Source organism: Arthrobacter ginkgonis (assembly GCF_039540195.1).
GTDB lineage: Bacteria > Actinomycetota > Actinomycetes > Actinomycetales > Micrococcaceae > Zafaria > Zafaria ginkgonis.
Map to the genome: position 1 here is coordinate 55473 of NZ_BAABEO010000009.1, position 114366 is coordinate 169838.

Here is a 114366-nt window from a genome sequence, read left to right on the forward strand (position 1 = left end):
TGGAGCTGGGGGCCTGCGCTCCCTCGCCGGCACTGTATTTCACGGTGCCTCGCATGGCGGAACTCGAACTGGTCCTGGACGACTGGGCCGCGCGCAGCCTTCCCCATCTCGCCGCGGCCACCGCGGTGCGCCGTGCTGGGGTCCTTGGCCGCGACTAGCGCCGTGGGAGCCGTTTCCGCAAAAACATTGCAAACACTATCTTTGCCCGCGACTCTCGCCTAGTATCGGGGTGTCGGTGTGAGACGCCGCACATGTTTCGCGACACAACAACGCGGAATGACCAGTCCATTGTCCCGGAGGGGACTGACCGTGTCGTGCCGCCGTCTCACCGTGGTGTCCTTCGCGATCGGCTCCTTCCGGACCATCCTGGCAAGGAGCCGACCATGTCGACCACACCCCACCCAACCGGCGGCACCTCATGACCGCCGTCGTTGTCGGAAACCCCAAACCTGCCTCGCGGACCCTGGCGGCGGCGACCCGCCTGCACGAGGCGCTCATCGGAACCGCCCCCGACGTCGTCGTCGACGTCGTGGACCTCGGGACGGGACTGCTCGGCTGGGGTGACGACGCCGTTGCCTCCGCCGTCTCCGCCGTGGCGCAGTCCGAGCTGGTCGTCGTGGCCAGCCCGACGTTCAAGGCGAGCTACAGCGGACTCCTCAAGCTGTTCCTGGACCAGTTCTCCGCCGGAGAGGGACTGCGCAACGTCGTGGCGGTACCGCTGATGCTCGGCGCGGGCCCGGAACACGCGCTGTGCCCTGAGCTGCTGCTCAAGCCTGTGCTCGTGGAGCTCGGCGCCACGGCCCCCGCGCCGGGGCTGTACCTCCGCGACAAGACATTCACCGAAGACGGAGCGATCGAGGCCTACGCCGCCCGCTGGGGCACCGCGATCCGCTCCTCCCGCGCAAGGAGCCTGACATGACCCACACGATGATCGAACCGCTCGCCGCCGTTGCCACCCCCGAGACCCTGCGCACCGCCTACGGGCGGTTCCCCACCGGCGTCGTCGCTGTCTGCGCCGACGTCGACGGGACCCGCGAGGTGCTGGTGGCCAGCAGCTTCGTGACGGTGTCACTGGACCCGCCCCTGGTGGCGTTCTTCCCGCAGAAGACCTCCACCACCTGGCCCCGCCTCGCCCATGCCGGACGGCTCGGCGTGAGCATCCTCGCCGAGCACCAGCACACTTTGGCGCGATCCATGGCCTCCAAGAACGGCGACCGCTTCGCTGGCGCGGAGGTCGTGGCCGGGAACGAAGGCGCGCTCTTCGTCGGCGGTGCCAGCGCCTGGCTGGAGACCACGGTCGACGGGGTGGTCCCCACCGGCGACCACGACTGCGTGCTGCTGCGGGTCGAGGGGGCGGCGCTGCACGAGCCCGGCCCGACGGTCTTCCACACGAGCCGCTTCCAGCGGCTCGTGGACCTCGACGCCTGACCAACCACCACAACCGTGGGGCCCGCCGAGCCGGGCCTCACGGTTGTTCCCGTTCCAGCTTCTTTTCCCCTTCCGGGATCCCGGCCGCCGTGGCGGCGGAAAGGCAACCATGACCCTGAACATCGGCATCATCCTTGGCAGCACGCGACCCGGACGCAAGGGGGCGGACGTCGCGGCGTGGGTCCACGCGCGGGCCGCCGAGCGGACCGACGCCCGCTACGAACTGATCGACCTCGCCGACTTCGGGCTCCCGCACCTGGACGAACCCGGGGGAGGGGCGCCCTACCGGCATCAGCACACCCGCGACTGGTCGGCGAAGATCTCCGAATTCGACGGGTACGTCTTCGTGACGCCCGAATACAATCACTCGGTGCCCAGCGCGCTGAAGGGGGCGATCGATTTCCTCAACGTCGAATGGCACAACAAGGCGGCCGGGCTGGTCAGCTATGGCGGCAGCGCCGGGGGCAGCCGCGCGGCCGAGCACCTGCGCCAGATCCTCGCGACCCTGCAGGTGGCCACCGTCGCCACCCAAGTGTCGCTGCCGTTCGCGACCGAGTTTGAGCGCGGCACCGACTTCCGGCCCGGCGCCTACCAGCTGCCCTACCTTGCGGAGATGTTCTCCCAAGTGGTGGCTTGGTCGGGTGCGCTGCGGGCGCTGCGCGTCCCAGATGAAGAACTTGCGGCCTCGCTGACGGCGGGCTGACGACCTTGCGGACGGCCGGCTGACGCCGGGACTGTCAGCCGCGCACTCGCAAGCGCAGACGGAAGGAGGGGCCCGTTGCCGGGCCCCTCCTTCCGTCTGCGCTTCTTTCCGTATGTGTGGCGTCGATCGGAGGACGCGATCAGGCCACGGGAGCGTCGCTCTCGGAGAGCGGGTACCGGGTGATCTGGTCCCACTGCTCCTTGACGTCGTAGTCGTAGATCCAGCCGAGCCCCAGCGGGGTGTCTCCGGACTGTTCCCGGGCCCGGAACGTGTCCCGGCGCTGCTCCCAGTCGCCGGCGTGCACCAGCTTGCTGTTCGCCAGGGACTGGCGCTGGACCGCGTGCGCCCGCGGGATCCGCACCTCGCGGAAGCCCTCGAAAGCCGCCGGCAGGTCCCCGGCATGCTCGTCCATCCAGCGGGCCAGCACGTAGGCGTCCTCGAAGGCCTGCGCGGCCCCCTGGCCGGCGTTGGGCAGCATCGGGTGCGCCGCGTCGCCGATCAGCTGGATGCGGCCACGCCCCCAGTCGCGGGAGGGCCTGCGTCCGAAGAGCCCCCACTTGGAGCAGTCCGTGACCCTGTCCAGCAGCCGCGCCAAGTCCCCGGTCGCCCCGGGGAAGCTGGCCCGCATCTGCTCCGGATCGCCGGGAATGGACCAGCCCTCCTCGGTCCACGTGTCCACGTCGGCCTGGGTGGTGATGTTGATGACCTTCGTGCCGCGCAGGAAGTAGGTCATCAGGTGGCTGCCCTTGCCGATCCACCCGTAGAAGCCGTGCGGGCCCAACACGTCCTCGGGCAGATCAGAGGCGTCGACCAAGGCCCGCCAGACCATCTGGCCCGTGTACTCCGCCTCGTCCTCGCCGTAAAGGTGGCGGCGCACCTGCGAGTGGATGCCGTCGGCGCCGATGACCGCGTCGGCCTCGAAGCGGCTGCCGTCGGCGAACCCGACCGTGACCCCCTCCGGGGTTTCGGTCAGGTCCGTGCAGGTGCGCCCGAGGTGGATGCGTTCGGGGGCGATCGCCCCGGCCAGCATCTCGATGAGGTCGGCCCGGTGGAACGCATAGTACGGGGCGCCGTACCGATCCTCGCCGTCGGGATCCGTGAACGGCGTCTCGGCCAGGAACTCGCCGGTGGACATCGAGCGCTGCCGGTGGCCGGTGACCCGGTTGCCGATAGCCTCCACCTGCTCCCGCAGCCCGATGGCGTAGAGCACCTTGGTGGCCTGCGGGCTGATGTTGATCCCGGCCCCGATCTCGCCCAGCTGCGCCGCCCGCTCGAAAACGTGCACGTCGAAGCCGGCCTTGGCCAGGCAGATGGTGGTGGCGAGCCCTCCGAGCCCGCCGCCGACCACGGCCACGGTCGGCTGCTTGCCGATTATTTCCCTCATGGTTCCTGCCTTTCCGCACCCCCGCGGGGACGCAAAGCTAGTCTTGGGTGCGCTCGCGCACCGTGTTGGTCAGGGGAGCAAGCCCGGTGATCTCCACCCGCACGACGTCGCCGTCGACCAGCCGCTCGCCGCGCGTGTGCCCGACGCCGGCCGGGGTGCCGGTGGCGATCACGTCGCCCGGCTCCAAGGTCCAGAGGCGGCTGGCCGCCGCGATGATCTCCGCCAGTCCCGCGATGAGGTCCGCGGTGGACCCGTCCTGCTTCACCTCGCCGTTGACCAGGCACCGGATGCCCAGGTCCGAGGGGTCGGGGACAAGCCAGCTCGGCGTTACCGCACCCAAGGGGCTGAAGTTGTCCAGCCCCTTGGACGCGGTCCAGTCGAACGCGAACGGGGCGGCGATCGTGACCCGGCGGGCGAGCAGTCCGCGCGCGGTCACATCGTTGAAGCAGGCGTACCCGGCCACGTGCTCCAGCGCCGTTGCGGCCGGGATGTCCCGTCCGCCCCGGCCGATCACGATCGCCAGCTCCGCCTCCCAGTCCACCCGGTAGGACGGGTCGGCCGGGATCAAGACCTCCCCGCCGTCGCCGACCAGCGACGTGGTCGGCGGGACGAGGAAGAAGTACGGCTCCCATCCGTCGGGGATCTCGGTGACCCCCATTTCGGCGACGTGGTCGCGGTAGTTCGCGCCGACGCAGAGCACCTTGCGCGGGTGCCCCAGCGACAGCAGCTCCTCGCCGGCGACCGGCTCCAGCGCCGCGACGTCCAGCGCGCGCAGCTCCGGAGCGAGCCGGTCCCAGTCGGCGACGGCGTCGATGAGGCCGGCGTAGGGACGCAGGACCTCGGGTACGGCCAGGCTTCCGTCGCCGCGGCGGATGGCCGCGGACCGCCGGGCCGGGTCGGCGGGGTCGGGGAGGCAGGTGGTCAGGCTCCAGCTGCTCATGCGGGGATCTCCTTCGTGTCGGGGCGGGCCGGGGCACCGGCCGCGGGGCGGGGGATGGTGGCGTCGGCGCGGCGGACCAGGTGCCCGTAGGCGGCCCGCACCCCCTCGGCCGACCAGATCTCGGCCTTCTTGGCGGCGGCCTCCGCTTCGGAGGACCACCGCCGGGGACCGCCGGCGGCCAGCGCGGCCAGCTGGGTGGAGCAGGCGCGTTCCAGCAGGACGGCGTTGAGTACCGCGTGGGCCGCGTCCGCCCCGGCGGTGACCAGGCCGTGGGCCGGGATCAGGCACCCGGCCCCGGAGCCGATGCGGGCGGCCAGCGCCGCTCCCAGCTCCGGGGTGCGGATGAGGTTGCCGGTGCGCTCGAAGCGGGGAACGTCTCGCCCGGGCTCCAGGAACGGCGTGGCCGCGTGGCTGATCGGCCGCAGCGGCTCCTCGAGCGAGGCGAACGCGACGGCTGCCTCACCGTGGGTGTGCACGCTGGCCCGCACCTCCGGGCGGCGGCGCATCAGCTCGGTGTGGATGAACACCTCCAGGTGCCGTTCGCCGTCGCCGGCGATCACCGCGCCGTCGAAGGACACCAGCACCACCCGTTCGGGGCACAGGTCCTCCATGCCCCAGCCGGCGGCCTTCGTCCACACCCCGCGTCCGGCGGGGTCGCGGATGGCCATGTGCCCCCAGACCAGGTCGCCGGCGCCCGCGGCCGCAAGGGCCCGGTGGGCGTCGACGACCTGGCCGATGGTGGCCGCGTCGCTCATCGCTTGATCGGCCCGCCGTGGGGCACCGGCCCCCACATGTTCATCGCGGCGGCGTCGGCCTCCCACGTCGTCGGATACATCGGGAAGCGTTCGTGCCAGGGGCGCGGCTCGTAGTAACCCTGCTCCTCGTCGAGCATGACATCGAGCTGGGTGAACAGCTCGATGCTGTTGCCGTCGGGATCCTTGTGATAGGTGAAGATGTTGTGCCCCACCGCGTGCCGGCCCGGACCCCAGTAGAGCGTGTGTCCGTGCTTGGTGAGGTTGTCGATCATCAGCTGCAGGTGGTTCAGGTCGCGGGCCTCGTAGGCGATGTGGTGCAGCCCGCGCAGCTCGTTGCTCTGCATGAAGTTGGCCGCGTGGTGGTCGGCGTTACAGCGCAGGAACACGAAGAAGTCGCTGATCGAATCCGCCCACCGGAAGCCCAGCGCGCCCTCGTAGAAGGAGCGCATGTCGCCCAGGGAGGGGGTGTAGGCGGCGACGTGGCCGAGCTTGCTGGGGCGGTGGTCGAAGGTGGGGGACACACCGCTGGGGTCCTGGTCCTCGTACAGGTGCAGCGTCGCCCCGGTGGCCGGCTCGGTGAGCACCAGCGCGTCTGGGGTGCCCGGCCCGATGTCGCTGCGCCGCTCGGCCCGCAGCCCGGCCGCCTGCAGGCGCCGGTGCGCCGCATCGAGGTCCTCGCGGATCTCGTAGCCGACCACGGAGCGCCCGCCGGCGGCCTCCGCGCGGTTGATGACGATGCTGTGGTGGTCCCCGCCGGTGGTCAGGAACGCCTGCCCGGGGGAGTTGTGGACCAGCGCGAAGCCCAGCACGTTGGTGTAGTAGTGGGTGAGCCGTTCGACGTCCGGCGTCTCGAACGCGACGTAGCCCAGCCGCGAGACGCGCACCGGGGTGGACGGCCGCGCGCTCGCCGGGGCCGGCACCTGCTCCCGGTCGGTGGTTTGGTCGGTGGTGGTCATGAAAGGCTCCTGCTCATCTCGTGGCTGTAGCGCCGGTGGAGGGCCGCCCAGCGGCGCCCGGTTTCCCGGCCGCCCTCGAGGTAGGCCTCGGGGCAGCTGGTGTAGGGCGCCCGGGCGGGGCCGGGGGTGAAGTAGCCGGCCGCCTCGAACTCGGCCCGGTCGATCTGGATGTTGTACTTGGAGAACTCCTCGAAGCTGCCGTGCGGGAACAGCGGGGCGCAGGCCTCGTTGAGGTCGTCCTGGATCCGGAGGGCCGTCTCCCAGTCGCCGGCGCGGATCGCCTCGCGCAGCGCCAGGACCGGGGCCGGGCCGCAGGAGATGTCACCGCTCCAGCAGGCGATGGCCGCCTCCGGGAAACGGCGGGCGGTGGTGGCCCAATCCCCGGCGACCGGCAGCAGCCGGATCCTGTCCGCAACGGCCTCCAGGTCCTCGACGAATCGCTCGCCCATGAGGCCGAGGCCCATGTGTTTGGCCGCGACGACCTGCTCGATGCCGGCCAGTTCGGCGTAGACGGCCGGGGAGATCTTGCCCTTGAAGGCGCTCGGGTTGTCGTAGGCGACCTGGGACATGTCGGGCAGCGCCGCGGCAATGTCGCGGTGGAACGCCACGATCTGGGTGTCGTCGAGCGCGACCCACATGGGACGCCCCACGAACAATCCGTCGGCGCCGAGCGCCCGCAGCGCGGACCCGCGCTCGATCGTGTCGCGGGTGTTCAGTGTGGTCGCCCCCGCGAACACCGGCACCCTTCCTGCGGCGGTGCGGATGACGACGTCGTTGAACGCGAGCAGTTCGTCGAGCATCAGGCCCGCGCCCTCCCCGAAGGTGCCGTTGGTCATCAGCACGTCGACGCCGGCGTCGACCAGCGCCGCGGTGAGGCGCTCGGTCTCGGCCAGGTCCACGGTCTGCCGTGCGTCCCACCGGTCGGCGCCGGGCAGCGCCGGGGTGGGCAGGATCCCGACGGCGCCGGTGATGTCGGCGGCCGTGTAGCGGGTCATCGGGACTCGTCCGAAGCGAGGAAGATGTCGCTGCGGTAGGTCGGCACCTCCGGGGATGCGGGAACCCGCGGGGGCTCGGAGGCGCCGATGCGGGCCTCGGGCTCCTCGTAGAAGTGGCCGAGCGCCTGCAGCGCGGGGATGTCGTGCGTCGTGAAGAGTCGGAGCGGCTCGGACGAGTCGTTGACCAGCCGGTGCCAGGCGTAGTTCGGCACGGCGAAGGAATCGCCCGGGGTGAGCGCGTGGCGCACGCCGTCGATTTCGATCGCCCCGCTGCCGGAAATCACGAAGCCGACGGAGCTGGAGGTGCGCCGGTGCGCCTTGCCCTCGAACCCGGGAACCAGTTGCTGCACCCAGCAGTCCATGGTCTGGAACGTGGGTCCGCCGGTGACCGGGTTCGCGTAGCGCAGCGCCAGCCCGTCGTAGGGATCCCCGACGGTGTCGGTGTAGGCGTCGAGCACCGGCTCGATGTCCTTCCAGGCGTAGCGGACCGGCAGGCGCGACTCGCGGGCGTGTTCCCAGACCGGGCGCACCGCGGCGGTGCGCAGTCCTTGGGAGTCGGTGACGGAGCCGCGCTGGGGCTGGCTGGCGGCGCCGAACGGTTCGAAGAACGCCTGGTTCAGGCTCGCGGTCAGGCCCAGGTCCAGCACGTCGAGCCAGACGACCTCCTCGTCGGTCGGGTTGTGGTGGTCGTGCCAGGCGCCGCGCGGGGTCAGCAGCAGGTCGAAGGTCTCCATGGGCAGCGGCTCCCCGTCGACCACGGTGAACGCATCCTTGTGGCCCTCGATGACGAACCGCAGCGCGGACATCGAATGGCGGTGCGACCAGCACACCTCCTGGGCGCGCATGATCTGGATGCCCACGGAGATGGTGTGGGTGGAGCCGGGCACGCCCTGGGTGATGCCGGGATTCAGGAACACGATGCTGGTGCGGCCCACGCCTTGGGGCCCCAGTACGCGAGAGGCCTCCGCCAGGTGGGGGCGGGTCGTGGACCAGGGCCACACGTGGCCGAGGCCGCGCGGCTTCGGGCCGCCGATCGCCGCATCGAGCATGGGCTCGAACGACCACTGGCCGATGATGTGGTCGCTCTTGATCTGCTGGTCGTAGGCGTCGATGGCGTCGGTGCGGCGCAGCGCGTCATCGAGCTGGGTGGTGTCGGTCATCGTCCTGCTCTCCTTCGGATGGGTGGGGCCGAGCGGGTGGGCCCGGATGGGTGGTGCGTGGTGGTGGTCAGGCGGGGTCGGAGGGGTACCGCACGTGCACGGTCTTGGCCTGGGTGAAGGAGAGAAGCTCGTCGAACTCCTCGTCGCGGCCGATGCCGCTGTCTTTCACACCGCCGTAAGGGGCACCGGGCAGGTGCCGGGAAACCTCGTTGACCCAGACGTAGCCGGCGTCGATGGCCTCGGCGAAGCGCAGCGCCCGCCCCAGGTCGGTGGTGTAGACGCTGGCGGTCAGCCCGAAGCGGGTCGCGTTCGCGATGCGGATGGCCTCGGCCTCGTCGGCGAAGCGCAGCACCGAGAGCACGGGGCCGAAGATCTCCTCCTGGGCCAGCCGGGAGTCGGGCGCGACGTCGGCGAACACGGCCGGGCGGACGAACAGCCCCGCGGCCAGCTCCCCGTCGGTGATCCGTTCCCCGCCGGTGCACAGCCGGGCGCCTTCCTCCACGCCCAGGCGGACGTAGCCGAGCACCTTCTCCAGCTGTTGTTCGTTGACGATCGCCCCGGTCTGCGCGTCCGGATCCTCCGGCAGGCCCGGGCGCAGCCCGGCGACCCGTTCGGTGAGCCGCTCCACGAAGCGGTCGTGGATGGCCCCGTGGACCAGGACCCGGGAGAGCGACCCGCAGGACTGGCCCTGCCAGGTGAAGTTCATGCCCCGCACCGCGGCCTCGACGGCGGTGTCCAGGTCGGCGTCGTCGAACACCACCAGCGGGTTCTTCCCGCCGAGTTCGAGCGTGGTGGTGGCGACCGCGTTCTCCGCGGCCCGCCGCTGGATCCCCAGCCCGGTGTCCAGGGACCCGGTGAACGCGAGCCGTCGCACCTGAGGATGGGCGACGAGGGCGTCGCCGACGACGCCGCCGAGCCCGGTGACGACGTTCAGCAGCCCCGGCGGCAGCACCTGCGCGGCGACCTCGGCCATGCGCAGCGCCGAGAGGCTGGTATGTTCGCTGGGCTTGAGGACGACGGCGTTGCCGGCCACCAGCGGGGCCGCGATCTTCGAGACCGCGAACATGAACGGGTGGTTGAACGGGACGATCCGTCCCACGACGCCGTAGGGGATCCGGGTTGCGTAGGTCAGCTCGCCGGTGGCCGCGGGGATCGTGCTGCCGCGCAGCTGGAGCGCCAGTCCGGCGAAGTAGCGCAGCGCGCCGATGCCGGCGGCGACGTCGCGGCGCATCTCGGTCAGCAGGCTGCCGTTGTCGGCGCTGTCGAGTCGGGCGAACTCCTCCGCGTGCTGCTCCAGCCCGTCGGCCAGATGTTCCAGCGTTCGGGCGCGGGCCGTGGGTCCGGAGGCCCACCACGGGCCCTGCGCGCGGGCGGCCGCGGCGACGGCCCGGTCGACGTCGTCGGCCGTGCCGGCCGGGAACACGCCCAGCAGCCGGCCGGTGGCCGGGCTGAAGGACTCGAGCACGGCCCCGTCCGAGGCCTCGCAGGCCTGCCCGTCGATGAGCATCCGGTGGCTGAGGCCGGTGGCGGTGGCGGGCATCAGATGACCCCCTCGGCACGGAGCGCATCGACGTCCTCGGCGCCCAGGCCCAGCAGCTTGCCGTAGACCTCGTAGTTGTACTCGCCGACGGCGGGCCCGGCGTGGGAGATCCGCGAGGGGGTCTCGCTGAAGCGGATCCAGGGGGCCAGTAGGGTCAGGTCGCCGGCCTCGGCGTGCTCGACGTCGACGAACACGTCGCGCGCCTGGAGGTGCTTGTCCTCGAGCACATCGTCGATCGTGTAGACCGGGCCGATCGGCAGGGACTGCGCGGTGAGCATCGAGAACAGCTCCTTGGGGGTGAACTCCTTCATCCACCCGGCCGTGGTCCGCTGCACGTAGGCGAGGTTCGCCCGGCGGGCCCGGACGTCGGCCATGCGCTCGTCCTCCAGGGCCTCGGGGTGCCCGAGCACGGTGGCGAAGCGGGTGAACATCTCGTCGTTGAGGTCCGGGACGTGGAAGGCCACGTGGCCGTCCTTGGCCTCCATGTAGGCCCCGGCCGGGCCCTGGCCCTCGAAGTGCTCGTGGAAGTTGGCGACCATGAAGCCCATAAGGGCCTCCTGCATGGAGATCTCGATCTTCTGCCCGGTGCCGGTGACCGAGCGGTGGTAGAGCGCGGCGAGCAGTCCGACGGCGAGCGAGACGCCCGCGGCCTCGTCCCCGGGACCCTGGACTTGGGTGCCCGGGGACTTTGAGAGCCCCCAGGCCGCGTTGGCCCAGCCCGAGGCGGCCATGGCGACCGTGGCGTAGGAGCGGAAGCCCGCGTGCGGGCCGGTCTCCCCGTATCCCTTCGAGGAGCCGTAGATGAGCCTGGGGTTGTGTTCCCGCAGCGCCTCGTAGCCCAGCCCCAGGCGGTCCATCACGCCGGTGGAGAAGTTCTCGACCACGACGTCGGACTGCTTTACCAGGTCGATGAACATCTCGCGTCCGCGCTCGCTTTTGAGGTTGAGCGTGACGGTCTTTTTGTTCGCGTTCACGGCGAGGAACTCGTAGCCGTCGTGGTCCGCATCGACCGGCATCCAGGCGTGGCGGAAGCGGTCGGGGGAGCCCTCCTGCTCGACCTTGATGACCTCGGCGCCCATGTGGGCCAGCAGCATCGTGGCAAACGGGCCGTTGAGCACGTGGGAGAGGTCGAGGATCCTCACCCCGTTCAGCGGGCCGAATTCGGTGGTGGCGTTCATGGTGTTACTCCTCGGGGTTGTCGATGAGGGTGAAGGTGGGGAGGGCGGCGCCGTCGGGCAGCGGCAGGAATCCGACGGCGACGGCGTCGCCGACCCGGGCCCGCCCGGCGTCGCCTGTCCCCAGGGTGGAGGTCAGCACGATCGCCGCCTCGGTGCCGTCCAGTTCGATGTGCGCCACCGCCAGCGGCAGTTCGTCGGCAATGGTCGGGTCCAGCGGCCGGTGCACAACGGCCAGGCCCGCGATGCGCCCGGTGCCGGCCAGCCGCTCCCAGACGGGGGCGGCGGCGTGGCAGCGGGGGCAGTGTTCGCGCGGGGGCCAGCGCCAGGCTCCGCAGTCGCCGCAGCGTTGGCCGAGCAGCACCCCGGCGGCGCAACCCTCCCAGAAGGCGGCGCTGTCCGGGTCGGTCAGCGGGGGAGTCCGCAGCCGCGCGCTCATGCGGCCCGGCCCAGGATCATCCCGCTGTCCCCGGATTCCCCGGCGACCAGCGCCAGTTCGGGGTCGCGGACCTGGCGGCAGCGGCCGCGGTCGAAGTCGTGGGTGCCGGTGCACTCGTCGTCGGCCACGCCGGTGTCGCGCAGCTGCTGCACGGCCTCGATCACGTGGCCCAGGCCGACGAGGTTGCCCTCGCTGAGGTGGCCGCCGTGCGTGTTGACGGGGATGCGGCCGTCCAGGCCCAGCTCTCCGGCACGGATCGCCGTGGGCGCGGCGCCGGGCGGGGTGAGCCCGAACTGTTCGATGTGCAGCATCGCCATGCCGGTGAACGGGTCGTACACCTGGGCCAGGTCCAGGTCGGAGGCCGCGATGCCGGCTCGCGCATAGAGCGCCGGCGCCAGCTCCAGGGCGTTCAGTTCCCAGTGGCGGCGCGCGCGGGCCGGTCGCACCGGGGCGCCAAGGGTTCCGCCGCTGACTGCCCGCACCGCAACCGGGGTGCGGCGCATCCTTTTGGCGTCGCGGGTCGCCGAGACCACCACGGCCATCGCCCCGTCGTTCCACATGCTGCAGTCCAGCAGTCGGAACGGTTCGATGATCCAGGGCGAGGCCTGGTGGTCGGCGACAGTGATCGGGGTGCGCATCATCGCCTTGCGGTTCAGTGTGGCGTGGGAGCGCTGCAGTACGGCCAGCTCGGCGAGGTCGGAGTTCTCCAGCCCGAATTCGTGCAGGTAGGCGCTGACGTGGGGCCCGTAGAGCGTCGCGGCGTGCGATGCCCCGAACGGCTCGTTCCATTGGCGCTGCCCGGAGGGCCACAGGTCGTGGCCGGTGCCGGCCGGTGCCACCGAGCGCGAGTTTGCGGCCCGGTAGACCAGCACGTGCCGGCAGACCCCGGAGTAGACCGCCATCGCGGCAGCGGCGATCGCCGCTGCCGCCCAGGCCCCTCCGCTGCTGTCGCAGAACGACATGGAGCACTTCTCCAGGCCCAGCGCCGCGGCCAGCTCGGGCGGGGCGGGGGTGTCCCGCGGACCCCAGTAGTAGGTCACCAGCCCATCGATCTGGGTCGGGGCCAGCCCGGCGTCCGCGATCGCGGCGAGCGCGGCCTCGGTGGCCAGGGCGATGGTGCTGCGGCCGCTGTTCTTGCTCAGCTCGGTCCATCCGACGCCGGTGATGGCCGTGCGGCCGCGCAGGTCGGCCATCAGCCGAACACCCCCGCAGTCTCCTCGGTGAGGTTGACGGTCTTCAGCTCCTGGAAGGCCTGCAGGCCCTCGGCCCCCAGTTCGCGTCCGACGCCGGAGTCCTTGACCCCGCCGAAGGGGACCTGCACGTTGTGGGCGAACCGGTTGATGGTGAAGCTGCCGGCGCGCACCGACCTGGCGACGTGGGCGGCCGTGGCAGGATCCTCGGTGAAGACCCCGCCGTGCAGCCCGTACCGGGTGTCGTTGGCGATCGCAATGGCCTCCTCGAGGCCGTCGTAGCCGATGACGACGGCGACCGGGCCGAAGATCTCCTCGCGGCTGACGCGCATCGAGTTGTCCGCATCCACGAGCACGGTCGGCTCCAGGTAGTGGCCGCGCTCCAGCCCCGCCGGCGTGCCGCCGCCGACCGCGATGCGGGCGCCCTCGCTTTGCCCAAGCGCCAGGTATCCGTTCACGCGCTTGTGCTGGGCGGCCGAGGCGAGCGGGCCGAGCGTGGTGGCGGGGTCGAACGGATCTCCGATGGTGAAGGAGCGCGCCGCGGCGGCCAGCACCTCGACCCATTGGTCGCGCTCGCCGGAGGGGACAAGGACGCGGCTGAACGCCGAACACGTCTGGCCGGTGTTGGAGAAGGTGCCGTCGGCGATGCCGCGGATGACCTTCGCGGGATCGGCGTCGGAGGCAATGATCGCCGCGGACTTGCCGCCGAGCTCCAGCTGCAGCCGCGCGAAGCGTGGCCCCGCCGCGCGGGCGATCTCCCGGCCGGCCGCCGTCGAGCCGGTGAAGCTGATCTTGTCCACCCCGGGATGGGCGGTCAGCGCCCGGCCGGTCTCGCGGCCGCCGGTGACCAGGTTGAATACGCCGGCCGGCAGCCCGGCCGCCTCGAGCGCCTCGGCCAGCAGGTAGGAATCCAGCGGGGTCTCTGGCGCCGGCTTGTAGACCACGGTGCAGCCGGTGGCGAGCGCCGGGACGACTTTGGCGATCGACATGTTGAACGGGCTGTTCCAAGGGGCGATCGCGGCAACGACGCCGACCGGTTCGCGCAGCACCGCTGCGGGGCCGAAGCGGGTCTCGCGCAGGTCCAGCGTTTGCTGTTCGCGGGCGAGGTCCAGGAAGTAGCGGCCCACCCAGAGACCGGCCGGGGCCTTCTGGCGGGAGATCGTGGTGGGCAGGCCCATCTGCGCGGTGACCAGATTGGCGATCTCGCCCAGCTTCGGCTCCAGGTTCGCCAGGGCCCGCTCGAGCACCTGGGCGCGTTCGGCGGTGGACAGGTGCGGCCAAGGGCCGGCGTCGAAGGCATGGCGGGCCGCGGTAACGGCGAGGTCGACCTCCTGGACGGAAGCGTCCGGGACCCGGCCGATCTGCTCCTCGGTGGCCGGGGACATGACGGCGATCCCCGGCCCCGGGGCGGCGGCATGCCAGCGCCCGTCGATGAACAATTCGTTGCGCACGTTCATGCTCTCTCCTTTGAGGTGGGTGGGCCGGGAGCTGGTGGGTGCCTTCCGCGGCGAGATAGACGCAAACATAGCGTCTGCAATGTTTTGGTGTCAATGGGTTCTCGGAGCGCCGAATCGGCGCCAAAAAAGTTAAACAAGGCACTTGCAATGTTTTGGTCTTGCGGGCAAGATCGACACCTAAGACCCCGACGTTGCGGGGCCATCCGGGCAACGCTGCCCGCCGGATGGTCCCCGTCCCGACCGTTTGAGCCCCACCTGTCAGATCGAGGAGCCGACGCACCATGGCCACACCCCTGCACTTTGGATTCTTCAGTTCGTTCTCGGCCCCGGCCTGGCACGCGCCCGATGACCGCATGTTCGGCGACGACTGGCCCTCAGGCGGCTACCACAGCTGGCTGGCGCGGCGCGTCGAGGCGGCCAAGTTCGACTTCCTCTTCTTCGAGGACACCTCCGGGGTCTCCCGGATCAACAACGAGAGCATCGACACCGACTTGCGCTACGCGCTCAGCGCCCCGAAGAACGACCCGGTCGCGCTGATCACCTACCTGTCGGCCGTGACGGAGCGGCTTGGGCTCGTCGCCACCGCTTCCACCTCGCTCTACCCGCCATTCCTGCTGGCCCGGCTGTATTCGACGATCGACAGCCTCAGTCGCGGCCGTGCCGGCTGGAACATCGTCACCTCCTCGGAAAACGAGTCCGCGCAGAACTTTGGGCAGGATGCGCTGCTGCCGACCCAGCAGCGCTATGACAAGGCCGAGGAGTTCGTGGAGGTGGTCTCCAAGCTGTGGGGCTCCTGGGACGCCGATGCCGTCGTCAAGGACCTGGCGAACAACGTCTACACGGATTCCAGCCGGGTGCGCTCGATCGACCACGCCGGCGAGCACTTCAAGGTGCGCGGACCGCTGAACACCTACCCCTCCCCGCAGCACCGGCCGGTCTTTGCCCAAGCCGGCGGTTCCCCGAGGGGGCGCGACTTCGCCGCCAAGCATGCGGAGCTGATCATGAGCGTGACCATCGGAGGCGTCGAGGCGATGAAGGAGTTCCGGGAGGACATCCACGCCCGCATGCGCGCCCACGGACGCGATCCGCGCGAGGCGCGCATCGTTTACGCGCTGCACCCCCACATCACGGAGAACGTATCGACGTTCCGCCGCTCGATCACGGACGAACAGCTGGTCCCGGTACTGGGCAAGCACGGCGCCCACCTGGGCGTCGACCTGCTCACCTACGACCTGGACAGGCCGTTCCCCACCGACGTCGAGGCCAGCGGCACCACCAGCATGCTCACCTCGCTGAAGGAGAAGGGCCGGCGCGGCATCACGCTGCGCGAGGCGATCATCGACTTCCACTGGGGGGACGACGAGTTGGGCTCGATTGGCCCGGCCTCGTCCATCGCCGAGAACCTCATCTCGGCGATGGACGAGGCCGGCGGCGACGGCTACATCTTCATGGCCACCCAGGACGCCAACCGCGCGGTCATCGACGGGATCATCGACGAGCTGGTTCCCGAACTGCAGCGCCGCGGCGCGATGCGCACCGACTATGCCGGCAGCACGTTCCGCGAGAACCTCTTTGCCTTCTGACGCTCCGTCCCTCAGGCCGTGGCCCCGCCACGAAGCCTCCATCGATACCTTCAGGGGAACCAATGACTGAAAACACCGAGAACAACGCCTCCGACGTGCTGATCGTGGGCGGCGGTTTCACCGGGCTGGCGGCCGCCCGCGACCTCACCCGGGCGGGCCTGTCCGTCACCCTGCTCGAGGCCCGCGACCGCCTCGGCGGGCGGACGCTGTACCGCGACAGCCCGTTGGGCCGCCCTCTCGAGATCGGCGGCGGGTTCGTGCACTGGCTCCAGCCCCACCTCTGGGCGGAGATGACCGCATACGGGCTCGAGCTCCAGCCCGTGGAGTCCGTCGATCGGGTCTACTGGATCGCCGACGGTACCGTGAACACGACCCCGCTGGGCGAGTACAAGGCCCTGCTGAGCAAGGGGCAGGGCGCCCTGTCCGCGCGGGCCCTCGAGGCGTTCCCGAACCCCTATGAACCGTTCCCGCTGACCGAGGCCGCTCTCGCGGCCGACGGCGCCTCCGTCGCCGAGACCATCGCCGAACTGGGCCTGCCGGATGACCTCACGGACATCCTGCGCGGACACTGGACACTGTCCTTCAGCGGTTCGACGGCGGACGGCGCGCTCTCGCAAGTCCTGCGCCACACCGCGCTGGCCGGCGGGGCCTGGCGCATGCGCCAAGAGGCGGCCTCCACCTACCTGATCCGCGGCGGGACCAGGGCCCTGGTCGACGCGTTCGCCGGGGACACCGCCGCCGACGTCCGGCTGGGCGCCACGGTGGCGTCGGTGCGGCAGTTCGACGGCGCGGCGGCCGTCACCACGACCGCCGGCGAGGTCTTCACCGCCGGCCACGTGATCGTCACGGTGCCGCTGAACATCCTCAATTCCATCGAGTTCGAACCTCCGCTGTCGGAGACCAAACGCGCGGCAGGACGGGAGGGGCAGGTCTCCACCGGCTTGAAGGTGTGGATCAGGGTGCGCGGCGAGGTGGACAGGTTCATCGCGTTCGCTCCCGACTCCTACCCGCTGACCATGATGGGCTGGGAGTTCGAGGTCGACGGGGACACGATCCTGCTGGCCTTCGGGCCCCGCGCCGACGAGCTCGACGTCACCGACGTGGCCGCGGTGCAGGCAGCGGTCAGCCAGTGGCGCCCGGACCTGGAGGTTGTGGCGGTCGACGCGCACGACTGGACCCGGGATCCGCTCTCCGGCGAGACCTGGGGCATGCTGCGCACCGACCAACTCTCCACCCAGATCGAGGAGCTCAACCGTCCGGAGGGCGCGGTGCAGCTAGCCGGCAGCGACCAGGCGCTGGGCTGGAACGGCCACATCGACGGCGCCATTGAAAGCGGACGCCGGGCCGCCCGCCGCATCCTCAACGCGGCGGCCGATCCGCGGGCGCTGGAGAGCGCCGCGTCCCTGGTGGGGGGAGCCTAGACGGCCCTTCCAGCGACACGGCACCGGCGCCAGCGGCCAGCGCCTTCCGGACCAGCTACGCGGGGCCGCTGGACGGGTCCGTTAGGCGGATTCGCTAGTGGACGGGGGCGGTTGCGGCAGTGCCGCTGTGGGCCTAGGCGGCCGGCATCGCGCCGTCGTCCTCCGCGCGGGCATCCTCCGCCCGGGTGGCCAGCAGGGTGATCAGGTCGAAGACCACGGTGGCGGCGGCCAGGCTGGTGACCTCCGCGTGGTCGTAGGCCGGGGCCACTTCCACCACGTCCGCGCCGCGCAGGTCCAGGCCGCCCAGGCCGCGCAGGACCGCCAGCAGTTCGCGGGAGAGCAGTCCGCCGACCTCGGGGGTGCCGGTGCCGGGAGCGCAGCCGGGATCCAGGACGTCGATGTCCACCGAGATGTACAGGGGCGCGTCCCCGACCCGCTCGCGGATGCGCCGGATGGCCTCGGGCACGCCGAGGGTGTCCAGGTCGGTGCTGCGCAGGATCTGGAAGCCGAAGTCGTGGTCGCGCAGGAAGTCGTCGCGGTCGTAGACCGGCCCGCGGATGCCCACGTGCATGGAGCGGTCTTCCAGCAGCAGCCCTTCCTCGAAGGCCCGCCGGAACATGGTCCCGTGGGTGACGGGCTGGCCGAAGTAGCTGTCCCAGGTGTCCAGGTGGGCGTCGAAGTGCAGCAGGGCCACCGGTCCGTGCACGCGGGCCAGCGCCCGGAGCATCCCCAGGGCGATGCTGTGGTCCCCGCCGACGGCAATCACGCGGCGGTCAGGGGACATGAGCGTAAGGGCGTGGTCCTCGATCTGGCCGATCGCCTGTCCGATGTCGTAGGGGGTGCAGTCGACGTCGCCGGCGTCCACCACCTGCAGGGTGCGCAGCGGTTCGGCGTCCAGCTCCACGTGGTAGCCCGGCCGCAGCAGCCGGGAGGCTTCCCGGACCGCCGCGGGTCCGAACCGGGCGCCCGGACGGTAGGAGGTGCCGCCGTCGTACGGCACGCCCAGGACGGCGACGTCGAAGTCGGGCACCTGGTGCAGCTGCGGCAGGCGGGCGAACGTGCCCAGTCCCGCGTAGCGGGGACTGCGGGTCGGGTCGGCGGGGCCGACGGGTTTGTGGGGGACAGCTTCGTGATGGACCATGGAAACCTTCTGTTGTCGGATTAGCTCAGCGGCAGCGGGACGACGGCGGCCAGCCGCAGCCCCGGGGTGGTCAGCAGTTCGGGGGTGCCGAGCACGGCCTCGAGCTCGGCGTCGTCCATCAGCGCCCGGGCACGGACGACGTCGATCACCCCGGCGCCGGTGCGCATGGCGTGCTGCGCGACCTCGGTGGCGCAGTGGTAGCCGATGTACGGCACCAGCGCGGTGACCAGGCCGATCGAGTTCTCCACCCCGGCCCGCAGGCCTTCCCGGTCGGCGGTGATGCCCTCGACGCAGCGCTCGGCCAGGACCGTGCAGGCGGCAGTAAGCTCCCCGACGCTTTCGAACAGGGCGCGGGCCATGATCGGCTCGAAGGCGTTCAGCTGCAGCTGTCCGGCTTCGGCGGCCATGGTCACTGTCAGGTCCTTGCCGATGACGGAGAAGGCCACCTGGTTGACCACCTCGGGGATGACCGGGTTGACCTTGCCCGGCATGATGGACGATCCGGCCTGCACGGCCGGCAGCACGATCTCGCCCAGCCCCGCGCGCGGGCCGGAGGAGAGCAGGCGCAGGTCATTGGCCACCTTGGAGAGCTTGACCGCGATCCGCTTCAGGACGCTGGAGAACTGGACCAGCGCCCCGACGTCCTGGGTAGCCTCGATCAGGTTCCCGGCCGGCACTACGGGCACGGCCGCGATCCGGGCCAGGTGGCCGCACGCCGCCGCCGCGTAGTCCGCATGGGCGTTGAGGCCGGTGCCGATGGCCGTCCCGCCGAGGTTCACCTCCCGGATCAGCCCCATCGCCTCGGCCAGGCGCAGCTCGTCCTCGGCGAGCATCACGGCGAAGGCGCCGAACTCCTGGCCCAGGGTCATGGGGACGGCGTCCTGGAGCTGGGTCCTGCCCATCTTCAGGTAGTCCCGGAACTCCACTGACTTGCGCTCCATGGCCGCCCGCAGCCCGCCCATGGCGGCCAGCAGGGAGCCGGCCGCGCGGTGCAGCCCGACCCGCAGCGCGGTGGGGTATACGTCGTTGGTGCTCTGGCCGAGGTTCACGTGCTCGATCGGGTGCACCTGGCCGTAGTCGCCCTTGGTGTGGCCGAGCAGTTCCAGCGCCCGGTTGGCGATGACCTCGTTGGCGTTCATGTTGGTGGAGGTGCCCGCGCCGCCCTGCAGGACGTCGACGACGAACTCGGCGCCGAGCTTCCCCTCCTGGACCTCGCGGCAGGCCGCGGCGATGGCGTCGGCGCGGCGGTGGTCCAGCAGGCCGAGCTGGCGGTTGGCCTCCGTGGCCGCCTCCTTCACGCAGCCCAGCGCCCAGACCAGGTCGGTGTGCAGGCCGATCGGAACGCCCGTCATCCTGAAGTTTTCCATCGCCCGGGCGGTGTGCACGCCGTAGTACGCGGCGGCGGGGACCTCCAGTTCGCCGAGCAGGTCGTGCTCGGTCCGGGTCTGCGTTCCTGTTGCCGGTATGGGCTCAGCGGACACCGAGGGCCTGCCTTTCGTCGTCGGATGGGGTGGGGGAGGGGACATTGCCGGCGGGGTCCGCGGACATCAGGCGCCCGCGCAGGTCCGCGTCCAGGGCTGCGTCGATGCAGGTCCAGGCCATGGCCTTGGCCGCATCCAGCACCGCGCGGTCCGCCGCGCCGGTGACGCAGTGCTCGGCGAATTCCTTCTGGTGGTTGACCGCCGGCAGCGAACCGATGCCGATGTAGGGGTGGATGGCCGGCAGCACCAGCGAGACGTTTCCCATGTCGGTGGAGGCCCGGTTCATCCGCATGTCAGGACCGGATTCGGTGAATCTGCGGCCCAGGGCCACGGCGTTGTCCACATAGCGCGCCAGCAGGTCCTCGTCCGTGCGGAACTCCGAGTACGGCTTGCTTTCGGCCTCGATGTCCAGGCCGCAGCCGGTGGCCAGCGCCCCGGCCTCGAAGCAGCGCCGGACCTTCTCCTCTAAGACGTCCAGCTCCGCCAGCGAGCCGGCACGGACGTACCAGCGGCCCTCGGTCACTTCCGGAATGGCGTTCGGTGCCTCGCCTCCGTTGGTCAGCACCCCGTGGACCCTGGTCCCGCCCTCCAGCTGCTGGCGCAGCATGCCGATCGCGACCTGGGCCACGGTGAAGGCGTCGGCGGCGTTGATACCGCGCTCCGGATAGGCCGCGGCGTGGGAGGCCTTGCCGCGGTAGCGGATCCTGCTGTGGGAGACGGCGAACGGTTCGGCCCGGGCCACGTCCAGCGGACCCGGGTGGACCATCATGGCCGCGTGCTGGCCGTCGAACGCGCCACGTTCCAGCAGTTCGATCTTGCCGCCGCCGCCCTCCTCGGCCGGGGTGCCGAAAACGGTGATCCTGGCGTCCAGGGCGTCGGCGATCGGGGCCAACGCCGCGGCGGCACCGACAGCCGCCGCGGCAATGATGTTGTGCCCGCAGGCGTGGCCGAGCCCCGGCAGCGCGTCGTACTCGGCGCAGATCGCCAGCCGCAGCGGCCCGCGGCCCACGCCGGCCGAAAACGCCGTCGGAAACCCGCACAGTTCCCGCTTCACCTCGTAGCCGAAACCCGCCAGTTCGCCGGTGATCCAGCCGGCGGCCTGGTGCTCCTGCCAGCCCGTTTCCGGGTTGGCGTGGATCCGGTGGGAGAGTCCCAGGATGCGTTCGGAGAGCGCGTCGATGCGGCCGGCGGCCACGTCCTTGAGGCTTTTCACAGGTCCCCCGGCACCCCGTAGCTGGGCGCGAGGGCCGGCTGCACCGCGCGCAGCTTGTAGTCGCGCTTCTGCGGACGCCACAGTTCCCAGAGGCCGGCGAGCTGGCCGATCGGATCCTCCTCCGCCCAGTCCACCCGCAGGTCCGTGACCGCCCAGGGCACGTCCTCGACCACGACCAGGCCCGCCGAATGCTCCGGGCCCTCCTCGCCGCCGGCGTCGCGGCCGGCCAGCAGGCCGGCCAGCAGCCGGTCCTCGAGCTCGCCCTCGGCCGCGGCGTACGCCTCGGCGATGGCGTCGACGACGGCGGGGGAGGAGAGCAGGTTGCCGGCCGCGACCGCGCCGTCGACCTCCACCGTGCGGTGGGTGCCGAGCGTCCGGGCGCCGCTGAAGGCTGCCGTGCGCCCGTCGCGTCCGACGGCGGTCAGCTGGCGGTACTCGGTGTCCGGTTCCTGCGCCAGGAGCTTGGCCATCGCCTCCTCCGCGCTCGATCCTGACTCCAGGAGATCCAACAGCTTCGCGCCCAGACCGGGATCGGTGATGTTTTGGGACGCCACCGCCCCGGTCCCTGGCCGCAGGTGCACGCAGCGCGCCGCAACGGAGGGGCTCGAGGACGTGACGACCATGCCGAAGGCGCCGGTGGCGGCATCCCGGGCTACGAGTGAGAAAGTCATTGGATCTCCTGGAATCGTGCTTCTTGGACGTGTGCAGGCGGGTGGGGGCCCATCAGAGACTCCCGTTCACCTTCTCGGAGAGGTTGGCCGCGTCCTTGACCAGGTCCAGGGGGCCGCTCCAGTCGAAGTTGCGGTAGACGGCCCCGAGCTGGGCGAAGGGCGGGGACTGGGCGAAGAGCTGGAAGGTCAGCCGGTGCCCGGCGTAGTCGCTGTTGAGCAGGTCGCGGGCGAAGGCCAGCAGCCGGCGGCGGTCCTCGGCCACCCAGTTGTCGTTGATGGTGTAGAACTTCTCCAGCCAGGGCGAGACCTCGGGGTCGTTGAAGGTCGCCGAGTCCGGGGTGATGCAGATCTGGCCGCCGCACAGTTCCCGGGCCGTGTGCATCATGGCCGGCAGTTGGGAGAGCGCGAAGACGCGACCGGTGTAGAGCAGGGACTGGTTGGGCATCAGCAGCCCGCCCGGGCTGGCCTCGGCGTTGGCGATCGCCGCGGTCAGGTGCGCGTTGATGCCCTCGCGGTAGCAGGCCAGCTGCGCAAGCTTCTCCTGCACCGCCTGCTGCTTTTCCAGGCCCGTCTGCTTCACGTTCCACAGCGCGGAGCCGATCATCAGGTCCGCCAGGTGCAGGGTGCGCTGGACGAACGGGAGCGCGCTGTAGCGGTGCAGGGTGGAGCGGATGAACGCGGCGGCCTTGGTGTGGCGGTAGAACAGCACGTCCTCCCACGGGATCTCCACGTTGTCGAAGACCACCAGGGATTCGACCTCGTCCACCCGGTTGGCCAGCGGGTAGTCGGCGGCCGGGGCGCGGCCGGCGAAGCCGTTGCGGGAGATGAACTTCAGGCCGGGACTGCCCAGGTCCACGACGAAGCCGACGGCGTAGTCGGAGAGCTTGTCGTTGCCCCAGTTGGCGATGGTGGGCTTGGTGAAGGCCTGGTTGGCGTACGCGGCGGCGGTCTCGTACTTGGCCCCGCGGACCACGATCCCGCTGTCGGTCTCCTTCACCACGTGCAGCAGCATGTCCGGGTCTTGGTCCTGCGGGGCCTTGGAGCGGTCGCCCTTCGGATCGGTGTTGGCGGAGATGTGGAACGGATCGCCCTTGATGGTGCGGGCGATGTGCCGGCGGATGTTCTCGGAGAACCGCGGGTCCACCTCGTTGAGCACGTCCTGGCCGTCGTAAAGGGACCACATCTCGCCGATGGTCTCGTCGCCGACGCGGGTCACCACGCCGCCGGCCTCGCGCTGGACCAGTTCGACCGCGGCGCGCTTGTCCTTCCAGTCCTGCTGCGTCTTGGGCAGCCGGTTGGCGATCGCGTTGGCTTCGCCCGTTTCCTCGTCCGCGTAGGTCATGACCTTGCGGGAGTGCTCCTCGTGGGCCAGGTCGTAGATCCTGGCCCGGACGTCCACCACGGGCTTGAACATCGGGTGGGTGGTGACGTCCTTGACCTTTTCGCCGTCGATCCAGATCTGGCGGCCGTCGCGGATCGACTCGCGGTATTCGTTTCCTGTGCGGATCACTGGGAATCCTCCTTCTTCTGCTGGCGGTGGGTGGGGCCGGAGCCGGGGTAGTCCGGGAAGACCGAGGGCTCGATCGGCTCGGGTTTGGCGTAGGCCTGGGCGCTGTAGATCAGCGGTTCGGACTCGTGGGATTCGACGTCGGTGACGCGGCCGATGTAGATCAGGTGCGTGCCGGCCTCGACCACCTCGTGGACCGTGCAGTCGAAGCTGGCGACGGCGTCGCGGATCCGGGGGGAGCCCGACGGCGCCTCGACCCACTCGCCGCAGGAAAAGTCCCAGCGTTCCTTGCCCGGCCAGGGACGGCCTGCAAAGGTGTCGGCCACGTGGTCATGCTGCTTGCCCAGGACGTTGACGGCGAAGACGCCGTGCGCGCGGATCGCCTCGTTGATCGGGCTGCGGAGATTGATGCAGACCAGCACCAGGCGTGGATCCGCGGACACCGAGCACATCGCGCTCACGGTCTGCGCGAACCGGCCCGCTTCCCCGCCCGTCGACACCACGGTGACCCCGGTGGCGACGCGCCCCATGGCGGCAATGAACTCGTCCCGGGGCGCCGCGGCCGCCGGAGTGCCGCCGGTCGCGTTGGTTGTTTGAGTGGCCATCTGAGCTGCTCCCTTGCACTTGTGCGGTTGCTTGCAACAAGTATTGGAACGGCTCAAGCCATATGTCTAACAGAAGTTTTACGTGGTTAGCATCGAAAAAACAGATGCCTCAAAGCCGCGGAAACCTCGACCGTAGGGCCTTGCGGCAGGTGGCGGCGGGGGCTTCCCGGGACCCCGGTCCGGACGGCGTGGGTCGCTTAGCCCAGCGAGCCCCGGCACTCGTCGATGAACGCGGTGGCCCGGCGGGTCGGCCGCACGCCGGAAAGGTGGACCGCGCACACGTTCAGCCCCGGGGGCGCGCCCGCCAGCGGCTTGGTGACGAAGCCGCGGCCCTCGTAGCTCATGTTGATGTTGGTGCGCTGGGTCAGGATCGAATACCCCAGGCCGCGGGCGACCAGCGCGCGCACCATTTCGAAGCTGGTGGTGCGGAACCTGATGTTGGGGTCCAGGCCCTCCGCCTCGAAGAAGGAGAGGAAGTAGTCCCCGCCGGGCGGCAGGTCGAAGAGGATCAGCGGCTCGGGAGCGAGCTGCTGCAGGGTCAGGGCGCCGTTGTCGGAGAACTTGTGGTGCTCGGGCAGGACCACGTATGGCGGCGTCGCCGCGAGGACATGGGAGCTGAAGTCCCGCGGGAACTGGGGCCGGTTGAAGTCGTAGCCGTAGAGGATGGCCAGGTCCAGGGAACCGTTGCGCAGCTGCTCCTCCAGCTGGAGCTGCGAACCCTCGACGAAGCTCAGGTCAACGCCCGGATGGTGCTCGGTGAAACTGTCGATGATGCGCGGCAGCATGATCGGGGCAAGCGTGCTGTAGCAGCCCACCATCAGGCGTCCCGAGAGCGATTCGCTGGCCTCGCGCGCCGAATTCTTCAGGTCATCCACCCCGGCCACCAGGCGGCGGGCGTCGGCGAGGACCTGCTGCCCGACCCCCGTCAGGGACAGGCCGCGGGCGTGCCGTATGAAGACCTGCACGCCAAGGGCGCCCTCCAGGTCCGCCAGGGCCGTGGAGACGGCGGACTGCGAAAGGTAGAGCCGGCCGGCGGCGGCGGTGACGCTGCCGGTTTCCGCCGCGGCGATCAGGTACTCGAGCTGCTTGAGGGTGACGCCTGACATAGATTTTTCAGAACCCCTTCATCGATTACATCTGTTTTACACGGCCCTGACTGCCCTGCATAGTCGATGTAATCCGAAAGACGCAATGACGCGAAAGGGATGGATCCGCACATGAAAGACCCGGAGCTCGACCTCCTCCTGGAGACCCTGTCCATCGACTCGACCTGGGGGCTGGAGAAGGAACTGGCGGAGTTCATCGCCGACCGGATGGAGGGTTGGGGCGTCGACGACGTGCGGCTGGTCGAATCCATGCCCGGCCGCCACAGCGTCGGCGGACGGCTGCGCGGGACCGGCGGCGGGAAGTCGCTGCTGCTCAACGGCCATCTGGACACCTACGAGGTTTCGCCGGACTGGACCCGGGACCCGTTCGGCCCCGTGGTTGAGGACGGCAAGATCTACGGCGCCGGCATCGCCGACATGAAGGCCGCCACCACGGCGTCGCTCGCCGTCATGCGGCGGATCGCCCTGTCCGGCTCGCGCCCCAAGGGCGACGTCGTCTTCCAGGGCGTCTCCTGCCACTTCGAGGGCGGGGTCGGCACCCGCTCGCTGCTGGAGGCCGGCTTCACCGCCGACGGCGCCATCTGCGGCGAGCCGACCGACAACACCATCGGCACCGTGCACCGCGGCGCCGCGTACCTGAAGATCACCACCTACGGCAAGCAGGCCCACACCTCCGCCAAGGAGTTGGGACTGAACGCGATCGAAACCATGGAGCCGATCCTGGCCGGCATGCGCCGGCTTGAAGGCACCATGCCCTACGTGGTCCATCCGGAACTGCCGGGCGGCCCGAACCTGAACATCGGCACCATCCGGGGCGGCACCAAGCACAACCAGGTGCCCGACCGCTGCGAAATGACCTGCGACATCCGCCTGCTGCCCTCCCAGGACCCGTACGACGTCAAGCTCCAGGCGGAGCAGATGATCGCGGACCTCAAGGCCGAGGATCCCCGGATCGAGGCCACCGTTGAGTTCAGCGACCACTGGCTCAGCGGTCCGCGGCTGCCCTACGAGATCGACAAGTCCTCCCCGATTTCGGCCGCGGTGGCCGAGGCGGCCGTCCGCGCAGGCGCCCAACCGGTGTATCGCGGCATCCAGTTCTGGACCGACATGGTCCCGCTCAAGCAGTTCGGCATCCCCGCCGTGAACATCGGACCCGGCACCCCGCCCTACAGCTGGGCGGACGAGTGGGTGGAACTGGCCAAGTACCGGGAAATCATCGACATCTACGCCCATGCAGTCAACCTGTGGTGCAACTAAGCCCGCCTAACTGAGCCCCTACGACCTAACTGAGCCCCTACGAAAGGCAGCCATGAACATCTCCCCGAAGTCTTCCCTGCTGGCCGGTGCCGCCGTCCTGGCCCTGGCCCTCACCGCCTGCGGCGGCAACGGCGGCGCGGCGGGCTCCTCCGCCGAGCCAGCCTCCGCGCCGAAGGTGGCCACCAATGCCGCCGGGGTCCTGAACGTCGGCATCGACCTGACCTACCCGCCCTACGACATGCTCGACGGCGGCAAGCCCGCCGGCTTCGACGTCGAGTTCATGGACGCGATGTCCGCCGAGCTGGGCCTGAAGCCGCAGTACACCGACACCCGCTTCGCGCAGATCGTCGCCGGCATCAAGGCGGACCGCTTCGACGTGATCGCCTCCACGCTCTACATCTCCTCCGCCCGCGACAAGGAAGTGGACTTCGTGCCCTATTTCCAGACCGGCAACTCCATCATCGTGAAGGAGGGAGCGGCGCCCCTGGCCACGGCCCAGGACTTGTGCGGAAAGCAGGTCGGGGTGGTCACCGCGACGGTCATTGCCAAGATCCTGCCCGCCGCCGAAAGCGACAAGTGCAAGGCAGCCGGCAAGTCCGCCATCACGGTGAAGGAATTCCCCACCGATCCGGAGGCCACCCAGGCGCTGCTTTCGGGCCAGGTCGATGCCCAGATGACCGATGCCGCCGTCGCCAAGACCGCCGTCGAGAAGTCCAAGGGCCGCCTGGGCCTGAGCAGCCAGGAACTGGTCTACCCGATCGCGGTCGGGCTGGCCGTCCAGGAGGGGAACGCGGAGATGCAGAAGGCGCTCGAGGACGGGCTGGAGGCCATGAAGGCCTCGGGCAAGTACGACGAACTGCTCACCAAGTACAACCTGGAGGCCGTTGACCCCGCGGTGCTCGAGGAATCGATGAAGCAGGCCTGACCATGACTTTCGACTGGGCCTACACCTTCTCCCTCTTCGCCGACCCGAACCTGTGGCGCGCCGCCGGCGTCGTCGTCGCCCTGAGCCTGCTCTCCTGGATCGTTGCCAACATCGCCGGCATCGGGCTGGCGCTGATGAAGGAATCCCGGTCCAGGATCCTCTCCACCGTTGCGGGGATGTACGTGTGGCTGTTCCGCAGCCTGCCGCTGCTGGTCCTGCTGGTCTTCGCCTACAACATCCCGCAGGTCTTCCCCGCCACCCAGGTGATTCTGGGGTCCTCGTTCAACGCCGCGCTGATCGCGCTGGTGCTCAGCGAGGCGGCGTACATGGCCGAGATCCACCGCGGGGGGCTGCTTTCGGTCTCCGCGGACCAGCGCGAGGCCGCCAAGGCGCTCGGCCTGCCCTACGGGTACGTGCAGCGGCACGTCGTCATCCCGCAGGCCTTCCGGATCGCCCTGCCGGCGCTGGGCAACGAGTTCGTCTCCATCCTCAAGCTCACCTCGCTGGCCAGCGTCATCTCGCTGGAGGAGATCCTGCTGGTCGGCCAGCGCCTCTACACCCAGAACTTCATGGTGCTGGAGACGCTGCTGGCGGTAGCGGTGTTCTACGTCCTGCTGGTCACGGTCTTCGACAGGCTGCGGGACCTGCTCGAGCGCAAGCTCGATGTCAGCCGCCGCCGCCCGGCCGTCCAGGGCGACCCCGATGCCGCAACGGCCGGCAGCGTGGCCCGGGGGCGTGAGCGCGTGCCGCACGAGGGCCCGACGCTGGTCAGTGCCGCCGGCGTCACCAAGTCCTTCCACGGAAACCAGGTGCTCAAGGGCGTCGACGTCGACGTGCACGCCGGTGAGGTCGTCGTCGTCATCGGCCCGTCCGGATCCGGCAAGACCACCTTCGTGCGGACGCTGAACCACCTGGAGCCGGCCGACGGCGGCAGCATCGAGGTGAACGGGCAGCTGATCGGGAACAAGCTGGGGCAGAACGGCCGCGTGGTGGCCCTCTCGGACCGTGAGCTCAGCGTCCAGCGCCGCGGCGTCGGCATGGTCTTCCAGCGGTTCAACCTGTTCCCGCACAAGACGGTGCTGGAGAACATCACGCTGGCGCCGGTGCAACTGGGCCTGATGAAGGCCGACGAGGCCACGGAGTTCGGCAGGTCCCTGCTGCGCAAGGTCGGGATGTCCGTCCACGCCAACAAGTACCCGCACCAGCTCTCCGGCGGCCAGCAGCAGCGCGTCGCCATCGCGCGGGCCCTGGCCATGAAGCCGGGCGTGATGCTCTTCGACGAGCCGACGTCGGCGCTGGATCCGGAACTGGTCTCCGAGGTCCTGGCGGTCATCGCCGAACTCGCCCAGGAAGGCATGACCATGGTCATCGTCACCCACGAGATGAAACTGGCCCGGGACGTTGCGGACTGGGTGGTGTTCATGGAGGACGGCAACGTGGTCAAGCAGGGTCCGCCGGAGACCATCTTCGGGCCCGACGCCGAACCGAGGCTCCGGCGTTTCGTCCAAAGCGTGTCGGACGTTCCGCTCGCGGTGGAGGCGCCAGCCGCGCAGTAGCCAGGTCGACGTCGCAGTAGGCGCGTAGCCTCATTCAGGGGCGCCGCCCGGCATGATGCCGGGCGGCGCCCCTGACGTTTACCGTGGAAAGCTTCGAATGACTGGTGCTGTGGCCCGCGGCACGCGTGGGCCACAGCCTCCGTCTTTTGCTTTACAGGTTGGTCCGGGCGATGGCTTCGACCTCAAGCAGTGAGGCGTCCCGGAATCTGGCCACCTCCACGGAGGTCCGTGGCGGCAGCGGCAGGCCGTCGAGGACCTCATAGTAGACCGCGTTGAATTCGGGCAGTCTGTCGATGTCGGCCAGATAGACGTTGACCTTCACCAGCCGGTCCAGGCCCGATCCCGCCTCCTCCAGGGTCCGGCCCAGCTTTTCGAGGACCAGCCGGATCTGGTCGGCGAAATCCTCGGGGACGGTGCCGTCGGGTCGGCGTGGCAGGTGTCCGCCGGCGAAGACCAGGTCGCCAACGCGTGAATACATCGGAACGGACGGGCTGGCGGCGGGCGCGGTCACTTCTGCACCCATTCCTTGGCCTGCTGGATCACTGCGTCCTCATCGAAGTCGTTGTACTGGGAAACAAGCGAGTAGTCGAAGACCTTGTCCAGCGGATAGTCCGCGACGGCGCCGTCGAGAATGCCGCCGTCGACACCCTCCATGATCAGGCGTTCCATGTCGGAGTCCTCCTGCTGCCCGTACTGGCCGGCGGAGCCGGTTTGGCCGGTCGTTTCCATCCGCAATTCGAGTTGGCTGGCGGCCATCGCTATGTTCGCCTCCGAATCCCCTGAAGTCGGCTTGCTGGCCGGGAACTTCTCCCAGTGCATCTGCACCGCGGCCTTCGGGTTCTCCCGGGAGAATACGGCGGCCTTGAAGAAGGCCCGCCACAGCCCGGCCACCATCTCGGGCTTGTTCTTCACGTCGTCCTTGCGGCATACCAGCGACGAGGTTCCGGTCAGCGAATCGGTATCGGAGGCCACGTCCACGACATCCTCCCCGAGCAGGGATTCGACGACCAGGTTGGGCCCGTCGAATCCCGAGTAGGCCTGGATGTCGCCGTTCTTGAAGGCCTGCGCGGTCTGGGCGCCATAGCCCACCGCGAGGAATTGATCGGCGCCGGGCTCCACGCCGTCCTTGCGCATCCCGATGCTCGCCACGTCCGTGGCGATCGAGGTCAGCGAGGACACCCCGATAGTCTTGCCGGCCAGGTCCTTGGACTCGGTGATCCCCAGCGAGGCAGGCGCAATAACCCGGAAGATATTGCCGGTGGTCGTCCCGACAACCACCAGACTGGGATCGTCCTTGACGGTTTGGAGCGCGTTGAAGGTGGATCCGTAAGTGCAGAAGGAGTTCCCGGAAGCGACCGACTGGATCGCCGACAGCGCCGTTTCCACCGGCTGCATATCGACCTGGAGTCCTTCTTCCTTGAAGTAACCCATTGCGTCCGGGACCGTGGCGTAGCTGGCCGAGGTCGCGCTAAGCGACTGGTCAGCGACCGCAAAGGTGACCCTGGTCAGGCCCTCGGCCTGGGCGGAATCGTCGGCGCATCCGGCCAGGCCGACCGCCAGCGCTGCCACGGCGAGGGTGGCTCCTGCTTTGTAGTTCAACGTGGGTCCTTTCGTCATTGCTTGTAGTTCTTCAAGAGGCGGTTGAGGATGGCCATGGCGACCCAGATCAGGGCCCCGAAGACGCCGAGCACGATCAGCAGTGCGAAGGTCGTGGCGACGGATCCGGTCTGGGTGGCCGACTGGATGGCGAAGCCCAGCCCCTGCCGGGCGGAAACGAACTCGGCGACAATCGTGCCGATCAGGGACAGCACGAGGGCGGTGTTCAGCGCTGGCAGGATGTAGGTGATCGCGTTCGGGATCCGCAGCTTCACCAGCACCTGCCAGCGGCCCGCCCGCAGTGACCGGAAGAGGTTCAGTTGATCCTGGTGGATATTGGTCAGGCCCACCATGGCATTGACGAGCACGGGGAAGAAGGCCATCAGGGCCGCGAGGATGACCTTGGGGAAAAGTCCGTAGCCGAAGGCCGCGATGATCATCGGAGCGATGGCAACCTTCGGGAAGGTCTGGATGATCACCAGGAACGGATACACGGCCTTTTGCAGTGATTCGGAAAAGACGAAGATGAAGCTGACCAGCAGGGCGGCGGTGGTCGCGGCGAGGAACCCGATCAGCGTGACATAGGCGGTGGCTCCGAGGTTCTTCCAGACGGCGCCGGTGGCGAACATGTCGCCGAGTGCCGTTCCGACGTCGTCGGGATGGGCCAGGATCAGCGGGGAGACCCAGACGTTGTCCGCTGCCAACCGCCACAGTGCGTAGCCCCCGGCGATCATGGCGACGGCGACGAGGCCGGCCCGGACATTGGTGGATTTCAGGGCCTGCACGGCCACGGACGCCTCGGCCCCGGCGCCGGGTGCCTGCCTGCGGTCATCTTGGTCCAGCGGCGATCGTTGCTCAAGCACTGCCATTGCGTCGTCCAATCTCGGTGGGAACACGGCCTGACTTGGCCTCTTCGAGGCTCAGCCGCACCTTGCGGATGATGTCGTAGAACTCTGGGCTGCTGCGGATGTCCCGGTAGCGCGGGCGTGCCAGCGGAACGTCGATGACGTCGTGGACGGCACCGGGCCGGGCCTTCATCACGACGATCTGGTCGGAGAGGAAGACGGCTTCCGAAATGCTGTGCGTGACGAAGATCAGCGTCTTGGGTTCGTTGGCCCACAGCGAGAGCAGTTCGTCGTTGAGGTCTTCCCTAGTGAACTCGTCCAAGGCCCCGAACGGCTCGTCCATCAGCAGCAGCCGCGGCTTGGAGATCAGCGACCGGGCGATGGCGGCGCGCTGCTCCATGCCCCCGGAGAGTTCCCGGGGGAAATGCCCGGCGAAATCCTCCAGGCCCATGAGCGTGAGCAGTTGGCGGGCATGGTCGTGGACCGACGAATCGATCTTCGCCCCGGTCAGCTGCAGGGGCAGCAGGAGGTTGTCCATGACGTTGCGCCACGGCAGCAGGGTGGGCTTCTGGAAGGCGACGCTAGTGCCGTCGCGAGGTCCCGTCACCGGGACGCCGTCGAACAGGACGCGGCCGGAGGTTGCCGTCTCCAGCCCGGCCATGATCTTCAGCAGGGTCGACTTGCCGCAGCCGCTGGGGCCGATCAGGGAAATGAACTTCCCCGGGGAGAAGTCCAGGGACGTTTCGGCCAGCGCCTGAATGGTCTTGCCCGACCGCTGGTAGCGTTTGGTGACGTTCTGGATCGATACGCTCGTTGCCGTCCCCGCAGGCGGTGCCTGGATCGCCGCCGTCATGCCATGACCTCCTGATAGAAGCGCATCCAGTTGCCCCAGAGGATGCCGTGGGTTTCCTCGTCGCTGAATCCGGCGCGGCGCAGGGCCGGGCCAAAGACTTCGAAGTCGGCCGGGCCGCGGTACCAGTCGGTTTTCTGCGCCGCTTCGCTGCCGGGGCCGCCGCTGGCCCCGGGCTGGGGACGGTGGCTCCAGCGTCCGTTGCGCATCCAGGCCAGATAGCCGGCGTCGCCGCCCTGGTTGTCGTCGGTTCCGATGCCGATGTGCTCGGTCCCGATCAGGTCCGCGGTCCTGGCCACCATCCGGGCCCAGTCATCGGTGGAGGCGTTGTAGCCCCGGGTGATGTTGTGGTAGACGGTCAGGCCGACCATGCCGCCGCGCCCGGCCAGCTCCTTGAGCAGCGCCGCGGGCTTGTTGCGGGGATGCTCGACCAGGTCCGAACAGTTGGCGTGGGTGACGGCCACCGGTTTTTCCGACAGACGGACCGCATCGAGCGAGGTCCGGTTGCCCACGTGGGAGAGGTCGATGACCATGCCCACGCGGTTCATTTCAGCGACCACTTCCTCCCCGAACCGGGTCAGTCCCGGGTCCTCCGGGTCGTAGCAGCTTCCGCCGATGTCGTTCTGGATGTTGTAGGTCAGCTGCGCGACGCGCACTCCCATCTGGTGGAAGAGGTCGACGTAGCCGAGCCGGCCCTGCAGGAAGGCGCTGTTCTGGAATCCCAGGATGATGGCCACGCGTCCTTCGGAGGCGATCCTGTCGATTTCGCCGGCCGAAGTCCCGATCCCGGCCAGGTCGCTGTTCTGGGCAATGAGCCGCTGCCAACGCACCAGTGCGTCCATGGATTCGGTGGCGTCCTCCCAGAAACCGCAGGTGACGGTGGCGCTGCGGACACCGCCGTCGACGAGGTCCTGCAGTCCCTGGCGGTCGAGTCGTGAACAAATCAGGCTGTCCAAATACATTCGTGCTCCTTACTTGATGGCCAGACGGCGGCGGGTGGGCGAAGGGCTGTTGCCGGTGTGGTACCGGGAGATCTCGGTGACCTGGCTCAGCGCCAGCGTCGAGGTGTTGTACAGCGACCACCAGAGCATTGGGGCGGCCTCGATCCCGTGGACGAGGTCCGCATGGCTCGACGGCGGCCCGGGGCGCAGCCGTCCGCGGGCCCGCAGCGTAGCGGAGGCGGCGCCCTCGATGACCTCGACGGCGGCGCCGCGGCGGGCCAGCCGGTGCACGACGCCGGCCAGCTGGTGCGGGGAGCGTATGTCGACGACGGAGACGACGGCCTCTTCCGCCCCGGCCAGCTGCGCTTCCAGCGCGTGGCCGACCTGGGCCCCGACCAGCAGGGCATGCTGGCCGCGGGCCTCGAGTCGGCGACCCTTTGCGGAGGCATCCACCCCGAAGCGCTCCGGGGCGCCGGCCTCGACGGCCTCGGCCAGGCCCTCGAGCGCGCCGGCACCGAGCCGGACGGCGGTGTCGAGGAAGTGGTTGCGGGCCGCGGCCCAGGCCCCGTATGGGACGCCCAGGTGCTGGAAGATGCGCTCGCTGATCAGCGCGAGTTCACGGCGCTTGAGCCGCAGCGGGGTGTCGCCGATCTGCGTCAGGTCGACGGCGGCGGTGTGGTCGGTGGGGTTCACCATTCCCTCATTCCTTGCTGTTGGTCCAGGAGCTGTTGGTTGATGGAGGAGGCGCTGGCGACCAGTGCGGTCTCCACGGCCTCGTCGTCGGTGCGGGCGGCGGGCATGATCACGCTCAGCGCCCCGACGCAGTGCCCGCGCACGAACACCGGGGCCGCGACCGCGGTGATCTCGTCGCCGAGCCAGCGCGAGCGCACCTTGCTGGCGCCCTTCTCGCGGACCCGGCGGACGGCGGCACGTACGTCCTCGTCGTCGAAGTCAACGGCACCGGGCTGGATTAGCTCGGGGGTGTAGGCCAGGAAGACCTGGCCGGAGGCCGAGGTCCGCAGCGAGAAGCGGGACTCCACGCCGGACCGGACCTGGATGGCCCGGTCCGGCTCGACGCGGTCGACGATGATCGGGGTGCCCTTATCCAGCACCGCGTAGGAGACCGCGGCGTTGACGACGTGGACCAGGTCTGCCATCTCGGCCAGCAGCAGCGGGCGGATCCGCCCATGCGGGGAGGCATTGCGGGCCACGACGGCGGCGTGGAAGCCGACCCGGTACTTCTGATGCTCGTCCTGGACAAGCCAGTCCGAGGCGAGCCCTGTGACCAGGTACTGGTGGGTGACGTTGCGGGACCAGCCGAGGATCTTGGCCAGCTCGGAGACCCCGATGCCGTCCTTGAAGTCGGCCACGGCGTCGATGACGCGCAGCATCTTCAGCCCGGTGCTGAGCAAGTTGGTGCCGCCGTTGCCGGGTTTTTCCTCGGCCATCAGTTCTCGCTCCATTCGATGACGTCAACCACGGGCAGCTCGAAGATGTCATTGGCCGGGGCCCAGTACCAGTCGGCAGCCTGCTCGATGGAGAGCTCGTCGCGGAACGGGGCGCCGTCGAAGATCAGTCCGCGCAGGATCCGCTCCAGCCTGTCCACGGTCTTGTCCAGCCCGAAGGTGAAGCCGTTGAGCAGATGGACCAGGTGCACCGGCACCAGATCGTCGTCGCGCAGGTCCAGCCGCGGGATCGAGTAGGGGGAATTGGCCAGGTTCTGCACGTGCGCCACCGCCTGCTCCAGCGTCGGCTCGGCGAGCAGCAGCGTGCCCACGGCCGTGCCGGCGGGCTGGGCGAGTGCCGCCGCGTGCAGGCGGCGCAGTTCGCGCGGCACATCGAACGCCAGGTCGTGGGTGTCTTCGGGGACCTCGCTGGCGGGCCCGCAGCGTGGTTCCTCGGAGTCGCGGGACTTGTACCAGACGCGGTTGGCCTCCTCCACCGGAGCCAGCGGCAGCTCGAGCGCCCAGCCGAAGGAGTCCTCCAGCGCCGCGCGTAGCGCCTCCACTGGCGCGGTGGCGTCGACCAGCAGGCTCTCGTCGATCGCGGCGGAGATCTGGTGGCGGTCTGTGGCTTCGGGGTCGAGCTCAAGCAGGATCGCGTGCAGCGTCTCCGCGGTCTCCGGCAGGTAGGTTCCGCGTACCGACTCGGCGAGCAGGCGTAGTGGCCGGGCGGCTCCGGAGTGCCGGGCGGCCTGGGCCAGCCGCTTGACGGCGCGCAGCTCGGTGGAGATTTGCGCGCCGCTGGGCAGGCTGACGTACCGGCCGCCGTCCTGCTGGCGGTAGAGGATCGAGCGGTTCAGCAGGCTCTCAAGCCGCTCCCACACGGGGTCCCCGGCGTCGAGCGCCCGGTCCAGCACCTCGGCCAGGGCCGCTTCGTGGCCGCCGATGAGCGCCTGCAGCAAGTGCGGGCGGTTGAAGGAGAAGAGCACCAGGCCCAGCGCGGAACCGTTGCCGATGGCCAGGGTGCGCCGGATCGCAGGGGACAGGGCCACCGCGTCCGCCGAGTCGAGCCGGGCCAGGTGCTGGACCAGATCGACGGAGAGCTCGCGCATCAGGTAGGCCGCCAGCATCTGGGCGTGGTACGGGGCGGCCAGCGGGTGGGTTTCCTCGTAGTCGCGGAAATCGCGAGTGCCGAAGGTGCCGTTGCCGTCGAGCCCGGTGTTGCGCATCAGGTAGCCAACCTCGGCGACGCGGCCGGCGTCGGGCTGGTGACCGGCGGCCAGGGACTCACGCACGTGCTCGAACAGCCGCACGCTTTGGTTGGCGCGGAACCAAACCAGCGTGCCTTCCGGGGCGCGCCCGGAGTAGAGCTTGGGCAGTTCGCGGCGGTTCTGCTCGATGCGGTCCGCATCGGCTTCCCCGTCCATCAGTGTTCCGAGCATGTCCCAGCTGGAGCCAATGATTCGCGAGGTGCGGTTGACCGAACTTGGTTCACAGGTGAACGCCACGAAGGACATCACCGCGGCCGGGGTCTGGATCCGGTAGAGGAGCGTTCCGTTGCCGCGCGTATCGATGTCGATGCTCTCCAGCCGGATCTGCCACTTCTCCCGCACCATCTTGGCGACAAAGCTACGTGCGGCACTGAGCCGGTTCGGTTGCATGGCACCCAGCCAACGCGGATGCATGATCTGTTCGGGCGGTCTCAGTGACGGAGTAGCGATGCTCATGGGGCTCCTTGGGAAGTTGGCAAGAGACGAGGATCAGGCATTTGTCCTATATATAAGGACCGTGTCCTCTATAAGGCGGCAGTGAATTTAGCACCGTGTGGGGGATCACACAAGAGTGAAAGATTCAGCTGTCCCTGGCCGTGCTATTTGACCTCCTGCCGGTTCGTGCCGATGGGATGGATGGTCGCGAGGGCGGTCCAGCCCAGGGTCTGCTTGAGGAAGCGGAACGTGTGCCCGATGTCTAGGCGGCGCAGGAACAGTTGCCACGGCCGTGCCGTACGGGTCGGTGTCGGTAGCAGTCCCCGCTTCGGGCCAGCATTCCGGGTCGGCAAAGCGGAATTCGGTGCCGTGGCGGGGCCGTCACCCGTCGCCTTGGACCTGCCTGGAGCCTCCGGAGTCGCGGTCGGTCTCAAGTTTCCTGCCCGTTCCCAGCCGACGGCTGCCTCCGGCTCCATTTGCAGGCCGTGGAGGCTTCCAGCGCCGCCCCTGGGAACGGCCCCCTCCGCCGCAAAACTGGTACCCCGAGACCATCCACCCCATCGGCACGAACCGGCAGGAGGTCAAATAACAAGCCCGGGCGATGAGGAAACGTTCGTTGCCGCGCCCGACCCGCGCAACGGTCCGCCCTACACCACAACCTCGAAGGTGGCGCGTCCGTGGCGGGTCCCGTTGACTTGGAGCTCAAACTCGTGGCCCCGCCGTAGTGGCGCCGTGTGGTCATCTGGCGGAAGGCGTGCCGGCCGGTGACCCGCCGGGACTGGCCGGGGGCCAGCACCAGCGTCGCCAACCGAAGGCCTTGGGGGCCAGGGCCGGTCCCTTCCTGCAGCGCGAGCGTCGCCGCGTCCTCCGTGACCGGCCAGACCTGCAGACTCGGAGGCCTCCGGAAGCGGCGCCGATCCCGCCAAATGGCGCATTGGCTTCGGCCGGGACGGCTTGTTCGTTGATGTGAATCTTGCCCGAGTTGATGCGGTCGGGGAGAGCTCCACGGACGGCCCCACGTCGGGCAGGACCTCACGGCGAGACCGTAGTCCGAGGGATTGGCCACCTCGACGGCCCGGTGCAGAGATCGCCGGTCGGCAGTTACTAGGCCTTCCTCGCAGCCGCTCCACGAGCGACTCGTGGACCCGGCGCCGGTCGACTGCCTGCACGTCGCAGACTTCCACGGCTGCTAACGCGAAAAACGGAGTTCCTGCAGGTCGGCCCTTGTGAGGGAAGACCGAGTCCCTGCCCTTAGCCGGCTGAGGACGTGGTCGAAACGCGCTGCTGCTCCGCCAGCTTCTGGCCCTCCAGCAACAGCTCCGTTGCCCTCTCGATGTGCTCGGCAAGTGCGCGACATGCACCGTCGGCATCACGCTGCATCGCGAGCGTGGCCATCCGTTCGTGCTCGAGGTCTCGGACCTCGAGGTGGCCTGTTTTCTTTACGGCCCAGCATCAGTAGACCTCGGTGGCGTCTTGTAGGCGCGCCGCGACGTCCAGGAGTCGAGGACTTGGGCATCCTTCCACGAGCGCCGCATGGAACCGCCGGTGGGCGTCGAGCCAGAGCGGGCTGATGCGGCCCTGCTCGTCTAGGGTGGAGAGCTGGGCGAGCCGATGGTGGGCGGCCACCACGTTCGTCTCCCGTTCGAGGTCCCGTGCCGGATGGATTGGCGCAAAACCTGCGTCTCGGACGTTCCGTTCGCGGTGGAGGCGCCGGCGGTGCACTAGCCCCTCCGACGTTAGCCACTCCGACGTTGCAGCAGGCACGTGGAACGCAGCCCCCCGGCGCCGCCCCGCACGATGCCGGGCGGCGCCTCTTGTCGCGGCTTCGTCCGCATGGTGAGTCCGCACAGTGAGAAAGGTGCCGTGGCCCGCGGGGAACTTCGCGGGCCACGGCACCTTGGCCTTGTATGGCTTGTTACACCCGTCCGGCGCTGGAGGCTTCGGACGGATCCAGCTGCTCGGGGGAGGCAGCGCCCGGGCCTGCGACGTCTTCCGTGCGCAGCAGGTCGATGCCTTTGGTTTCCTTCATGGTCATGACGGCTGCCAGGCCGATGAGGCCAACGAGGATGAGGTAGAAGGCGGGCATCATGGTGTTGCCCGTCCGGGCGATCACCCAGGTCAGCACGTAGGGCACGGTGCCGGCGAAGATGGCCGCGGTGACGCTGTAGGCGATGGACAATCCGGTCTGCCGGGTGCGGGTGGGGAAGAGTTCGGCGACGGCACAGGCGTGCACGCCCAGAATGATTGCCAGGATGATGCCCAGCCCCAGGGTGCTGACGAAGCCTGCCCAAGGTGCGCCCGACTGCATGATCAGGAAGAGCGGGTAGGACAAGGCGATGAGCAGGACGGCCGAGGTGATCAGTATTGGCCTGCGGCCGATGCGGTCGGAGGCGGCGCCGAACAGCGGGACCAGGATGAGGCCTGCGACCGAGGCGACGGTGGACAGGAGCGCGGCACTGTCCGCGCTCATCTTCAAGGTCTCTTCCTGGTACGTGAGCAGGTAGACCAGCACGATGTAGAACGTCACGTGCATCATGATTTCGATGCCGCTCATCTGCAGCAACTGCTTCCAATGGCGGGTGAAGACTTCCTTCACGGGGCTCTGCGGAACGTTGTCCAGTTCCTCCAAGGAGCGGAACTCGGGGGTGTCCTCTATCTTGGAGCGGATGTAGAAGCCAATCAGGCCCATGGGGACCGTCAACAGGAACGGAATGCGCCATCCCCAGTCCTGGATGGCTTCGGTACTCATTGCCACATTGAGCACGTACACGACCAGGGATGCGGCCAGGAATCCCAGCAGGCTGCCGAATTCCAGCCAACTGACACCGAAACCGCGATGCTTGCGCGGCGAGTATTCGGCCAGGAACGCTGCCGCGCTGCCGAACTCGCCGCCGGCAGCCAGGCCCTGGACCACACGGGCCGCGATGAGCAGGACGGGAGCCCAGAGGCCGATCGAGCTGTAGGTCGGAAGCAGCCCGACCATCAGCGTTGCGCCGGACATGGACAGGATGACGATGGAAAGCGTCTTCTTCCGGCCGATCCTGTCGCCCAGCGTGCCGAAGATCAGGGCTCCGAGCGGGCGGACCCCGAAGGAAATGGCGAAGACCGCGAAAACGGACAGCAGTGCGGCGGTACCGTCCTGCTCGGGGAAGAAGACGGAGGCGATGGTCGAGGCCAGATAGGCATAGACCGCCCACTCGAACCAGTGGACGAACACGCCGATCGAGCCGGCGGCGACGCTCTTGCGCAGGCCCTTCTGGCTCACGGGGGCTTCTTCGGGTTGTGTGCTGCTCACATTTCCTCCTGGCGGGGCGGAGTGGGAAGTGCCGCCGACCATGCCGTCGGGTACGGGGCGCGGGGACCGGGGGACAGGCTATCTGGAGTCATGGATCTCCTCGGAAGACTCAAGGTGTGGTGAGTCACAAGTGTTTTCCCAAAACAAACAGAGGTCAAGGGTTTTGAGGAAAATTTAACTTTCCCAAAACATTCGGAGCCGGCACTTTTCTCGTAAATCCGCGTCAATACGGCATATTGCGGTGCAAGCGTTGACATATGTTTGGTACTACAGAACACTTGAGTCATTCGCTTTCCGTCTCCACGAAGGGATGCCCCGATGGAACTTAAAGATGCCGCCGTCGCGCTGTTGACCGCGGACTATTTCGAAGAATCAGAGGTCCTGTTTCCTTACTACCGCCTGCTCGGCACCGTGCGCCGCGTCGTCGTCGCCACCCCCGCCGGCGCCCCGGCCAAGGGCAAGGGCGGCTTCGGCCCATTCGCCGCCCAGGAGGGCTTCGAACAGCTGCGGGCGGCGGATTTCGACGCCGTGCTGGTCCCGGGAGGATTCGCCCCGGACCTGGTCCGCCGCAGCCCGGAAGCGCTGGAGTTCCTGCGTCAGATGGACCAGGCAGGCAAGCCGGTCGGCATGATCTGCCACGGCGCTTGGGTGGCGGTTTCCGCCGACATCCTGGACGGCCGGCGCGTGACAAGCGTTCCTTTCATCCGCCCGGAGGTCGAAGGCGCCGGGGCCAAGTGGGTCGACGATCCGGTGGTCGTGGACGGCAACTTCGTGACCTCCCGTGTTCCCAACGACCTGGATGCGTGGATGAACGCCTTCCTGGAGGTGCTGGGAGGAGAGCGTCGCGATGACTGATGTTGCAGCTGCCCCCGCCCTGTCCCGGGTAAAGGACCCCGAGGCCAATTACGAGGTGCGGGTCTCCGGGCGCCGCATGGTGGGCGAGGACATTGTCTCGCTGGACCTGGTGCGGCTGGACGGGGAGCCGTTCCCCGCGTGGGAGCCCGGCTCCCACATCGACCTGTTCCTCGGGACCGACGGGCTGGGCGACCCGCTCACCCGGCAGTACTCCCTCTGGGGCGCGGTCGAGGACCGCTCCACCTGGCGCATCGGAGTGCTCAAGGACCCGAAGAGCCGCGGCGGCTCCGCCAGGGTCCACGAGGACCTGACCGAAGGCACTCGGTTGACCGTCCGCGGGGCACGCAACCACTTCCCGCTCGAACCGGCCAGCTCCTACGTATTCTTCGCCGGCGGCATCGGGATCACCCCCATCCTGCCCATGGTCCGGGAGGTGGAACGGGCCGGGCGGCCATGGAAGCTCTACTACATGGCGCGCAACCGGCAGCGCCTGGCGCTGCTGGACGAGATCGGCACGCTGCCCTCCGCGAACGTGGTGCTGCACTGCGACGACGAGAGCGGGCTGATCGATTTGGCCGGCATCACGGCATCGTTGGGGACGGCGGACCACGTCTACGCCTGCGGCCCCGGTCCGCTGCTCGATGTGCTGGAGAAAATGGCCGAGGAGGCCGGCCGCTGGACCTTCCACTGCGAGCGTTTTGCGGCGGCGCCCCCGGCGGCCGGCTCCGAGGACAAGCCGTTCGAGGTGCTGCTGGCCAAATCCAGCCGCACCCTGCAGATACCCGCGGGAGTGTCCTGCCTGAAGGTGTTGCGCGAAGCAGGCGTCGACGTCGACTGGTCGTGCAGCGAGGGGGTCTGCGGCACCTGCGAGACCGAGGTGCTCGAGGGCGTGCCGGACCACCGCGACGTGGTGCTGACCAAGGAGGAGCGGGCGGCCAACGAGACGATGATGCCGTGCGTTTCCCGGGCCCGTAGTGCCCGGATCGTACTCAACCTCTAGCCGGGCCGCAGGGTCCGTCAGCACCAGGATGCCCAGGGGTCCCGGCGGCCGTCACCAGGACGGCCGCCGGGACCCTTCGTCGTGCCTGCGCCCCTCGACGTGCCGCGGGGCGACCTTTTCTTGATGAAAAGGCCGCCCCGTGGCACGTCGAGGGGACGTGGGGAATCTAGCGGACCGGGATGGGCGGGGGTGCTGCCGCCAGGCTCCGCTCCAGGCCGGCGGCCGTCGCGAAGAGGGCATCTTCGTCACCGGGCAGGCAGGCCAGCTGCAGGCCCAGCGGCATCCCGGTCTCCGGGTCCGTGGCTCCGGGGACCACAATTACGGGCAGGCCGAGGGCCTGCCAGGACCGGCTCATCACCGGGGAGCCGGTCGCTCCCAGTCCCGCCGGCGCCGGCCCCTGGGCCGCCGGGGCCAGCAGCAGGGTGCCGTAGGTGAGCTCGCCCCGGATCCATTCCAGTTGCGCGGCGACGACGTCGCGGGCATCGGCGTACGTGGCGCCGGCGGTGGCGCCCCCGGCCGCGAAGAGGGCCGCCAGCTGCGGACTGAGCGCCTCGGGCCGGGCGGCCTCCGCGCAGCGCAGCCGCGCGGCCTCGTACGCCATGATCGTGGTGTGGGCGTCCACGAGGACGCTCCCGCGCTCGTCAAAGTCCAGGCGCTGCACGGGGTGGCCGAGGGCGGCCAGTTGCCGTTCGGCCTGCCGTAGCGCGTCCAGCATGGCCGGCCCGACGCCGAAGCCATCGCCCGGAACCCAGCTGAGCACCGTGGCCGGCGCCGGAGCGGACGCCGGACAGGCCGCCTGTTGCCTGGCCGCGGCCCCGCCTGCGCCGAGTGCCCGGCGCAGGAAGGCCATGTCCGCCACTGACGCGGTGAGGAAGCCGAGCGAATCGAGCGAAGGGCTGAGCCCGGTGATGCCCTCCTCGGGGAACGCGCCGCGGGCGGCCACGAAGCCGGTCACGCCGCAATAGGCCGCTGGCCGGGATACCGAGGCCGCGGTCTGCGTGCCGAGTGCCAGGGGGACCATCCCGGCGGCGACGGCCGCCGCCGAGCCGGACGACGATCCACCCGGCGTGTGGGACGTGTGGTGCGGATTGGCCGTGGGGCCCGGGCTGAAGTAGGCAAACTCGGTGGTCACGGTCTTGCCGAGGACGACGGCGCCGAGACTGCGCAGCCGGGCGACGATGGCGGCGTCGGACGGCGCCGCAGTGCCCCCGCGCAATGCGGATCCGCATCCGGTGGGCAGGCCGGCGACGTCGATGATGTCCTTGACCCCGATCGGCACGCCGTGCAGCGGACCGCGCTCGGCTTCCGGCACGGTGTCCAGCCGTTTGGCATCAGCCAACGCATTCTCGGCATCGACCAGCACCCAGGCGTGGACGTGTTCCTCGGTCCGCTCAATTCGCTCGAGGGCTGAATCAAGGACCTCCACCGCCGTGACCTCTGAATTGGCCAGGGCCTGCGCGATTTTCTCAAGTGATTGTGGGGCGACGTGGCGCATCTGGATTCCCTTCGGTCGTCCGCGGGTGCCTGCCAAGGAAATGCCTTCAGCGAACAATCTCTTGACATGCGTTCTGTAAGACAGAACACTATAGGACAACGACACGGAGCCCAACCCCCGGGCCAGGATCAAACGAAGGAGTAGGCATGCGTAGCCCCATTGCCCTGGAAGAATTCGACGCCAGCTGCGGCGACATCAACGAGGTGGTCTCCCTCCCGCCGGCGACCTTCACTTCCGGAGAGTTCTACGATTTTGAACTCGACGCGGTATTCGGCCACGAGTGGCTGTGCATCGGCCGGGCCACGGACATTCCGAACAAGGGCGACTACTTCACGGTCGACGCCCTGGGCGAGCAGTTGCTGGTGGTGCGCCAGGCCGACGGCTCTATCCGGGTGCAGTCCAACGTCTGCCGGCACCGGGCGATGAAGCTGGCAACCGGAAACGGCAACGCCCGCCGCTTCAAGTGCGACTACCACTCCTGGGTCTACGGCCTCGACGGCGAACTGCAGTCGGCGCCGGACCTGAATGACAACCCGTGCTTCGTGAAGTCCGAGGTCAAGCTGCCCGAGATCCGCTCCGAGATCTGGGAGAACTTCGTGTTCGTCACCTTCGATCCGGACATCCCGCCGCTGTCCGGCCGGCTGTCCAACCTGTCCTCCTACTTGGCCAACTGGGGCCTTTCGGAGCTGAAGTCCGCCTCGAAGCATGAATTCTTCCCGGTCAACTGCAACTGGAAGATCTTCGGCGACGAGTGCTACCACTGCGCGCACCTGCACTCGAAGAGTTGGTGCCCGATGTTCGACACCGCCTCCGAGCGCATCGACTACGACTCGCTGGCCAACGAGCCGGAGAAGGGCATCATCGCCTACGACCTGGTCAGCCTGGAGAAGGATCTCTCGCCCACCCGCACGGGCAAGAACCTGCAGCCGGTGCTGCCGGACCTGACCGACGACCAGCGCCGCTTGCTGGTCTACGTCACCGTGGCCCCCAACCTGCTGCTGATCGCCATGCCGGACAAGGTCAAGTACTTCATGTGGCTGCCCACCGGAGCCACCACCTCGGTGTTCGCCGCCACCTGGCTGTACCCGGACTCCACGCTGGCCAAGCCTGGCTTCGAGGACGAATGGAAGATGGAGGTCGAGGACCTTAAGCAGGTCATGGTCGAGGACGTGTACGCCTGGGAGTCCGTGCAGAACGGCATGTTTTCCCGCAATGCCCCGCGCGGCCGCTACGCGCCCAGCGAGGTGGTGCTGGTCCGGCTCAACGAGTGGCTGGTCGACAAGTACCGCACCGCCGACGCCCGTGCGGCCGCGGACGCGTCCGTCCCCGCCGGCGTCTGACCGTCCCGTACCAGCCAGGGCGCCGGGTCCCTGCCCGGCGCCCTTTCCCCACAAGCTAAGGAGAAGTCTTTGTCCCCCAAGAAAGTAGTGGTCACCGGTGGTTCGGGCCGGGTGGGCCGGTACGTGCTCGATGAACTGGCCCGCGCCTTCGAGGTGCGCAACGCCGACCTCGCCCCTGCCGAGATCGGGCCGAACGGCCGCCCGCCGGCCGACGTCGAATACGTGCCCACCGACGTGATGGACCTGGACTCGGTGCGCGCCGCGCTGAAGGGCGCCGACGCCGTCGTGCACCTGGCCGCCATCGACTACGACTGGCAGGCCGCCCCCGAGAAGTACATCCGGGTCAACACGCTGGGGACCTGGAACGTGCTGCAGGCCGCGGAGGAGAACGGTCTGGAAAAGGTGGTGCTCTGCTCGAGCATCTCCGCCTGCGGGCTGTCGGAGATGCGTCCGGAGTGGACGCCGGAGTATCTGCAGGTGGACGAGGCGCACGAACTGCGCCCGGTGCAGGCCTACAGCCTGAGCAAGCAGCTCATGGAGAACATGGGCCAGGCCGTCGCCCGCGGCTCGGGCATGTCGGTGATCTGCCTCAGGCCCTTGGCCGTGGTGCTGCCCGAGACCCTGGGCGAGTTCACCGAATTCATCGACAATCCGGAACTGCGCTGGCTGTTCTACTACATCGAGGCCTCGGATCTGGCACGGGCCTTCGGTGCCGCCGTCGAGGCCGAGGGCATCGGCTTCGACACCTTCTTCATCAGCGCTGACGATACCTGCCACCCCGAGCCCACCCTGGACTGGTACCCGCGCGTTGTCGGCGAGCCTGTCCCGGCCCACTACGACGCGCTCTTCGCGGCGAACCCGCGGGCCTCGGTCTTCTCCTCCGCCCGGGCCAAGGAGAAGCTCGGCTGGGCGCCGACGAGCAACTTCCCGTCGCTGCGGGCGGCCAACGGCTACCCGCTGCCCGAACCTGCCGCCCACTGACCGCCCGCCCAGAACAGGAGAAGACATGACCGAGACCAGTACTGTTGCCCTTCCGCCGGTGGTCCGCCCCGGCGCCGTTGCGTGGACCGGCGACAACCCCTTTATCTACCTCAAGACCGACCCGGACGGGCCATGGAGCTCGCTGTCGGTGTACTTCAGGATCGCCGCCTCGAAGTACGGCCCGGGCAGGGCCGCCGTCGTCGTCGAAAACCCCTACGACGCCGCGGCCGGCGGCGCGCGCCTTGTGCTCACCGACAATGCGGAACTGGCCCGGTACCTGGTTCGCGACTTCGTCGCCAAGTTCCTTCTCTTCCGCCCCTCGCCGCTGATGGACTCGCTTGAATACGTGGACGGGGCGGCGTTCGAAACCGTGCGGGAAGGTGACGACTGGACCGAGGTGGCCACCGCCGGAGAGCGCAGTGTCACGATGACCTGGCGCGGACTCGGCGACGCCTTCGCCGTCGACGTGCCCGGCCCCGAATCCGGCACCGGCCTGCATGAAATGTTCGCGGTGTTCCGCATCGCCGGCGCCGGGGAGGTCAGCGTCGACGGCGGACGCCTTCCCGGTGCCACGATCGAGCGGGACTTCCTCAACGGCCGCGGCCAGTCCGCCGGCATGGCCATCTCCGAGACCTGGGTGGAAGACCAGTGAGCGCCAACTCTCAGGCCGCGGACCGGATCGCCGGCGTCGAACCGGTTTGGACGGGCATGGTGCCGCTGGCACGGGTGCTTGCCGCCGCGGGCCGCCCGGAGCGGACCTTGCTGCACGCCGGCCCGCCGTTCAGCACCCGCAGCGCCGTGCCGCAGCCGGTGCGCAACTCCGCGGTTCAGGCCATCCGCTTCGAAGGCTGGGCGGACGACGACGGCGCTGCGGCGGCGCTGTTCGACTCCGGCGCGGTCGGCTTCGAGCCGGCGCAGGACAACGACTGCCTGGTGCCGCTCGCCGGCGTGGTCTCCCCATCCATGCAGCTTCACGCCGTCACGGATCCGGCCATCGGGTGCGTGCAATACGCGGTGCTGAACGAGGGAATGCGCCACTGCCTGCGCGTGGGCGTCGTCGAGCCGGGACTGGCGGAGCATCAGCGCTGGCTGCATGGGCCGTTCGCTGCCTGGCTGGCGGAGCGGCTGGCAGCGAACGGGCCGCTCCCGCTGCTGCCGCTGCTGGCCCGGTCCCTGGCGGAAGGCGACGACGGACACAACCGCACCATGGCCGGCAGTGCGCTGGCCGCCGCCTGGCTGCTTCAGGACGATGGTTCCGCGTTCGGTCCCGAGGCCGAGCAGTTCCTGGACGGTTGCCCGCCGTTCGCGCTGAACCTGTGGATGGCCGCGGCGGCACTGTCCCTGCGGGCGGCGGAGGGGGTGCCAGGTTCCGATGCCGTGACACGCGTAGGCGGAAACGGCGTCGATTTCGGCTTCCAAACGGCGTCCGAGCCCGGGCGCTGGCGGACGGTGGCCGGGACGCCGCCACGAGGACCGGTCGCCGATCGGTACCGGGGACTGCCGGTCCTCGGGGCCATCGGGGACAGCGCCGTCGTCGACTTCTTCGGGCTGGGCGGCGCCGCGCTGGCCCATGCGCCGCTGACGTTGGAAGGTCTCGGCGGCTTCGTGCCCGCCGGCGCGCTCGAGCGTCCCCGGGCGCTGATGGAGGCCGATCATCCCCGGCTGCCAATCCGCACCGGAACCTCCGCCGCGCGCATCGTTGGGGCGGGTGTCTCGCCGGTGGTGCTGCTGGGCATGATCGAAGGCCGGGGGCTCGAAGGACGGATCGGCGGGGGAGCCTTCGAGCCGCCGGTGAAGGCCTTTGAGTATGCCCTGAGTGAACGGGTGTCCTGAGCCGCATTCCTGCAATCGGCCGGTCCTGGACCTTGCTCCGTGACTCCAGGGCCGGTCCCCGCGGCTTAGGGGCGGGCAGGCGTTATGCTGAAGCGAACACTGGCGAACAGCGCTCCGGGGAGGGAACATGGCGGAAGCCCAGCCGAATCATGCCGAACTACAGCCCGCTCCGGGTCCGGACGTGGCAGCCCCTCCGGAGGGCCACGGCGACGTGGGTGTCCGGATCCGTGCAGCCCGCGCGGAGCGGGGCTTGACCCTGCGTGAGTTGGCCCGGCGCCTGGGAGTCTCGGCCGGGCACATTTCCCAGGTCGAACGCGGGCTGGTCAAGCCGTCCATTTCGCTGGTTTATTCGATTGCCGATGTCCTTGCCGTGGGTGTGGGTGACTTGTTCAGCAACAACATCGGGGCGGGAACCCCCGACATCGGGATTGTCCGGACGCCGGGGGAGGACCGGTACGTGACCCGGGGTGCGGAGCGGCGCACCATCAATCTGGAGACCGGCGTCCGTTGGGAACTGCTCACCCCCACCACCCGCGAACCCGTGGACTTCCGGGAGATTGTCTATGCGGCGGGCAGCGGCTCGACCCAGCCGGGGAACTTTGTGCGCCACAGTGGCCGGGAATACGGGCTGGTGCTCTCCGGGCGCCTTCGCGTGCAGCTGGAGTTCGACGAGTACGAGCTCGGCCCTGGGGACAGCATTGCCTTCGAGTCGGCGGTGCCGCACCGCTTCTGGAACGACGGCCCGGACACCGTCAAGGCAGTCTGGTGCACCCTGACGGCCTCGGAGGACGCAGGCGTTCCCTAGCCGCTGCTTCCACGGCGTGAAGATGCCCGAACCCCTGTTGATGGGGATTGCCGGCCTTCGCCAGCCCACGTGCGTGGCCGCCGGCATGGTGGCATCGGACGCGCACCACGCATTGTCCCGATCACGCGCAGGGGCCACCATGGTGGTGTCCCGGCTTCGCGCTTTCGGGGTTGCGCGGGCCAGGGCTTGAAACCAGGACCTTGAAGCCTGCGCAGAGTGAGGGAACCCCATGGCCAGCTCCGCTACCCCGGACCGCCGGACACTGCTGAAGACGATCGGGGCCGGGGCGGCCGGGGTCGCGCTCGTGATGCCGCTGGCCGGCTGCCGGACCGGACCGGCTTCCGCCGTCGGGTCCTCTGCCGCCTCCACCGGCGCCGCGCCGCCGTCGCCGTCGTCGCTCCCGTCCGCCCCGGAAGCGCAGGTCCCGCCGCTGCTGGACCGCGCCAAGGTGGACAACGCCCTGTCCCGGCTGGACGGCTCGGTCCGCCACGCGATGGAGCAGACCGGCGTGCCCGGCATCGCCGTGGCCGTGGTCTACCACGACGAGGTGCTGCATGCGCAGGGGTACGGGGTGCGGAAGGTCGGCGAAGCCGCCACGGTGGACGCCGACACCGTGTTCCAGCTGGCCTCGGTGTCCAAGCCCCTGGCCTCCACGGTGGTGGCCGGGGTGGTGGGACGCGGCAAGGCCCGGTGGACCGACCCGGTGATCGGCCACAATCCGGCCTTCGCGCTCAAGGACCCCTACGTGTCCCAGAACGCCACGTTCGAGGACCTCATGTCCCACCGCAGCGGACTGCACACCGGAGCCGGGGACCTGCTCGAGGACCTCGGCTTCGACCGCGACTACATCCTGGCCCACCTGAACCAGCAGCCGCTGGATCCGTTCCGCGACACCTACAACTACAGCAACTTCGGCTACACCGAGGGCGGGCAGGCCGCGGCCGACGCCATGGGCATGGCGTGGGAGGACCTGGCCGAGGAGATCCTTTTCAAGCCCTTGGGCATGGCCTCCTCCACCTACCGCCACGCGGACTATGAAAAGGCCTCCAACAAGGCCCTCATCCACGTGCCGGTGGGAAACCGGAAGTGGGAGGCCAAGTACGTGCGCGACGCCGACGCGGAGGCACCCGCCGGCGGCGCCAGTTCCTCGGTGCGCGACCTGGCCCAGTGGATCCGCCTGCAGCTGGCCAACGGGCGGCACGACGGGCGGCAGCTCATCGACGAGCAGGCCCTGCTGACCACCCACGTGCCGGAGTCGGTCATGGGGCCGCCGCCCACGCCGGCGGCCCGCACCCAGTTCTACGGCCTGGGCTGGAACGTGACCTACGACGCCCAGGCCCGGCTGCAGCTGGGCCACTCCGGGGCCTTCAACCTCGGAGCCGCGACCGTGGTGATGATGCTCCCGGGCGAGCAGTTGGGCATCGTGGTCCTGACCAACGGGCGGCCGCAGGGCATCCCCGAGGCGATCGCCGCGGAGTTCTTCGACACGGCGCAGAACGGGGCGCCCACGGTGGACTGGCTCGTGTTCACCGCCGCGGTGTTCCGGCAGATCGAGGACGCCGACGCGCCGGCCGCGGACTATTCGAAGGTCCCGGCCGCTCCCCGGCCGGCGCGGTCCCTGGACACCTACACGGGCACGTACGCCAACTCCTACTACGGCCCGCTGGTGGTCGCCACGGAGCAGGGGCGCCTGGCCATGACCATGGGGCCGGAAGGGCGCCAGACCACCTTCGGGCTGACCCATTTCGACGGCGACACCTTCAGCTTCGAGACCATCGGCGAGAACGCCAACGGCCTGGCCGGGGCGATCTTCGCTCCCGGCTCCGGCGGCCAGGCAGGCAGTGTCCGGCTGGATTTCTACGACACCACCGGGCTGGGAACCTTCACCCGGAGCTAGGCGTACTGATTGGGGCGCCGCCCCCGCCGGATCCCTTGACGCGGCCGGACGGCCGGGGTGCACTGTAGGCGGTGCCCGGCGTCGAACCATAGCGATGAAGGCAGGAAGATGACATGGCGGACTATTACCAGGTGCTGGTGATCGGCGGCGGGAACGCCGGCATTTCGCTGGCCGCGCGGCTGCACCGCTACAAGGTCGCGGACATCGGGCTCATCGAGCCACGCCCCGTCCATTACTTCCAGCCGCTGTTTTCCCATATCGGCGGCGGCGCCGCCCGCATGAGCGAGGCCGTGCGGGCGCAGGCCCAGGTCATGCCGCGGGAGGTCGAATGGATCCGCGGGGAGGCGGCGGACATCCGGCCCGAGGAAAACGCCGTGCTGCTGGCGGACGGACGCCGGATCGGTTACGGCCAGCTGGTCGTGTGCCCGGGCCTGCAGCTCGACTGGGACGGGGTCCCGGGGCTGGCCGAGGCCATGGCTTCGCCGCAGGTGACGTCCAACTACGACCCGGCGATGCCGGAGAAGACCTGGAAGCTGGTGTGCTCCCTGCGTTCGGGGACGGCAGTATTCACCCAGCCCCCCGAACCGGCCAAATGCGCCGGCGTCGCCCAGAAGATCGCCTACCTGGCCTGCGACTACTGGCGGGAGCAGGGCGTCCTGGAAGACATCCGGGTGGTCCTCGTGGTGCCCACGCCGACGGTGTTCGGCGTCAAGGAGGTGGACGCGGCGCTTCGGGCCAAGATCGCCGAGTACGGCATCGAACTATGCACCTCCACGACCCTGGCCGGCGTGGACGCTGCGCGGCGCGCGGTGGCCTTGGCTGGCCCGGACGGGACTCGGGAGCTCACCTTCAACCTGCTCCACGCGGTGCCTCCGCAGTCCGCGCCGGACTGGCTGAAAGACACGCCGCTGCCGGCCGCCGGCGACGCCGGCGGATTCGTTGAGGTGGATCCGGAGCTGCTGCGGCACCGGCGATACGGCAACGTGTGGTCGCTGGGGGATGCCGCCGCGACCCTGAACTACAAGAGCGGCGGGGCGCTGCGCAAACAGGTGAAGGTGCTGGCGCGGAACCTCGCGGCCGTGGTGGGCGGGAGAGAGCCTAGGGAGCGCTACAACCACTACGGCGTCTGTCCCATCGCCCTGACCCGGCATACCCTCCTGTTCGCCGAGTTCGACCATCAGTACCGGCCCATGCCGACCTTCCCGCGGCTGGACCCGGCGAAGGAGCGCCGCTGGGCCTGGGTGCTGGACCGGTGGATCTTCCCGCAGATCTACTGGCACCTGATCCTCAAGGGAAGGGCGTAATCCTCAAGGGAAGGGCGTAGGTCCGGCGGTGCCGCGTTCCGCGCGGCCGATCGCAGGCCTATATGATCCGTGCCAGGCTGTTCGCGCGGACCATTGGCGGAGGAAACATGAGCATTTTTGACGAGCCGAAGATCGACTGCCACACGCATATCTTCGATCCCGTCAATTTCCCCTACGGGGAGTCCGTCGCATATCGCCCGGCTGGTCAGGAACTCGGTACGGTGGCCCAACTGCGGCAGGTGATGGAAACCTACGGCGTCCACCATGCGCTGCTGGTGCAGCCGAACTCCGGATACGGGCCCGACAATAGCTATATCCTCGATGCCATCAGGCATGGCGAGGGGCGTTTCAAGGGCATCGCCATCATTCCGAACGACGTCAGCCTCGACGATTTGAGGAAACTCAAGGACCAGGGAATCGTCGGCGCGGCGATCAACCCCACCTTCGACGGCTTGGACCACTACCGGAATGCGCGGGCGCTGATCGAGAAACTGGCCGAACTGGACATGTTCGCGAACATCCAGGTCCAGGACGACGACCTGCTGATGTTCATGCCCTGGCTCGAAGAGATCCCGGTCAACATCCTGATCGACCACTGCGGCCGCCCGACCCCCGGTGACAGCCTGGACCGTCCAGGCTTCCGGGCGCTGCTCAACCTCGCCGGCACCGGCCGGGCGAGCATCAAGATTTCCGGCTATGCAAAGTTCTCCCACCAGCCCTACCCGTTCGAGGACGTCAGGCACCAGCTCCAGGTACTGATTGACGCCTTCACGCCGCACAACTGCATTTGGGCATCCGACTGGCCGTTTCTGCGTGCACCACAGCGACAGGACTATGGGCCCTTGATGGCTTTGACGGAGCAACTCTTCCCCAGCGAATCCGACCGGCGGGCCGTCCTGTGGGACACGCCGCGCCGCCTGCTCGGCTTCGGCCACTGATCCCGGCCTTGCCGCGTACCGCCCCGTGAAGTGCGTGCCGGCGGAGCACTGATCCTGCTGCCGTTTCCGCACCTTCGGCCGGTCCGGGTACCCGGACCGGCAGGGCCTTAGCCGGCGGCAACAAGCCGCAGGTAGGCCGGCTGCAGCGCCGGAAAGTAGTCCTCCCAGGCCACCGCCGAGGCTTCCCTGCCGGCGCGCGCCGCCTCCAGCCGGTCGAGGTAGTACTCCCATCCCGGCCCGATCGAGCCCACGTCGTCGGTGGGGTTCAGGCGCTGGCCGAAGGTGAGCGTCGTCGCGCCGCCGGCCTGCGCGAGTTCGAACCACAGGTGCCACGCGCCGCCTTCGACCGACGTGTGGCCGGCGAACCGCCGGGGTGCGTCGCATTCGAGGATCGTGTACTGCTCGGGCTGGGGATCCTCGGCCTCGGCTGTCATGAAGAACTGCACGCTCCCGCTCGAGGGATCCCCTTCCCAGCGTCCGATCCATCGCTCAAGCCGGTCGGAGTCGGTGAGGTCGCGCCACACGTCGGACGCCCGCCCCTCAAGGGTGCGGGTCAGCACCAGATGGGCTTCGCCGTCGATGTCGGTCACGGTGCCGGTGATCTCGGTGCGTTCGGTCATGGCGCGTTCCACGGCTCCCGGTGGTCGGCGAGGCGCTGGCGGTCGGGTCCGACGCCGGCTGCCTCGGTGAGTGGGTCTTCCTCCGGGACCGTACCAGCCGGGGCCCGCCATGGCCATCGATTCGGCGGCGACTTCCTAGGAACGTTCGGCCATGCGGGCCGCCAGCAGCGCACCGACGCTGTAGGCCAGCGTGGCCCCGAGAACCAGGAGCAGCGGGGCGGTCCAACCGCCGGTGGCGGTGTTGAGCCAGCCGGCCGCCGGCGGCGCGCAGGTGGCGGTGAGGTAGGCGCTAACCTGGATGCGGGCGGAGGCGGAAGCCGTCTCGGCATTGCTGCGCATGACCATGGCCACGATCGAGAAGACGGCGGTGAATCCTCCGCCTTGGGCGATGCCCCCGGCGGCGGACCAGAGGGCATACGCCTCCGGCGCGGCGAGCAGGCCGATCGGCAGCACCACCCAGAAGAGCCCCACCAGCGCCGTCGGAACCCAGATCTTCGTGCGTGCCGCCAGCAGGGGCACCCCGAGGGCGCCGATGATGGCGAAGACCTGGAACAGCGAAGCGGTGGCGCCCGACTCGGCGGGGCCCAGCCCGCGCGTCTCGGACAGCAGCAGCGGCAGCCACGCCGTGGTGGCGTAGTAGGCGGCGGACTGGCCACTGAAGGCCAGCGCCAGCAGGACGGTGATCCGCCGGATGCGCGCGGTGTCCGTCCGCGCCGTCGCCCCGGGACCATCAGTCCTGGGTCCACCTGTACCGGGCCCGCCAGCGGCGGGGGCTCCCGCCGTCGGCCTCCGGTCCGCGGGAAGCGGGGACTCGGCGTCGGCCTGCTCCGTGGCGAGCGTGCCGGCGGCACGGCGGCGGGCGCGGGGCAGCCACCACGCCAGGCCTGCGGCGGTCACGATTCCCCACGCGGCGATGGCCCACCGCCAGCCGAGCAGATCGGCGAGCGGCGGGGTGCCGAGCAGCACGGCCATGGATCCGACGTTCATGACCGCGGTGTACACCCCGGTGACCGCGGCGACCCGCCTCGGGGAAATGTCGCGGCGGATCAGCACCGGGACCGCGATGTTGCCCAGCGTGATGGCCGCGCCGATGATGACGGTGCCGGCCAGCACGACGGCGGCCGGGCCGGCCGAACGGATGACGGTGCCGGCGAGCACCCCGGCCAGGCACAGCACGGCGGCCACCTCGGGGCCGAAGCGGCGGATGGTCCTGGTTGCCAGCGGGGTGGCCAGCGCGAAGAGCAGCACGGGCACGCCGGTCAGCAGGCCCGCGCCGACCGCCGAGAGCCCTGTGTCGGCCTTGATGTCGCCGATCACCGCGGTCGGCGCAATGATCGGCGCGCGCAGGCTCAGGGCCAGGACCACGATGCCGGCGACCACCCATGCGAGGGTCGGGGCGGATGCTGGATGGCGGGGCGAGGGGGCCTCCTCGGAAGCGGTGGGTGTCGGGGCCGGAACATTCGGCTTCACCAGCACCCTACCCGGGGACGTCCCCGTCGGGGGTTGGCGAACAGGACGAGTGCCCCCTGTCCCCGCTGGACTGGGGAACCCTTAACGGCCCAAGGCCCCGCCGTTCCCGGTGGGGAGCGGCGGGGCCCTGAGTAAGGCAGCCAGTCGGGAAGGCTAGGCGTTGTGGGAGTGGCCTTCTGCGTCCTCTTCCAGCAGTTCGGCGCGGACCTCGACGTCGTGCTCCAGCGGCGCCGGGTGGTGCAGGCGGTACCGCCACAGGCCGATGCCGACCACGACCGCCCCCAGCAGCAGGGACAGCAGCAGCGATTCGCGGGTGGCGTCCACGAACAGCATGCCGACGATCATGGCGACGATCGCGATGATCGAGGCCCAGGTGAGGTACGGGAACAGCCACATCTTCAGCGGCATCTCCACCCCGGAGGCCTCCGTACGGCGGCGCAGGACCAGCTGCGAGGTCGCGATGACCAGCCACACGAACAGGGCGATCGCGCCGGAGGTGTTCACCAGGAACAGGAACACGGTGTCCGGGGCGATGTAGTTCAGGCCCACGGTGATGAAGCCGACCACGGTGGAGGCCAGGACGGCGGCCAGCGGCACGCCGCGCTTGGAAATGCGGCTCCAGGCCTTCGGGGCGTCGCCGCGGGTGGAGAGGGAGAAGATCATGCGGCTCGCGGTGTAGAGGCCGGAGTTGAGGCATGAGAGCACCGAGGTGAGGACCACGACGTCCATGATGGTGCCGGCGGCCGGGATCCCGAACAGTTCGATGACGGCAACGTACGGGCTCTTCGCCACGGAGGCGTCATTCCACGGGAGCAGGGTCACGACGATCGCGACGGAACCGATGTAGAAGAGCAGGATGCGCCAGACGGTGGACTTCACGGCCTTCTTGACGGCGTCCACGGGGTGCTCCGACTCGCCGGCGGCGATGGTCGCGATCTCCGCGCCGAAGAAGGAAAAGACGACGACGAGCACGCCGGCGAGGACCGCGTCTGCGCCGTTGGGCATGAAGCCGCCCTGGCCGGTGAGGTTGCTCAGGCCGGGGGCGGGGACGCCGGGGATCAGGCCCAGGATGGCCGCGGTTCCGGCGATCAGGAACAGGATGATCGCGGTGACCTTGATGGAGGCGAACCAGAACTCGAACTCGCCATAGGACTTCACGGACCAGACGTTGGTCAGGGTCAGCAGCACCATGAGGATCAGGGCCCAGACCCACTGGTCGACGCCGGGCATCCAGCGGTTCATGATCGCCGCGCCGGCGGTGGCTTCGATGCCCAGCACGATGATCCAGAACCAGGCGTAGAGCCATCCGATGCTGAACCCGGCCCAGCGGCCAAGCGCCTTGTCGGCGTAGGCGGAGAAGGAACCGGTTTCCGGGTTCGCGGCGGCCATTTCGCCAAGCATGCGCATGACGAGGACGACGACAAGGCCGGCGGCCGCATAGGCGACGAGGATGGCGGGTCCGGCCTGTTGGATGGCCGCACCGGAACCAACGAACAGCCCCGCACCGATGACGCCGGCAATGGCAATCATGGAAAGGTGGCGGGGCTTCAGGGATTTCTGGAGCTCTGGTTGTGAATTCATGTGCCGCTTCTGGTGTGGGAGACGCATCTCTTGATTTAAACCGCCCCTCACCCTAGGTGCGCTATGGGGGGAGGGGTGATGTGCAGATGGCTAAATTCAGGAGGCTAATTGAGTGGTTATGCACAATTCAGTCTTCGAATAAACATCGCTTTCTTGCCGTGGACAAGGCGTTTTGGCGCATGGAGGGGTGTCCGCCCTCACATGCTTCGATTCTGGACCTTTTTTCGAAACGGGGACATATGGCCGGTGTGGAATCTTTTCACTCCTGGGGCCGCGCAGGCCCGGCCACGAAGATGCAACGGCACCCCCGGCGCCGCCCGGCGTGCCGCCGTTGGCCGGGAATGCCGGCGGGGGCGGCCCCTACCCCCGCACCTCCTGCGCCGCGGGGCCGTTGAGGAGCTTTTCAAGGAGCATGAAGAGCAGAAGGCGCTCGGTGTCCGTCAGCGGCTGAAGCCATTCGTGCTCGAGGCCGATGTGCGACCGGTAGGTGCGGACGACGGCTTCCTCGCCGGCCGGAGTCAGGCGCAGCACGGTGGAGCGCTGGTCCACCGTGGAAGGCTCCTTGCTGATCAGCCCGCCTTCGATAATTTTCTTGATGGCGGCCGAGACCGTCGCGCGGCTCATGTTGGCTGCCGCCGCGATCTGGTGCGGCGGCATGGGGCCGGAAACCCACAGGGCGAAACAGATACGGAAGTTGGCTTGGGTCCACCCCTCGGGCTGGTGGACCTGCCGGTTCGCGTCATCGGCCATCAGCTGGGTGACCTTGCGCAGCATCAGGCTCAGCTTGAGCACCATGGGGTCTTCGACGTCCACGACCGGTGCCGCACGTTCCACGGCGGCCTCGACGAACTTGCTGAAGCGGTCCCCGGTGGTTTCCCGTCGATAGCCCATGCCGTTTCCCGACCCCGAGGTTTCGGCTCCATGCCGGATGTCTTGCAGGCTCATGCGCCTAGATCCTTGCTGTAGAAAGTCACACTCTTGAGTTCTGCGAAGGCATCCAGCCCTGGCTGCCCGCCTTCGCGGCCGACCCCGCTTTCCTTGGCCCCGCCGAACGGAACCGCGGGGTTGGGACGGCCGAGCCCGTTGACCCACACCATGCCGGTTTCCAACTGCTCCATCAAGTATTGCGCCGTGGCGGAATCGGCTGTCCACACGGTCGCCCCCAGCCCGAACCGGCTGCGGTTGACCGCTTCCACTACTTCGCCGGTCGCCGCGAACGGGATGACCGGCAGGATCGGGCTGAACTGTTCCTCCTCGACGAGCGGGGCGCCGCTGCCCAGACCAGCGACGATGGTCGGCTGGGCGAAAAAGCCACCGTTGTCGGTGCTGAACCCCTCGAACGCGATCTCCGCCCCCCGCTGCCGGGAATCCCCGAGCAGCCGGTGCATCGTCTCGTACTGTGCGCGGGTGGTCAGTGTCGGCATGGTCGCGCCGTCGGTGTAGGGGGTGCCGGGCCTGGAAGCCCGGGCCAGCTCGGCAAGCCGGCGGACCACCTCGTCGGTGATGCCGTGGTGCGCATAGACGCGCTTGACCGCGACGCAGGCCTGCCCGGAAGAGCCGAAGGCCGCCTGGAAGATCTTCGGTACCACATCATCCAGGTCGGCATCGGCAAACACGATGGCCGGGTCGTTGCCGCCCAGTTCCAGCTGGACGCGCTTGAGGGTGCCGGCCGCAGTGGCCATGATCGCCTTGCCGACACCGACGCTGCCCGTGAAGGTGACCATGTCGACGCCGTCGGACGCGGTCAGGGCGGGGCCGGCGTCGTCTCCGCCGCAGACGATGTTGATCACCCCCGGTGGCGCCACATCGGAGGCCACCCGGGCCAGGTGAAGGGCGGTCAGGGGAGTGTGCGGGGAGGGCTTGCACACCACGGTATTGCCGGCCACGAGCGCAGCACCGATCTTGTTCACCATCATCAACAGCGGCATGTTGAAGGGCGTGATGGCGGCCACCACGCCCAAGGGGGACCTGACCAGCCGCGTCTCGTGGTCCGGGGACGAGTCGATGACCTCCTCGGCCGGTTCCAGGGTGGCCCAGTAGCGCAGGCTGGACACGGACCCCGCCACTTCGGCCCGGGCTGCCGGTTGCAGCTTGCCGTTCTCGAAGCAGATGAGGGTGGCGAAGTCCTCCTGCTCAGCGGCGATGCGGTCGGCGAGGGCCAGCAGCCACGCCTTGGGCTGTCCGCCGGCCTGGCGCAGCGTCCGGAAGGCGTTCCGTGCCGCGGTCACGGCCTGGGCCACATCGTCAACCGTCACCTGGTTGTACTCGACGGCGAGGCCGTGGTCCCACGGCGCGGTAACGGTGGCTGGCACGGTGCCGTCCACCAGTTGGCCGCCAATCAGATGGCCGGCCTTGAGCGTCAGCCCACGGACCGTCTCGTGCGCTGCGGCAGCAGTGGCGGCGGGCATCAGGCACCGCCTCCCGACAGGACTGCAGCCCGTGGGCCGGAGGGCAGTTCGGGATTTTTGTCGAAGAAGACCTCGGCCAGCGCCAGAACCGTCAAATAGGTATTGGCGCTGACGATGGTGGGCATGATCGAGGCGTCGACGACGCGCAGGTTCTCGACGCCGAGGACGCGGCACCGGGGATCGACAACGGTGTCGGGATCGCCCGGGGGGCCCATCCGGGCAGTGCAGGACAGGTGCATGGTGTCCTTGACGGTGGCCATGATCTCGGCGTCATCCAGCGGCCACGTGGGATCGCCGGTGGCGATCCGGCGGAAGGCCTCATGGTCCATCAGCCGACGGGCCCGTTCGAGCCCGTCCCGGGCCCGGGCCAGATCGCGCGGATCAGCGAGGAAATCGAGATCGAAGTGCGGGTCATCGGCGGGGTTGGGGGAGCGTAGCCGCATCCGGCCCCGCGAGAGCGGCTGCTCGATGGAAACGGCCAGGCCGGCGGTGTCCTTGCCGAACCAGTAATTGTGGTTGGTAGCCAGGATCATCATGTCGTTGGTGCGCCCGCCCGGCAGGCCGGAGGAATAGCGGACGACGACGTTCGTGGGACGGTTGCCGACGCAGGTCTGCGCGCCGGGCGTGACGGGAAGCTCGACGAAGACCACCGCATGGTCTTGGGCTCCACGGCCCACGGGCAGGTCCACCCGCAGCTCGATGCCCAACTCCGCCAGGTCTTCTGCGGGCCCGATACCCGAGCGCATCAGGATGGCGGGGGACGCGGTGGAGCCGGCGCAGAGAAGGACTTCGCCGCCGTCGGCCACGCGGTATTCCCGACCGTCGGCGTCGACGACGCCGACGGCGGTCGAGCCGTCAAAGACCACCCTGTCGACCAGGGAGTCGCCCAGCACGTCCAGGTTGGCCCGCTCCCGGGCGGGCTCGATGTACGCGTGGTTGGTGGAGACCCGGTCGCCGTGGCGGATGTTCATGGCCATCGGCGAGGCGCCGCTGCTGTCCGGATCGTTGTGGTCCGGGCTCCAGCCGTAGCCGGCGTCAACCGCTGCCTCCTTGAGAGCCTTGTCGACGCCGCCCCAGCCGGACTCCGGCTCCCGGTAGACGGGAGTGGGGCCGCCGGCGCCGTGGAAGGGGCGGTCCGGGAAATCGTGCTCGTCTTCGATCCGGCGGTAGGCCTGAAGCATGGCGTCCGGTCCCCATCCCTCGGCGCCCAGGCGTTCCCATTCGGCAAAGTCATCGGGCACTCCACGAATGGCGTAGAGCCCGTTGATGAGGGAGCTGCCGCCCAGGCCGCGGCCGCGGCGGTACTGGAACGGCTCCTGGCCCTTGGCCCGGGTTGCGGTGATGCCGTGCCAGTAGAATTCCGGATTTAGGTGGTTCCGGGGGGCTTCCAGTGCCAGCCCGAGCCCTTTGGTCCGGTCCTTGAATTCCTTGGGCAGGTCGGCGACGCGGCAGTCGGGACCGGCCTCGATGAGCAGGACGCGGCATGCGGGGTTCTCAGTTAGCCGGGATGCGATCAGGGCACCGGCGCTGCCGGCACCTACGACGATGTAGTTCCAGTCTTTCATCCTGTATCCGTTCTGCAGCGGGTGGTTCACATCACAGGGAACCTATCACCGATTAGACCATCTGTAGCCGAAAAATAGGTTGATATTTGACTACATCTGATCAGGGGTTGTGTGCAACTTTCCCGTCAATTCACGAGTTCTTGGGCCTTTGTGTGCTCTACGTCATGGAAATATGCAACTAACTATTGACCAAGTTAGTTGCTTCTGACTGAATGATCCTGTTCCCGCGGCGCCCGAATCTCCCAGTGGGCCCTGCGGCCACCGCCGACCACCACGATGACTCGTCGTCGTGCGACACGAAGGAAACACCAATGAAGCTGAACTTCAGGATCGGACACCTCTCCCCAGCCGTCATCGCCGGAGCCGCGGCCTGCGCCCTGCTCCTCACGGCCTGCGGCGGTCCCAGCGGCGCTACATCCGGGGCGGATCTGGATCTGGCGCCGCTGAAGATCGACAGCAGCCAGGCACAGCAAATGCAGGCCCTCTACGACGCGGCGATCGAATCAGGCGAGACGGACGTGGCCATCTACGCCGGACACCACGACGAGTTCAAGGCGATCTATGCAGCCTTTGAGGAGCGGTTTCCGGGACTGACCATCACGCCGGAGACGTATGTCGGGGCGGAGTTGCAGACCAAGCTGGAAGCCGAGCGCCAGAGCGGCAAGCGCGTCGTCGACGTCCTCTCCAACCCGAACGCGGACCGATACGCCGACCAGGGTTTTGCCCAGAAGTTCAAGCCGGTGGCGTTCTCCATGCCGGAGTGGGCCGCGGGCCGGATCAGCCTGGACCAGATCGAGGACCCGGACGGTTTCTACTATGCTCCCTGGGCCCTGATGTTCGCCTCCTCGTACAACACCGAGAAGCTGCAGGAATCCGACCTGCCCGCGTCCTGGGCCGACCTGGCCGGTGGGGAATGGGCCGGCAAGCTCACCTTCATGGACCCGTCCATCCCGGGCGGCACCATGACGGTGTCGACGACTCTGCTGCAAGCCGGCATCGTCGACGAGGCCTGGCTGAAGAGCGTCGGTGCGAACGCCAAGGTGGTCGCGCAGGACCAGTTGGCGCTGCAGTCAATCAGTTCCGGCGAGTTCGCCTATCAGCCGCTGTCGGCCACCATCTCCGTGCTGAACGCGAAGCGCGACGGAGCCCCCGTCGAGGTCCAGTTCTTCGATGAGAACAACGTCATTGCCACGGAGAAATGGATGCTCGCCGACGGAGCCCCCTCCACCGACGCCGCCAAGCTGTTGCTGAGCTTCCTCTACACCGCTGAAGCGCAGGAGAAGACCTTGGAGGCCGGGAACTTCCCGATCAACCAGGACGAGTCCCTCACATCGCCGCACGGCTGGCCCTCGCTTGCCGACGCCGCGTTCGTTGAACTCCCGGAACAGTCCGTGATGAGGGAAAAGATGACCGAGTACGGCGAGCTGTTCAAGTCCATCACGGCGAAGTAGAACAGCTCCTCGCCGCAGAACCACCAGAAAGGCACTGCCACCATGACCGAAGAAGACCTGATTGCCGCTGTCCAACAGTTGCAGCGAAAAGTCGACGAACTCGAGTCCACCAAGGAGATCGAACAGCTCCAGCAGCAGTACGTCAGGGATCTGGCGGACCGCAACTGGGCGGGGGTGGCCAGTGCCTACTCCGAAGATGCGGTCTGCGACATCAGGCTGCACGGCAAACACAAAGGCCAAGAGGCCATTGCGGGGATGTTCAAGTCCGATCTGCAAGATGTGGTGAAGAGCCGGGACGGCTACGTGCTCTCCTCGCCGTCGATCACCGTTTCGGGAGACGCCGCCTACGGGGAATGGACCTGGCACCGCATGCAGTGCGAGTTCCGGACCTCCTTCGGGATGATGCGGGTGTGGGGGCCGTGGACTGAAGGCAAGTACAAGTGCCACTACGCCCGCATCAACGGCGAATGGAAGATCACCGATCTTTGGTTCCGAGTGCTGCGTCCGGATTCCGACGACGAACTGGCCGCCCTGCCGGAGGGCGGCGTCATCGGCGGCGGCTATCTGGACCGGGACACCGCATCCGTATAGGGGGAGAGACGATGCTCAAGCGCCTGCGGCACGCCGCAAGCAACCCGCAATGGACCATTGCGCTGGTCTGTCTGGTGTGCTTCGTCGCACCGGCACTGATGGTGGTCCAAGGCGCCTTCAAGACCGAGATGTTCGGCAGCGCGGGAACCTTCACTGCGGGAATGTTCATGGAGGTCATGACGTCCTCCGATACGCACGCCGTCGTGGCCCAGACAGTCGTCATGGGGGTGGCCACGATTGCCCTCTCGACGGTTCTGGCGCTGACCTTCGCCACCATCTACACCAAGTCGAACGCACCGTTGCGCCAGGCGATCCCGGTGATCATGTTCATTGTCATCGCGACGCCGGGGCTGTTCTTCGCGATCGCGTGGGGCCTGCTGGGGAACCAGAACGTGGGGATGCTCAACGAGTGGCTGGCGACGGCCTTTGGCGACGGGGCACGTGTCCTGAACACGGAGTCGTGGTGGGGGATCGTCTTTGTGTCCTCGCTGCGCCTGGTCGCCCTGCAGTTCTTCCTGCTGCTGGGCCCCTTCATGGCCATGGACCGTTCACTTGACGAAGCCGCCCGCACCAGCGGTGCCAGCCCGCTGCGTACGTTCTTCCAGATCGAGATTCCCATCCTCTCGCCGGCCATCACCGGTGCAATGATCCTGGGTTTCGTGCTTTTCCTGGAGTCGTTCGACGCACCCCAGATCCTGGGCGTGCCGGCCGGCATCTTCGTGATCCCAACCGAGATCTACGCCTACCTGTCCAACTCGACCGGCCCGCTGTTCGCCCAAGCCAGCTCGATTTCCGTGTTGTTGATGGTGGTGTTGCTGGCGCTGGTGTTCGTGCAGATCAAAGTGCTCGGCCGCCGTGCCTTCGTCACCGTCGGCGGCAAGGAATCGCGGGTGCTGCGCCGCGACGTCGGTGCCTGGCGCTGGTTGTTCACCGTGCTGATCGTCGTCTTCGCGCTGCTGACCATCGTGTTGCCGATGATCCAGCTGCTCCGGGTCTCCGTCTCGCCTTTCCTGGGCGCCAGCAGCGGCTTCTCGCTGGAGAACTACGAGGAGGTGCTGGGCAGTTCGCGGATGGTCGCCGCCTACTGGAACACCATCGGCACCGCCATGCTTGGCGCGCTGCTGGCCGTTCTGGCGGCGACGGCGTTCTCCTGGGCCGCGCGGTTCAAGGCCGGAGCGCTGTCACGGTTCATCGAGTACAGCCAGTGGCTCGGGTTGGCGATGCCGGGCCTGATCCTGGCGCTCGGCGTGCTGTGGCTGTTCCTGGGCGTGCCTTTCCTCAACCAGTTCTACGGCACTCAGGCGATCATGGTCTTCGCGCTCTTCGTGGCCACGATTCCGCTGGCCAGCCGGACGACCACGGCGGCGATGGCGCAGATCCCGAAGTCGTTGGAGGAAGCGGCGTGGGTTTCCGGAGCATCCACGTACCGGGCCATCTGGGACGTGCTCGTGCGGCTGATGCTGCCGAGCCTGGTCAGCGGCTGGCTGCTCTGCTTTGTGGTCATCTGCGGAGTCCTGTCCACCCCGCTGCTGCTTTCGGCCGCCGGCAACAACTACCTGTCCGTGGAGATCTACAGCCGCTACGTCGAGGGCAAGGCGCCGATTGCCGCTGCGGCCGCGCTGCTGCTGATCGCAAGCTTCCTGCTGGTGGCGGCGGTCGCCTTCGCCATCAGCAAGCTCTCGACCCGGGCCACCAGGAAATGGGCGCCGCGCAGCGGAAACAGCGACGGCGGTGTCCACGGCGGTACGGCCGGCACACCGGCGCCGGGGGCCGGGCGGCCTGCCGACGTGGCGGGCAGCCCGGCCGCGGACCAGCCCAGCTTGGCCGGTTCCCACTAACTGACGCACCGTTCGATCCAGCGATCTAGGACAAGGCATGCACATTCAAATCAGCGGAGTCAGCAAGGCGTTCAACGCCACTCCGATCCTTAAGGACGTCAACCTCACCATCCAGTCGGGAGAATTCATCACGCTGCTGGGCCCGAGCGGCTGCGGGAAGACCACCACCCTGCGCTGCGTCGCCGGGTTGGAAACCCCTGACGCAGGCTCCATCGAGGTGGGCGGCAAGGCGTTCGTCAACGCCGCCACCAGGACCTTCGTGCCGACCCACAAGCGCAAGGTCGGGATGGTGTTCCAAAGCTACGCGCTTTGGCCCCACATGTCGGTCGCGGCCAACGTGGCGTATCCGCTCAAGCGGCGGAAGACGCCGCCGGCGCAGCTGAAGCCGCTGGTCGCCTCGACGCTGGAGGCGGTCGGCATGGGCCAGCACGCAGGCCGTTACCCGCACGAACTCTCCGGAGGCCAGCAACAGCGCGTGGCGCTGGCCCGCGGGCTGGTCTCCGCCGGCGGCGTGATGCTGTTCGACGAGCCGCTGTCCAACCTGGATGCCAAGCTGCGGATTGCGATGCGCAGCGAAATCCGGCGCCTGCACAACGAGTTCGGCAACACCTCGATCTATGTCACCCACGACCAGGACGAGGCATTGGCCCTTTCGGACCGGGTGATCATCATGCGCGGCGGCGTGGTGGAGCAGGTCGGCACCCCGGATGACGTCCGTTCCCGGCCGGTCTCCAGCTTCGCGGCGGACTTCGTCGGATTCGAAAACATCCTGGCCTGCCGCTCGGTGTCAGAGGGCTCGGGGCGGCGCACGGCGGTGCTGGACGGGGGCCTGGAACTGGAACTCACCGGCGCCGCAGCCAACCTGGAAACCGGAATGTTCGTCGCCTTCCGCAGCTCGGCGGTGCGGCTGGGCGGTGAACGGGGCGCCGGCATCAACGCGGCCGGCGCCGTCCGAGACAGCTCCTACTCGGGGGAGACCCGCACCGTGGTTGTGGACGTCGCGCCCGGCGTCGGCATCACGGCCGCGGTGCCGGACAGCGCCGATGCCGCGGCGGTCTACCGGCACGGCGGCTCCGAGGTCAGCTTCCACGTGCCCGCCCGGTCCGTCGTCGTCCTCGAGCGCTAACCCGCCGCCAGAAGAAGGAGTGCAGGAATGAACCAGCTTACCTACGAAGTCATAACCCGCCCGGGCCTGGATCCGGCGACGGCGGAGGGCAAGCCGCCACTTCCACCGCTGACACACGAGGTGGAGGAGTCCGACGGCCTCCGGATCGAGCGAAACGTCGCCATCCCGATGAGCGATGGCGTCAGGATCTACGCCGACGTGTATCAGCCTGCCGGCACCACCACCGGCCTGCCGGTCCTGCTGGCCTGGGGCCCGTACGGCAAACACAACCAGAAGGACATGCTCTGGCCGACGGCCGGCATCGAGCCGGGCTGGATGTCCAAGCTGACGGGCTTCGAAGCACCCGATCCGGCGTACTGGTGCGCCCACGGCTACGCCGTCGTGTATGTGGATCCGCGCGGGATGTGGCATTCGGAAGGCGAAGGCGTCCACAACGGTCCGCAGGAGGCCGAAGACGTCTTTGACGCCATCGAGTGGCTCGGCGCCCGCGAGTGGTCCAATGGCCGGGTCGGCATGCTCGGGGTCTCCTACCTGGCCGGCATCCAGTACATCGCCGCCGCCATGCGGCCGCCGGCGCTGAAAGCGATCAGCCCATGGGAGTGCTTCTCCGACTGGTACCGCGAGTTCTGCCACCACGGCGGCATCCCGGAAACCGGATTCATCCCGCGGGCCTCGCGGAACATGCGCTACTCGCTTACCAGGACCGAAGACACGCACGCCAACGTCCTGGCGAACCCGCTGATGGCGCCGTACTACCGCGACCGGTACCCGGACCTGACGCAGATCACCGTTCCGGCATACGTTGTGGCCAGCTGGAGCGACCATGGGCTGCACACCCGCGGCACGCTGGAGGCCTACCGGCTGATGTCCTCCAACGAGAAGTGGCTGGAGGTCCACGGGCAGAAGAAGTGGCGGTACTTCTACGATCCGTCCAACGTGGAACGCCAGCGGGTGTTCTTCGACCACTACCTGCTCGACCGCGGAGCCGGCCCGGTTGACTGGCCGAAAGTCAGGCTGGAGGTCCACGACACCGCCGAGCGCTACGGCCTCCGCGAAGACCTGCCGTGGCCGATCCCGGAGGACCGGGCCGTGCGCCTGCACGCCGACCTGCAGACCCGGACGCTCGGCGAATCCGCGCCGGTCGCCGCGGCCAGCGCCACGTTCGATCCGATGGTCGGCTCGCTCGACCTGGAGCACGTCTTCGCAGCGCCCACGGACGTTGTCGGGCCGATGCGGCTGCGGCTCTGGCTGCAGGCCGACGACGCCGAGGACGCCGACATCTTCGTGGCTGTGCGGAAGTTCGCCGCGGACGGCACCGAGCGCCGGTTCGCCTTCAACGCCCTGTTCGAGGACGGGCCCGTCGCCCTTGGCTGGCTGCGCGCCAGCCACCAGGAGTTGGACACGGAAAAGTCTTCGGAACTGCAGCCGGTCCACCTGCACGAGGGGGAGGAGCCGCTGGTGCCGGGTGAGCCGAGGGCACTCGACGTCGAAATCTGGCCCTCCGGGACCTTCTTTGACGCCGGCGAGAAGCTGGTGGTGACCATCCAGGGCCGGGACTTCGTGGACCGGGAAGTGAACCTGAACTCCCCGGTCATCATGCACCAGGACCTGAGGAACCGCGGAACCTGGACCGTGCACAGCGGGCCCGGGCGCGAAAGCTACCTGAGCCTGGCCCGGTTCACCCCGCAAACCCGCTGATACTCCGCCCCCAGGCCCGACCGACCACCGACGAGGACACACAATGACCGCTGAACACACCCCCAACCAGCACATGGTGCTGACCACCTTCATGCTCCCGGCCGGCTACCACCGCGACAGCTGGCGCCGCCCGGACAGCCGTGCCGAGGAACTGGGCAACCTGGACTTCGTCTCCGACCTGGCCCTGATGGCCGAGGAAGCGAAGCTGGACGCCATCTTTTTCGGCGACATCGTCCATGCGAACAACCTGTTCCGAGGCGACATCATGATGAACGGTTTCTACGAACCGATCAGCGTCCTCTCCGCACTGGCCGCACGGACCAGGAACATCGGGCTCATCGGCACCATGTCGACGTCGTTCTCCGAGCCCTACAACGTGGCCCGCCAGTTCGCCGGACTGGACCACATGTCAGGTGGCCGGGCCGGCTGGAACATCGTCACGTCCCGGGACGGGTTCGGCAACTTCGGCGGCGGGGAGGCACCGGACCCGGCCCTGCGCTACGAGCGGGCGGCCGAGTTCGTGGACATCACCATGCGGCTGTGGGACAGCTGGAGCGACGCCGCAACACGGGTCGACCGGGAAAGCGGGGTGTGGGTGGATCCGGCGGGACTGAAGCCGCTCGATTTCCGCGGCAGGTTCTTCACCGTGCAGGGCCCGATCAACATGCCGCGTCCCCCGCAGGGACGTCCGGTCCTGGTCCAGGCCGGTTCCTCGGTCCCGGGCATGGACCTTGGATCTTCCGTGGCCGACGTCATTTACACGGCGCAGCCGCGGAAGGAACTCGCCCAGGACTTCTACGGCAAGATGCGTGTCATGGTCGAATCCAAGGGCCGGCCGGCCGACTCCGTGAAGGTGCTTCCCGGCATTCTGCCGATCATCGCCGACACCGAACGCGAAGCCCGTGACCTGGCCGACGAACTGGCCAGCTACCTGGATCTGGAGGCCGGGCGGCGGCAGATCTCCGGAGACCTGAAGATCGACATCGCCGACATCGGCTTCGACGAGCGGATCCCCGCCGAACGCTTTTCCGAAGACCCGGACCGCGGCAGCCGCTACCACATCTTCCGGCGCAAGAGCGTCGACGGCGGGCTCACCCTGCGCGAGCTCATCGTGGACCGGGCCCGCTCCACGGGCCACATGTGGATGGCCGGAACAGCGGGCCAGGTTGCCGACGCCATGGTCGACTGGTTCACCTCCGGGGCCTGCGACGGATTCAACCTGAACTCGCCGTACAACCCCGGCGGGTTCGAGGCGATCTGCCGCAAGCTGGTGCCGGAACTGCAGGATCGCGGCTACTTCAGGACCGACTACGAAGGCCGCACGCTGCGCGAGAACCTCGGGCTGGACCGCCCGACTGCTTGAGCCACCGCCCAATCCGGAGGAGGAAACCCATGGAACCGCACGCCCTCCCGGCCGCCCCAGCGGCCTTCGACCAAGACGTTTTCCGCCAAGTCGTGGGGCACTTCGCCAGCGGCGTCGCGGTCATCACCACCGCTCTTGACGGGCAGCTGTACGGAACCACGGCCTCGGCCGTGAGCTCTCTGTCCATGGACCCGCCGATGATGCTGACGTGCCTGAACCAGAGCAGCAGCACCCATGACGCGGTGGCCACAGCCGGGGCGTACGCCATCAACATCCTGGCCGCGGACCAGCGGGACCTGGCGATGAAGTTCGGACGCAAGGGGCCGGACAAGTTCGACGGCGTGCCGTACCGGCTCTCCGACCACGGAGGTGTTCCCCTGCTAGGTGGCGCCCTGGCCAGCATGACCTGCGTGGTCACGGAAGCCCCGCGGGGCGGCACGCACTCGGTGTTCTTCGGGCGCGTGGTTGAGGCGGACTTCGCGCAGGGCCAGCCACTGGCGTACTACCGGGGAGCCTTCGGCAGGCTGGAACCGGTGCAGGAACTGAATGCATACACCAAGGTGCGCCAGTGGGTCCTGGCCCGTCGGACGCCGCTCGGGCGCGACTTGGACATTTCCACGCTGGTGGGGGAGATGCAGGCAGAGCCGGACGACGTCTTCAACGCCTTGGTCAAACTTTCCGCCGAAGGCCTGGTGGCGCGCAGACAGGACGGGGCGTTCATGCCGGCGCCGATCACGGCCGACTTCAGCGACAACCTGTACGACGGGCGGGCCACGATCGAAATCGGTGTGGTTGCCAGCAGAATCCACGACCTGGACCGGAAGCTGGTCGACGAACTTGCCGGCATCGCCGAGGCCATGGGCCACGAGCGGGCCGATGGCGGTGCGTCGCTCCGTGGGTTCCTGGAACTGCACTCCCGGTTCCACCAGCTCCTCATTGCCGCCTCCGGGTCCACCCAGCTCGTCGATTCCTACCAGCGGCTGAGCATCGCAGGCGTCTGGGGCGAGGCCTGGAATGACATCGACTGGCGCGCCCGGCTCGACCACGGCCACGTGGTGCGCCTCGCCGCAGCCCTCCGCGACAAGGACGCGGACGCGGCCATCGCAGCCGTGCACGACTACACGGCCCAGGCCAAACGGTTCGCCCGCATCGCCATCGAAAGCCGGGGCGGACGGGTCTGACCTACAGCGGGCCGGGGCGGGGCCGGTGGCATGATCTGGCGGCGGGGCGGACAGAATGGAGGGGTGACTCCTGCCCCGCCCCACCCCGCCCACTCCGCCCGCCCCTTCGACCTTGAGGCCATCGGGGCCGGGCTGGTGTTCGCCGAGTCGCTCGGGCAGCTCGCCGCGGTGCTGCGCCAGGGAGCGCCGGCGGCCACCGCCGTCGTGCAGGCCCCGCCCGGCACGGGCAAGACCACGCTGGTCCCGCCGCTGGTCGCCAACCTGCTCGCCGCCGCGCTCGGCGGCACCCGGCCCCCGCGGGTCGTGGTCACCCAGCCCCGCCGCGTCGCCGCCCGCTCCGCCGCCCGGCGCCTGGCCTTCCTGGACGGAGGCAGGCTGGGCGGACGCGTGGGCTACACCGTCCGCGGCGAACGCCGCACGGGCCCGGAGACGCTGGTCGAATTCGTCACCCCCGGCATCCTGGTGCGGCGCCTGCTGACGGACCCCGGGCTGGAGGGCACCGACGCCGTGGTCCTGGACGAGGTCCACGAGCGCGGGCTGGAAACCGACCTGCTGCTGGGCATGCTCGGCGAGGTCCGCCAGCTGCGCGGGGACCTCACGCTGGTGGCCATGTCCGCAACGCTGGACGCGCCGCGGTTCGCGTCCCTGCTGGGTGCCGGCGACGGCGGCGGCCCGGCCCCGGTGATCGACTGCCCGTCCGCGCTGCATCCGCTGGAGGTGCGGTGGGCACCGGCGGCGGCGCCGCGCCTGGACGGCCGCGGGGTGGCGCGCGCCTTCCTGGACCACGTGGCGGACACGGCGGCCGCCGCGCATACCGAGGCGCTTTCCCGGGACGCGGGCATCGACGCGCTGGTGTTTGTCCCCGGGGCCCGGGAGGTCTCGCAGGTCGCCGCCCGTATCCGGGACCGCCTCCGCGTCCAGGCGGGGGCCGGCACGGAGGTGCTGGAACTGCACGGACAGGTGCCCCCGGACCTGCAGGACCGCGCCGTCTCCGGCCGCGAACCCGGCGGAGCCCCGCGGATCATCGTTTCCACGGCCTTGGCCGAATCGTCGCTGACCGTTCCCGGCGTCCGGCTGGTCGTCGACTCCGGGCTGGCCCGTGAACCCCGCCGCGACGCCGCCCGCGCCATGACCGGGCTGGTGACCGTCTCCTGCTCCCGCGCCTCGGCCGACCAGCGCGCCGGCCGCGCCGCGCGCCAAGGGCCCGGAACCGTCGTCCGCTGCTACGACCAGAAGGGCTTCGCCGCAGCACCCGCCCACCCCACCCCGGAGATCGCCGCCGCGGACCTGACCGCCGCCGCACTGGTGCTGGCCTGCTGGGGAGCGCCCGGCGGAGCGGGGCTGGCCCTGCCGGACGCCCCGCCGCGGGCGGCGCTGGAGGATGCGGTGCGGACCCTGCACGGCTTGGGCGCGGTGGACGAATCCGGCCGCGCCACCGGCCTCGGCCAAACCCTGGCCCGGATCCCGGCCGATCCGCGGCTGGCGCGGGCGCTGCTGGACGGCGCCGCCGTCGTCGGAGCCAGGGCCGCGGCGGAAACCGTCGCGGCGGTGGCCGGGGACCTGCGCGCGCCCGGCGCCGACCTGATTCGGCTGCTGTCCGGGCTGCGCTCGGGCAACGACCCGGCCGCCCGGCGCTGGAAGGAGGAGGCAGCCAGGCTCCAGCGGCTCACCCGGCCGGAGGGCGGGAATTCGGGTGCGGGGACGGGAGCGCCCGCAGGCGGCGCGGAGCTGCGCGCCCAAGGGGCCGTTGCCGAGGGTGCCGGTGCCGAGGAGTCCGGCGCCGCCGCCTCCGGCGCCGAGGAGCTTGGGGTGGAGGTCCCGGCCGCGGAGGCGACGGGATTCGTCGTCGCGCTCGCGTTCCCCGAGCGGGTGGCGCGCCGCGTGGCGGACAGCGCGTACCTGCTGGCCTCGGGCACGCGGGCCGGGCTGCCGGCCGGCAGCCCGCTGGCCGGACACGAGTGGCTGGCCGTGGCGGAGGTGTCCCGCGCCCAAGGCCGCGATGCCGCCGGCACCGGCGCCGTCATCCGCGCCGCGGCCCCGCTGGAGGCGGACACGGCGGAGGCCGCCGCCGGACACCTGCTCACCGACCGGGTGCAGGCCCGGTTCGACGGCGGGAAGGTCGCCGCGCGCCGGGAGCGCCGGCTCGGGGCGATCGTGCTGTCCTCGACGCCAGTTCGCGCCTCGGCCGAGGAGGGGCGGGACGCGGTGGCGCGCGCCCTGGCCGACGGCGGGTTGGGGACCGTCGGCTGGTCGCCCGCCGCGGACGCGCTGCGCCGCCGGATGGCGCTGGTGCACCGCGAGCTGGGCCCGCCCTGGCCGGACGTCTCCGAGCCCGCGTTGCTGGCCCGGTTGGGGGAGTGGCTCGCCCCGGAGATGGAGAAGCTGGCCGGGGGTGCCGCGGCGGGCGGGATCGACCTGGCCGAGCCGCTGCGGCGGCTGCTGCCGTGGCCGGAGGCGTCACGGTTCGGTCAGCTGGCCCCGGAACGGCTTCGGGTGCCGAGCGGTTCGATGGTGCGCATCGACTATCCGGAGCCGGACGACGCCGGCCGGCCGGTGGTGGCGGTGAAGCTGCAGGAGTGCTTCGGGTGGGCCCAGACCCCGCGGCTGGTGGACGGGCGGGTGCCGGTGCTGTTCCACCTGCTCTCCCCGGCCGGGCGGCCGCTGGCCGTCACGGACGATCTGGCGTCCTTCTGGTCCGGGCCGTACGCACAGGTCAGGGCCGAGATGCGCGGGCGCTACCCGAAGCACCCATGGCCGGAGGACCCATGGACCGCCCCGGCGACGGCGAGGACCAAGAACCGGATGTAGTGACCTGGCATCATCGGAATAGTGACGCTTAAGTGCGGGTGCTCCGCGGAATAGTGACGCGTAAGTGCGGGTGCTCCCAGGAATCTTGACGGCGCCCTCCGGCCGTGGTTTTTGCGTGTTTCCCCGTGGAAGCCACCGCCGTCGTTTTCGGTCAGGCGTCCTCCCCGGCAAGACCGCTGTCGATCAGGGCTGCCTCGGCGCGCAGGTGCTCGGTGAGCAGTTGCGCGGTCGCCGTCAGTGGCCGGTCCGGAGTGACCATGTAGCCCACGTCCTGGGCCATGCCGCCCAGGCGCAGCGGGTGCATCCGCAGCGCCGGGTCCGCTGCGGCCATCGACTCCGGCAACACGGCCAGGAACCCGGCCTCCACCACGAGCGTGCGTGTTGGGGCCGGGGTCCCGCATTCGACCTGCCGGGCCGGGGAATCCAGGCCCGCGGAGGCGAACGCCTTATCCAGCGCGTCGCGCAGCGGGGTCCCGGCGACCGGGATCGCCCACGGGTAGGCGGCCAGGTCGGCCAGCTGCGCATCCTGCAGCTGCAGGGCCGGGTGCCCGGCGGCGGCCACGATCCGGTAGGACTCGCGGTAGAGCGGGACCAGGCGCAGCCGGGCCGTGCTGGGGTGGTCGGTGACGCGGCCGACCAGCAGGTCCAGGTCCCCGCCGTCGAGCTCATGGATCAGCGTGGCCGGCGGAGCCTCGCGGATGCGCACCTCGATCAGCGGCCGCTCCTCCACCAGCCGGGCCACGGCGCGGGGCACCAGCAGGTTCGCGCCGGTGACATGGACTCCGATGCCCACCGATCCGGTGTGCGGATCGGACAGCTCGCCGATCCGGCGGCGGAGGGTCTCCACCTGCCCGACGACGGCGCGGGCGTGCTCGAGGCAGGCCGCACCGGCCGCGGTGGGCACCATGCCGTGGCGGGTGCGATCGAACAGGCTGGCGCCCACGGCGGACTCGGCCTCGCGCAGCGCCCGGCTCAAGGCCGGCTGCGTCAGGTACAGTTCCTCCGCCGCCCGGACCAGGCTCCCGTTTTCGGCGATCGCCAGCACCAGTACCAAGTGGCGCAGCTTGAGGTGGCTGCCCACGAGCGCCTTGTAGTCCATCCCGTCATCCTACGGCGGCCCAAATCAGCCCACCGGCGCGGTGCTGCGCCGAGGGCGCGCGACCTCCCTGTCCCAGTCGGCCAAGGCCCGGCCCTCGGCCTTGAGCACCGGCTTGCGGACCTTGCCGTTTTCGGTCTGCGGCAGGTCCGTGACGATGCGCAGGAAGCGCGGGATCGCGTAGGAGGCCAGCCGCGGGGCACAGAAGTCGGTGAGCTCCCCGAAGTCCAGGTCCCCGCGCACCACCAGGGCCGCCATGACCTCGTCCTCGCCCAGCTCGGAGTCCACGGCGTAGACGGCAGCCTCGGCCACCGCCGGGTGCTCGCGCAGGACCTGCTCGACCTCGACCGAGGAGATGTTCTCGCCCCGGCGCCGGATCACGTCCTTGATCCGGTCCACGAACCTGACCCACCCGTCGTCGTCCACCACCACGCGGTCGCCACTGTGGAACCACAGGTCCTGCCAGGCCTTGGTGGTGACCTCGGGCATGCCGAAGTAGCCGGTGGCCAGCGCGTGGGGCTGGTCGCTGCGGATCAGCAGCTCCCCGGGAACACCGGCCGGGACCGGCACCCCGTGCTCGTCCACGACCCGGATGCTGAAGCCGGGGCGGACCTTGCCCATGGTGCCCGGACGCCACTGGTCCGGGGTGGAACCGATGACCGAGTTGGTTTCGGTGGAGCCGTAGCCGTCGAGCAACTGCACACCGAAGCGTTCGCGGAACGGGGCCAGCCGGGCCGCCGGGGTGGCGGGGGAGAGAGCTATCCGGATGCGGTGCGCCCGGTCCCGGGGAGAGGGTTCGCGACTGTCCAGGATCCCGACCATGGCCCCCAGCAGGTAGGTCACTGTCGTCCCGGCCGCGGCGGCATCGCCCCAGAAACGCGAGGCCGAGAAGCGTGGGCCCAGTACGAAGGAGCCACCGCACACCACGGCCTGCATGAAGGCGTTCAGTGCGTTGGTGTGAAACAGCGGCAGGCAGGTGTAGAGCACGTCGTCCTCGCGCAGGCCCAGCTGGTCGGCCATGTTCGCGCCCCACCAGTGGAACTGTCCCTGGGGGCACTGCACCCCCTTGGACACTCCCGTGGTGCCAGAGGTGTAGAGGATCGCGGCGGTGTCGGCCGGGGCGACCGGCTCCGGGTTCACCGGCTGGGCCGGTTCCGGCACCGGGCCGGTGGCGAAGGGCGCCCCGGGTATCGGGGCCCCGCCGTCGAGCAGCCAGACGGACCGCAGCTCCGGCAGCGGGCCGGCCGCGGCGACGTGGGCCACCAGCTCGTCCTCGGCCACCAGCAGGCGGGCCCGGGAGTTGGTGAGGATGTGGTGCAGCTGCTCCCCGCGGCTGGCGGTGTTGACCGGCACGGCGACGGCGCCGATCCAGGCGCAGCCGAGGATGAAGTCCAGCAGTTCGGTGCGGTTGGAGCACATCAGGGCCACGGTCTGGCCGGCCTGGACGCCTTCGCGGCGCAGCAGGCCGCCGGTGCGGGCGACGGCCTCGACCATCGCCCGGCCGTCGCGCTCGAGTCCGCCGCAGGCGAAGAGCGGGGCGTGCGGGCGCTCGGCGGCCCGTCGCAGCAGCAGCTGCGGGATGGTCAGGGGCATCGACGCGTTCAGCGGGGTCGGTTCGGTCTGCAGCGGGACGTTCATTGGTCCTCCCGGGATGGGGTGTCGGTGAAGGGGACGAAGGCGTGTCCGGGGCCGGCGTCCGGGTCGTTGGTCAGGAAAACCGTTTCCCCGGCGGCGGCCGGGCTGGTGAGCCGGGCGATGAGGGCGGGCCCGCCGTCGGACCGGACGGTGGCCAGTACCGTGCCGTCGTGCAGGGTGGTGGCGTGCTCGATGGTGCCGGCCTCGATCGTGGCCGGGCCGAGGCGGCCGCCGCCGCAGGACGGGCAAAGCAGCCGCAGCGGAAACAGGAGGGTCGTGCAGTCCAGGCACTGCTGGATGGTCGCGCTCATGCCGCCGCCTCCAGGACGGTGGTGGTGGCGCAGGCGCCGAAGCGGTAGAGGACCATGCCATAGCCGCTGACGACCGCGTGCCGGGCGTCGACCTGGCGCTCGCCGGCGCGGCCCATCAGCTGGCGGGCTGCCTCCACGAGGCCGTGCATGCCGCCGGCGGCCCCGGCCTGCCCGGCGGAGAGCTGCCCGCCGGAGGTGTTCACGGCCAGCGCGCGGGTGGCGATCTTTTCGGCGATGAACCGGCCGGCGCCGGTTTCGGGCAGCAGGCCCAGGTCGGCCAGTTGGGCGACGACCATGGCCGGGTAGTCGTCGTACACGCAGGCCAGTCCGACGTCGGACGGGTCGACGCCGGACTCGGCCCAGGAGGCCGGGGCGATCGTGCGCAGGCCGGTGGAGAGTCCGTCGCCGTCCTGCTGGTCGGCGTTGTAGGAGGCGCGCACCGACAGGACGCGGGCCCGGGCCTTCCCGGAGCGGTCGGCGGCCACGACGACGGCGTCCCCGCCGGTGACCGGGGGCACGCAGTCGTAGCGGCCCAGCGGGTCGGCCACTAGGGGGGCGCTGAGATAGTCCTCCAGGGTCAGCGCTGTCCCGTAGACGGCCCCGGGGTTCTGCGCCGCCCAGCCGCGCTGGGCGACCGCGATGCGCCCGTAGTCCCGGCGTTCGAGTCCGAGCGAGGCCATCTGGCGCTGGGTCAGCATGGCGAACAGGGCGTTGGGTCCGGCCATGGGCAACGGCGCCAGGTGGTCCTCGGTGGCCCGGTTGTAGCGGGCCACCAGGCGGGCGAAGGCACCCTGGTCCATGCGGTCGCCGGCCACCAGGACGATCACGTTGGCGTCCCCGGCCTCGATGGCCCGCACCGCGTGCTGGAGCATGCCTCCGGCGCTGGCCCCGCCGTTGGTGTCCTGCATCAGCCAGCCCAGCTTCAGGCCCATGCGCCATGCGAAGTCGATGGCGTGGTCGGGGCCGAGCGTGAAGCTCGACAGGGCCAGGCCGTCCACGTCGGAGGGGGCCAAACCGGCGTCGGCCAGGGCCGCGGTGACGGCCTGGGCCAGGACCTGCGCGGTGTCCAGGCCGGGAGAGGGGTGGCGGGTGTAGGCGGACTGGCCCGTCCCGATGATCGATGTGGGCAAAGCGGAGCCTTTCGTAAGGACTGGTGGTGGGTCTGGCGGGGGTCTAGCGGGCCGCGGCGACGGGGGCCTCAACGGCCGCCGTCGTTGCGGTGCGGCCGATGCGTCGGGAGGCCACGACGGCGATGAGGGTGATCAGGCACATGCCGACCAGGTACAGCGAGATCGGCAGGGAGGAGTCGAAGCGCAGCAGCAGGGCGGTGGCGATCAGCGGGGCCAGGCCTCCGGCGAAGACCGCGGCCAGCTCGTGGGCGATCGACATGGCCGAATAGCGGACCTCGGGGGCGAAGAGCTCGTGGAAGAACGCCGGCTGGGTGCCGATCATCGCCCCGTGGCAGAGCCCGTTGGCGATCATGAACGCCAGAATGACCACGGCGGGGGTGTTCGCGTCGATCATCCAGAAGAAGGGGAAGGCCATGGCCATCATGGCCACCGCGCCGCCGGCATAGATCCGGCGCCGGCCGAACCGGTCCGACAGGTGCCCGAAGGCCAGGTAGGTGCCGAAAGAGAAGAGCATGGACACCGTCACGGCCAGCAGCAGCAGCCCCTTGTCGACCCCGACGTGGACCCCGTAGACGATGGAGAAGGACAGGAAGATGTACGAGCCGCCGTTCTCGGCGAAGCGCAGGCCCATGGCCACGAGGATCTCGCGCGGGTGGCTGCGCAGCGCGGCCAAGGCCGGGACCCGGTGGCGCGTGCCCTCCTGGGCCGCCTCGGTGAATTCGCGGGATTCGGGCAGGCGGGTGCGGATGTAGGCACCAACCACCAGCAGGACGACGCTGAGCAGGAACGGGATTCGCCATCCCCAGGCCATGAACTGGGCCTCGGGCAGCAGTTGGACCGCGTAGAACACCAGCGAGGAAAGCACGAAGCCCAGGCAGACGCCGCCCTGGCTGAACGCCGAGAGCAGGCCGCGGCGCTTGGTGCCGGAGTTCTCGCTGATCAGCAGCACGCCGCCGCTCCATTCGCCGCCGGCGGCGATGCCCTGCAGGATCCGCAGGCCGATCAACAGCGCCGGGGCCAGCAGGCCGACCTGCGCGTAGGTGGGCAACAGCCCCATCAGCGCCGTGCTCACCCCCATGACCGCCAGGGTCAGCACCAGCGAGGTCTTGCGGCTGATCCTGTCGCCGATGTGGCCGAAGATGATCCCGCCCAGCGGGCGGGCCGCAAAACCGACGGCGAACCCGGCGAAGGCGCCCATCGTGCCGACGAGGGGATCGGTGTCGGCCGGGAAGAACAGGTGGCCGAAGACGACCGCGGACGCCGTGGCGTAGAGGAAGAAGTCGTACCATTCCAGGGAGTTGCCGATCAGTGAGGCGACGATGTAGCGGCGGGGGCCGACGCTGCCGGCCGGCGTGGTCCGCGGTGCGGGGGTGGACATGGGTTCCTCCTCGACGACAGGTTGTGGCGCCCGTCACGTTTGCTCGATAGGTCCAGTCTGCCCGCGCCCCCAACCGGCGTCGAATGCCTTTCGCGGCAGGGGCCATGACGGTTCCGGTAACGCCGGTGCGGCTTCGCGCATACCGAAGACGCCGGGTCCGGGGGACCTAGGGCTCTTCGGAGAAGTCGATCCGCATGACCACCCGGCGCGGGGTGGGCTTGGAGACTTCGCGGAACCCGGCCGCCTCAAAGATGCTGCGGCTGCCGACGTAGAGTTCGCCCCAGGTGACCTCCTTGCCGGGTTCGGTCTCCATGGGGTAGCCCTCGAGGCTGCGGGCTCCGCGGTCCCGGGCGAAATCGACGGCCTCTCGCGCCAGGGCCTGGCTGATTCCGCGGCGGCGGAACCCCGTGCGCGTGACGAAACAGGAGACCGTCCACACGCCGTCGTCGTCCTTGTCCTCATCCCGCCCGGACCAGGGCACGCGCATGCGCAGCAGGCGCGGGTACGCGGTGCGGGGCTCGACGGCGCACCAGCCCGCCGGTTCGCCGTCGAGGTACGCGACGATTCCCGTGGTGGCTTCGGCGTCGGGGTGTCCGCAATTGGTCTGGGCGCGCAGGCGCGCGGCGCGCTCCTCCACGGGGACCGACTTCCACTGGAAGTCGCGGATCTTGAACCACTGGCACTGGCAGCTGGACGGGTCGCCGCGGGTGCCGAAGATCGCCTGAAGGTCCTCCCAGGGGACGCGGTTGGCCGGCACCACGGTGAGCTCCTGATCCGCCGCGTGCGCGGCGTCAGGCGTCGGCGCCATCGCCGCTCCGGCCTGCCTCGGCGGATTCCACGGGCCAGCGGGGATCGGCGAGGGTCGACGGCGGCCCGCCGCCTTCGGGCCGGGCGTGGCGCTCGGTGGTGTAGAAGCGGAGCTCGTGGCCGTCCGGATCCGCCAGGTGCGGCAGGATCCACCCCATCGAGGCGCGGTGGACGCCGGCATGCCGTTCACCAAGGGCCGTGAGGCTGGCGGCGAGGGCCTCGAGGTCGTCCTTGGCGGGCGCCCCGATCGCGAAGTAGTCGAAGCCCGCAGCGGCGGCCGCGCGCTCCGGATCCAGCCACAGGGAGAGCATCGGCCCGCCGCGCGGGTGCTCCATGGCAACGCCCACCACCTTGTCCTCCTGCCGGAACTCCTGGAACACGGTGTAGCCGAGCCGGGTCCTGTACCACTCGGTGCTGCGCTCCAGGTCGCGGACCGGAAGCTTGAGGTGGTGGACGCCGTCGAGCCGGGGGGTGTTTTCCATGGGCGTGTCCTTTGGGGAAGTCCCTCTGCGGTCGGTTTTGGTCATCGTAGGCACCGCCCGGGCTGCTTTACGACCCCTTTCGCGCAAGACCCGCACCTGCACGTCGGAATTCCGTTGCGCACCCGCACTTATGCGTCAGAATTCGGGGTAGGGGGGCACAGGGGCGCCTGGTGGGAGAAGGCCCGACTTTTTGTGGGCTTCATGCATCGACCGCGTCCAAGGAGCCGACGTACCGTGGCCGTACCAAGCGCTTGAAGTGGGATGATGGCCATGAAACCCGTTGTATTGAAGAAATGGATGCCCGCCGTCGCGGTGCCGGCGATGATCGCCGCATATGCTCTGGGCTCCCCGCTCGCCGCCTCCGCGACGGATCTGCCGGACAAGACGCCGGAGCAGGTGATCGCCATGATCATCGCCGCCGAAGACGCCGCCTTCTCCGGGAACCTGCGGATGACGGCCGACCTGGGTCTGCCGCAACTGCCCGAACGTGACACGGGCGGGCAGCCGGAGGTCCCGCCGTCCGAAGGGTCGACCGAGAGCCCCTCCGGTCAGGGGGACGCCGGGCTGGCGGAGAAGTTCGCCATGCTCTCCGGCACCCACGAGGCCCGCGTCTACGTCGACGGCCCCGACAAACAGCGGTTCCAGATGATGGAAGGAACGGACGAGGAGGACCACGTCCTCAACGGCACCAGCTACTGGCGCTACAGCTCGGCGGACAACACCGCCGTCCACACCACCCTGCGCCAGCCGCCGTCCGAGGTGAAGGACGAGGCGAAGCGGCACTGGTACGGCGGCTCCTCCGAGGAGGTTCCGACGCCGGACCAGCTCGCCGAGAAGCTGGTGAACGAGGCGGAACCCAGCACCACCTTCGCCGTCGAGGAAGGGGACACCGTCGCCGGCCGCGACGTCTACACCCTCCGACTTACCCCCAAGCCGGAGGAACGGACCTTGGTCGACAACATCACCATCGACGTCGACGCGGAAATCGGCACGCCCCTGGCCGTCACCATTCAGGCCATCGACCAGGAGGGCCCGGCCTTCGGCCTTGAATACACCTCCTTCACGGCGGAGACGCCGGAGGCAGCCCTGTTCGACTTCCAGCCCCCGGCCGGAGCCACGGTGACGGAGCGGACCGTGCCCGACCCCGGCTCGAAGCCCGAGGACGGGAAGCACGGCTGCGGGATGCACGAAGGTGTCATGGACGGGGAAGGCTGGGACACCGTCCACCGGGTTCCCGAGCAGTGCGTCCCCGCCGAGCTGAAGGACCCCGCGCTGCGGGACCGGATGGCCACCAAGGTGGACGGCGGGTACCTGATCCACACCTCCCTGGTCAACGTGCTGGTCACCGAGGACGGCAGGGTCTTTGTCGGGTCGGTTCCCCAGGATCGGCTGCAGGACGTGGCCGGCAAGGGGTGAATGACCCAGCGGGGGACCTCGCGATCCATACCCACCGGCTGAGCAAGGAGTTCGGGCCGCGGCGGGCGGTCAACGGCGTCGACCTGGCCGTTCCCCGCGGCTCCGTGTTCGGCTTCCTGGGCCCCAACGGATCCGGGAAAACCACCACCATCAGGATGCTGCTGGGGCTGGCCGCTCCCACCAGCGGGTCCATCACGGTGCTCGGCCGGCCGATGCCGTCCGCCGCGATGGAAGTGCTGCCCCGCGTGGGAGCGCTGGTGGAGGGGCCGGCCTTCTACCCGTTCCTGTCCGGACGGGCCAACCTCCTGCGGCTCGACGCCGCCAACCGCCGCGCCGATCCGGCCACCCGAGCGCGGCGCGTGGACAGCGCCCTGGACGCCGTGGGGCTGGGCCGGGCCGCCCGGCTTGCCGTCCATGCGTATTCGCTGGGCATGAAACAGCGCCTCGGGATCGCCAACGCGCTGGCCACCCGGCACCAGCTGCTGGTCCTGGACGAGCCCACGAACGGCCTGGACCCGCAGGGAACCCGGGAGGTGCGCGGCCTGATCAGGTCGCTGGCCGGCGAGGGCACCACGGTGTTCGTCTCCAGCCATCTGCTCAGCGAGATCGAGCAGATGTGCACGCACGCGGCGGTGATGAGTGCCGGAAACATGGTGGCGCAGGGGACGCTGGCGGACCTGCGGGCCGGCGGCGCGGGGCAGGTCGCCGTACGCACCCCGGACGACGCCGGCGCGCGTGCCGTGCTGGCCAGGCTGGGACTCGTGCCGGAGGCCGACGCCGGGACCCGTGCGAAAGGCGGGGACGACGGCGTCGTGCGGGCCCCGCTGGCCAACGGCGCCCCGGAGCCCGAGCGGATCGTCGCGGCCCTGGTGGCCGCCGGAGTCCGGGTGCGCGGGTTCGCGGTGGAACAACCCAGCCTCGAGGAACGGTTTGTCGCGTTGACGGGGGAGGGGTTCGACATTGTTCAATAGAGGCCCGGTCAATAGGGACCAGATCAATGGCGGCCAGCCCGGTGGCGACCTGCCCAGCCCGGACCAGCCACATGGCAGCCAACCCGGTGGAAGCCTGCCCGGAAGCGATGTAGCCCGCGGCGGTCGGCCCGGGAAGCGCAGGGCCGGCCTCGGCCTGCTCGTCTCGGAGCTGGCCCTGGTCTTCCGCCGGCGCCGCACGTGGGCGCTGCTGTTGGCGCTGGGTGCGGTCCCGGTACTGATCGCGCTCGCCGTCCGCTTCACCTCCGGCCCTCCGGCCGGTCGGGGTCCGGCGTTCCTGGACCGGGTCGCCGGCAACGGGCTATTCGTCGCCCTCGTGGGGCAGCTGGTGTGCATCCCGCTGTTCCTGCCGCTGACGGTCGCCGTCGTCTCCGGGGACACCATTGCCGGGGAAGCCGGCCATGGGACGCTGCGCTACCTGCTCCTGGCCCCGGTCTCGAGGGGGTGGTTGCTGGCGGTCAAGTACGCGGGCGCGGCGGTGTTCTGCGGGGCTGCCGCGGCGACGGTGGCGCTGTGTGGCATCGGCATCGGGACGCTGCTGTTCCCGGTCGCCCCCATGCCGCTGCTCTCCGGGGACACGATCCCGCTGGGCGAATCGTTCCTCCGGCTGGGGCTGGTCGCCGCGTACGTCGCGGTGTCCCTGCTGGGGCTTTCGGCGATCGGGCTGTTCGTGTCCACGCTGACCGACGTCCCGGTAGGAGCGATGGCGGCCACGGCGGTGCTCGCCGTCGCCTCCCAGATCCTCGGCCAACTGCCCCAGCTCGAGTGGCTGCATCCGTGGCTGTTCACCCACCACTGGCTGGGGTTCGCGGACCTGCTGCGCCACCCGATCCTGTGGGACTCGTTCCGGGAGAACGCGCTGCTGCAGGGCGGCTACGTGCTGGTCTTCGGGGCGCTGGCGTATGGACGGTTCGCCACCAAGGACATCCTGTCCTGAAGCCGCCCCCCATTCCCGAATGCCCGCCCCTGCCCCGGAAAAGTGACGCGTAAGTGCGGGTCTTTCCCGAATTCTGACGCTTAGGTGCGGGTCTCCCGCCGAACTTTGCTACCTTTCGGGCAGTCCTCCCGGGATTTTGCTATCTCCGGGACAGCGCGCACGGAATTGTGCACGCCTCGTCCCCAGGAAGGCCACCGTTGAGGCAAGGAGCGGGTGGAAGGGATGGAAAACCCCGATGGTGGGGTGTGGGCATCTGCCGGTGCGCCCGCATGGAGTGCGCCTCTGGGTTGCTGGCCGGCAGCCCCGGCCCAAGCGCCGATGCCAGCCAGCCGCCGTCGTGCACCTGCCGCGGCAACCGCGGACCAGCGCCATTGATCGCGATGCACGAGATAGCAAAATCCCTGCAGGGCTGCCCGGAAGGTAGCAAAATTCGGCGGGGAACCCGCACCTACGCGTCAGAATTCGGGAAACACCCGCACTTACGCAGCACAATTCCGCGAAGGGAAGGGCTCAGAGGTGCACGGGCACAGAGGCGGCGGGGCGCAGGGGCGGCAGCGGAAGGGTCGGGGTGAGGTGCGGGCCGGGCGCGGCGGAAGGCCCTGCAGGCTTGTGCGGCGCCATAGGATCGGAACCGTGAGCCACACCAACATCACCGTTGCCCTGCGCTGGTCAGACCAGGACGCCAACGGCCACCTGAACAACGCCCGCATCGTCACGATCATGGAAGAGGCCCGCGTCCGCTGGACCCGGGCACAGCCCGAGTTCGCCAGCTTCCGCGGCGGCGTAGTGGTCGCCTCGCTCAACGTCGACTACCTGGCCCAGGCCGACTACCTCCCGGAGATGGTGGTGGCCGTCGGCATCGAGCGCGTTGGCACCAAGTCCTTCACCGTGCGGCACGTCGGTTACCAGGGGGAGCAAGCCGTGTTCGACGGCCGGACCGTGATCGTTCCGATGGCCGAGGACGGCAGGTCCTCCCGCGCGCTCACCGCCGCCGAGCGCGCCGGCCTCGAGGCGAACCGGTTTGCCGAAGTCCCCGCAGACTAGCCCGGAACACGCCGGTGCCGCCGACAAACGGCGCGGCCGGGCCACAATGGGAGGCGTGGGAATTTCAAAAGAAGACCTTGTCCACCTGCGACGTTGCGTCGAACTTGCCCGCGAGGCCTTGGACGACGGCGACGAACCGTTCGGTTCGGTGCTGGTCGGAGCCGACGGCACGGTCCTGTTCGAGGACCGGAACCGGGTCAAGGACGGCGACCATACGCGGCACCCGGAGTTCGAGATCGCCCGCTGGGCCGCCAACCACCTCCCGCCGGCGCAACGGGCAGCTGCCACCGTTTACACCTCCGGCGAGCACTGCCCGATGTGCTCGGCTGCGCACGCTTGGGTGGGGCTGGGACGGATCGCCTACGCCGCGTCCTCGGAGCAGTTGGGCACGTGGCTGGAGGAATGGGGGATAGTACCCGCACCCGTCGCGCCCCTGCCGATCCAGGCCGTCGCGCCAGGGATTCCGGTGGACGGCCCCGCGCCGGAACTTGCCGATGAGATCAGGGAACTGCACCGGCGCCTGCACGGCTGCTCCGACTGACACGTTCCGGACCAGCCCCGGCCGGGGCGTCGGGCCGGGGCGCCCGGCTCAGTCGTCGGTCAGCAGGCGGCCGCGCAGGTCGCGGACGCGGGCGAGGATGTCGTCCCGCAGCAGCTCCATGCGCTCGCGGCCCTCGATGCCGCGCAGGCTGGGCTCGTCGGTCTCCCAGCGCTCGACGGTGACACCCTCCACGGGGTCCACCTGCGCGTTGGTCCCCAGGATCACCACGCGCCCGGCCTGGCGCATGGCCTCCTCGGTCAGCTGGGTGGGGTGCTCGGCGCGGATGTCGGCGCCGAGGTCCAGCAGCACCTCGGCGGAGAGCTCGTTGAGGCTGCCTCCGGCCTTCGTGCCGGCCGAGGAGATCTCCACCTCCTCGCCGGCGACCAGGCGCATCAGGCCGGCGGCCATCTGCGACTTGCCGCCGTTGGTCTGGCAGACGAAGAGGACGGCGGGCTTGCGGGCATCGGTCACGGGGTGGCCTTTCGGGTCAGGGAGGCGGCGGGCCGCTCGAGCGCGCCGGGAACAGGGGAATAGTACGCCGAGACTTCAGCGGCGGAAGCCAATTGCAGGGCGGGCCGGCCCCACCGCATCGTCACCGGGTTCCAGGCCGCCGGGTTCGGGATCACCACCCAACTCGCGCCGGAAGACCAGGCCGGGCTGCGCGAGCGCATCACCGACCTGGTCCGCCTGCTGGACGGTCACGGTACCGGCCTGCTGCTCACGATTGACGAAATCCACTCGGTGGACCGGGCCGAGCCTGCCCAGTTGGCCGCCACCGTCCAGCACTTGGTGCGCGATTCGCTCCCCATCGCTCTCGTGGTCGCAGGTATCCCCAAGGCGGTCTCGGACCTGCTCAACGACGACGAAGCGACCTTCCTGCGTCGGGCCGACCCCATTGTCCTGGCCGATGTCCCCGTCGCGGCCGTGAAGGACTCAATGCGGGAGACCTTCCGCGGGACCGGCGTGTCCATCGGGGAGGAGCAACTGCGGGCCGCAGCCGAGGCCACCGGCGGATACCCCTTCCTCATTCAACTGGTGGGCTACCACGTGTGGCGGCTTTCGAAGGAGTCGGGCGTCACGGACGAGACCCTGGCCCGAGGCGTGGAGGCCGCTCGTCGAAGGCTCGGATCCATGGTCCTGGCAACAACGCTGGCGGACCTGTCTGACGTGGCCCGCACGTTCCTGCTGAAGATGGCCCCTCGGCCATCGCGGACATCGCCGCCCGGCCTGGCCTAATTGGCCGGCAGGCGGCAGCCCAGCGCCAGTTCCGCGTAGGAGCGCACCTGCGCGCGGCGCTGTTCGCCGTCGAGGGCGATCCCGACCAGCGCGTACAGGTCGTAGGCGTCCTCCAGCGCAACCAGGTTGCGGGCAATGGCCTCGGCCGGGGACTGCGGGTCGAAGTCCCCGGATTCGGCACCGACCTCGATGAGCGTGCGGTACAGGTCCACTTGGCGTTCGACGATGCTGCGGTGCATCGGCTGCAGCTGCGGATTCGTCCGGGCGAAGGACAGGCTGCCGTAGAGCAGGCCCAGGTCCTCGCTGATCTCGTCGGGCACACCGAGCTCGATCATCCGCGCCAGCCGGTGGGCCGGGCTGCCCGGCGCCGCAATCACCTTCAGCCGCCGCCCGTAGAACTCCTCAAGCACGTTCTCCATGGTCTGGCGCAGCAGTTCGTCGAAACTGTCGAAGTAGTAGAGGACCGACCCCACGCTGACCTGGGCCTCGTCGGCCACGGCCCGCACGCTGGCGGTGCCGGCCCCGCCCCGGAGCAGCACGCGCGACGCCGCCGCGATCAGTTCGCGGCGGCGGGCATCGGCCTTGCTAGTGCGCGGCGGGGACTTCGTCGAGGAACTTCCGGGGCCGCTCTTGCCCGAGCTCACCGTCACCGCGGGACGCTCCCAGGGCCCGGTACACGTCCGGGGCCCGCCGCTTGAGCACCGCCGCGTGGACAAACCCGGCCAGGAAGAGCACCGGCGTGGGCAGCAGGAGAATCCAATTGACGGCTCCTTCCATCCCGCTGGTGATCTCGAAGTTCAATACGATCATAGTGAACCCCACGAGGAGCCCGGCCGCCCCCAGGGCGGGCGCGACCACCACTCGCCAGATGCTGTGGCCGTGGCGGTTCCGCAGGAAGTAGCAGACGACGGCGACGGCGGCGGCTGCCTGCCCGAAGACCAGGCCCTGGACGCCGGTGGCGTAGGTCCACACCGCGAGGCCCAGGTACGGGTCGGCGGAGACCGCGGCGGCGACGGCGATGCCCGCCGTGCACAGGATGCTCATCGCCACGCTCGCCGTGGACGGAGCCTGGCTGCGGTGTCCGGTGCGGGCGAAGAGACGCGGCAGGATCCCCTCCCGGCCGAGCGCGAACAGGTAGCGCGAGCAGGCGTTGTGGAAGGCCAGCACGCAGGCGAAGAAGCTGGTGACGATCAGGATCCGGACCACGATGGCGGCCCACGGGCCCACGTACTGGCCGGCGGCGGTGAAGACCATGTCCTCGAAGCTGTCCGAAGTGGCCAGGGCGATGACCCCCTCCACGCCGAAGGCGACCGTGAGGACCCAGAACGTCAAGGCGTAGAAGACGGCCAGCGCCGCGACGGACAGGTAGGTGGCCACCGGAATGGTCCGGTGCGGCGTCCGCGCCTCCTCGGCATAGATGGCCGTTCCCTCGAATCCAAGGAAGGCGCCGAACCCGATCACCAGCAGGGCGCTGACGCCGGAGGAGAAGAAGATGTTCTGCGGGTCGAAGGCCGCCAGGGACACGGGTTCGGGACCGCCGTCGGCCAGCACCGTCAGGGCCAGCACCAGGAGGATGGCAACCTCCGCCGCGACCAGGACGGCCAGCACCTTGGCCCCCACATCGACCTGCCGCACGCCCAGGAACGCCACCACCGCCACCGCGGCCAAGGCCCAGAGCCACCAAGGCAGGTCCACGCCGAGCAGTTCGGCAACGGTCAGCTGCCCGAAAAAGCCGAAGAAGGCGAAGAAGCTGATGCACAGGAACGCGTAGGCGAAGACCGTCACGTAGGCCAGGCCGATGCCGGCCCCCTTGCCCAGCCCGTGCAGCGCATAGGCGTAGAACGCTCCGGCGTTGGGCACCCGTGCGGACATCGCGGTGAAGCCGACCGCGAAGAGGCCCAGCACCAGGCCGCAGAAGAGCATGGCGCCGGCGGCGCCGATGCCGCCAAGCCGCAACCCCATCGGCGCGGCGCTGACCACCACCGTCAGGGGCGCGGCCGCCGAGGCGACCAGGAACACGATGCCCCAGACGCCCAACCGCCCGGCGGCCAGGCCTCCCCTGCTGCCGGATTGCGCCGTCGTCGTTTCCATCTGCATCTCCGTTCCGAATGTGTCGTCCATCACTTCTGAACAGCGATTCAAGTGTATGCTCGTTCCCACTGTCAATATCCCAAGGTTTTTCTTGAAAATATGAACAGGAGTTCAAAAATGGGACCTTCGATGACGCAGCCCGCCGCAGCCTTCCCCGGCGGGGTCCGGGCCCGGGACCTGGGCATCCCGCTGGACGGCACTCCGGGAACGCACAACGCCATTACCGACGTCGCCGGCGTCACCGTCGGCTACACGACGCTGAATCCGGGCGACGGCACCATGTGCACCGGCGTGACGGCGATCCTGCCGCGCGGCCGGGACGGGGTCGGCATCCCCTGCGCCGCCGGCACCTACTCGTTCAACGGCAATGGCGAGATGACCGGGCGCGCCTGGATCGAGGAATCCGGCCAGTTCACCACGCCCGTGCTGATCACCAATTCGCACGCCGTCGGCGCCTGCCACACCGGCGTGGACCAGTGGATGCACCGGGAGCACCCCGCGGTCTCCGCCCAGTGGATGCTGCCGGTGGTGGCCGAGACCTGGGACGGCTACCTGAACGACATCAACGGCGGGCACGTGCGGCCCGAACACGCCATTGCCGCCCTCGACGCCGCGGCCTCCGGACCGGTCGCCGAAGGCTCGGTCGGCGGCGGCACGGGCATGAACTGCTACGGCTTCAAGGGCGGTTCGGGCACCGCCTCGCGCCTCGTGAGCGTTGCCGGACGGCACTACACGCTGGGGGCCTTCGTGCAGGCGAACTTCGGCAGCCGGGAGGAATTCCGGCTCGCCGGGCTGCCGCTGGGGCGCCTGTCCCAGGCCCCGAACCCGCTGGAGGAGACCGACTGGTTCGCCGGCGGCCGTGCCGCGGTGCCCGGAGGGGCCGGCTCGGTCATCGTCGTCATCGCCACCGACGCCCCGCTGCTGCCAGCCCAACTCAAGGCCGTCGCCCGCCGGGTGCCGCTCGGCCTGGCCCGGACCGGCACCGCCGGCGGGCACTTCTCCGGGGACATTTTCCTGGCCTTTTCCACCGCCAACGCCGGCTCCCTCCGCTCGACGCTGCAGCGTGACCCTGCCGCCGCGGAGCTGGACAGCCTGGACTTCCTGCCGTGGGGACAGGTGGATCCGGTCTTCACCGCCACCGTCGAAGCGGTCGAGGAGGCCGTCCTGAACGCCCTGGTCAACAACGCGGACACGACCGGCCGCAACGGGCACTTCAGCCCCGCCCTGCCGCACGCGGACGTGCACACGCTGCTGACGGCGCACAACCTCCAGGCCTGAATCCGCCGAAGAGGTGCGGACCAGTCGGGGCACCTTGGCACCAGGGCAGGCCGCGTTACCCCAGCGGCACCAGCACAACGTCCCGCAGCGCGCCGTCCCCGACGGTCGCGGTCATGTAGGTGCACACCGGCTGGCGCCGGCGGTCGGTCGGCGAGCCGGGGTTGAGCAGGCGCAGGCCGCTCGGCGCGGTGGTGTCCCAGGGGATGTGGCTGTGCCCGAACACCAGCACGTCAGCGTCGGGGAACCGCGCCGCGCACCTCTTCTCGCGGCCCTGCGCGGCGCCGGTCTCGTGGATCATCGCGAAGCGGACGCCCCCGAGCTCCACCCGGGCCACCTCGGGCAGCCGCGCCCGCAGAGCGTCGCCGTCGTTGTTGCCCCACACGCCCACCAGTTGCCGCGACCGCCGCTCCAGTTCGTCCAGCAGCGCGGCGTCCACCCAGTCGCCGGCGTGGAACACCACGTCCGCCGCCTCGATGGCCTCCCACAGTTCGGGGCGCAGGTCGCGGGCGCGCTTGGGCACGTGGGTATCGGCAAGGAACAGCAGGCGCATGCTCATGCGGGAATCCTTCCACATTCCATGCGCCGCATGACGACGGGCCCCGCCCCGCGCCCCTAGCCCGCCACCCTGCGCAGCGCCTCGGCGACCCGGGCAGGGGTCTGGGTGGCGTCGATGACGTGCCAGCCTTCCGCGGCCGCCAGCCCCAGGTAGGCGGCGCGGGCCGCCTGGAGGTAGGCGAGCGGTTCATGGTCCTCGCCGCGCGCGTGGATCCGCGCGTACGCCTCCTCCGCCGGCACGTCCAGCAGCACGACGGCGTCCGGGGCCGGCAGCCGCCGGGCCAGCCAAGGCAGGAACCTCCCGCGCGGCAGCCCGCGGACCTCCCGCAGCGCCAACTGGCAGGCCAGATGGCGGTCCATGACCACCAGCCCGCCGACCCCCTGGGGGACCCTACGGGCAAACAGCGCGGCCCGGGCGTGGGCGAACAGCACGTTCACGCTGCGCACGACGGTTTCGAAGCGTTCCTTCCAGCGGACGGGAACCTCCACCCCCAGCCGGGAGGCCACCCGCGACAGCCAGCGCCGCCCGGCCGGATTGCGGACCAGGACAGCCTCCCGTCCCGCCGCCCGCTCGGCGGCGATCAAGGCGCGGGCCGCCGTCGTCTTCCCGGCGCCGTCGATCCCGAGCAGGACGACGGTGCGCGCTGATCCAGCCCCGTCACCGGGCCGCACGGGGCCGCCCTCCGCGGCCGGGGAAGGGGAGTGGCCGGTGGGGGAGCGTTCGGTGCCGGAAGATTCGGGAGGGTGGGCCGGGTCGGGGTCGTCGGGCATGGGTCCTTATCCGTGGTCGGCGGCCCCTCGCGGCATTCGGCCGCAGGGGTTCAACTACAGGGTCCAACGTACGGGACTCCGAAATCGATGCAGAACCACCAGCCCCGACCGGCATCGGTTTGCTGTGAATTGGGCCGCCCGCCGGAATCTGCCGTCCGCCCCGTCCAGCGCCGTCGACGGTTCAGCCTCGGGCGTCCACCTCCGGCCCGGCCGGTGCCTGGTGGGCGCCGGGCTGACGGCCCTCGCCGGGAGGCCCGGCGTAGGCCTGGATGATGTCCAGCCACTGGTCGGCGAGGTTCCCGGATGCCTGGACGGCGCAGTCGTCGCGGTGGCGCCGCCGGGTGGCCAGCAGCGCGAAGTCCAGCGCATCGCCCACTACCTTCTGGGCGGCGTCGTCCGGGCCCCAGGACCACGTCTCGCCGTCGGACGCCAGCTCGACGCGGATGTCCTCGACCGGCGCCGGCAGGGAATTGACCGCGAAGCTGTACGGGCGGGCTGCGACCGCCAGGTGGGCGATGTGCCGCAGCCGGGGCGAACGGACCGGGGCCAGCCCCAGCGCGTCCCGGACGTCCTGGCCATGGGCGAAGGTCTCCATGATCCGGGCGCTGACCGCGGCGGCCGCCCCCATGGGCGGGCCGAACCAGTCGATCCGTGCGCCCGGATCGAGCCGGCCCAGGGCCTGGGCGGTGCGGCGCTGCCCGGCCACCCAGCGGCGCACGATCACCTCTGGGTCGGCGCCGGCTCCGGCCTCGGCCGCCTCGGCGACGGCGGCCTCCGGGTCGGCCCCGACGCGCAGGCGGAGCCTGCCGAACTCCTCCGGGGCGGTCAGCGCCAGGAAGAGGGCCTCGTCGGTCCAGGCCAGATGGGCGACCTGGTGCCGGATGCCCCATCCGGGGGCCGGGGTGGGGCGGTCCCAGTCCCGGGGCCCGATCGGGCGGAGGACCGATTCGAGGGCCCAGGACTCGTCGTGCCAGTCCTTCAGCAGGGCGCGCAGGTCCACCGCCATCAGGCCGGCACCTTCTTGAGCTGGTTCTTCATGATCTTTCCGGTGGCGTTGCGCGGCAGGTCCGCGACGAACTCGAAACGGGCCGGGACCTTGAACGCGGCCAGCCGTTCGCGGCACCACGCGCGCAGCTCCTCCGCCGTGCAGCCGTCCGCGCCGGTGACCACGAAGGCCCTGCCGACCTCCCCCCACCTCTCGTCCGGCACGCCCACGACGGAGGCCAGGACGACGGCGGGGTGCTGGTAGATCACGTTCTCCACCTCGGCGGGGTAGACGTTCTCGCCGCCGGAGATGTACATGTCCTTCCACCGGTCCACGATGTGGAAGACGCCGTCGTCGTCGCGGCTGGCGGCGTCGCCGGTGCGCAGCCAGCCGTCCGGGCCGATCGCGGCCGCCGTCTCCGCGGGCTTGTTCCAGTAGCCGCTCATGAGCATCCGCCCGCGCAGCCACAGTTCGCCGATCGATCCGTCCGGCAGGGCCTCGCCGCCGGTGCCGCGGATGCTGGCCTCGGCATGGATGACGGGGATTCCGACGGCGGAGGGGCCGGCGCTGCCGCGCGGGGGCATGGCCAGCAGGGAGGATCCGGCCTCCGTGGCCCCGTAGATGGACATGATGTTCACCCCGCGTTCCTGCCAGAGATCGACCATCGCCCGCGGGACCGGGGAGCCGCCGACGGTGGCGTTGACCGGCAGGAACGCCGCGTCGGCGAACTCCGGCAGCGCCGCCATGAACTGGAAGTTCGCCGGCACGCCGCAGAAGTGGGTGACGCCGGCCTCGCGGTCCTGGAACAGGCGCAGCGTTTCGGCGGCGTCGAAGGAGCGCATGATGAGCGCGGTTCCGCCGTGCATCAGCACCGCGTTGGCGTACAGGTGCAGGCCCGCGACGTGGAAGGTCGGCAGCACGGTCAGGGACACCGAATCCGCTCCGACCGCCCCGGCGAACGCGGAGTTCTCGATGTTGGCCCGCACGCTGGCGAAGGTGTGCACCGCACCCTTGGGCAGGCCCGTGGTGCCGGAGGTGTAGATGATCACCCACGGGTCGTCATCGGAGAGGCCGGGACCCGGCTCAACGGCGGGGGCGGCCGCGACGGCCTCCTCGTAGCGGTGCCCGGTCCCGTCCCCCCAGCTCAGCCGCGGCAGGTCCGCCGCGCCGGCGGCGAGGTCCCGCGCCAGGGCGTCGTTGACGTCGTCGTGGACCAGCAGGCCGGGACCGAAGTCCGCCAGGATCGCGCGCAGCTCGTGGGGGGAGAGCCGCCAGTTCACCGGCACCATGATGGCCCCGATCCGGGCGCAGGCGTAGAGGACCTCGAACACGCGGGCGCTGTTCTGGGCCAGGACGGCAACGCGGTCGCCCTTGCCCATGCCGAGTTCGCGCAGGTGCCCGGCCAGGCGGCCCGAACGGTCAGACAGCTCCTTGTAGGTCGTGGCTCGGCCACTGTCCAGATCCCGCAGCGCGATCTTTTCGGGGACGCGCAGGGCCTGGTACTCGAGCCACGGAACGGGATGGCCCATGGGGATCCTCCTCGGAACGGATTGGGTGATTGGTGATCGACTGTATCCGCCATCACAGCCGTGCGGAATGACGATAAATCCGGCATCCGAGGCCTGAAAAAGAGGTTTGACCACGGATTGGGCCTCCTCCAAGATCAGTGGAGCGCCCGTGACGCCCGTCACGTGAATATGTCCCGCCCCATCTTCCGGAAGGAACCCACGGTGGCCACTACCTCCAGCCAGACCGTCGTCCAGACGTCGAGCAAAACTCCCAGAAGGGCCCGCGACCTGGTCGCGGTCAACATCGGCAACGCCATCGAATGGTTCGACTGGAACGTCTACGCGATCTTCGCCCCGTTCTTCGCCGCCCAGATCTTCCGCGCCCAGGACCCCGTTTCCGCACTGCTCGCCACGCTGGCGATCTTCGCCGTCGGGTTCCTCATGCGCCCCATCGGCGGGTGGGTGTTCGGCCTGATCGCTGACCGGAAGGGCCGCCGTTTCAGCCTCACCCTGGCCATCCTGCTCGCAGCCGTCGGCAGCCTCATCATCGCCGTGGCTCCCACGTTCGACCAGGCCGGCGTCTGGGCCTCCGCCGTGCTGCTGCTGGCCCGGCTCATCCAGGGCCTGTCCCACGGCGGGGAAACCGGATCCGCGTTCACCTACCTGGCGGAGATCGCGCCCTCGGACAAGCGCGGCCTCTGGGCCTCCACCCCCTGGATCGGCGTGGCGTTGGGCACCATGCTCGCCACCGGGCTCGGGGTCCTGCTCACCAGCGTGCTGGACCAGCAGGAGATGTCCGCGTTCGGGTGGCGGATCCCGTTCGTGGTCGGTGCCCTGCTGGGCCTGTACGGGTTGTTCCTGCGCTTCAAGATGGCCGAATCCGAGGTCTTCGAGGCGAACAAGGAGGAAGGCCACGGCCTCTCGCTGCGGGACACCTGGCGGGTGCTGGTCCAGAACCGCCGGGCGGTGCTGAACATCGCGATCCTGTCCGTCAGCGGCGTCGTCATCTTCTACACCTGGTTCATCTTCGCGCCGTCCTACGCGACGCGGGTCCACGGCGTGCCGGCCAGCGACGCCCTTCTCGCCGGCCTGCTGGGCCAGGCCGTGTTCCTTTTCGCGGTCCCCTTCGCCGGGGCGCTCTCGGACCGGATCGGCCGCCGCCCCATGGTCTTCGCCTACACGATCGGCTTCGCGGTGCTGGCCTTCCCGCTGGAGTGGATCATGGGCCCGTCCGGGCTGCGCGTGTTCATCTCAATGGCCATCGCGTCGTTGATCCTGGCCCTTTGCTGCGCGCCGTTGGGTGCGATCTTCACCGAGCTCGTCCCCACCCGGGTGCGCGCGACGGTCGTTGGGATCACCTACGGCGGCTTCTCCGCCATCTTCGGCGGCAGCGCCCCGTACCTGAACACGTGGCTGTCCAGCATCGGCCTGCACAACCTCTTCATCGGCTTCACCATCCTGCTGTGCCTGCTCACGCTGGTGGTGTGCCTGCGGCTGCCGGAGACCAAAGGCCTGAAGATGGACTAGCGGACGTTCGAGACCAAGGAGGCGGCGCGAATGCCGAAGTTCACGTTCAGGCAGCTCGAGTACTTCCGGGCCATCGCGATGAACGGCAGCATCAGCGCCGCCTCCGACCAGGAACGCATCTCCCGCTCCGCCCTCGCCGCGGCGCTGGACGAGCTGGAACGCTCGCTCGGGTGCCAGCTGTTCATCCGGCAGAAGTCGCACGGAATGGTCCTGACCGCCGCCGGCGAGCAGGTGCTGGGCATGGCGCACGAGCTGCTGCAGGGGGCGCAGAACCTGGAGACCTCCGTCCGGGGCGGCGAACTTAGCGGGACCTTGGCCATCGGCTGCTTCACGTCGCTGGGACCGACCCTGATTCCCCGGCTTTTCGACCACTTCACGACCCACCACCCCGGGGTGACGCTGCGCGTCCACACGGAACCGCTGGACCGGCTGGTGGAACTGCTGCGCTCCGGGGAGATCGAGGTGGCCGTCAGCTACAGCCTGGACTTCGACCCCACACTGGAAACCGAGCCCCTCTACACGGCCCGGCTGCACGCCATCCTTCCGGCGAACCACCCGCTGGCGGCCCAGGAAGTGGTGGAGGCCGCCGACCTGGCCTACGAACCGCTCATCCTGCTGGACACCCCGCCCAGCCCCGAGTTCGTGCGCAACTACTTCTCCGCGCAGGGGATCACCCCCAACCTGCAGCACCGGTTCAAGAACTTCGAGGTCATCCGCTCGCTGGTGGCCCGCGGGGTCGGGTACTCCCTGGTCATCCAGCGCCCGGCCGTCGACCGCTCCTACGAGGGGCTGGAACTCGTGGCCCGCCCGCTCAGCCCCGAGCCGGCCGCGGAGGTGGTGTCCTGCGCCTGGCCGGCCAACCGCCGGCTCTCGGCCAACGCGCGCGCGGCCCTGGAGGCGCTGCGCGAGGTGGCCCGCCCCGTCCACACCCCCGAGCTCTACGGGGACTGAACGCGCCAGCGGACACGATGAAGTGTCTCTAGCATTACTGTGTGTCACACAGTATCTTGGATGCATGGACACCGATGAGCTGACGGCCGGACATCTCCAGGAGTTGCGCCGCGGCACCGTCGTGCTCGCCTGCCTCATCCGGCTGCAACGGCCCGACTACGGCTACGCGCTACTGGAGTCGCTGAACGCCCTCGGCATCCTCGTCGACGCGAACACGCTCTACCCCCTCCTCCGCCGCCTTGAAAAGCAGGGCCTGCTCGTGAGCGAGTGGAACACCGAGGAGGCCAGACCGCGCAAGTTCTACCGCACCAGCCCTGCCGGCCGGGCCCTCGCCGAAACCCTCCAGGCCGAGTGGCGCCGCGTCGACGATGCCCTCACCCGACTCACCACGGGAGACGAACGATGACCACCCTCTCCGACCGCTACGTGTGGGCCGCTTCCCGCACCCTGCCCGAGCCCCAGCGCCCCGAGTTCGGCCGCGAACTGCGCGAACGCATCGGCGACTCGATCGACTCGCGCCTCGAGCGGGGCACACCGCCGGCCGAGGCCGAATGGGACGCCCTCGCCGAACTGGGCGATCCGGCGCAGCTGGCCGCGGCTTACGTCGACCGGCCCCTGCAGCTCATCGGGCCCCGCTACTTCCTCACCTGGTGGCGGCTGCTGAAGATGCTGCTCACCGTCGTGCTGCCCATCGCCACGGCCGGGGTGCTCCTGGGCCAGCTGATCTCCGGCGCTCCCGTGGGCCAAATCATCGGCACCACGGTCGTGGCCGCGCTTTCGACAGCCATGCAGATGGGCTTTTGGACCACGCTGGCCTTCGCGCTCATCGAGCGCGCCCCGGGAGGCTCGGAGCCGGTCACGACGTGGAAGCCCGACCAGCTTCCGCAGGCGCACAACGACGCCCGCGCGGGCCGGTTGGGCGACCTCATCGGATCGCTCGTCTTCCTTGCGCTGTTCGCAGCGGCGATCGTGTGGCAGCAGTTCGGCGTCGTTTTCCGCGACGGCGTGCGGGAACCGATCCCGGTGCTCGATCCCGCCCTGTGGTCATTCTGGATCCCGTATTTCCTTGGCCTGCTGGTGCTGGAGGCGATCTTCGCGGTGCGGATCTACCGGCACGGCTGGAACCGGACCCTGGCCGGCCTGAACGTGCTGCTGAACGCCGCCTTCACGGTTCCCCTGCTCTGGCTGTTCCTCAACGGACAGTTGCTCGATCCGGCATTGCTTGAGGCGATGCGCTGGCCGTGGGGCGACGTGGGGGGCCCGGCCACTGTGTGGGTCATCGTGTGCGCCGTCGTCGGTGTGGCCGTGTGGGACGTGGTCGACGGGTTCGTGAAGGCCGCCCGCCATCGCGGGGGTTCGGCGCTCGGCGGGTGCTGACCCGGCCGGCCTGCCCGCCTGTGCGGGGGAGCGGGACGACGGCGGCGGGCGCCTTCCGCCGTCGTTCCCCCCGGACCCCGTGGCCGCCGCTCAGGTGACCACGTCGCCGGTCGCGGTCGAATCCTCACGCAACATCCAGGCCATGCGCTTGTGGGTGCGTCCGCCGACGTCGGACTCGATCACCTGGACTCCGCTCGCGGCGGACTGCAGCCCGGCCTCCACGTCCACGATGTCCGACGGCGAGCGCAGCCACATCATGAACGTCAGGTTCGAGTCCCCGGAGGTCGAGGCGCACAGGCGCAGGGTCCGGTACGTGCGCAGGTACTGGACGGCGGCCTCCAGCTGCGCCGGCGGAACCCGGACGTACCACTGGCACCCCACCGGGTAGCCCGAATGCTCCTGCGCCAGTTCGCAGCGCAGCGACACCAGGCCGGTCTCGATGGCCTCGCGCAGGTGCCGGGCGGCCGTGGTGGGGTGGGTGCCTGTCGCTTCCGCGATCTCTGCGGCGGTGGCCCGCCCGTCGCGTGCGAGCACTTCCAGCATGCGCTCCAGCTGGGGCGGCGTGGCCCCCTGGGGCCGGACGACGCCGGTGCGCAGGGCCGCGACGCGGCGCTGCTGCTCGGGCGAAAGGACGTCGAGCCGCCAGTAACTGCCGATCGCATACAGCCGGGTCGCGACTGTCACCTGCGTGCGGAGGACAGCCGGATCGGCCCGCAGCCCGGGCAGCACCTCCCGCGTCAGCTGCTGCCAGCTGGGGGAGACCACGGTCAGGCGCACGTCCCACGCGCGGGCCGACTCCTCCACGGTGGCGATGTCCGGGTCGGCGCACAGCCGTTCCAGCACCTCGGGCCGATGGCCGGGCCGGCATTCGAGGCCGATGAACGCGGTGTGCCCCTGCGCGCCCGTGGTCCCCAGGTGCGCCGTCACCCAGGCCACGCCCTCCGCGCGGAGCCGTTCCCAGCGCGCGGCCAGCGTGGTGGGGTGCCGGCCCAGTGCGGTCCCCAGCTGCGTCCAGGTGGCGCGTGGCGCAATTTGCAGGGCATGCACCAGCTCCAAGTCATCGAGGGGCAACTCCATGCAGGCTCCTTCGGTTTGATGGGTCAATAATGCAGGTTTCTAAGAATATCGGGTCACAGTGACCCGCGTCACCTCACTCTCGTAAACAGACCCCGCGACCGAAAGGACAGCCTCCGTGGCCCTTCCCGCCTCCTCCGCAGACCTGACCGTTTCCCTCCTCGACGACGCACGCTCCATGGCCGGGGACATCGGGGACCTGCGCCACCGCCTGCACCGCGAGCCGGAGATCGGGCTGGACCTGCCGCGCACGCAGGAGAAAGTCCTCGCCGCGCTGGACGGGCTCGGCTACGAGGTTTCCACCGGCACGGACACCACCTCCGTCACCGCCGTCTTGCGCGGCACGGGCGGAGACGCCGGGAGTACCGGGGAGCGCCCCGTGGTCCTGCTCCGCGGCGACATGGACGCCCTGCCCGTCCAGGAGAAGACCGGAGTCCACTACGCGTCCAGGATCGAGGGGGCCATGCACGCCTGCGGGCACGACCTGCACACCTCCATGCTCGTCGGCGCCGCGAACCTGCTCGCCGCCCGCCGCGATCAGCTCGCCGGCGACGTCGTGCTGATGTTCCAGCCCGGCGAGGAGGGCTTCGACGGGGCCGGCGTCATGCTCCGCGAGGGTGTCCTGGACGCGGCAGGGCGCCGCCCCGAGGCGGCCTACGGGCTGCACGTCATGAGCTCCATGGCCAACGCCGGGGCGGTCATGTCCCGCTCCGGCGCGGTGATGAGCTCCTCCGACGGCCTGTTCGTCACCGTCCACGGCGCCGGCGGCCACGGCTCCGCCCCGTTCGCGGCCAAGGACCCGGTGACGGTCGCCGCGGAAATGGTCATGGCCCTGCAGTCCATGGTCACCCGCCAGTTCGACGTCTTCGATCCCGTCGTCGTCACCGTCGGCGTGCTCCAAGCCGGCACCAAGCGCAACGTCATCCCCGAGACCGCGCGCCTGGAGGCGACCATCCGCTCGTTCTCCCCGGAGGCCAAGGCCCGGCTGAAGGCCTCGGTGCCGCGGCTGCTGGAATCCATCGCCGCCGGCCATGGCCTCTCCGCCACGGTCGAGTACTGCGAGGAGTACCCGCTGACCGTCAACGATGGCACGGAGTCCGCCTTCGCCCGCCGCGCCGTCGACGAACTCCTCGGAGCCGAGCGCTACCGCGAGCTGGCGAATCCGCTGGCCGGCTCGGAGGACTTCTCCCGGGTCCTGGCGGAGGTTCCGGGTGCTTTCCTGTTCCTCTCCGCCGTCCCGGACGGCACCGACCACGCCGATGCGGCGTACAACCACTCCCCGTACGCGGTGTTCGACGACGCCGTGCTGCCCGAGGGCACCGCCCTCTACGCGCGGCTGGCGCTTGAGCGCCTCGCCGCCGCCCGCCCCTAGCGGGCGCCCCTTCCCGTGTCCGCCGCTCCGATCCCCCCGAACACCCCAGGAGACCCCATGGCCACCACCCTCAACTCTGCCCCGGCCAGTGCCCCGGCCGCCGCGCCGCGGCGGAACGGAGTCGTCAAGACGCTCATCGGCACCGGCGCCGGCAACGCCGTCGAATGGTATGACTGGGCCGTCTACGCGACCTTCGCCTCCTTCATCTCCACGCAGCTGTTCAGCAAGCAGGACCCCTCCAGCGCGTTCCTCGCGACGCTGGCGATCTTCGCCGTCGGCTTCGTGGCGCGGCCGTTCGGCGGGTTCGTGTTCGGGTGGATCGGCGACCGGGTGGGGCGCAAGGCGTCCATGACCCTGTGCGTGGGACTGGCCTCGCTCGGCTCGCTGGCGATCGGCCTCACGCCGTCCTACGAGTCCATCGGCGCCGGCGCGTCCCTGATGCTGCTCGTCGCCCGCCTGATCCAGGGCCTGGCCCACGGCGGCGAGCTGCCCAGCGCCCAGACCTACCTCTCGGAGATGGCCCCGGCCTCCCGCCGCGGCTACTGGGCCTCGCTGATCTACGTTTCCGGCACCGCCGGGATCCTGTTCGGCACGCTGCTCGGCGCGGTGCTCTCCACCGTGCTCGCCAAGACCCAGATGGCGGAGTTCGGCTGGCGCATCCCGTTCCTGCTCGGCGCGGTGCTGGGCCTGGTGGCGCTGGTCATGCGCTCCCGCATGGACGAGTCCGAGGTCTTCGAGGCCAAGAAGGCGGCCGAAAAGGCCGCCGGGGAGGCCCCGGCGGCCGCGCACGACGGCGTCGTCACGGGCCACGCAGCCCCGGCCCGCGGCGGGCTCTTCGCCAGCCTGGCCCGGCACTGGCGCCAGGCCCTGCAGGTCATCGGCCTCACCGTGGGCATGACGGTGGTCTACTACGTCTGGGGCGTCTCCACCCCGGCCTACGCCATCAATGTTCTCGGCATCGACCCGGCCGGGGCCCTGTGGGCCGGGGTGTGCGCGAACATCGTGTTCATCGTCGCGCTGCCGCTGTGGGGCCGGCTCTCTGACCGGATCGGGCGCAAGCCCGTGCTCATCATCAGCGCCGTCGGTGCCGCCGCCCTGTTCTTCCCGGCCACGTGGTTCGTCCGCGACGCCGCCTGGCAGCTGGGCGTGGCGATGGCCGTGATGCTGATCTTCATCGCCGGGTCCGCCTCGATCGTCCCGGCCGTGTACGCCGAGCTGTTCCCGACTTCCGTGCGCACGATGGGGGTGGCCGTACCCTACGGGATCTGCGTGGCGGTCTTCGGCGGTTCCGCCGCCTACCTGCAGGCCGGCTTCGGCCAGTGGTTCGGGAGCGCCGGAACCACCGCCTTCGGGGGATACACGGTAATCCTGCTGCTGGTGAGCGCGGCGACCGTGCTGGGGCTGCGCGAATCCCGCGGCCTGGACCTCGGCGCCAAGGAGTAGGCCCTCCTCTTCCGCAGGCGACACGCGTCCCCGGTCCGCAGCGCGGGCCGGGGACGCGTGCTGCCGGGGTCCGGCGTCGTGCCGGGGCTCCGCGTCCGCCCCTAGGGCCGCTGCCCGGGAACGGAGTCCTCGGGGCTCCGCGAGGGGCGCGGAGCCTCCAGCACCATCTCCGCCACCGTCTTCAGCCGCGGCCGCCAGTGCTTCCCCTCCTCGACGACGCCGGTGTGCCACGTGACCAGCAGCCCCTCCGGCACCACCTCCACCACGGCGAGGTTGTTGTCGAACCACGGCCCCTTGATCCCGTGCCAGGTGAACGGCGGGTCCGGGACCTTCGCGGAGACGGACATCCGGGTGCCCACCGCCGCGGCAGGGCCGTAGGACATGAGCGCGGAGAAGAAACGCAGCCAGCGCGGCAGCGGATTGCGCACCGGCGAACACACCGCCTGCAGGATCCGGGCCCCGCCCCCGCGCTCCACCTCCGAAACGTAGGAGTAGTGCAGGTCCCCGGACAGGAAGGTGACGGTCTCCGGCGCGGGCCCGCGCGCGCCGTCGGCCACCTCCGCCACCATGGCCGCGACCCGCTGGAAGCTGAGCTGGAACGCCGCCCACTGCTCCAGGTCGAACGTCTGGCGCAGCCATTCCCCGACCCCCGCCGGGCCGCGGCCCCAGCGCCCGTTGCAGAGCGCCTCGTTCCACGCCTCCAGATGGTGCAGGCCCATGGGCAGCAGGAACGGCAGCGACGTGCCGATCAACAGGTGCCGCACCCCGCCGCGCAGCTGCTCGTCCAGCCACTCCATCTCCGGCCCGTCCAGCATCCCGCGCGCATCCGGTTCCAGGCAGCGCGCGGCCCGCGTGTCGACTACCACCAGCCGCACGTCCCCGAAGTCGTGCCTGTAGCTCCAGCGGTAGCTGGCCGGGTCCTTGTCCGCGAGGTCGGCGAACGCGTCCAGCTCCCCGGTCAGGTCCAGTTCCTCCGGCCCCCGGTGCGCGGCGATCCGCTGCCACAGGGGGTCCTCCGCCCGCTTGGCGGGAGAGAGGTTGCCCAGGTGCTGGTACACCCAATACGTGCCGAGCCCGGCGACGATCCGGCCCTGCCACCACTCGGTGGCCCGCATTTTCCGCAGCCAGGACATAGAGGCGTTCCAGTCGTCGCGGATGTCGTGGTCGTCGAAGAGCATCGCGGAGGGCAGCGTGGAGAGCAGCCACCGGTTCGCCGGGTCCGACCACGCCAGCCGGTACAGGTGCGCATACTCCTCGAAGTCCTTCAGTTCCTTGCCGGGCGGCTCGCGCAGGCTGCGGCGGGAGGCGATGAAGTCCTGCATCTGGGAACTGGTGGAGTCCGCGTACACCTGGTCGCCCAAAAACAAGGCCAGGTCGGGCCGCGGTGCCTGCGGGTCCGCGGCCAGGTGCAGCGCGAACGCGCGCAGGGAATCCACCCCGTGGGTGCGGTTCCCGCCCGCGTCGTGCGGGACGCTGGTGCGGCAGGACCCGAACGCCAGCCGCAGCGGCCGCCCCGGATCCAGCGTGGCGATGGACGACGGCGGGAACCCGCCGCCGTCGGGCCACACGCGCTCGCCGTTGACGTCCACCGTGTAGGCGCGCACGCTGCCGGGGGCCAGTCCGGCGATCTCGACGAGCGCGTAGTGGTGGCCGTGGGCGGCGAAGGTCCGCGCTGACCATTCGTCCTGGCCCGAGCGCACGACGACGTCGGCCGCGTCCCGCGTCTCCACCCAGACGCTGGCGCTGGTGGCGTCCACGTGGCGCAGCATCGGGCCGAGGATGAGGGGCGGGTCCGTGGCGGGGGACGAGGTGGACGGGACGGTCGAGGCGCTGGGGCGCCGAGCCATGGGAACCTCCTGCGGGCGTGCCGGTGCGGTGTTCCCCTTAGCGTGCCGCAGGTGGGGCGGGGGCGGAAGGGCGGGGGCGGAAGGGCGGGGGCGGAAGGGCGGGCGCGCCCGCGGGTTTCCGCCGGCGGGCCTCAGGTGCCCTTGCGGTTCCTGCGCCCGCGCCCGAAGAGCCGGCTCAGCCAGCCTTGGGAGCCTTGGGATCCCAGGTGGCCCTGGAGTTCCCACGGGTCCGCCGACGCATCCGCAAGCCGGCCGTCCTCGCCGGCCACGAGGCGTCCGGCGCCGGGACCGGGGATCTGCGCACCGGCCAGGTTGGGTTGGCCGGGGCTGCTGGCCGAACCGTGCAGGGGCTTGGGTCCGAGCCGTTCCATCGGGTGCTCGGAGTCGTAATTGGGGTGCTTTTCACGCTTCATTGCGCTCACCGGTCCTCTGTTCCGGTCCGTTTGTTCAGGATCGTTGTTCCGTGCCGACAATTTTAGGCTCCCCGGGCCTGGAAGCCGAGGGCCCTGAGAAGGATCAGGGAAGTCCCCGATCCGAAAAGCCCGCCATGGTCCCTATCCTGAGCCCGTGACCACATCGCTGCAGCGCTCGCGCCCCTACGCCTTGTTCCTCAACTGCTTCCTCAACTGCGTCGTGTTCCTCAAGCGCACTTGGCGACAGCTTTCCGTGCCCGCCCGCCTCCTCGCTGCGGTCGGAGTGGTCATGTTCGCCTCCGCAGCCTTCCACGCCGTCGTCTTCCTGCTCTCCGGCACCGCGTGGGAAGGAGCGGTCTCCTGGCGCAAACCCATCACGTTCGGCCTGTCCCTGGGCCTGACGGCGGTGACCCTCGCGCTGATCGAGACGCGCCTGCGGATCCGCCCGTGGGCCTCATGGGTCCTGTGGGGCGGGTTCGCCGTGGCAACCGTTGCCGAAGCCGGGCTCATTACCCTGCAGGCCTGGCGGGGTGTGCCCTCGCACTTCAACATTGCCACGCCGTTCGACGCCGCCGTCTTCTCCGCGATGGGCCAGGCCGTGTCGGTGCTGGCCCTCATCCTCGTGGTGGTGGCCGTCCTCAGCTTCACCTCCGCCAAGCCCGGCGCTCCCGCGCTCACCTTGGGCATTCGCGCGGGCCTGGTCCTGCTGGTGCTCGGCCAGGTCCTCGGCGCCGCGATCGTTGCGGCGGGTGTGCCGCACATGGTGGCCGGCGACCAGGAGGCCCTCTTCGGCCCCGACGGCGTGGTGCTCGGTGCCGCCGGGATCCTCAAATCCCCGCACGGCATCGCCCTGCACGCCGTCCAGGTCCTGCCCCTGCTCGGCTGGCTGGCGGAGCGCGTCCCGTGGCCTGACGCACGACGGCGGGGCGCGGTCCGGATGGCCATTGCCGGGTATTCGCTGGTGCTGGCAGTGAGCATCTTCCAGGCCTACACCGGCCAGGCGCCGCTGGTCCTGGGCATCCCCGCGTTGCTCGCGGCACTGGCTGGGGCGGGTCTCCTGGCCGTGGCGTATGCCCGCGTGCTGTGGGCTCTGGTGCGGGGCCGGCCGCGCACCGGGACGCGTCCGTCCGCCGTCGGCCGCTGAGCCGGTGCCGGACCGTCGGGTCTAGGCCGAGGGCGCGTCCGGGAGCGCGCGGGCCAAAGCATCCAGCAGCAGGTCCAGACCGAAGCCGAACTCGTCGCCGAAGTCGTAGCCGGGCTGCATGACGTGCTGGGTGGCCAGTTCGAGCAGGTGCGGGTACTGGCCCGATTCGAACAGCTTGGCGATCGGCCCGGCGACCTCGGCGACGGTATCGGGTCCATCGAACGGCAGGGAGTTGGCCTGAACGGCGGCGCCGTAGACGTAGGCGTCCAGCAGGGCGTAGGCGTGCGCGGCCATGGGGACGGAGAAGCCGGCGCCGCGCAGGACCCCGAGGAGCGCGTCGTGGTGGCGCAGCGTCGCGGGGCCGGGGGAGGTGCGCGAGTCCATGAGGGCCGTGGCCCACGGGTGGCTGCGCAGCACGCTCCGGACGGAGGCGGCCCGGCGGGTGAGCTCGGCACGCCAATCACGGCCGGGGACGGGGAGTTCGATCTCCGCGAAGACCAGGTCCGCGATGCCGTCGAGGATCTCCTCCTTGTTGGCCACGTGGTGGTAGAGGGACATCGGCTTGACCCCGAGAGCCTGGGCCAGCGAGCGCATGGTCAGCGCGGCGATGCCGGATCCGTCGGCCAGGTCGACGGCCGCGCGCAGCACCCGCTCGCGACTCAGCGGCTCACGCTTCAATGGATCACCGCTCAGCGGGGAGCGCGCGGCAGGGGATGCGGGATCCTTCTGCGCGACTTCGTTGTCCACCATTCCTTTTTCCACCATGGTGCTCCCGACCCTAGCACTTCCGTACTTAGTAAGTTATGGTCCGTACTAAGTACGGGAGCTGGATTTCGTCCAAGGTCTCCCGCCTGACGCTTCGGAAGGACATCCCATGGAAAGCACCGGGCAACACTCCCCGCTCGGCGAGGATCGGCCGTCTCCCACCTCCCGTCCGGACGCCCCCGGCGCGCGGACGGGGCAGCCCGGCGTCGTGCCTTCGGCGGAGGACGGCACCATGCGTGCCATCGTGCAGAGGGAATACGGCTCCGCTGACGTCCTGCGCCTGGCGCGGGTTCCGCGACCTGCCATTGCGGCGGACCAGATCCTGGTGAAGGTCCGGGCCGCCGGCCTGGACCGCGGGACCTGGCATCTGGTGACCGGAACGCCGTACGCCATCCGGCTGGCCATGGGACTGCGGCGGCCGCGGAACCCGGTGCCCGGGATGGACCTGGCCGGAACGGTGGCCGCGGTGGGCTCCAAGGTCACGCGTTTCGCCGTCGGCGACGAGGTGTTCGGCTACGGACGGGGCAGCTTCGCCGAGTACGCGGTGGCGCCCGAGGCCAAGCTGGCCCACAAGCCCGCTGGGCTGAGCTTCGAGCAGGCGGCTGCGCTGGCCGTCTCCGGCTCCACGGCCATGCAGGCGCTGCGCGACGCCGGACGCGTCCGGGCGGGGCAGCGGGTCTTGGTCATCGGGGCCTCCGGCGGCGTGGGCAGCTACGCCGTCCAGCTGGCCAAGGCCTCCGGCGCGGAAGTCACCGGCGTCGCCAGCACCGGCAAGCTTGACCTGGTGCGCGCGCTCGGGGCGGAGCGCGCCATCGACTACACCCGGGAGGATTTCGCCGACGGATCGCGCAGCTACGACCTGATCATCGACACCGGAGGCAACGCCTCGCTGGGCCGGCTGCGCCGCGCGCTGACCCCCACGGGCACGGCTGTCATTGTGGGAGGGGAGAATGCGGGGCTCTGGACCGGGCTGGGGCGGCAGTTCCGGGCGCTGGCGCTCTCGCCGTTCATTCGGCAGCGGCTGGCCGTGATGTTCGCCCGCGAGGGCGCCGCCGACCTGGAGCGGCTCGCCGAACTGGCCGCCGCGGGCCGGGTGGTTCCGGCGATCGATGCGACCTACCCACTGGAGCGGATGCCGGAGGCGCTGCGGCACCTGGAGGCGGGGGAGGTGCGCGGCAAGGCCGTGGTGGTCGTGTGAGGTCCGGGCGCCGGGTGTGTCCGCCGCGGACACGGCAAACGCTGCCTGAGTTGTGCACCCTATTCGGCGCTCATGAGGTGCACAACTCAGACAGCGTTCGGGCCTCGGCACCGCCGGGCGCTGCAAACTGCAGCCCAGCAACCTGAGGCCGTATCGCCGTCGAGCCCCGGACCCACGGCAAAGCCAAAACCGAGGACAGTTGCCCCGCCATTATGCTGATTCGTAGCACGATGGCGGCCGCCTGCCGCCCGAAACGTACGCGCGCGGGGGCTGCCGGGGCCAGAGGAGGCGAGCACAATGACCGAAATCCGATGGCTCGAGGCGTTCGTTGCGGTGGCCGAGGAACTCCACTTCGGCCGCGCCGCGTCGCGCCTGCACACGTCGCAATCCCCGCTGAGCCAGACGATCCGGAAACTCGAGGCCGACTTGGGAACGCGGCTCTTTGAGCGCAACACCCGCAGCGTGGCGTTGACGCCCTCCGGCCATGCCCTCCTGCCGCGGGCGTACCGCGTGCTCCAGGAGATGCGCCTGGCCCGCGAGGCCGCCCAAACGGAGGTCGCGGGCATCCGGGGCACGATCAGGATCGGTTTCTCCGGGGCCGTGAACCATTTGACCCTTCCACCACTCACCCGTGCCTTGCGGCGACGGTACCCCGACATCGAACTGGACCTCACCAGCAGGGTGCGCACGGCGGACGGGCTGGCCAGCGTCGCCAACGGCACCCTCGATCTCGCCTTCGTTGGCTATCCCGAATCCCCGGCGCCCTCGATCGTGGCGCGGCTGGTTGCGCGCGAAGAAATCGGCGCGGTGCTTCCCCTGGACCATCCGCTGGCCCACAAAGGATCAATTCCGCTGAAAAGCCTGGCAGGGGACGATTTTATCTCGCCGCCGATGGACGGCTCGTCCGCGATGTCGGAAGTGCTGCTCGCCTCCTGCATGGCGGCGGGATTCCGTCCGCGCGTCGTGCAGGAGCTTTCGGATCCCTACATGGTGCTCACCTTCGTCGCCGCGGGTGTTGGCGTCACGCTGATGAGCAGCGGGATAGCGCCCATCATTCCGTCCGGCGCGACCTACGTGGCCCTGGAGGACCCGCCGCACTACATGAACCACGCGATCGCATGGTCGTCGGAGAACGATTCCGCCGTGTTGGCGGCGGTGCTTGCCGTCATGGAGGAGACCTTTCCGGAGATACCCGACTGACCATCATTAAGACGTAAAGCAGCATGGTGATAGATCATTTAAGTCGTGGACACACAAAGTGCCACGCGCCACACTTTCATGTGAGCCGCACAATGCGGCGTAACCGAACCGCAAGGCCGCCGACTTCAGGCGGCGCCGCGGCCACGGTTGCCGGTCACATGAAGGGAACACCATGGCAGTGTCGACATCGGCGTCAGTGCGGCCTCGGAACAACGCCAAGATCGCGGCGGTCTCAGGGTTTGTCGGAAGCGCCCTCGAGTACTACGACTTTTTCATCTTCGGCTCGGCGGCAGCGCTGATCTTCGGAAAGCTGTTTTTCGCCCCCGGCCCCTCGGCGATGCTGCTGTCCTTCGCAACCGTCGGTGTCGCCTACGTCGCCCGTCCGCTCGGGGCGGTCATCTGCGGCCACCTCGGCGACAAGTTTGGACGGAAGAGGGTCCTGCTCCTCACCCTCCTGCTCATGGGCACCTCGACCTTCCTGATCGGCTGCCTGCCCACCTACAGCCAGATCGGCATGGCGGCACCCATCCTGATCGTGGTTCTCCGGCTGATCCAGGGACTGTCCGCCGGCGGAGAATCGCCCGGCTCGAGCTCGCTCACCCTCGAGCACGCCCCGGACAGGAAGCGCGCCTTCTACACGAGCTGGACGATGAGCGGCATCATGTTCGGAATCGTGCTCTCCACCCTCGTTTTCATCCCCGTGGCGTCCATGCCGGAGGAGCAGCTCATGGCCTGGGGCTGGCGCATCCCCTTCCTCGCCAGTGCGGTGGTTACCGTCATCGCCTTTGTGCTTCGACGGCTCCTCGAAGAGCCGCCGGTCTTCGAGGAGGTCAAGGAGAACGACGAAGTGGTCAAGGTTCCCCTCGTGACCCTGTTCCGGCACCACTGGCCAACGGTGATCCGCATTACCGCGATGTCGCTGTTCGCCATCATCAACACGATCGTCAACGTCTTCGCGCTCTCCTACGCCACCTCGGTGATCGGCATCGAGAGGGGACTCATGCTCACCGTGATCGCGGTGGCCAACCTCACCGCGGTCGCCATGGGACCGCTGGCCGGCATCCTTTCCGACCGGATCGGCCGCAAGCCCGTCTTCCTCGGCGGACTCGTGCTGCAGATCGTGATGATCTACGTGTTCTTCACGGCCCTGTCCTCCGCGAACGTTCCAATGATCTTCCTGACCGGCATCCTGCTCATCGGCGTTGCCTACACCGGCGCGAATTCCATCTACCCCGCCTACTTCCCGGAGCAGTTCCCGGTCAAGGTCCGCTACTCGGGGATGGCCATCAGCCTGATGCTCGGCCTGCTATTGGCCGGGTTCGCCCCCGCGATCTCCCAACTCCTGATCGGCGGCGACAAGGCCAATTGGGTGCCCGTCGCAACGTTTGCGGCCGTGGCCTGCTTGATCTCCGCGATCGCAACGCTGACGGGCCCCGAGACGTTCAGGACACCCACGGCCCTGCTGGGACAGAAGAAGACCGCCAAGCGGCTTGAGGCACCCAAGGACTCCGCACCGACGGCCGCCACCCCGGACGAGGCGCGGGTATGAGCGGGCAGCATTCGACGGCGGAGATCGCCCCGCCAAAAAGCGCCTGGGACTTCCGGCCCCGTGAAGCCACCACCGGCCACCGGTACGTCGTCGGACTCCTCGGCGCAGGCATCGGCGGGTCGCTGACGCCCCGCCTGCACGAAGCCGCGGCGGACAGGCTCGGCCTGTCCTACGCCTACCGCGTCATCGACCTGGACACGATCGGCCAGCAGGCCGAAGGGTCCGCCGCGCTGGTCCGGGTCGCAGCCGACCTCGGCTACGACGGGCTCAACGTCACCCACCCCAGCAAGCAACTGGTCCAAGACGGCCTGGACGATCTCTCACCCGAGGCCCGCATCCTGGGCGCCGTGAACACCATCACCTTCCACAACGGAAGGGCCGTCGGCCACAACACGGACCACACCGGCTTCATGGGCGGCTTCCGGGCAGGCCTCCCGTCCGCCGCAACCGACCTGGTGGTGCAGATCGGTGCCGGGGGAGCGGGAGCGGCCGTGGCCTTCGGACTCCTCAGCGCGGGAACCAAGCACCTGGTGATCGCGGACATCGAACCGGCCAGGGCAGAGGACCTCGCCGCGCGGCTTGCCCCGCACTTCCCGGACAGCGAGGTGTCCGTTGCCCGGACCGACTCGGTCGCCCCGAGCATCCGGAGGGCCGACGGCCTGGTCAATTCGACGCCGATCGGCATGAGCGGCCACCCGGGTGTTCCCGTCGACCCCGCCCTCCTCCACCCCGGGCTCTGGGTGGCGGACGTGATCTACCGGCCCCTGGAAACCGAACTGATCAAGGCCGCCCGGGAGCGGGGCTGCGCAGTGCTCGACGGCGGCCGGATGGTGGTCGGGCAGGCCGTCGCCGCCTTCGAACTCTTCACCGGCATCCGGCCCGACGCGGACCGCATGCTGGCCACCTTCCGCGCCGCGGTCCGTTCATCCGCCGCCTGACGGCCTCCTGAAAGGGCATGTCCGGTCAGGCCAAGCAAGCGAGGGAAACAATGAGTCCAGAAACAGCACCCAGCACCATCCCCACCGCACCCGCCACCATGGCCCCCGAGAACATTGCGCAGTCGCGCTGCCTCGTCATCGGGGCCGCGAGCGGCATCGGCCGGGCGACGGCGGAACGGCTCCGGGCGTCGGGCGCCGCCGTCGTCGGAGCGGACCTCCCGTCCGCCCGCTGGCCCGGCGACCAGGTCGCCTCGCCGCTTCCCAAGGACTCGTCGCTCCCCATGGACGTGGCGGACCCCGAGTCCGTCCGGGCGGCCGTCTCCTCGGCCGTGCGGACCCTGGGCGGGCTCGACGCCGTCGTGAACTGCGCGGGCATCCTCGGGCCGGTGGCCCCGGCCCTGGCCACCTCGGTCGAGGACTTCGAACGGATCCTGAGGATCAACCTCACCGGAGCCTTCATCGTCTCCCAGGCGGTCCTGCCGACGATGGCCGAGGCGGGCTACGGGCGGCTGCTGCACATTTCGTCGACGGCGGGCAAGGAAGGCGTGGTCAACATGCCCGCCTACTCGGCCAGCAAGGCCGGCATCCTCGGTCTGGTCAAGTCGCTCGCGAAGGAATACGCCGTCTCCGGCGTCACCGTGAACGCCCTCGCGCCCGGCAACGTCGTGACGCCGCTGTTCCAGGAGGTGCCGGCGGAGCAGCAGGCGGCACAGGCCGCCAAGATCCCCATGGGCCGTTTCGGGACGCCCGCCGAGGCGGCGGCGCTCATCGAGTTCATCGTTTCCCCCGCCGCCTCCTACACCACCGGATTCGTCTTCGACCTTTCCGGCGGCCGCGCCACGTACTAGCGGCGCCGCCGGCCCGGCGTCCCGCGATTCCCCCGATTCCAGCAGCAGAAAGATGGCCTTTTCCGTGACCACCCCAGCATCCACAGCCCCCCGCACCCTCCGCGTCGGCATCGCGGGATGCGGCGCCATTTCCCGCAACCACCTGGAGGCCTTCCGTGCCCTGGACGATGTGGAGGTCGTGGGGGTGTGCGACATCGACCCTGAACGCGCCCGGGTCACCGCCGCCGCCTGGGGCGTTCCGGCGGCCGCCACCGTGGACGAGCTCCTGGGCCTGGACCTCGACATCGTTTCGGTCTGCACGCCACACCCCACCCACGAGGACGTGGTGCTCCAGGCCGCGGCCGCCGGGGTCCACGTGCTCTGCGAAAAGCCGATCGCCATCGAGTTGGCGTCCGCGGAGCGCATGGTGGCTGCCTGCGAGGAAGCGGGGGTGAAATTGGGGGTCCTGTTCCAGCGCCGCTTCTGGCCCGCGGCACAGCGCATCCGTGCCGCCATCGACGACGGCACCCTGGGCCGGCCCATCATGGGCCAGTGCTCGGTGATGCTGCACCGCGAACCCGAGTACTACTCCCGCGACGCCTGGCGCGGGACCTGGGCCAGCGACGGCGGCGGGGTGCTGATGACCCAGGCCATCCACTACATCGACCTGCTCCAGTGGTTCATGGGAGACGTGGCCGAGGTCTACGGCAAGATCAACACCTACAAGCACGGCGAGCACATCGAGGTGGAGGACTCCGCCACCGCGGTCATCACGTACACCTCCGGTGCCATGGCCACCGTTGAGGCCTCGACGGCGGTGTCCCCGAGCCTGGGGGTGCAGATCCGCATCACCGGCGAGACCGGCGCCTCCGCCTCCCTGACCGAGTTTCCCGAAGGCAGCGACGGCCGCGTGGACCTGTGGGCCGTGGCGGAGACGATCAGCACCGAGCCCGTCCAGCCGAAGGGGATTTTCCCGAACGTGGACCTGGCCACCATCAACGGGCAACTCATCCCGCACCACACCGCGCAGGTCCGCGACTTCGTCCAGGCGCTCCGTGACGGCACGGACCCCGCCGTCACGGGCCGGGACGCCACCAAGGCGCTGCGGATCCTGCTTGCCATCTACGAGTCCTCGCGGTCCGGGCTTCCGGTGCGATTCGCCGAGGCGCAATGCGGAACGCAGTCGCTGCCCGGAACGCAGTCGCTGGCGCCGGTGGCGGGCTAGGGAACCCAGGAACCCAGGAAGTAAGGAACCCAGGAACAGCAATGGAACAGAACACCCTTCACGCCACTCAGCCCCTAGCAGCTCAGCCCCTGGCCGCGCGGCCCCTGACGCTGGGCCGCAACGGCCGCACCCCGAAAACCCTCCGCAACCGCCTGGCCTCCGCCCCCATGGAGCGCAACTACGGCACCACCGAGGGCCTCATCACCGAGCAGTACATCGACTACCTGGCCACGCGGGCCAAGGCCGGGCTGGCGATGGTCACCACCGAAGCCACCTACGTGCGCGCCGACGGGAAGGGCCGCACGCACCAGTTGGGCCTGCACACGGATGAGGTGATTCCCGGGCTGCGCCGGCTCACTGACGCCCTGCACGCCGAAGGCGCGCTGGCCGCCGTCGAACTCAACCACGGCGGGCGCACCGCGCAGGCCGCCGTGTCCGGGTTTAAGAACCTGGCACCGTCGCCGGTGCCGTGCGCGACGGCGGGCGGCGAGGTCCCGCGGGAGCTCACCGCCGCCGAGTGCCACGAGATCGTGGGGGCCTACGCCGAGGCGGCCCGCCGGGCCGTGCGGGCCGGCTTCGACGTCATCAACATCCACGGCGCCCACGGCTACCTGATCCACCAGTTCATGTCGCCGCTCACCAACCACCGCACGGACGAGTTCGCCACGCCCGAACGCTTCATGAACCTGGTCATCGATGCCGTGCGGGCCGCGGTCCCGGACACCATCGTGGGCATGCGCGTCTCCGTGGTGGAGGGCCCCGAGGACGGCATCACGGCGGATCGGCAGGTGGAAATCATCGCCAAGGCGCACCTGGAACACCTGGACTTCCTGGACCTCTCCGCGGGCAGCTACGAGGCCGGCGAATGGATCGTCCAGTCCGGCGAATGGAAGCCGGGCGTCCTTGCCGGGCACGCCCAGGCCTACCGCCGCTTCGGGCTCCCGCTGGGCATGGCCGGCCGGCTGAATTCCCCGGACATCATCGAGCAGGTCCTGCGCGACGGCACCTGCGACTTCGTCAGCCTGGCCCGCGCCATCCACGCCGACCCGGCCTTCGCCGGGGGCGTGCTGCGCGGCGAGCGCTACCGCCCCTGCATCGCCTGCAACGTCTGCATCGACAACCTGGGCCTTGGCCAGGTCACCTGCACCGTCAACCCCGCCGTGGGCCGATCCCGCGTCCCGGTCCCCACCCCCGCCGTCCGCGAAGGCTCCCGCGTTGTGGTGGTGGGCGCTGGCCCCGCCGGCCTCACCGCCGCCCGCGAGCTCGCCGAAGCCGGGGCCCGCGTGACCGTGCTCGACGCCGGCGCCCGCCCCGGCGGGCAGTTCGCCCTCGCCGAACGCATGAAGTCCACGCCGGACTTCCACCGCTTCGCCGAATGGACCGCGGAGGAAAACGCCCGGCTGGGCATCGACCTCCGGCTGGGCACGCATGTGGACACCAACGACGTCGGCGGCCTGGCCCGCGACACCGCGGCGGACGCCGTCGTGCTCGCCACCGGCGGGTCCCGCCCGGCCGCCGGGTTCCCCGGCGAGGAGTCCCCGAACGTCCTGGACGTGCGCGACTGGCTCGCCGCCCATCCCGAGGTCCTCGATGGACGCGGCGGGGCCGCCCCCGAGGCCGTGACCATCTGGGGCGCCGACTCCGTGGCCATGAGCGTGGCCGACACGCTGGCGGACCGCGGGACCGCGGTCCTGCTGGTGGGCGCCCAAGACGCCATCGCCCCCGAGTCCGGCCGCCGCGCCAAGATCCTGGCCGTGCCGCGGCTGCAGGCCAACCCCCGCGTGCGGATCCGGCTGGGCGCGGCCATCGAAGAGTACGACGGCGCCCGGGTCCGGATCGGCGGTCCAAACCTTCCGCCCGGGGGCGAGTGGCTGGCCGCCCCGGGACCCCTCCTGGTCTCGCGGTCCGTGGTCCCGCTGGACGGCGCGGTGCCGGCTCAGGTCCGCGACGCGGAGCTCAGCCGCACGGCCGGAGTGCCGGTGACGCTGGCCGGAACCGTCGTGGATCAGACGCCAGCCATCGCCTCCAACGCCGTCAAGAGCGGCTACGACGCGGCCCAGCGCATCGCCGGGCTCCTGGCGCCCGGAGCCACCGCAGCCAATGAACCGAGCCTGAACGGAGCAGCATCATGACCCGCAACACCCGGCCCCTGGGGCTGGCCCAACTGTCCCTGCTGAACACCGCCCCGCCGGAGCTGGTCGGCATCGCGGCGGAGGCCGGCTTCGACTTCATCGGCACGCGGGTCCGTCCGGTGACGCCCACCGAGCGGCCCTACGACCTGCAGCCGGGCTCGCCGATGCTGCGGGAAACCCTGGCCCGGATGCGGGACACCGGGGTGACCGTGCGGGACATCGAATTCCTGCTGCTGGACGGCAGCGACCAGCGGGAGGCCTGGCTGCGGATGATGGAGGCCGGACAGGCCCTGGGAGCCGGCTCCCTCACCGTCGCGGCGGCCGATCCGGACAGCGCCAGGCTCATCGACACCTTGGCCCGGATGGCCGACGACGGCCGCGGCTTCGGGATCACCCCCACCCTTGAAGCGATCTCCTACCAGCCCGTGGCCTCGATCGCCCAGGCCGCGGATATCGCCCGCCAGACCGGCTGCGAGATCGTCGTGGACACTCTGCACTTCAACCGCTTCAACGGCACGGCCGACGGGGAGGACGCCGTGGCCGCCAGGCAGTGGGACCAGCTGCGCGCCCACGCGGACCTGGTGCCGCTGCTCCAGCTGTGCGACGGACCGGCCCGGCGGCCCTCCAGCCGCGAGGAACTCGTCATCGAATCGCGCTCGGAACGCGAGGTCCCCGGCGACGGCGACTTCGACCTGGCCGCAGTCGTGGCCGCGCTTCCGGAGGGCCTCCCGCTCAGTGCGGAGACGCCGTCGGACCGGCGCGTGGCCGCGCTCGGCGAACTCGCGTGGGCGCGCAAGCTCAAGTCGGGCATGGACGCGGTGCTGGCGGCCGCCAGCACGCTTCGGGAAACGGAAAACCTCCAAGGGAAGGGCACCAAATGAGCGGCACCACGGACAAGAGCACCACAGAGACCACGACGGCGGAACTGGCACCCGGCGTGCACATCCCGCTCATCGGGCTGGGCACCTGGCCGCTGACGGGCGATGACGCCTCCGCCGCGGTGGCGCGGGCCATCGACAATGGGTACCGGCACATCGACACCGCCGAAAACTACGCCAACGAGGCCGCCGTGGGGGAGGGGATCCGCCGCAGCGGAACCGAGCGCAGCGAACTCTTCCTGACCACCAAGTTCAACACGCAGTGGCACAGCCGGGACGGAGTGCGCCGGGCCTTCGGGGAGGCCGCGAAGCGGCTCGGCACGGACTACTTGGACCTGTTCCTGGTGCATTGGCCCAACCCGGCCCAGGGACGCTTCGTCGAAGCCTGCGAGGGACTGCAGCAACTGGTCGACGACGGCTCCATCCGCGCCTGGGGCGTGTCCAACTTCAAGCCCGCCCACCTGCGGCTGGTGCAGGCCGCCGGCCTGAACGTCCCCGTCAACCAGGTACAGATCGATCCCGAGCACGGCCAGCCCGAACAGCTTCGCTTCCACCGCGACCACGGGATCCTCACCGCCGCCTACAGCCCGCTGGGCCGCAACGGCGATTTCCTCGGCCACCCCGCCGTGAGCGGTCCGGCCAGGGAACTGGGCAAGACCCCGGCGCAGATCGTCCTGCGCTGGCACGTGCAGCACGGCCGGGTGGCCACACCCAAGTCCGCGAACCCCCAGCGCCAGCGCGAAAACCTGGACGTCTTCGGCTTTTCCCTGACGCAGGCGCAGATCGACGCGATCGACGCGCTCGAAACCGGCGCCCCGCCGCGCCTGGATTCCGACACCTACTTCCACTGAGAGAGACACGAAATGGCTACACCCCCAAACACTGAACGCCCAGACACCGACCGC

General features: G+C 69.7%; 105 protein-coding genes (2 of these 105 running past the window's edge). 51 read left to right on the plus strand and 54 right to left on the minus strand.

What is annotated here, in order from left to right; translation table 11 throughout:
- The 4 genes from ABD912_RS06845 to ABD912_RS06860 all read left to right on the plus strand — a co-directional run.
- A protein-coding gene (locus ABD912_RS06845; RefSeq protein WP_345149522.1) for an NADPH-dependent FMN reductase crosses the window boundary here: on the plus strand, positions 1 to 158 show its end. Its footprint begins 376 nt before the window's first position; only the last 158 of its 534 coding nucleotides appear in the window; its start codon lies beyond the left edge, outside the window; it ends in the stop codon at positions 156 to 158.
- 260 nt (positions 159 to 418) lie between these two features.
- Complete coding sequence (locus ABD912_RS06850; RefSeq protein ID WP_345149524.1) at positions 419 to 919, plus strand: NADPH-dependent FMN reductase; 501 nt, start codon at positions 419 to 421, stop codon at positions 917 to 919.
- The gene (locus ABD912_RS06855; protein ID WP_345149526.1) at positions 916 to 1428 is read left to right on the plus strand and encodes a flavin reductase family protein; all 513 of its coding nucleotides are present in this window, start codon (positions 916 to 918) and stop codon (positions 1426 to 1428) included. The genes ABD912_RS06850 and ABD912_RS06855 overlap by 4 nt, the downstream gene beginning before the upstream one ends.
- Before the next feature lie 109 nt (positions 1429 to 1537).
- Positions 1538 to 2131 carry an NADPH-dependent FMN reductase gene (locus ABD912_RS06860; RefSeq protein WP_345149528.1) on the plus strand — a complete coding sequence of 198 codons (594 nt, stop codon included), beginning with the start codon at positions 1538 to 1540 and terminating at the stop codon, positions 2129 to 2131.
- 139 nt (positions 2132 to 2270) lie between these two features.
- Here ABD912_RS06860 and ABD912_RS06865 read toward each other — a convergent pair whose 3' ends face one another.
- The 11 genes from ABD912_RS06865 to ABD912_RS06915 form a co-directional block, all read right to left on the minus strand.
- Complete coding sequence (locus ABD912_RS06865) at positions 2271 to 3515, minus strand: FAD-dependent monooxygenase (protein WP_345149529.1); 1245 nt, start codon at positions 3513 to 3515, stop codon at positions 2271 to 2273.
- 37 nt (positions 3516 to 3552) lie between these two features.
- Positions 3553 to 4455: a fumarylacetoacetate hydrolase family protein gene (locus ABD912_RS06870; RefSeq protein ID WP_345149530.1), complete on the minus strand. Its 903-nt coding sequence runs from the start codon at positions 4453 to 4455 to the stop codon at positions 3553 to 3555.
- Complete coding sequence (locus tag ABD912_RS06875; RefSeq protein ID WP_345149531.1) at positions 4452 to 5210, minus strand: class II aldolase/adducin family protein; 759 nt, start codon at positions 5208 to 5210, stop codon at positions 4452 to 4454. Before ABD912_RS06875 ends, ABD912_RS06870 begins: the two co-directional genes overlap by 4 nt.
- Entirely contained in the window at positions 5207 to 6166 is a 960-nt protein-coding gene (locus ABD912_RS06880) for a VOC family protein (RefSeq protein ID WP_345149533.1), read from the minus strand. Before ABD912_RS06880 ends, ABD912_RS06875 begins: the two co-directional genes overlap by 4 nt.
- A complete protein-coding gene (locus tag ABD912_RS06885; protein ID WP_345149535.1) occupies positions 6163 to 7161 on the minus strand; it encodes a dihydrodipicolinate synthase family protein in 999 nt (332 codons plus the stop codon). The genes ABD912_RS06880 and ABD912_RS06885 overlap by 4 nt, the downstream gene beginning before the upstream one ends.
- On the minus strand, positions 7158 to 8321 hold the full coding sequence (locus tag ABD912_RS06890) for a cupin domain-containing protein (protein WP_345149536.1): 1164 nt from the start codon (positions 8319 to 8321) through the stop codon (positions 7158 to 7160). The genes ABD912_RS06885 and ABD912_RS06890 overlap by 4 nt, the downstream gene beginning before the upstream one ends.
- Positions 8322 to 8388: 67 nt before the next feature.
- Complete coding sequence (locus ABD912_RS06895; RefSeq protein WP_345149538.1) at positions 8389 to 9861, minus strand: aldehyde dehydrogenase family protein; 1473 nt, start codon at positions 9859 to 9861, stop codon at positions 8389 to 8391.
- Positions 9861 to 11039 (minus strand): CaiB/BaiF CoA transferase family protein, encoded by a 1179-nt coding sequence (locus ABD912_RS06900; protein ID WP_345149540.1) that lies wholly within the window; start codon positions 11037 to 11039, stop codon positions 9861 to 9863. Before ABD912_RS06900 ends, ABD912_RS06895 begins: the two co-directional genes overlap by 1 nt.
- A gap of 4 nt (positions 11040 to 11043) precedes the next feature.
- Positions 11044 to 11475, minus strand: coding sequence for a Zn-ribbon domain-containing OB-fold protein (locus ABD912_RS06905; protein WP_345149541.1), 432 nt, complete (start codon positions 11473 to 11475; stop codon positions 11044 to 11046).
- Positions 11472 to 12668, minus strand: a complete 1197-nt coding sequence (locus ABD912_RS06910) for a thiolase C-terminal domain-containing protein (RefSeq protein ID WP_345149542.1) — start codon at positions 12666 to 12668, stop codon at positions 11472 to 11474. The genes ABD912_RS06905 and ABD912_RS06910 overlap by 4 nt, the downstream gene beginning before the upstream one ends.
- Entirely contained in the window at positions 12668 to 14122 is a 1455-nt protein-coding gene (locus ABD912_RS06915) for an aldehyde dehydrogenase (protein WP_345149544.1), read from the minus strand. The genes ABD912_RS06910 and ABD912_RS06915 overlap by 1 nt, the downstream gene beginning before the upstream one ends.
- A 281-nt stretch (positions 14123 to 14403) precedes the next feature.
- Between ABD912_RS06915 and ABD912_RS06920 the strand changes: the two genes are divergently transcribed.
- A complete protein-coding gene (locus ABD912_RS06920) occupies positions 14404 to 15705 on the plus strand; it encodes an NtaA/DmoA family FMN-dependent monooxygenase (protein ID WP_345149546.1) in 1302 nt (433 codons plus the stop codon).
- Between the two features lie 62 nt (positions 15706 to 15767).
- Positions 15768 to 17126: a flavin monoamine oxidase family protein gene (locus tag ABD912_RS06925; protein ID WP_345149548.1), complete on the plus strand. Its 1359-nt coding sequence runs from the start codon at positions 15768 to 15770 to the stop codon at positions 17124 to 17126.
- Between the two features lie 133 nt (positions 17127 to 17259).
- On the opposite strand, the gene speB is transcribed toward ABD912_RS06925, so the two are convergent.
- The 7 genes from speB to ABD912_RS06960 all read right to left on the minus strand — a co-directional run bounded on the left by speB (position 17260) and on the right by ABD912_RS06960 (position 24850).
- Positions 17260 to 18267, minus strand: coding sequence for an agmatinase (gene speB / locus ABD912_RS06930; protein WP_345149549.1), 1008 nt, complete (start codon positions 18265 to 18267; stop codon positions 17260 to 17262).
- A gap of 20 nt (positions 18268 to 18287) precedes the next feature.
- The gene (locus ABD912_RS06935; RefSeq protein ID WP_425548033.1) at positions 18288 to 19793 is read right to left on the minus strand and encodes an aspartate ammonia-lyase; all 1506 of its coding nucleotides are present in this window, start codon (positions 19791 to 19793) and stop codon (positions 18288 to 18290) included.
- A complete protein-coding gene (locus tag ABD912_RS06940; protein WP_345149552.1) occupies positions 19738 to 20961 on the minus strand; it encodes a M20 family metallopeptidase in 1224 nt (407 codons plus the stop codon). The genes ABD912_RS06935 and ABD912_RS06940 overlap by 56 nt, the downstream gene beginning before the upstream one ends.
- A complete protein-coding gene (locus tag ABD912_RS06945; RefSeq protein WP_345149554.1) occupies positions 20958 to 21632 on the minus strand; it encodes a DUF1028 domain-containing protein in 675 nt (224 codons plus the stop codon). Before ABD912_RS06945 ends, ABD912_RS06940 begins: the two co-directional genes overlap by 4 nt.
- A gap of 52 nt (positions 21633 to 21684) precedes the next feature.
- A complete protein-coding gene (locus ABD912_RS06950) occupies positions 21685 to 23142 on the minus strand; it encodes a 4-hydroxyphenylacetate 3-hydroxylase family protein (RefSeq protein ID WP_345149556.1) in 1458 nt (485 codons plus the stop codon).
- Positions 23139 to 23744 (minus strand): flavin reductase family protein, encoded by a 606-nt coding sequence (locus ABD912_RS06955; protein ID WP_345149557.1) that lies wholly within the window; start codon positions 23742 to 23744, stop codon positions 23139 to 23141. The genes ABD912_RS06950 and ABD912_RS06955 overlap by 4 nt, the downstream gene beginning before the upstream one ends.
- 197 nt (positions 23745 to 23941) lie before the next feature.
- Positions 23942 to 24850 carry a LysR family transcriptional regulator gene (locus ABD912_RS06960; protein ID WP_345149558.1) on the minus strand — a complete coding sequence of 303 codons (909 nt, stop codon included), beginning with the start codon at positions 24848 to 24850 and terminating at the stop codon, positions 23942 to 23944.
- Between the two features lie 111 nt (positions 24851 to 24961).
- Between ABD912_RS06960 and ABD912_RS06965 the strand changes: the two genes are divergently transcribed.
- Genes ABD912_RS06965 through ABD912_RS06975 form a run of 3 tightly spaced genes read left to right on the plus strand, consistent with a single transcriptional unit; the run spans position 24962 to position 28588 of the window.
- Positions 24962 to 26107: a M20 family metallopeptidase gene (locus tag ABD912_RS06965; protein ID WP_345149560.1), complete on the plus strand. Its 1146-nt coding sequence runs from the start codon at positions 24962 to 24964 to the stop codon at positions 26105 to 26107.
- A gap of 52 nt (positions 26108 to 26159) precedes the next feature.
- On the plus strand, positions 26160 to 27032 hold the full coding sequence (locus ABD912_RS06970; RefSeq protein WP_345149562.1) for an ABC transporter substrate-binding protein: 873 nt from the start codon (positions 26160 to 26162) through the stop codon (positions 27030 to 27032).
- Positions 27033 to 27034: 2 nt separating this feature from the next.
- A complete protein-coding gene (locus ABD912_RS06975; protein ID WP_345149563.1) occupies positions 27035 to 28588 on the plus strand; it encodes an amino acid ABC transporter permease/ATP-binding protein in 1554 nt (517 codons plus the stop codon).
- A gap of 151 nt (positions 28589 to 28739) precedes the next feature.
- Here ABD912_RS06975 and ABD912_RS06980 read toward each other — a convergent pair whose 3' ends face one another.
- The 10 genes from ABD912_RS06980 to ABD912_RS07025 all read right to left on the minus strand — a co-directional run bounded on the left by ABD912_RS06980 (position 28740) and on the right by ABD912_RS07025 (position 39263).
- Positions 28740 to 29099: a RidA family protein gene (locus tag ABD912_RS06980; protein ID WP_345149564.1), complete on the minus strand. Its 360-nt coding sequence runs from the start codon at positions 29097 to 29099 to the stop codon at positions 28740 to 28742.
- Positions 29096 to 30187 (minus strand): ABC transporter substrate-binding protein, encoded by a 1092-nt coding sequence (locus ABD912_RS06985; RefSeq protein ID WP_345149565.1) that lies wholly within the window; start codon positions 30185 to 30187, stop codon positions 29096 to 29098. The genes ABD912_RS06980 and ABD912_RS06985 overlap by 4 nt, the downstream gene beginning before the upstream one ends.
- Before the next feature lie 14 nt (positions 30188 to 30201).
- The gene (locus ABD912_RS06990) at positions 30202 to 31053 is read right to left on the minus strand and encodes an ABC transporter permease (protein ID WP_345149566.1); all 852 of its coding nucleotides are present in this window, start codon (positions 31051 to 31053) and stop codon (positions 30202 to 30204) included.
- A complete protein-coding gene (locus ABD912_RS06995) occupies positions 31040 to 31882 on the minus strand; it encodes an ABC transporter ATP-binding protein (RefSeq protein ID WP_345149568.1) in 843 nt (280 codons plus the stop codon). The genes ABD912_RS06990 and ABD912_RS06995 overlap by 14 nt, the downstream gene beginning before the upstream one ends.
- Positions 31879 to 32841: a dipeptidase gene (locus ABD912_RS07000; protein ID WP_345149569.1), complete on the minus strand. Its 963-nt coding sequence runs from the start codon at positions 32839 to 32841 to the stop codon at positions 31879 to 31881. Before ABD912_RS07000 ends, ABD912_RS06995 begins: the two co-directional genes overlap by 4 nt.
- A 9-nt stretch (positions 32842 to 32850) precedes the next feature.
- Positions 32851 to 33516, minus strand: a complete 666-nt coding sequence (locus ABD912_RS07005) for a hypothetical protein (protein WP_345149570.1) — start codon at positions 33514 to 33516, stop codon at positions 32851 to 32853.
- Positions 33510 to 34268: an IclR family transcriptional regulator gene (locus ABD912_RS07010; protein ID WP_345149571.1), complete on the minus strand. Its 759-nt coding sequence runs from the start codon at positions 34266 to 34268 to the stop codon at positions 33510 to 33512. The genes ABD912_RS07005 and ABD912_RS07010 overlap by 7 nt, the downstream gene beginning before the upstream one ends.
- Complete coding sequence (locus ABD912_RS07015) at positions 34268 to 35989, minus strand: hypothetical protein (RefSeq protein ID WP_345149573.1); 1722 nt, start codon at positions 35987 to 35989, stop codon at positions 34268 to 34270. The genes ABD912_RS07010 and ABD912_RS07015 overlap by 1 nt, the downstream gene beginning before the upstream one ends.
- Positions 35990 to 37219: 1230 nt before the next feature.
- Positions 37220 to 37363: a hypothetical protein gene (locus ABD912_RS07020; protein WP_345149575.1), complete on the minus strand. Its 144-nt coding sequence runs from the start codon at positions 37361 to 37363 to the stop codon at positions 37220 to 37222.
- Positions 37364 to 37883: 520 nt separating this feature from the next.
- Positions 37884 to 39263 (minus strand): MFS transporter, encoded by a 1380-nt coding sequence (locus ABD912_RS07025; RefSeq protein ID WP_345149576.1) that lies wholly within the window; start codon positions 39261 to 39263, stop codon positions 37884 to 37886.
- Positions 39264 to 39581: 318 nt separating this feature from the next.
- Here ABD912_RS07025 and ABD912_RS07030 point away from each other — a divergent pair, with 318 nt between their 5' ends.
- Both ABD912_RS07030 and ABD912_RS07035 read left to right on the plus strand, forming a co-directional pair.
- Positions 39582 to 40118 carry a type 1 glutamine amidotransferase domain-containing protein gene (locus tag ABD912_RS07030; protein WP_345149577.1) on the plus strand — a complete coding sequence of 179 codons (537 nt, stop codon included), beginning with the start codon at positions 39582 to 39584 and terminating at the stop codon, positions 40116 to 40118.
- Positions 40111 to 41118, plus strand: a complete 1008-nt coding sequence (locus ABD912_RS07035; RefSeq protein ID WP_345149578.1) for a PDR/VanB family oxidoreductase — start codon at positions 40111 to 40113, stop codon at positions 41116 to 41118. Before ABD912_RS07030 ends, ABD912_RS07035 begins: the two co-directional genes overlap by 8 nt.
- 166 nt (positions 41119 to 41284) lie before the next feature.
- Here the strand turns inward: ABD912_RS07035 and ABD912_RS07040 are convergent, their stop codons facing one another.
- Complete coding sequence (locus ABD912_RS07040; RefSeq protein WP_345149580.1) at positions 41285 to 42613, minus strand: amidase; 1329 nt, start codon at positions 42611 to 42613, stop codon at positions 41285 to 41287.
- Positions 42614 to 42759: 146 nt separating this feature from the next.
- On the opposite strand from ABD912_RS07040, the gene ABD912_RS07045 reads away from it, so the two are divergent.
- From ABD912_RS07045 to ABD912_RS07080, 8 genes are all read left to right on the plus strand, one after another.
- The gene (locus tag ABD912_RS07045) at positions 42760 to 43953 is read left to right on the plus strand and encodes an aromatic ring-hydroxylating oxygenase subunit alpha (protein WP_345149582.1); all 1194 of its coding nucleotides are present in this window, start codon (positions 42760 to 42762) and stop codon (positions 43951 to 43953) included.
- A 69-nt stretch (positions 43954 to 44022) separates the two neighbouring features.
- The gene (locus ABD912_RS07050; protein ID WP_345149583.1) at positions 44023 to 44934 is read left to right on the plus strand and encodes an NAD-dependent epimerase/dehydratase family protein; all 912 of its coding nucleotides are present in this window, start codon (positions 44023 to 44025) and stop codon (positions 44932 to 44934) included.
- A gap of 25 nt (positions 44935 to 44959) precedes the next feature.
- Entirely contained in the window at positions 44960 to 45586 is a 627-nt protein-coding gene (locus ABD912_RS07055) for a hypothetical protein (RefSeq protein ID WP_345149584.1), read from the plus strand.
- A complete protein-coding gene (locus ABD912_RS07060; RefSeq protein WP_345149585.1) occupies positions 45583 to 46767 on the plus strand; it encodes an oxamate carbamoyltransferase subunit AllG family protein in 1185 nt (394 codons plus the stop codon). Before ABD912_RS07055 ends, ABD912_RS07060 begins: the two co-directional genes overlap by 4 nt.
- Positions 46768 to 46948: 181 nt before the next feature.
- The gene (locus tag ABD912_RS07065) at positions 46949 to 47572 is read left to right on the plus strand and encodes a helix-turn-helix domain-containing protein (RefSeq protein WP_345149587.1); all 624 of its coding nucleotides are present in this window, start codon (positions 46949 to 46951) and stop codon (positions 47570 to 47572) included.
- Between the two features lie 229 nt (positions 47573 to 47801).
- Positions 47802 to 49469, plus strand: coding sequence for a serine hydrolase (locus ABD912_RS07070; protein ID WP_345149588.1), 1668 nt, complete (start codon positions 47802 to 47804; stop codon positions 49467 to 49469).
- A gap of 113 nt (positions 49470 to 49582) precedes the next feature.
- The gene (locus ABD912_RS07075; protein WP_345149590.1) at positions 49583 to 50773 is read left to right on the plus strand and encodes an NAD(P)/FAD-dependent oxidoreductase; all 1191 of its coding nucleotides are present in this window, start codon (positions 49583 to 49585) and stop codon (positions 50771 to 50773) included.
- Positions 50774 to 50880: 107 nt separating this feature from the next.
- Positions 50881 to 51711, plus strand: a complete 831-nt coding sequence (locus ABD912_RS07080) for an amidohydrolase family protein (protein WP_345149592.1) — start codon at positions 50881 to 50883, stop codon at positions 51709 to 51711.
- A gap of 107 nt (positions 51712 to 51818) precedes the next feature.
- On the opposite strand, the gene ABD912_RS07085 is transcribed toward ABD912_RS07080, so the two are convergent.
- The 6 genes from ABD912_RS07085 to ABD912_RS07110 form a co-directional block, all read right to left on the minus strand.
- Positions 51819 to 52331 carry an SRPBCC domain-containing protein gene (locus ABD912_RS07085; RefSeq protein ID WP_345149594.1) on the minus strand — a complete coding sequence of 171 codons (513 nt, stop codon included), beginning with the start codon at positions 52329 to 52331 and terminating at the stop codon, positions 51819 to 51821.
- 135 nt (positions 52332 to 52466) lie between these two features.
- A complete protein-coding gene (locus ABD912_RS07090) occupies positions 52467 to 53801 on the minus strand; it encodes an MFS transporter (protein WP_345149597.1) in 1335 nt (444 codons plus the stop codon).
- Between the two features lie 153 nt (positions 53802 to 53954).
- Entirely contained in the window at positions 53955 to 55382 is a 1428-nt protein-coding gene (locus tag ABD912_RS07095; protein ID WP_345149599.1) for an amino acid permease, read from the minus strand.
- A 360-nt stretch (positions 55383 to 55742) separates the two neighbouring features.
- The gene (locus tag ABD912_RS07100) at positions 55743 to 56327 is read right to left on the minus strand and encodes a MarR family winged helix-turn-helix transcriptional regulator (protein WP_345149601.1); all 585 of its coding nucleotides are present in this window, start codon (positions 56325 to 56327) and stop codon (positions 55743 to 55745) included.
- Positions 56324 to 57790 carry an aldehyde dehydrogenase family protein gene (locus ABD912_RS07105; protein ID WP_345149602.1) on the minus strand — a complete coding sequence of 489 codons (1467 nt, stop codon included), beginning with the start codon at positions 57788 to 57790 and terminating at the stop codon, positions 56324 to 56326. The genes ABD912_RS07100 and ABD912_RS07105 overlap by 4 nt, the downstream gene beginning before the upstream one ends.
- A complete protein-coding gene (locus ABD912_RS07110) occupies positions 57790 to 59355 on the minus strand; it encodes a GMC family oxidoreductase (RefSeq protein ID WP_345149603.1) in 1566 nt (521 codons plus the stop codon). Before ABD912_RS07110 ends, ABD912_RS07105 begins: the two co-directional genes overlap by 1 nt.
- A gap of 311 nt (positions 59356 to 59666) precedes the next feature.
- Between ABD912_RS07110 and ABD912_RS07115 the strand changes: the two genes are divergently transcribed.
- The 8 genes from ABD912_RS07115 (at position 59667) to hrpB (ending at position 71411) form a co-directional block, all read left to right on the plus strand.
- On the plus strand, positions 59667 to 60806 hold the full coding sequence (locus tag ABD912_RS07115; protein WP_345149605.1) for an ABC transporter substrate-binding protein: 1140 nt from the start codon (positions 59667 to 59669) through the stop codon (positions 60804 to 60806).
- A 42-nt stretch (positions 60807 to 60848) separates the two neighbouring features.
- A complete protein-coding gene (locus tag ABD912_RS07120) occupies positions 60849 to 61397 on the plus strand; it encodes a nuclear transport factor 2 family protein (protein ID WP_345149606.1) in 549 nt (182 codons plus the stop codon).
- Between the two features lie 11 nt (positions 61398 to 61408).
- Entirely contained in the window at positions 61409 to 63235 is a 1827-nt protein-coding gene (locus tag ABD912_RS07125; protein WP_345149607.1) for an ABC transporter permease, read from the plus strand.
- A gap of 37 nt (positions 63236 to 63272) precedes the next feature.
- Complete coding sequence (locus ABD912_RS07130) at positions 63273 to 64361, plus strand: ABC transporter ATP-binding protein (protein ID WP_345149608.1); 1089 nt, start codon at positions 63273 to 63275, stop codon at positions 64359 to 64361.
- 27 nt (positions 64362 to 64388) lie between these two features.
- Entirely contained in the window at positions 64389 to 66059 is a 1671-nt protein-coding gene (locus tag ABD912_RS07135) for a CocE/NonD family hydrolase (protein ID WP_345149609.1), read from the plus strand.
- Positions 66060 to 66102: 43 nt separating this feature from the next.
- Positions 66103 to 67422 carry an NtaA/DmoA family FMN-dependent monooxygenase gene (locus tag ABD912_RS07140; RefSeq protein ID WP_345149610.1) on the plus strand — a complete coding sequence of 440 codons (1320 nt, stop codon included), beginning with the start codon at positions 66103 to 66105 and terminating at the stop codon, positions 67420 to 67422.
- Positions 67423 to 67451: 29 nt separating this feature from the next.
- Positions 67452 to 68603 carry a flavin reductase gene (locus ABD912_RS07145; RefSeq protein ID WP_345149612.1) on the plus strand — a complete coding sequence of 384 codons (1152 nt, stop codon included), beginning with the start codon at positions 67452 to 67454 and terminating at the stop codon, positions 68601 to 68603.
- A 63-nt stretch (positions 68604 to 68666) separates the two neighbouring features.
- Positions 68667 to 71411, plus strand: a complete 2745-nt coding sequence (gene hrpB, locus ABD912_RS07150; protein WP_345149613.1) for an ATP-dependent helicase HrpB — start codon at positions 68667 to 68669, stop codon at positions 71409 to 71411.
- Positions 71412 to 71562: 151 nt separating this feature from the next.
- Here the strand turns inward: hrpB and ABD912_RS07155 are convergent, their stop codons facing one another.
- From ABD912_RS07155 to ABD912_RS07185, 7 genes are all read right to left on the minus strand, one after another.
- Positions 71563 to 72510: a LysR substrate-binding domain-containing protein gene (locus ABD912_RS07155; protein WP_345149615.1), complete on the minus strand. Its 948-nt coding sequence runs from the start codon at positions 72508 to 72510 to the stop codon at positions 71563 to 71565.
- Between the two features lie 24 nt (positions 72511 to 72534).
- Positions 72535 to 74145, minus strand: coding sequence for an ATP-dependent acyl-CoA ligase (locus tag ABD912_RS07160; RefSeq protein WP_345149616.1), 1611 nt, complete (start codon positions 74143 to 74145; stop codon positions 72535 to 72537).
- Complete coding sequence (locus ABD912_RS07165; RefSeq protein WP_345149618.1) at positions 74142 to 74453, minus strand: zinc ribbon domain-containing protein; 312 nt, start codon at positions 74451 to 74453, stop codon at positions 74142 to 74144. The genes ABD912_RS07160 and ABD912_RS07165 overlap by 4 nt, the downstream gene beginning before the upstream one ends.
- Positions 74450 to 75583: a thiolase family protein gene (locus ABD912_RS07170; protein WP_345149620.1), complete on the minus strand. Its 1134-nt coding sequence runs from the start codon at positions 75581 to 75583 to the stop codon at positions 74450 to 74452. The genes ABD912_RS07165 and ABD912_RS07170 overlap by 4 nt, the downstream gene beginning before the upstream one ends.
- Positions 75584 to 75626: 43 nt before the next feature.
- Entirely contained in the window at positions 75627 to 76961 is a 1335-nt protein-coding gene (locus ABD912_RS07175) for an MFS transporter (protein WP_345149621.1), read from the minus strand.
- 166 nt (positions 76962 to 77127) lie between these two features.
- Positions 77128 to 77769 (minus strand): GNAT family N-acetyltransferase, encoded by a 642-nt coding sequence (locus ABD912_RS07180; RefSeq protein WP_345149622.1) that lies wholly within the window; start codon positions 77767 to 77769, stop codon positions 77128 to 77130.
- Positions 77753 to 78250 (minus strand): VOC family protein, encoded by a 498-nt coding sequence (locus ABD912_RS07185; RefSeq protein WP_345149624.1) that lies wholly within the window; start codon positions 78248 to 78250, stop codon positions 77753 to 77755. The genes ABD912_RS07180 and ABD912_RS07185 overlap by 17 nt, the downstream gene beginning before the upstream one ends.
- Positions 78251 to 78520: 270 nt before the next feature.
- On the opposite strand from ABD912_RS07185, the gene ABD912_RS07190 reads away from it, so the two are divergent.
- The 5 genes from ABD912_RS07190 to ABD912_RS07210 all read left to right on the plus strand — a co-directional run bounded on the left by ABD912_RS07190 (position 78521) and on the right by ABD912_RS07210 (position 83177).
- Positions 78521 to 79666: a LolA family protein gene (locus ABD912_RS07190; RefSeq protein WP_345149625.1), complete on the plus strand. Its 1146-nt coding sequence runs from the start codon at positions 78521 to 78523 to the stop codon at positions 79664 to 79666.
- The gene (locus ABD912_RS07195) at positions 79663 to 80637 is read left to right on the plus strand and encodes an ABC transporter ATP-binding protein (RefSeq protein ID WP_345149626.1); all 975 of its coding nucleotides are present in this window, start codon (positions 79663 to 79665) and stop codon (positions 80635 to 80637) included. The genes ABD912_RS07190 and ABD912_RS07195 overlap by 4 nt, the downstream gene beginning before the upstream one ends.
- A 154-nt stretch (positions 80638 to 80791) precedes the next feature.
- Positions 80792 to 81592, plus strand: coding sequence for an ABC transporter permease (locus ABD912_RS07200; RefSeq protein ID WP_425548035.1), 801 nt, complete (start codon positions 80792 to 80794; stop codon positions 81590 to 81592).
- Between the two features lie 633 nt (positions 81593 to 82225).
- Complete coding sequence (locus ABD912_RS07205; protein ID WP_345149628.1) at positions 82226 to 82636, plus strand: acyl-CoA thioesterase; 411 nt, start codon at positions 82226 to 82228, stop codon at positions 82634 to 82636.
- Positions 82637 to 82691: 55 nt separating this feature from the next.
- Entirely contained in the window at positions 82692 to 83177 is a 486-nt protein-coding gene (locus ABD912_RS07210; protein WP_345149630.1) for a nucleoside deaminase, read from the plus strand.
- A gap of 48 nt (positions 83178 to 83225) precedes the next feature.
- Here the strand turns inward: ABD912_RS07210 and ABD912_RS07215 are convergent, their stop codons facing one another.
- Together ABD912_RS07215 and ABD912_RS07220 are read right to left on the minus strand one after the other, a co-directional pair.
- Entirely contained in the window at positions 83226 to 83648 is a 423-nt protein-coding gene (locus ABD912_RS07215) for an arsenate-mycothiol transferase ArsC (RefSeq protein ID WP_345149631.1), read from the minus strand.
- A gap of 75 nt (positions 83649 to 83723) precedes the next feature.
- A complete protein-coding gene (locus ABD912_RS07220; RefSeq protein ID WP_345149633.1) occupies positions 83724 to 83915 on the minus strand; it encodes a hypothetical protein in 192 nt (63 codons plus the stop codon).
- 27 nt (positions 83916 to 83942) lie between these two features.
- Here ABD912_RS07220 and ABD912_RS07225 point away from each other — a divergent pair, with 27 nt between their 5' ends.
- Positions 83943 to 84413 (plus strand): hypothetical protein, encoded by a 471-nt coding sequence (locus ABD912_RS07225; RefSeq protein WP_345149634.1) that lies wholly within the window; start codon positions 83943 to 83945, stop codon positions 84411 to 84413.
- Here ABD912_RS07225 and ABD912_RS07230 read toward each other — a convergent pair.
- Entirely contained in the window at positions 84410 to 85063 is a 654-nt protein-coding gene (locus ABD912_RS07230; protein WP_345149635.1) for a TetR/AcrR family transcriptional regulator, read from the minus strand. The genes ABD912_RS07225 and ABD912_RS07230 overlap by 4 nt on opposite strands.
- Positions 84999 to 86534 carry an APC family permease gene (locus tag ABD912_RS07235; RefSeq protein WP_345149637.1) on the minus strand — a complete coding sequence of 512 codons (1536 nt, stop codon included), beginning with the start codon at positions 86532 to 86534 and terminating at the stop codon, positions 84999 to 85001. Before ABD912_RS07235 ends, ABD912_RS07230 begins: the two co-directional genes overlap by 65 nt.
- 99 nt (positions 86535 to 86633) lie before the next feature.
- Between ABD912_RS07235 and ABD912_RS07240 the strand changes: the two genes are divergently transcribed.
- Positions 86634 to 87782: a DmpA family aminopeptidase gene (locus tag ABD912_RS07240; protein ID WP_345149639.1), complete on the plus strand. Its 1149-nt coding sequence runs from the start codon at positions 86634 to 86636 to the stop codon at positions 87780 to 87782.
- A 55-nt stretch (positions 87783 to 87837) separates the two neighbouring features.
- Here the strand turns inward: ABD912_RS07240 and ABD912_RS07245 are convergent, their stop codons facing one another.
- The 4 genes from ABD912_RS07245 to ABD912_RS07260 all read right to left on the minus strand — a co-directional run bounded on the left by ABD912_RS07245 (position 87838) and on the right by ABD912_RS07260 (position 91622).
- Complete coding sequence (locus ABD912_RS07245) at positions 87838 to 88338, minus strand: metallophosphoesterase family protein (RefSeq protein ID WP_345149641.1); 501 nt, start codon at positions 88336 to 88338, stop codon at positions 87838 to 87840.
- A 56-nt stretch (positions 88339 to 88394) separates the two neighbouring features.
- Positions 88395 to 89108, minus strand: a complete 714-nt coding sequence (locus ABD912_RS07250) for a dTMP kinase (RefSeq protein WP_345149643.1) — start codon at positions 89106 to 89108, stop codon at positions 88395 to 88397.
- 181 nt (positions 89109 to 89289) lie between these two features.
- Positions 89290 to 90114 (minus strand): TIGR03084 family metal-binding protein, encoded by an 825-nt coding sequence (locus tag ABD912_RS07255; protein ID WP_345149645.1) that lies wholly within the window; start codon positions 90112 to 90114, stop codon positions 89290 to 89292.
- Complete coding sequence (locus ABD912_RS07260) at positions 90114 to 91622, minus strand: AMP-binding protein (RefSeq protein ID WP_345149647.1); 1509 nt, start codon at positions 91620 to 91622, stop codon at positions 90114 to 90116. Before ABD912_RS07260 ends, ABD912_RS07255 begins: the two co-directional genes overlap by 1 nt.
- Before the next feature lie 201 nt (positions 91623 to 91823).
- Here ABD912_RS07260 and ABD912_RS07265 point away from each other — a divergent pair, with 201 nt between their 5' ends.
- The 4 genes from ABD912_RS07265 (at position 91824) to ABD912_RS07280 (ending at position 95456) form a co-directional block, all read left to right on the plus strand.
- Positions 91824 to 93128, plus strand: a complete 1305-nt coding sequence (locus ABD912_RS07265) for an MFS transporter (RefSeq protein WP_345149649.1) — start codon at positions 91824 to 91826, stop codon at positions 93126 to 93128.
- A gap of 30 nt (positions 93129 to 93158) precedes the next feature.
- Positions 93159 to 94079 (plus strand): LysR family transcriptional regulator, encoded by a 921-nt coding sequence (locus ABD912_RS07270; RefSeq protein WP_345149650.1) that lies wholly within the window; start codon positions 93159 to 93161, stop codon positions 94077 to 94079.
- A 64-nt stretch (positions 94080 to 94143) separates the two neighbouring features.
- Entirely contained in the window at positions 94144 to 94485 is a 342-nt protein-coding gene (locus tag ABD912_RS07275) for a PadR family transcriptional regulator (RefSeq protein ID WP_345149651.1), read from the plus strand.
- The gene (locus ABD912_RS07280) at positions 94482 to 95456 is read left to right on the plus strand and encodes a permease prefix domain 1-containing protein (protein ID WP_345149652.1); all 975 of its coding nucleotides are present in this window, start codon (positions 94482 to 94484) and stop codon (positions 95454 to 95456) included. The genes ABD912_RS07275 and ABD912_RS07280 overlap by 4 nt, the downstream gene beginning before the upstream one ends.
- A 90-nt stretch (positions 95457 to 95546) precedes the next feature.
- Here ABD912_RS07280 and ABD912_RS07285 read toward each other — a convergent pair whose 3' ends face one another.
- Positions 95547 to 96533, minus strand: coding sequence for an Lrp/AsnC family transcriptional regulator (locus ABD912_RS07285; RefSeq protein WP_345149653.1), 987 nt, complete (start codon positions 96531 to 96533; stop codon positions 95547 to 95549).
- A 175-nt stretch (positions 96534 to 96708) separates the two neighbouring features.
- Between ABD912_RS07285 and ABD912_RS07290 the strand changes: the two genes are divergently transcribed.
- Together ABD912_RS07290 and ABD912_RS07295 are read left to right on the plus strand one after the other, a co-directional pair.
- Entirely contained in the window at positions 96709 to 97902 is a 1194-nt protein-coding gene (locus ABD912_RS07290; RefSeq protein ID WP_345149983.1) for a M20 metallopeptidase family protein, read from the plus strand.
- A 57-nt stretch (positions 97903 to 97959) separates the two neighbouring features.
- Entirely contained in the window at positions 97960 to 99345 is a 1386-nt protein-coding gene (locus tag ABD912_RS07295) for an MFS transporter (protein WP_345149654.1), read from the plus strand.
- A gap of 101 nt (positions 99346 to 99446) precedes the next feature.
- Here ABD912_RS07295 and ABD912_RS07300 read toward each other — a convergent pair whose 3' ends face one another.
- Both ABD912_RS07300 and ABD912_RS07305 read right to left on the minus strand, forming a co-directional pair.
- Positions 99447 to 101192 (minus strand): alkaline phosphatase D family protein, encoded by a 1746-nt coding sequence (locus tag ABD912_RS07300; RefSeq protein ID WP_345149655.1) that lies wholly within the window; start codon positions 101190 to 101192, stop codon positions 99447 to 99449.
- Between the two features lie 131 nt (positions 101193 to 101323).
- Entirely contained in the window at positions 101324 to 101605 is a 282-nt protein-coding gene (locus ABD912_RS07305) for a hypothetical protein (RefSeq protein WP_345149656.1), read from the minus strand.
- Positions 101606 to 101759: 154 nt separating this feature from the next.
- On the opposite strand from ABD912_RS07305, the gene ABD912_RS07310 reads away from it, so the two are divergent.
- A complete protein-coding gene (locus tag ABD912_RS07310; protein WP_345149658.1) occupies positions 101760 to 102749 on the plus strand; it encodes a hypothetical protein in 990 nt (329 codons plus the stop codon).
- Positions 102750 to 102770: 21 nt separating this feature from the next.
- On the opposite strand, the gene ABD912_RS07315 is transcribed toward ABD912_RS07310, so the two are convergent.
- Positions 102771 to 103496 carry a TetR/AcrR family transcriptional regulator gene (locus ABD912_RS07315; protein WP_345149659.1) on the minus strand — a complete coding sequence of 242 codons (726 nt, stop codon included), beginning with the start codon at positions 103494 to 103496 and terminating at the stop codon, positions 102771 to 102773.
- 127 nt (positions 103497 to 103623) lie between these two features.
- On the opposite strand from ABD912_RS07315, the gene ABD912_RS07320 reads away from it, so the two are divergent.
- The 10 genes from ABD912_RS07320 to ABD912_RS07365 all read left to right on the plus strand — a co-directional run.
- The gene (locus tag ABD912_RS07320; RefSeq protein WP_345149660.1) at positions 103624 to 104712 is read left to right on the plus strand and encodes an NAD(P)-dependent alcohol dehydrogenase; all 1089 of its coding nucleotides are present in this window, start codon (positions 103624 to 103626) and stop codon (positions 104710 to 104712) included.
- A 297-nt stretch (positions 104713 to 105009) separates the two neighbouring features.
- Positions 105010 to 105912 carry a LysR family transcriptional regulator gene (locus ABD912_RS07325; RefSeq protein WP_345149661.1) on the plus strand — a complete coding sequence of 301 codons (903 nt, stop codon included), beginning with the start codon at positions 105010 to 105012 and terminating at the stop codon, positions 105910 to 105912.
- Positions 105913 to 106084: 172 nt separating this feature from the next.
- A complete protein-coding gene (locus ABD912_RS07330) occupies positions 106085 to 107461 on the plus strand; it encodes an MFS transporter (protein ID WP_345149663.1) in 1377 nt (458 codons plus the stop codon).
- On the plus strand, positions 107458 to 108399 hold the full coding sequence (locus tag ABD912_RS07335) for a shikimate dehydrogenase (RefSeq protein ID WP_345149664.1): 942 nt from the start codon (positions 107458 to 107460) through the stop codon (positions 108397 to 108399). The genes ABD912_RS07330 and ABD912_RS07335 overlap by 4 nt, the downstream gene beginning before the upstream one ends.
- 50 nt (positions 108400 to 108449) lie before the next feature.
- Positions 108450 to 109247, plus strand: a complete 798-nt coding sequence (locus ABD912_RS07340) for an SDR family NAD(P)-dependent oxidoreductase (RefSeq protein WP_345149665.1) — start codon at positions 108450 to 108452, stop codon at positions 109245 to 109247.
- Positions 109248 to 109311: 64 nt separating this feature from the next.
- A complete protein-coding gene (locus ABD912_RS07345; protein WP_345149667.1) occupies positions 109312 to 110451 on the plus strand; it encodes a Gfo/Idh/MocA family protein in 1140 nt (379 codons plus the stop codon).
- Positions 110452 to 110492: 41 nt separating this feature from the next.
- Complete coding sequence (locus tag ABD912_RS07350; RefSeq protein WP_345149669.1) at positions 110493 to 112583, plus strand: FAD-dependent oxidoreductase; 2091 nt, start codon at positions 110493 to 110495, stop codon at positions 112581 to 112583.
- Positions 112580 to 113464 (plus strand): sugar phosphate isomerase/epimerase family protein, encoded by an 885-nt coding sequence (locus ABD912_RS07355; RefSeq protein WP_345149670.1) that lies wholly within the window; start codon positions 112580 to 112582, stop codon positions 113462 to 113464. Before ABD912_RS07350 ends, ABD912_RS07355 begins: the two co-directional genes overlap by 4 nt.
- The gene (locus ABD912_RS07360; RefSeq protein ID WP_345149672.1) at positions 113461 to 114312 is read left to right on the plus strand and encodes an aldo/keto reductase; all 852 of its coding nucleotides are present in this window, start codon (positions 113461 to 113463) and stop codon (positions 114310 to 114312) included. The genes ABD912_RS07355 and ABD912_RS07360 overlap by 4 nt, the downstream gene beginning before the upstream one ends.
- Before the next feature lie 12 nt (positions 114313 to 114324).
- On the plus strand, positions 114325 to 114366 hold the start of the coding sequence (locus tag ABD912_RS07365) for an FAD-dependent oxidoreductase (RefSeq protein WP_345149674.1). 1767 nt of this gene lie beyond the right edge of the window; only the first 42 of its 1809 coding nucleotides appear in the window; the start codon lies at positions 114325 to 114327; its stop codon lies off the right edge, out of view.

Coding starts and splice junctions, on each gene's coding strand:
- ABD912_RS06850 (WP_345149524.1), top strand. CDS start 419: ATGACCGCCGTCGTTGTCGGAAACCCCAAACCTGCCTCGCGGACCCTG.
- ABD912_RS06855 (WP_345149526.1), top strand. CDS start 916: ATGACCCACACGATGATCGAACCGCTCGCCGCCGTTGCCACCCCCGAG.
- ABD912_RS06860 (WP_345149528.1), top strand. CDS start 1,538: ATGACCCTGAACATCGGCATCATCCTTGGCAGCACGCGACCCGGACGC.
- ABD912_RS06865 (WP_345149529.1), bottom strand. CDS start 3,515: ATGAGGGAAATAATCGGCAAGCAGCCGACCGTGGCCGTGGTCGGCGGC.
- ABD912_RS06870 (WP_345149530.1), bottom strand. CDS start 4,455: ATGAGCAGCTGGAGCCTGACCACCTGCCTCCCCGACCCCGCCGACCCG.
- ABD912_RS06875 (WP_345149531.1), bottom strand. CDS start 5,210: ATGAGCGACGCGGCCACCATCGGCCAGGTCGTCGACGCCCACCGGGCC.
- ABD912_RS06880 (WP_345149533.1), bottom strand. CDS start 6,166: ATGACCACCACCGACCAAACCACCGACCGGGAGCAGGTGCCGGCCCCG.
- ABD912_RS06885 (WP_345149535.1), bottom strand. CDS start 7,161: ATGACCCGCTACACGGCCGCCGACATCACCGGCGCCGTCGGGATCCTG.
- ABD912_RS06890 (WP_345149536.1), bottom strand. CDS start 8,321: ATGACCGACACCACCCAGCTCGATGACGCGCTGCGCCGCACCGACGCC.
- ABD912_RS06895 (WP_345149538.1), bottom strand. CDS start 9,861: ATGCCCGCCACCGCCACCGGCCTCAGCCACCGGATGCTCATCGACGGG.
- ABD912_RS06900 (WP_345149540.1), bottom strand. CDS start 11,039: ATGAACGCCACCACCGAATTCGGCCCGCTGAACGGGGTGAGGATCCTC.
- ABD912_RS06905 (WP_345149541.1), bottom strand. CDS start 11,475: ATGAGCGCGCGGCTGCGGACTCCCCCGCTGACCGACCCGGACAGCGCC.
- ABD912_RS06910 (WP_345149542.1), bottom strand. CDS start 12,668: ATGGCCGACCTGCGCGGCCGCACGGCCATCACCGGCGTCGGATGGACC.
- ABD912_RS06915 (WP_345149544.1), bottom strand. CDS start 14,122: ATGAACGTGCGCAACGAATTGTTCATCGACGGGCGCTGGCATGCCGCC.
- ABD912_RS06920 (WP_345149546.1), top strand. CDS start 14,404: ATGGCCACACCCCTGCACTTTGGATTCTTCAGTTCGTTCTCGGCCCCG.
- ABD912_RS06925 (WP_345149548.1), top strand. CDS start 15,768: ATGACTGAAAACACCGAGAACAACGCCTCCGACGTGCTGATCGTGGGC.
- speB (WP_345149549.1), bottom strand. CDS start 18,267: ATGGTCCATCACGAAGCTGTCCCCCACAAACCCGTCGGCCCCGCCGAC.
- ABD912_RS06935 (WP_425548033.1), bottom strand. CDS start 19,793: ATGTCCCCTCCCCCACCCCATCCGACGACGAAAGGCAGGCCCTCGGTG.
- ABD912_RS06945 (WP_345149554.1), bottom strand. CDS start 21,632: ATGACTTTCTCACTCGTAGCCCGGGATGCCGCCACCGGCGCCTTCGGC.
- ABD912_RS06955 (WP_345149557.1), bottom strand. CDS start 23,744: ATGGCCACTCAAACAACCAACGCGACCGGCGGCACTCCGGCGGCCGCG.
- ABD912_RS06960 (WP_345149558.1), bottom strand. CDS start 24,850: ATGTCAGGCGTCACCCTCAAGCAGCTCGAGTACCTGATCGCCGCGGCG.
- ABD912_RS06965 (WP_345149560.1), top strand. CDS start 24,962: ATGAAAGACCCGGAGCTCGACCTCCTCCTGGAGACCCTGTCCATCGAC.
- ABD912_RS06970 (WP_345149562.1), top strand. CDS start 26,160: ATGAACATCTCCCCGAAGTCTTCCCTGCTGGCCGGTGCCGCCGTCCTG.
- ABD912_RS06975 (WP_345149563.1), top strand. CDS start 27,035: ATGACTTTCGACTGGGCCTACACCTTCTCCCTCTTCGCCGACCCGAAC.
- ABD912_RS06990 (WP_345149566.1), bottom strand. CDS start 31,053: ATGGCAGTGCTTGAGCAACGATCGCCGCTGGACCAAGATGACCGCAGG.
- ABD912_RS06995 (WP_345149568.1), bottom strand. CDS start 31,882: ATGACGGCGGCGATCCAGGCACCGCCTGCGGGGACGGCAACGAGCGTA.
- ABD912_RS07000 (WP_345149569.1), bottom strand. CDS start 32,841: ATGTATTTGGACAGCCTGATTTGTTCACGACTCGACCGCCAGGGACTG.
- ABD912_RS07005 (WP_345149570.1), bottom strand. CDS start 33,516: ATGGTGAACCCCACCGACCACACCGCCGCCGTCGACCTGACGCAGATC.
- ABD912_RS07010 (WP_345149571.1), bottom strand. CDS start 34,268: ATGGCCGAGGAAAAACCCGGCAACGGCGGCACCAACTTGCTCAGCACC.
- ABD912_RS07015 (WP_345149573.1), bottom strand. CDS start 35,989: ATGAGCATCGCTACTCCGTCACTGAGACCGCCCGAACAGATCATGCAT.
- ABD912_RS07020 (WP_345149575.1), bottom strand. CDS start 37,363: ATGGCCACGCTCGCGATGCAGCGTGATGCCGACGGTGCATGTCGCGCA.
- ABD912_RS07030 (WP_345149577.1), top strand. CDS start 39,582: ATGGAACTTAAAGATGCCGCCGTCGCGCTGTTGACCGCGGACTATTTC.
- ABD912_RS07035 (WP_345149578.1), top strand. CDS start 40,111: ATGACTGATGTTGCAGCTGCCCCCGCCCTGTCCCGGGTAAAGGACCCC.
- ABD912_RS07040 (WP_345149580.1), bottom strand. CDS start 42,613: ATGCGCCACGTCGCCCCACAATCACTTGAGAAAATCGCGCAGGCCCTG.
- ABD912_RS07045 (WP_345149582.1), top strand. CDS start 42,760: ATGCGTAGCCCCATTGCCCTGGAAGAATTCGACGCCAGCTGCGGCGAC.
- ABD912_RS07055 (WP_345149584.1), top strand. CDS start 44,960: ATGACCGAGACCAGTACTGTTGCCCTTCCGCCGGTGGTCCGCCCCGGC.
- ABD912_RS07070 (WP_345149588.1), top strand. CDS start 47,802: ATGGCCAGCTCCGCTACCCCGGACCGCCGGACACTGCTGAAGACGATC.
- ABD912_RS07075 (WP_345149590.1), top strand. CDS start 49,583: ATGGCGGACTATTACCAGGTGCTGGTGATCGGCGGCGGGAACGCCGGC.
- ABD912_RS07080 (WP_345149592.1), top strand. CDS start 50,881: ATGAGCATTTTTGACGAGCCGAAGATCGACTGCCACACGCATATCTTC.
- ABD912_RS07085 (WP_345149594.1), bottom strand. CDS start 52,331: ATGACCGAACGCACCGAGATCACCGGCACCGTGACCGACATCGACGGC.
- ABD912_RS07095 (WP_345149599.1), bottom strand. CDS start 55,382: ATGAATTCACAACCAGAGCTCCAGAAATCCCTGAAGCCCCGCCACCTT.
- ABD912_RS07100 (WP_345149601.1), bottom strand. CDS start 56,327: ATGAGCCTGCAAGACATCCGGCATGGAGCCGAAACCTCGGGGTCGGGA.
- ABD912_RS07105 (WP_345149602.1), bottom strand. CDS start 57,790: ATGCCCGCCGCCACTGCTGCCGCAGCGCACGAGACGGTCCGTGGGCTG.
- ABD912_RS07110 (WP_345149603.1), bottom strand. CDS start 59,355: ATGAAAGACTGGAACTACATCGTCGTAGGTGCCGGCAGCGCCGGTGCC.
- ABD912_RS07115 (WP_345149605.1), top strand. CDS start 59,667: ATGAAGCTGAACTTCAGGATCGGACACCTCTCCCCAGCCGTCATCGCC.
- ABD912_RS07120 (WP_345149606.1), top strand. CDS start 60,849: ATGACCGAAGAAGACCTGATTGCCGCTGTCCAACAGTTGCAGCGAAAA.
- ABD912_RS07125 (WP_345149607.1), top strand. CDS start 61,409: ATGCTCAAGCGCCTGCGGCACGCCGCAAGCAACCCGCAATGGACCATT.
- ABD912_RS07130 (WP_345149608.1), top strand. CDS start 63,273: ATGCACATTCAAATCAGCGGAGTCAGCAAGGCGTTCAACGCCACTCCG.
- ABD912_RS07135 (WP_345149609.1), top strand. CDS start 64,389: ATGAACCAGCTTACCTACGAAGTCATAACCCGCCCGGGCCTGGATCCG.
- ABD912_RS07140 (WP_345149610.1), top strand. CDS start 66,103: ATGACCGCTGAACACACCCCCAACCAGCACATGGTGCTGACCACCTTC.
- ABD912_RS07145 (WP_345149612.1), top strand. CDS start 67,452: ATGGAACCGCACGCCCTCCCGGCCGCCCCAGCGGCCTTCGACCAAGAC.
- ABD912_RS07155 (WP_345149615.1), bottom strand. CDS start 72,510: ATGGACTACAAGGCGCTCGTGGGCAGCCACCTCAAGCTGCGCCACTTG.
- ABD912_RS07160 (WP_345149616.1), bottom strand. CDS start 74,145: ATGAACGTCCCGCTGCAGACCGAACCGACCCCGCTGAACGCGTCGATG.
- ABD912_RS07165 (WP_345149618.1), bottom strand. CDS start 74,453: ATGAGCGCGACCATCCAGCAGTGCCTGGACTGCACGACCCTCCTGTTT.
- ABD912_RS07175 (WP_345149621.1), bottom strand. CDS start 76,961: ATGTCCACCCCCGCACCGCGGACCACGCCGGCCGGCAGCGTCGGCCCC.
- ABD912_RS07180 (WP_345149622.1), bottom strand. CDS start 77,769: ATGGCGCCGACGCCTGACGCCGCGCACGCGGCGGATCAGGAGCTCACC.
- ABD912_RS07185 (WP_345149624.1), bottom strand. CDS start 78,250: ATGGAAAACACCCCCCGGCTCGACGGCGTCCACCACCTCAAGCTTCCG.
- ABD912_RS07190 (WP_345149625.1), top strand. CDS start 78,521: ATGAAACCCGTTGTATTGAAGAAATGGATGCCCGCCGTCGCGGTGCCG.
- ABD912_RS07235 (WP_345149637.1), bottom strand. CDS start 86,534: ATGGACGACACATTCGGAACGGAGATGCAGATGGAAACGACGACGGCG.
- ABD912_RS07240 (WP_345149639.1), top strand. CDS start 86,634: ATGACGCAGCCCGCCGCAGCCTTCCCCGGCGGGGTCCGGGCCCGGGAC.
- ABD912_RS07245 (WP_345149641.1), bottom strand. CDS start 88,338: ATGAGCATGCGCCTGCTGTTCCTTGCCGATACCCACGTGCCCAAGCGC.
- ABD912_RS07250 (WP_345149643.1), bottom strand. CDS start 89,108: ATGCCCGACGACCCCGACCCGGCCCACCCTCCCGAATCTTCCGGCACC.
- ABD912_RS07255 (WP_345149645.1), bottom strand. CDS start 90,114: ATGGCGGTGGACCTGCGCGCCCTGCTGAAGGACTGGCACGACGAGTCC.
- ABD912_RS07260 (WP_345149647.1), bottom strand. CDS start 91,622: ATGGGCCATCCCGTTCCGTGGCTCGAGTACCAGGCCCTGCGCGTCCCC.
- ABD912_RS07270 (WP_345149650.1), top strand. CDS start 93,159: ATGCCGAAGTTCACGTTCAGGCAGCTCGAGTACTTCCGGGCCATCGCG.
- ABD912_RS07275 (WP_345149651.1), top strand. CDS start 94,144: ATGGACACCGATGAGCTGACGGCCGGACATCTCCAGGAGTTGCGCCGC.
- ABD912_RS07280 (WP_345149652.1), top strand. CDS start 94,482: ATGACCACCCTCTCCGACCGCTACGTGTGGGCCGCTTCCCGCACCCTG.
- ABD912_RS07285 (WP_345149653.1), bottom strand. CDS start 96,533: ATGGAGTTGCCCCTCGATGACTTGGAGCTGGTGCATGCCCTGCAAATT.
- ABD912_RS07290 (WP_345149983.1), top strand. CDS start 96,709: ATGGCCGGGGACATCGGGGACCTGCGCCACCGCCTGCACCGCGAGCCG.
- ABD912_RS07295 (WP_345149654.1), top strand. CDS start 97,960: ATGGCCACCACCCTCAACTCTGCCCCGGCCAGTGCCCCGGCCGCCGCG.
- ABD912_RS07300 (WP_345149655.1), bottom strand. CDS start 101,192: ATGGCTCGGCGCCCCAGCGCCTCGACCGTCCCGTCCACCTCGTCCCCC.
- ABD912_RS07305 (WP_345149656.1), bottom strand. CDS start 101,605: ATGAAGCGTGAAAAGCACCCCAATTACGACTCCGAGCACCCGATGGAA.
- ABD912_RS07320 (WP_345149660.1), top strand. CDS start 103,624: ATGGAAAGCACCGGGCAACACTCCCCGCTCGGCGAGGATCGGCCGTCT.
- ABD912_RS07325 (WP_345149661.1), top strand. CDS start 105,010: ATGACCGAAATCCGATGGCTCGAGGCGTTCGTTGCGGTGGCCGAGGAA.
- ABD912_RS07330 (WP_345149663.1), top strand. CDS start 106,085: ATGGCAGTGTCGACATCGGCGTCAGTGCGGCCTCGGAACAACGCCAAG.
- ABD912_RS07335 (WP_345149664.1), top strand. CDS start 107,458: ATGAGCGGGCAGCATTCGACGGCGGAGATCGCCCCGCCAAAAAGCGCC.
- ABD912_RS07340 (WP_345149665.1), top strand. CDS start 108,450: ATGAGTCCAGAAACAGCACCCAGCACCATCCCCACCGCACCCGCCACC.
- ABD912_RS07350 (WP_345149669.1), top strand. CDS start 110,493: ATGGAACAGAACACCCTTCACGCCACTCAGCCCCTAGCAGCTCAGCCC.
- ABD912_RS07355 (WP_345149670.1), top strand. CDS start 112,580: ATGACCCGCAACACCCGGCCCCTGGGGCTGGCCCAACTGTCCCTGCTG.
- ABD912_RS07360 (WP_345149672.1), top strand. CDS start 113,461: ATGAGCGGCACCACGGACAAGAGCACCACAGAGACCACGACGGCGGAA.